Annotated in this window: 127 protein-coding genes, 4 tRNA genes and 1 pseudogene (2 of these 132 only partly in view); 55 read left to right on the top strand and 77 right to left on the bottom strand. The window is 42.2% G+C overall.

Features of this window, described 5'->3' with window-relative positions:
- The 4 genes from miaB to FTU02_RS09480 all read left to right on the top strand — a co-directional run.
- Positions 1-891 carry the 3' portion of a tRNA (N6-isopentenyl adenosine(37)-C2)-methylthiotransferase MiaB gene (miaB, locus tag FTU02_RS09495; RefSeq protein WP_180106954.1) on the top strand. Its footprint begins 567 nt before the window's first position, so only the last 891 of its 1,458 coding nucleotides appear in the window; its start codon lies off the left edge, out of view; the stop codon is at positions 889-891.
- A 38-nt stretch (positions 892-929) separates the two neighbouring features.
- Complete coding sequence (locus FTU02_RS09490; protein WP_180103026.1) at positions 930-2,021, top strand: PhoH family protein; 1,092 nt, start codon at positions 930-932, stop codon at positions 2,019-2,021.
- Positions 2,022-2,030: 9 nt separating this feature from the next.
- The gene (gene ybeY, locus FTU02_RS09485; RefSeq protein WP_180131881.1) at positions 2,031-2,513 is read left to right on the top strand and encodes an rRNA maturation RNase YbeY; all 483 of its coding nucleotides are present in this window, start codon (positions 2,031-2,033) and stop codon (positions 2,511-2,513) included.
- A 63-nt stretch (positions 2,514-2,576) separates the two neighbouring features.
- Complete coding sequence (locus FTU02_RS09480; RefSeq protein WP_180131878.1) at positions 2,577-2,867, top strand: antibiotic biosynthesis monooxygenase; 291 nt, start codon at positions 2,577-2,579, stop codon at positions 2,865-2,867.
- Between the two features lie 3 nt (positions 2,868-2,870).
- Here the strand turns inward: FTU02_RS09480 and FTU02_RS09475 are convergent, their stop codons facing one another.
- Positions 2,871-3,728: an energy transducer TonB gene (locus tag FTU02_RS09475; RefSeq protein WP_213066202.1), complete on the bottom strand. Its 858-nt coding sequence runs from the start codon at positions 3,726-3,728 to the stop codon at positions 2,871-2,873.
- A 258-nt stretch (positions 3,729-3,986) separates the two neighbouring features.
- On the opposite strand from FTU02_RS09475, the gene FTU02_RS09470 reads away from it, so the two are divergent.
- The 4 genes from FTU02_RS09470 to FTU02_RS09455 all read left to right on the top strand — a co-directional run bounded on the left by FTU02_RS09470 (position 3,987) and on the right by FTU02_RS09455 (position 6,875).
- Positions 3,987-4,670, top strand: coding sequence for a hypothetical protein (locus FTU02_RS09470; RefSeq protein WP_078192433.1), 684 nt, complete (start codon positions 3,987-3,989; stop codon positions 4,668-4,670).
- 157 nt (positions 4,671-4,827) lie between these two features.
- Complete coding sequence (locus FTU02_RS09465) at positions 4,828-5,541, top strand: DUF3108 domain-containing protein (RefSeq protein WP_180131875.1); 714 nt, start codon at positions 4,828-4,830, stop codon at positions 5,539-5,541.
- A 91-nt stretch (positions 5,542-5,632) separates the two neighbouring features.
- The gene (locus FTU02_RS09460; RefSeq protein ID WP_078189246.1) at positions 5,633-6,208 is read left to right on the top strand and encodes a xanthine phosphoribosyltransferase; all 576 of its coding nucleotides are present in this window, start codon (positions 5,633-5,635) and stop codon (positions 6,206-6,208) included.
- 268 nt (positions 6,209-6,476) lie between these two features.
- The gene (locus FTU02_RS09455) at positions 6,477-6,875 is read left to right on the top strand and encodes a hypothetical protein (protein ID WP_180093188.1); all 399 of its coding nucleotides are present in this window, start codon (positions 6,477-6,479) and stop codon (positions 6,873-6,875) included.
- Between the two features lie 109 nt (positions 6,876-6,984).
- Here FTU02_RS09455 and FTU02_RS09450 read toward each other — a convergent pair whose 3' ends face one another.
- The gene (locus tag FTU02_RS09450; protein WP_180131872.1) at positions 6,985-7,173 is read right to left on the bottom strand and encodes a hypothetical protein; all 189 of its coding nucleotides are present in this window, start codon (positions 7,171-7,173) and stop codon (positions 6,985-6,987) included.
- A 317-nt stretch (positions 7,174-7,490) separates the two neighbouring features.
- Positions 7,491-8,084 (bottom strand): NAD(P)H:quinone oxidoreductase, encoded by a 594-nt coding sequence (gene wrbA, locus FTU02_RS09445; RefSeq protein ID WP_180010538.1) that lies wholly within the window; start codon positions 8,082-8,084, stop codon positions 7,491-7,493.
- 112 nt (positions 8,085-8,196) lie between these two features.
- On the opposite strand from wrbA, the gene FTU02_RS09440 reads away from it, so the two are divergent.
- Complete coding sequence (locus FTU02_RS09440) at positions 8,197-9,444, top strand: YihY family inner membrane protein (protein WP_180131864.1); 1,248 nt, start codon at positions 8,197-8,199, stop codon at positions 9,442-9,444.
- 53 nt (positions 9,445-9,497) lie between these two features.
- Here FTU02_RS09440 and FTU02_RS09435 read toward each other — a convergent pair whose 3' ends face one another.
- On the bottom strand, positions 9,498-10,427 hold the full coding sequence (locus FTU02_RS09435; protein WP_180156852.1) for a DMT family transporter: 930 nt from the start codon (positions 10,425-10,427) through the stop codon (positions 9,498-9,500).
- A gap of 103 nt (positions 10,428-10,530) precedes the next feature.
- On the opposite strand from FTU02_RS09435, the gene FTU02_RS09430 reads away from it, so the two are divergent.
- Together FTU02_RS09430 and FTU02_RS09425 are read left to right on the top strand one after the other, a co-directional pair.
- Entirely contained in the window at positions 10,531-11,346 is an 816-nt protein-coding gene (locus FTU02_RS09430; protein ID WP_180156849.1) for a helix-turn-helix domain-containing protein, read from the top strand.
- 96 nt (positions 11,347-11,442) lie between these two features.
- Positions 11,443-12,216, top strand: coding sequence for a tetratricopeptide repeat protein (locus tag FTU02_RS09425; RefSeq protein WP_180156847.1), 774 nt, complete (start codon positions 11,443-11,445; stop codon positions 12,214-12,216).
- Between the two features lie 53 nt (positions 12,217-12,269).
- Here the strand turns inward: FTU02_RS09425 and FTU02_RS09420 are convergent, their stop codons facing one another.
- Both FTU02_RS09420 and FTU02_RS09415 read right to left on the bottom strand, forming a co-directional pair.
- Complete coding sequence (locus FTU02_RS09420) at positions 12,270-12,911, bottom strand: fumarylacetoacetate hydrolase family protein (RefSeq protein ID WP_180156845.1); 642 nt, start codon at positions 12,909-12,911, stop codon at positions 12,270-12,272.
- Positions 12,912-12,943: 32 nt separating this feature from the next.
- The gene (locus FTU02_RS09415; protein WP_180084621.1) at positions 12,944-13,441 is read right to left on the bottom strand and encodes a YcxB family protein; all 498 of its coding nucleotides are present in this window, start codon (positions 13,439-13,441) and stop codon (positions 12,944-12,946) included.
- A 184-nt stretch (positions 13,442-13,625) separates the two neighbouring features.
- Here FTU02_RS09415 and FTU02_RS09410 point away from each other — a divergent pair, with 184 nt between their 5' ends.
- Entirely contained in the window at positions 13,626-14,909 is a 1,284-nt protein-coding gene (locus FTU02_RS09410; RefSeq protein WP_257232772.1) for an SRPBCC family protein, read from the top strand.
- A 93-nt stretch (positions 14,910-15,002) separates the two neighbouring features.
- On the opposite strand, the gene FTU02_RS09405 is transcribed toward FTU02_RS09410, so the two are convergent.
- From FTU02_RS09405 to FTU02_RS09390, 4 genes are all read right to left on the bottom strand, one after another.
- A tRNA-Arg gene (locus tag FTU02_RS09405) sits at positions 15,003-15,079 on the bottom strand.
- 541 nt (positions 15,080-15,620) lie between these two features.
- Positions 15,621-15,697, bottom strand: a tRNA-Arg gene (locus FTU02_RS09400).
- A gap of 45 nt (positions 15,698-15,742) precedes the next feature.
- Positions 15,743-15,819: transfer RNA gene (locus tag FTU02_RS09395), tRNA-Arg, on the bottom strand.
- 15 nt (positions 15,820-15,834) lie between these two features.
- Positions 15,835-15,924: transfer RNA gene (locus tag FTU02_RS09390), tRNA-Ser, on the bottom strand.
- 268 nt (positions 15,925-16,192) lie between these two features.
- On the opposite strand from FTU02_RS09390, the gene rnr reads away from it, so the two are divergent.
- The 5 genes from rnr (at position 16,193) to FTU02_RS09365 (ending at position 22,460) form a co-directional block, all read left to right on the top strand.
- Positions 16,193-18,610: a ribonuclease R gene (rnr, locus tag FTU02_RS09385; protein WP_180156840.1), complete on the top strand. Its 2,418-nt coding sequence runs from the start codon at positions 16,193-16,195 to the stop codon at positions 18,608-18,610.
- A gap of 161 nt (positions 18,611-18,771) precedes the next feature.
- A complete protein-coding gene (locus tag FTU02_RS09380) occupies positions 18,772-20,811 on the top strand; it encodes a M3 family metallopeptidase (RefSeq protein ID WP_180156838.1) in 2,040 nt (679 codons plus the stop codon).
- 40 nt (positions 20,812-20,851) lie between these two features.
- Positions 20,852-21,061, top strand: a complete 210-nt coding sequence (locus FTU02_RS09375; RefSeq protein ID WP_171256675.1) for a YheV family putative zinc ribbon protein — start codon at positions 20,852-20,854, stop codon at positions 21,059-21,061.
- Between the two features lie 16 nt (positions 21,062-21,077).
- On the top strand, positions 21,078-21,515 hold the full coding sequence (locus FTU02_RS09370; RefSeq protein WP_180156836.1) for a hypothetical protein: 438 nt from the start codon (positions 21,078-21,080) through the stop codon (positions 21,513-21,515).
- 66 nt (positions 21,516-21,581) lie between these two features.
- Entirely contained in the window at positions 21,582-22,460 is an 879-nt protein-coding gene (locus FTU02_RS09365; protein WP_180156834.1) for a DMT family transporter, read from the top strand.
- 87 nt (positions 22,461-22,547) lie between these two features.
- Here the strand turns inward: FTU02_RS09365 and FTU02_RS09360 are convergent, their stop codons facing one another.
- The 5 genes from FTU02_RS09360 to FTU02_RS09340 form a co-directional block, all read right to left on the bottom strand.
- The gene (locus FTU02_RS09360; RefSeq protein ID WP_180106927.1) at positions 22,548-24,749 is read right to left on the bottom strand and encodes a TRAP transporter large permease subunit; all 2,202 of its coding nucleotides are present in this window, start codon (positions 24,747-24,749) and stop codon (positions 22,548-22,550) included.
- A 191-nt stretch (positions 24,750-24,940) separates the two neighbouring features.
- Positions 24,941-25,513, bottom strand: a complete 573-nt coding sequence (gene rrtA / locus FTU02_RS09355; protein ID WP_078192449.1) for a rhombosortase — start codon at positions 25,511-25,513, stop codon at positions 24,941-24,943.
- Positions 25,514-25,554: 41 nt separating this feature from the next.
- On the bottom strand, positions 25,555-26,637 hold the full coding sequence (locus tag FTU02_RS09350; RefSeq protein ID WP_180156832.1) for a hypothetical protein: 1,083 nt from the start codon (positions 26,635-26,637) through the stop codon (positions 25,555-25,557).
- A 519-nt stretch (positions 26,638-27,156) separates the two neighbouring features.
- The gene (locus FTU02_RS09345; protein WP_078189263.1) at positions 27,157-27,543 is read right to left on the bottom strand and encodes a hypothetical protein; all 387 of its coding nucleotides are present in this window, start codon (positions 27,541-27,543) and stop codon (positions 27,157-27,159) included.
- Positions 27,536-27,793: a succinate dehydrogenase assembly factor 2 gene (locus FTU02_RS09340; protein WP_078189264.1), complete on the bottom strand. Its 258-nt coding sequence runs from the start codon at positions 27,791-27,793 to the stop codon at positions 27,536-27,538. Before FTU02_RS09340 ends, FTU02_RS09345 begins: the two co-directional genes overlap by 8 nt.
- Positions 27,794-27,974: 181 nt before the next feature.
- Here FTU02_RS09340 and FTU02_RS09335 point away from each other — a divergent pair, with 181 nt between their 5' ends.
- Positions 27,975-29,147 (top strand): acyl-CoA dehydrogenase family protein, encoded by a 1,173-nt coding sequence (locus FTU02_RS09335; RefSeq protein ID WP_168379120.1) that lies wholly within the window; start codon positions 27,975-27,977, stop codon positions 29,145-29,147.
- A gap of 44 nt (positions 29,148-29,191) precedes the next feature.
- Here FTU02_RS09335 and FTU02_RS09330 read toward each other — a convergent pair whose 3' ends face one another.
- The 31 genes from FTU02_RS09330 to FTU02_RS09180 all read right to left on the bottom strand — a co-directional run bounded on the left by FTU02_RS09330 (position 29,192) and on the right by FTU02_RS09180 (position 46,392).
- The gene (locus FTU02_RS09330) at positions 29,192-29,989 is read right to left on the bottom strand and encodes an alpha/beta fold hydrolase (protein ID WP_373684228.1); all 798 of its coding nucleotides are present in this window, start codon (positions 29,987-29,989) and stop codon (positions 29,192-29,194) included.
- Positions 29,990-30,125: 136 nt separating this feature from the next.
- Positions 30,126-31,616 carry an NAD(P)/FAD-dependent oxidoreductase gene (locus FTU02_RS09325; RefSeq protein ID WP_180156830.1) on the bottom strand — a complete coding sequence of 497 codons (1,491 nt, stop codon included), beginning with the start codon at positions 31,614-31,616 and terminating at the stop codon, positions 30,126-30,128.
- 216 nt (positions 31,617-31,832) lie between these two features.
- Positions 31,833-32,198, bottom strand: coding sequence for a 50S ribosomal protein L17 (gene rplQ / locus FTU02_RS09320; RefSeq protein WP_005012953.1), 366 nt, complete (start codon positions 32,196-32,198; stop codon positions 31,833-31,835).
- 18 nt (positions 32,199-32,216) lie between these two features.
- Positions 32,217-33,224, bottom strand: coding sequence for a DNA-directed RNA polymerase subunit alpha (locus FTU02_RS09315; RefSeq protein WP_004650465.1), 1,008 nt, complete (start codon positions 33,222-33,224; stop codon positions 32,217-32,219).
- 17 nt (positions 33,225-33,241) lie between these two features.
- Positions 33,242-33,868 (bottom strand): 30S ribosomal protein S4, encoded by a 627-nt coding sequence (gene rpsD / locus FTU02_RS09310; protein WP_078192454.1) that lies wholly within the window; start codon positions 33,866-33,868, stop codon positions 33,242-33,244.
- A gap of 12 nt (positions 33,869-33,880) precedes the next feature.
- On the bottom strand, positions 33,881-34,267 hold the full coding sequence (gene rpsK / locus FTU02_RS09305; RefSeq protein WP_001040166.1) for a 30S ribosomal protein S11: 387 nt from the start codon (positions 34,265-34,267) through the stop codon (positions 33,881-33,883).
- A 19-nt stretch (positions 34,268-34,286) separates the two neighbouring features.
- Positions 34,287-34,643, bottom strand: coding sequence for a 30S ribosomal protein S13 (gene rpsM, locus FTU02_RS09300; protein WP_078189269.1), 357 nt, complete (start codon positions 34,641-34,643; stop codon positions 34,287-34,289).
- A 107-nt stretch (positions 34,644-34,750) separates the two neighbouring features.
- On the bottom strand, positions 34,751-34,867 hold the full coding sequence (rpmJ, locus tag FTU02_RS09295; protein WP_000867907.1) for a 50S ribosomal protein L36: 117 nt from the start codon (positions 34,865-34,867) through the stop codon (positions 34,751-34,753).
- Positions 34,868-34,887: 20 nt separating this feature from the next.
- Complete coding sequence (gene secY, locus FTU02_RS09290) at positions 34,888-36,207, bottom strand: preprotein translocase subunit SecY (protein WP_171263746.1); 1,320 nt, start codon at positions 36,205-36,207, stop codon at positions 34,888-34,890.
- Between the two features lie 45 nt (positions 36,208-36,252).
- Complete coding sequence (gene rplO / locus FTU02_RS09285; protein WP_078189271.1) at positions 36,253-36,693, bottom strand: 50S ribosomal protein L15; 441 nt, start codon at positions 36,691-36,693, stop codon at positions 36,253-36,255.
- A gap of 3 nt (positions 36,694-36,696) precedes the next feature.
- Positions 36,697-36,873, bottom strand: coding sequence for a 50S ribosomal protein L30 (gene rpmD / locus FTU02_RS09280; RefSeq protein ID WP_005012961.1), 177 nt, complete (start codon positions 36,871-36,873; stop codon positions 36,697-36,699).
- 6 nt (positions 36,874-36,879) lie between these two features.
- A complete protein-coding gene (gene rpsE, locus FTU02_RS09275) occupies positions 36,880-37,377 on the bottom strand; it encodes a 30S ribosomal protein S5 (RefSeq protein ID WP_067762902.1) in 498 nt (165 codons plus the stop codon).
- Between the two features lie 2 nt (positions 37,378-37,379).
- Complete coding sequence (rplR, locus tag FTU02_RS09270; protein WP_067762903.1) at positions 37,380-37,730, bottom strand: 50S ribosomal protein L18; 351 nt, start codon at positions 37,728-37,730, stop codon at positions 37,380-37,382.
- Positions 37,731-37,744: 14 nt separating this feature from the next.
- Entirely contained in the window at positions 37,745-38,278 is a 534-nt protein-coding gene (rplF, locus tag FTU02_RS09265; protein ID WP_180115977.1) for a 50S ribosomal protein L6, read from the bottom strand.
- A gap of 13 nt (positions 38,279-38,291) precedes the next feature.
- The gene (rpsH, locus tag FTU02_RS09260) at positions 38,292-38,687 is read right to left on the bottom strand and encodes a 30S ribosomal protein S8 (RefSeq protein WP_078189273.1); all 396 of its coding nucleotides are present in this window, start codon (positions 38,685-38,687) and stop codon (positions 38,292-38,294) included.
- A gap of 12 nt (positions 38,688-38,699) precedes the next feature.
- Positions 38,700-39,005 carry a 30S ribosomal protein S14 gene (gene rpsN, locus FTU02_RS09255; protein ID WP_067762906.1) on the bottom strand — a complete coding sequence of 102 codons (306 nt, stop codon included), beginning with the start codon at positions 39,003-39,005 and terminating at the stop codon, positions 38,700-38,702.
- A gap of 9 nt (positions 39,006-39,014) precedes the next feature.
- Complete coding sequence (gene rplE, locus FTU02_RS09250) at positions 39,015-39,551, bottom strand: 50S ribosomal protein L5 (protein WP_067762907.1); 537 nt, start codon at positions 39,549-39,551, stop codon at positions 39,015-39,017.
- 15 nt (positions 39,552-39,566) lie between these two features.
- Positions 39,567-39,884 carry a 50S ribosomal protein L24 gene (gene rplX / locus FTU02_RS09245; protein WP_078189274.1) on the bottom strand — a complete coding sequence of 106 codons (318 nt, stop codon included), beginning with the start codon at positions 39,882-39,884 and terminating at the stop codon, positions 39,567-39,569.
- A gap of 9 nt (positions 39,885-39,893) precedes the next feature.
- Entirely contained in the window at positions 39,894-40,262 is a 369-nt protein-coding gene (gene rplN, locus FTU02_RS09240; protein WP_005012978.1) for a 50S ribosomal protein L14, read from the bottom strand.
- Between the two features lie 89 nt (positions 40,263-40,351).
- A complete protein-coding gene (rpsQ, locus tag FTU02_RS09235) occupies positions 40,352-40,609 on the bottom strand; it encodes a 30S ribosomal protein S17 (RefSeq protein ID WP_078192456.1) in 258 nt (85 codons plus the stop codon).
- Positions 40,606-40,803: a 50S ribosomal protein L29 gene (rpmC, locus tag FTU02_RS09230; protein ID WP_005012982.1), complete on the bottom strand. Its 198-nt coding sequence runs from the start codon at positions 40,801-40,803 to the stop codon at positions 40,606-40,608. The genes rpsQ and rpmC overlap by 4 nt, the downstream gene beginning before the upstream one ends.
- The gene (gene rplP / locus FTU02_RS09225; RefSeq protein WP_068909575.1) at positions 40,803-41,216 is read right to left on the bottom strand and encodes a 50S ribosomal protein L16; all 414 of its coding nucleotides are present in this window, start codon (positions 41,214-41,216) and stop codon (positions 40,803-40,805) included. The genes rpmC and rplP overlap by 1 nt, the downstream gene beginning before the upstream one ends.
- A gap of 3 nt (positions 41,217-41,219) precedes the next feature.
- Positions 41,220-41,972, bottom strand: coding sequence for a 30S ribosomal protein S3 (gene rpsC / locus FTU02_RS09220; RefSeq protein WP_078189277.1), 753 nt, complete (start codon positions 41,970-41,972; stop codon positions 41,220-41,222).
- Between the two features lies 1 nt (position 41,973).
- The gene (gene rplV / locus FTU02_RS09215) at positions 41,974-42,303 is read right to left on the bottom strand and encodes a 50S ribosomal protein L22 (RefSeq protein ID WP_035265103.1); all 330 of its coding nucleotides are present in this window, start codon (positions 42,301-42,303) and stop codon (positions 41,974-41,976) included.
- Positions 42,304-42,314: 11 nt separating this feature from the next.
- Positions 42,315-42,590, bottom strand: coding sequence for a 30S ribosomal protein S19 (gene rpsS, locus FTU02_RS09210; RefSeq protein WP_004281508.1), 276 nt, complete (start codon positions 42,588-42,590; stop codon positions 42,315-42,317).
- A 19-nt stretch (positions 42,591-42,609) separates the two neighbouring features.
- A complete protein-coding gene (gene rplB, locus FTU02_RS09205; RefSeq protein WP_078189278.1) occupies positions 42,610-43,434 on the bottom strand; it encodes a 50S ribosomal protein L2 in 825 nt (274 codons plus the stop codon).
- Positions 43,435-43,445: 11 nt separating this feature from the next.
- Complete coding sequence (rplW, locus tag FTU02_RS09200; protein WP_005012992.1) at positions 43,446-43,766, bottom strand: 50S ribosomal protein L23; 321 nt, start codon at positions 43,764-43,766, stop codon at positions 43,446-43,448.
- Positions 43,763-44,365 (bottom strand): 50S ribosomal protein L4, encoded by a 603-nt coding sequence (gene rplD, locus FTU02_RS09195; RefSeq protein ID WP_078189279.1) that lies wholly within the window; start codon positions 44,363-44,365, stop codon positions 43,763-43,765. The genes rplW and rplD overlap by 4 nt, the downstream gene beginning before the upstream one ends.
- 11 nt (positions 44,366-44,376) lie before the next feature.
- Complete coding sequence (gene rplC, locus FTU02_RS09190) at positions 44,377-45,015, bottom strand: 50S ribosomal protein L3 (RefSeq protein WP_078189280.1); 639 nt, start codon at positions 45,013-45,015, stop codon at positions 44,377-44,379.
- 59 nt (positions 45,016-45,074) lie between these two features.
- Positions 45,075-45,386: a 30S ribosomal protein S10 gene (rpsJ, locus tag FTU02_RS09185; RefSeq protein WP_000070912.1), complete on the bottom strand. Its 312-nt coding sequence runs from the start codon at positions 45,384-45,386 to the stop codon at positions 45,075-45,077.
- 268 nt (positions 45,387-45,654) lie between these two features.
- Entirely contained in the window at positions 45,655-46,392 is a 738-nt protein-coding gene (locus tag FTU02_RS09180) for a type 1 glutamine amidotransferase (RefSeq protein ID WP_180115978.1), read from the bottom strand.
- 158 nt (positions 46,393-46,550) lie between these two features.
- Between FTU02_RS09180 and FTU02_RS09175 the strand changes: the two genes are divergently transcribed.
- The 7 genes from FTU02_RS09175 to FTU02_RS09145 all read left to right on the top strand — a co-directional run bounded on the left by FTU02_RS09175 (position 46,551) and on the right by FTU02_RS09145 (position 53,936).
- Positions 46,551-47,753 carry a PLP-dependent transferase gene (locus FTU02_RS09175; protein WP_180115979.1) on the top strand — a complete coding sequence of 401 codons (1,203 nt, stop codon included), beginning with the start codon at positions 46,551-46,553 and terminating at the stop codon, positions 47,751-47,753.
- A gap of 14 nt (positions 47,754-47,767) precedes the next feature.
- Positions 47,768-49,351: a helicase HerA-like domain-containing protein gene (locus tag FTU02_RS09170; protein ID WP_180115980.1), complete on the top strand. Its 1,584-nt coding sequence runs from the start codon at positions 47,768-47,770 to the stop codon at positions 49,349-49,351.
- A 150-nt stretch (positions 49,352-49,501) separates the two neighbouring features.
- Positions 49,502-50,710, top strand: a complete 1,209-nt coding sequence (gene hmpA / locus FTU02_RS09165) for an NO-inducible flavohemoprotein (protein WP_078192460.1) — start codon at positions 49,502-49,504, stop codon at positions 50,708-50,710.
- 86 nt (positions 50,711-50,796) lie between these two features.
- Positions 50,797-51,240, top strand: coding sequence for an Rrf2 family transcriptional regulator (locus FTU02_RS09160; protein WP_078189285.1), 444 nt, complete (start codon positions 50,797-50,799; stop codon positions 51,238-51,240).
- An 85-nt stretch (positions 51,241-51,325) separates the two neighbouring features.
- Positions 51,326-52,186 carry a ribosome biogenesis GTP-binding protein YihA/YsxC gene (gene yihA, locus FTU02_RS09155; protein ID WP_180156828.1) on the top strand — a complete coding sequence of 287 codons (861 nt, stop codon included), beginning with the start codon at positions 51,326-51,328 and terminating at the stop codon, positions 52,184-52,186.
- Positions 52,187-52,343: 157 nt separating this feature from the next.
- Complete coding sequence (locus FTU02_RS09150; protein ID WP_180156826.1) at positions 52,344-53,288, top strand: metal-dependent hydrolase; 945 nt, start codon at positions 52,344-52,346, stop codon at positions 53,286-53,288.
- Positions 53,289-53,510: 222 nt separating this feature from the next.
- The gene (locus FTU02_RS09145) at positions 53,511-53,936 is read left to right on the top strand and encodes a VOC family protein (RefSeq protein WP_180156824.1); all 426 of its coding nucleotides are present in this window, start codon (positions 53,511-53,513) and stop codon (positions 53,934-53,936) included.
- Here the strand turns inward: FTU02_RS09145 and FTU02_RS09140 are convergent.
- Positions 53,933-55,192: a dicarboxylate/amino acid:cation symporter gene (locus FTU02_RS09140; protein ID WP_180156822.1), complete on the bottom strand. Its 1,260-nt coding sequence runs from the start codon at positions 55,190-55,192 to the stop codon at positions 53,933-53,935. The two genes, FTU02_RS09145 and FTU02_RS09140, sit on opposite strands and share 4 nt — an antisense overlap.
- Positions 55,193-55,440: 248 nt before the next feature.
- Positions 55,441-56,313 carry an acyl-CoA thioesterase II gene (locus tag FTU02_RS09135; RefSeq protein ID WP_180010518.1) on the bottom strand — a complete coding sequence of 291 codons (873 nt, stop codon included), beginning with the start codon at positions 56,311-56,313 and terminating at the stop codon, positions 55,441-55,443.
- Positions 56,314-56,600: 287 nt separating this feature from the next.
- Between FTU02_RS09135 and plsB the strand changes: the two genes are divergently transcribed.
- Positions 56,601-59,174 carry a glycerol-3-phosphate 1-O-acyltransferase PlsB gene (gene plsB, locus FTU02_RS09130; RefSeq protein ID WP_180156820.1) on the top strand — a complete coding sequence of 858 codons (2,574 nt, stop codon included), beginning with the start codon at positions 56,601-56,603 and terminating at the stop codon, positions 59,172-59,174.
- A 113-nt stretch (positions 59,175-59,287) separates the two neighbouring features.
- On the opposite strand, the gene FTU02_RS09125 is transcribed toward plsB, so the two are convergent.
- Together FTU02_RS09125 and FTU02_RS09120 are read right to left on the bottom strand one after the other, a co-directional pair.
- Complete coding sequence (locus FTU02_RS09125; protein ID WP_180156818.1) at positions 59,288-59,854, bottom strand: methyltransferase domain-containing protein; 567 nt, start codon at positions 59,852-59,854, stop codon at positions 59,288-59,290.
- 151 nt (positions 59,855-60,005) lie between these two features.
- Positions 60,006-60,785: an NAD-dependent epimerase/dehydratase family protein gene (locus tag FTU02_RS09120; RefSeq protein WP_180156816.1), complete on the bottom strand. Its 780-nt coding sequence runs from the start codon at positions 60,783-60,785 to the stop codon at positions 60,006-60,008.
- Between the two features lie 59 nt (positions 60,786-60,844).
- On the opposite strand from FTU02_RS09120, the gene recG reads away from it, so the two are divergent.
- Positions 60,845-62,890, top strand: coding sequence for an ATP-dependent DNA helicase RecG (recG, locus tag FTU02_RS09115; protein WP_180156814.1), 2,046 nt, complete (start codon positions 60,845-60,847; stop codon positions 62,888-62,890).
- Positions 62,891-63,029: 139 nt separating this feature from the next.
- Positions 63,030-63,662 (top strand): ComF family protein, encoded by a 633-nt coding sequence (locus tag FTU02_RS09110; RefSeq protein WP_180156812.1) that lies wholly within the window; start codon positions 63,030-63,032, stop codon positions 63,660-63,662.
- A 43-nt stretch (positions 63,663-63,705) separates the two neighbouring features.
- Here the strand turns inward: FTU02_RS09110 and FTU02_RS09105 are convergent, their stop codons facing one another.
- Together FTU02_RS09105 and FTU02_RS09100 are read right to left on the bottom strand one after the other, a co-directional pair.
- A complete protein-coding gene (locus FTU02_RS09105) occupies positions 63,706-64,113 on the bottom strand; it encodes an NUDIX domain-containing protein (RefSeq protein WP_180156810.1) in 408 nt (135 codons plus the stop codon).
- Positions 64,110-64,718, bottom strand: coding sequence for a TIGR00730 family Rossman fold protein (locus FTU02_RS09100; RefSeq protein ID WP_180024338.1), 609 nt, complete (start codon positions 64,716-64,718; stop codon positions 64,110-64,112). Before FTU02_RS09100 ends, FTU02_RS09105 begins: the two co-directional genes overlap by 4 nt.
- Positions 64,719-64,873: 155 nt before the next feature.
- Here FTU02_RS09100 and FTU02_RS09095 point away from each other — a divergent pair, with 155 nt between their 5' ends.
- Entirely contained in the window at positions 64,874-65,887 is a 1,014-nt protein-coding gene (locus FTU02_RS09095; protein ID WP_078189297.1) for a CorA family divalent cation transporter, read from the top strand.
- A gap of 78 nt (positions 65,888-65,965) precedes the next feature.
- On the opposite strand, the gene FTU02_RS09090 is transcribed toward FTU02_RS09095, so the two are convergent.
- The 8 genes from FTU02_RS09090 to dxs form a co-directional block, all read right to left on the bottom strand.
- The gene (locus FTU02_RS09090; RefSeq protein WP_218945760.1) at positions 65,966-66,226 is read right to left on the bottom strand and encodes a lipid asymmetry maintenance protein MlaB; all 261 of its coding nucleotides are present in this window, start codon (positions 66,224-66,226) and stop codon (positions 65,966-65,968) included.
- Positions 66,227-66,265: 39 nt separating this feature from the next.
- Complete coding sequence (locus FTU02_RS09085; RefSeq protein WP_078189299.1) at positions 66,266-66,901, bottom strand: phospholipid-binding protein MlaC; 636 nt, start codon at positions 66,899-66,901, stop codon at positions 66,266-66,268.
- A 17-nt stretch (positions 66,902-66,918) separates the two neighbouring features.
- Positions 66,919-67,599 (bottom strand): outer membrane lipid asymmetry maintenance protein MlaD, encoded by a 681-nt coding sequence (locus FTU02_RS09080; protein ID WP_180156808.1) that lies wholly within the window; start codon positions 67,597-67,599, stop codon positions 66,919-66,921.
- Positions 67,599-68,378 (bottom strand): lipid asymmetry maintenance ABC transporter permease subunit MlaE, encoded by a 780-nt coding sequence (gene mlaE, locus FTU02_RS09075; RefSeq protein ID WP_078189301.1) that lies wholly within the window; start codon positions 68,376-68,378, stop codon positions 67,599-67,601. Before mlaE ends, FTU02_RS09080 begins: the two co-directional genes overlap by 1 nt.
- The gene (locus FTU02_RS09070; protein ID WP_111885426.1) at positions 68,375-69,193 is read right to left on the bottom strand and encodes an ABC transporter ATP-binding protein; all 819 of its coding nucleotides are present in this window, start codon (positions 69,191-69,193) and stop codon (positions 68,375-68,377) included. Before FTU02_RS09070 ends, mlaE begins: the two co-directional genes overlap by 4 nt.
- 407 nt (positions 69,194-69,600) lie before the next feature.
- Entirely contained in the window at positions 69,601-71,412 is a 1,812-nt protein-coding gene (locus FTU02_RS09065) for a DEAD/DEAH box helicase (protein WP_180156806.1), read from the bottom strand.
- A gap of 456 nt (positions 71,413-71,868) precedes the next feature.
- Positions 71,869-72,699 carry an inositol monophosphatase family protein gene (locus FTU02_RS09060; RefSeq protein ID WP_078189303.1) on the bottom strand — a complete coding sequence of 277 codons (831 nt, stop codon included), beginning with the start codon at positions 72,697-72,699 and terminating at the stop codon, positions 71,869-71,871.
- A gap of 112 nt (positions 72,700-72,811) precedes the next feature.
- Complete coding sequence (gene dxs / locus FTU02_RS09055) at positions 72,812-74,722, bottom strand: 1-deoxy-D-xylulose-5-phosphate synthase (RefSeq protein WP_180156804.1); 1,911 nt, start codon at positions 74,720-74,722, stop codon at positions 72,812-72,814.
- A gap of 311 nt (positions 74,723-75,033) precedes the next feature.
- Here dxs and ribA point away from each other — a divergent pair, with 311 nt between their 5' ends.
- Entirely contained in the window at positions 75,034-75,636 is a 603-nt protein-coding gene (ribA, locus tag FTU02_RS09050; RefSeq protein WP_168379100.1) for a GTP cyclohydrolase II, read from the top strand.
- Positions 75,637-75,731: 95 nt separating this feature from the next.
- Here ribA and hemN read toward each other — a convergent pair whose 3' ends face one another.
- Positions 75,732-77,105, bottom strand: a complete 1,374-nt coding sequence (gene hemN / locus FTU02_RS09045; RefSeq protein ID WP_180156802.1) for an oxygen-independent coproporphyrinogen III oxidase — start codon at positions 77,103-77,105, stop codon at positions 75,732-75,734.
- 277 nt (positions 77,106-77,382) lie between these two features.
- On the opposite strand from hemN, the gene hemF reads away from it, so the two are divergent.
- The 3 genes from hemF to aroE all read left to right on the top strand — a co-directional run bounded on the left by hemF (position 77,383) and on the right by aroE (position 79,668).
- A complete protein-coding gene (gene hemF / locus FTU02_RS09040; protein WP_180156801.1) occupies positions 77,383-78,324 on the top strand; it encodes an oxygen-dependent coproporphyrinogen oxidase in 942 nt (313 codons plus the stop codon).
- A gap of 231 nt (positions 78,325-78,555) precedes the next feature.
- Complete coding sequence (locus tag FTU02_RS09035) at positions 78,556-78,777, top strand: hypothetical protein (protein ID WP_078189308.1); 222 nt, start codon at positions 78,556-78,558, stop codon at positions 78,775-78,777.
- 102 nt (positions 78,778-78,879) lie between these two features.
- A complete protein-coding gene (aroE, locus tag FTU02_RS09030) occupies positions 78,880-79,668 on the top strand; it encodes a shikimate dehydrogenase (protein ID WP_180156799.1) in 789 nt (262 codons plus the stop codon).
- An 86-nt stretch (positions 79,669-79,754) separates the two neighbouring features.
- On the opposite strand, the gene FTU02_RS09025 is transcribed toward aroE, so the two are convergent.
- Complete coding sequence (locus FTU02_RS09025; RefSeq protein ID WP_180156797.1) at positions 79,755-82,265, bottom strand: hypothetical protein; 2,511 nt, start codon at positions 82,263-82,265, stop codon at positions 79,755-79,757.
- A gap of 230 nt (positions 82,266-82,495) precedes the next feature.
- Between FTU02_RS09025 and FTU02_RS09020 the strand changes: the two genes are divergently transcribed.
- Positions 82,496-84,319, top strand: coding sequence for an acyl-CoA dehydrogenase C-terminal domain-containing protein (locus FTU02_RS09020; protein WP_168379095.1), 1,824 nt, complete (start codon positions 82,496-82,498; stop codon positions 84,317-84,319).
- 342 nt (positions 84,320-84,661) lie between these two features.
- Positions 84,662-84,964 (top strand): hypothetical protein, encoded by a 303-nt coding sequence (locus tag FTU02_RS09015; protein WP_180084597.1) that lies wholly within the window; start codon positions 84,662-84,664, stop codon positions 84,962-84,964.
- Positions 84,965-85,007: 43 nt separating this feature from the next.
- On the opposite strand, the gene FTU02_RS09010 is transcribed toward FTU02_RS09015, so the two are convergent.
- On the bottom strand, positions 85,008-85,415 hold the full coding sequence (locus FTU02_RS09010; protein WP_078192483.1) for a hypothetical protein: 408 nt from the start codon (positions 85,413-85,415) through the stop codon (positions 85,008-85,010).
- Between the two features lie 133 nt (positions 85,416-85,548).
- Positions 85,549-86,703, bottom strand: coding sequence for a radical SAM family heme chaperone HemW (hemW, locus tag FTU02_RS09005; RefSeq protein ID WP_180156795.1), 1,155 nt, complete (start codon positions 86,701-86,703; stop codon positions 85,549-85,551).
- Between the two features lie 125 nt (positions 86,704-86,828).
- Between hemW and FTU02_RS09000 the strand changes: the two genes are divergently transcribed.
- From FTU02_RS09000 to FTU02_RS08990, 3 genes are all read left to right on the top strand, one after another.
- The gene (locus FTU02_RS09000) at positions 86,829-87,287 is read left to right on the top strand and encodes a DMT family transporter (protein ID WP_180084595.1); all 459 of its coding nucleotides are present in this window, start codon (positions 86,829-86,831) and stop codon (positions 87,285-87,287) included.
- Between the two features lie 41 nt (positions 87,288-87,328).
- Positions 87,329-88,687, top strand: a complete 1,359-nt coding sequence (locus FTU02_RS08995; RefSeq protein ID WP_306674307.1) for an MATE family efflux transporter — start codon at positions 87,329-87,331, stop codon at positions 88,685-88,687.
- A gap of 124 nt (positions 88,688-88,811) precedes the next feature.
- Positions 88,812-89,237, top strand: a complete 426-nt coding sequence (locus FTU02_RS08990) for a hypothetical protein (protein ID WP_180156793.1) — start codon at positions 88,812-88,814, stop codon at positions 89,235-89,237.
- A 362-nt stretch (positions 89,238-89,599) separates the two neighbouring features.
- Here the strand turns inward: FTU02_RS08990 and FTU02_RS08985 are convergent, their stop codons facing one another.
- Entirely contained in the window at positions 89,600-89,812 is a 213-nt protein-coding gene (locus tag FTU02_RS08985; protein ID WP_078189319.1) for a DUF1737 domain-containing protein, read from the bottom strand.
- 201 nt (positions 89,813-90,013) lie between these two features.
- Here FTU02_RS08985 and FTU02_RS08980 point away from each other — a divergent pair, with 201 nt between their 5' ends.
- Together FTU02_RS08980 and FTU02_RS08975 are read left to right on the top strand one after the other, a co-directional pair.
- Positions 90,014-91,312 carry an AarF/ABC1/UbiB kinase family protein gene (locus FTU02_RS08980; protein ID WP_111884186.1) on the top strand — a complete coding sequence of 433 codons (1,299 nt, stop codon included), beginning with the start codon at positions 90,014-90,016 and terminating at the stop codon, positions 91,310-91,312.
- A 104-nt stretch (positions 91,313-91,416) separates the two neighbouring features.
- Complete coding sequence (locus FTU02_RS08975) at positions 91,417-91,671, top strand: type B 50S ribosomal protein L31 (RefSeq protein ID WP_180084592.1); 255 nt, start codon at positions 91,417-91,419, stop codon at positions 91,669-91,671.
- A gap of 120 nt (positions 91,672-91,791) precedes the next feature.
- Here FTU02_RS08975 and crcB read toward each other — a convergent pair whose 3' ends face one another.
- Positions 91,792-92,175 carry a fluoride efflux transporter CrcB gene (gene crcB / locus FTU02_RS08970; RefSeq protein WP_180062842.1) on the bottom strand — a complete coding sequence of 128 codons (384 nt, stop codon included), beginning with the start codon at positions 92,173-92,175 and terminating at the stop codon, positions 91,792-91,794.
- Positions 92,176-92,344: 169 nt separating this feature from the next.
- Between crcB and FTU02_RS08965 the strand changes: the two genes are divergently transcribed.
- Positions 92,345-92,677, top strand: coding sequence for a HopJ type III effector protein (locus FTU02_RS08965; protein ID WP_078192490.1), 333 nt, complete (start codon positions 92,345-92,347; stop codon positions 92,675-92,677).
- An 89-nt stretch (positions 92,678-92,766) separates the two neighbouring features.
- Here the strand turns inward: FTU02_RS08965 and FTU02_RS08960 are convergent, their stop codons facing one another.
- Both FTU02_RS08960 and FTU02_RS08955 read right to left on the bottom strand, forming a co-directional pair.
- The gene (locus FTU02_RS08960; protein ID WP_257221451.1) at positions 92,767-93,198 is read right to left on the bottom strand and encodes a protease inhibitor I42 family protein; all 432 of its coding nucleotides are present in this window, start codon (positions 93,196-93,198) and stop codon (positions 92,767-92,769) included.
- 72 nt (positions 93,199-93,270) lie between these two features.
- Positions 93,271-93,831 (bottom strand): hypothetical protein, encoded by a 561-nt coding sequence (locus tag FTU02_RS08955; protein ID WP_078189325.1) that lies wholly within the window; start codon positions 93,829-93,831, stop codon positions 93,271-93,273.
- A gap of 128 nt (positions 93,832-93,959) precedes the next feature.
- Between FTU02_RS08955 and FTU02_RS08950 the strand changes: the two genes are divergently transcribed.
- Together FTU02_RS08950 and FTU02_RS08945 are read left to right on the top strand one after the other, a co-directional pair.
- Positions 93,960-94,124, top strand: a complete 165-nt coding sequence (locus tag FTU02_RS08950; RefSeq protein ID WP_180084591.1) for a hypothetical protein — start codon at positions 93,960-93,962, stop codon at positions 94,122-94,124.
- A pseudogene (locus FTU02_RS08945) lies at positions 94,114-94,739 on the top strand (class I SAM-dependent methyltransferase). Before FTU02_RS08950 ends, FTU02_RS08945 begins: the two are co-directional and overlap by 11 nt.
- 47 nt (positions 94,740-94,786) lie before the next feature.
- Here the strand turns inward: FTU02_RS08945 and FTU02_RS08940 are convergent.
- Both FTU02_RS08940 and FTU02_RS08935 read right to left on the bottom strand, forming a co-directional pair.
- Positions 94,787-95,380, bottom strand: a complete 594-nt coding sequence (locus FTU02_RS08940; RefSeq protein ID WP_180024322.1) for a hypothetical protein — start codon at positions 95,378-95,380, stop codon at positions 94,787-94,789.
- Between the two features lie 55 nt (positions 95,381-95,435).
- Positions 95,436-95,906 carry a Holliday junction resolvase-like protein gene (locus FTU02_RS08935; RefSeq protein ID WP_078192492.1) on the bottom strand — a complete coding sequence of 157 codons (471 nt, stop codon included), beginning with the start codon at positions 95,904-95,906 and terminating at the stop codon, positions 95,436-95,438.
- A gap of 132 nt (positions 95,907-96,038) precedes the next feature.
- On the opposite strand from FTU02_RS08935, the gene FTU02_RS08930 reads away from it, so the two are divergent.
- The 7 genes from FTU02_RS08930 (at position 96,039) to FTU02_RS08900 (ending at position 101,848) form a co-directional block, all read left to right on the top strand.
- Positions 96,039-96,683: a ParA family protein gene (locus tag FTU02_RS08930; protein WP_078192493.1), complete on the top strand. Its 645-nt coding sequence runs from the start codon at positions 96,039-96,041 to the stop codon at positions 96,681-96,683.
- A gap of 150 nt (positions 96,684-96,833) precedes the next feature.
- Positions 96,834-97,955 carry an AI-2E family transporter gene (locus FTU02_RS08925; RefSeq protein ID WP_180084640.1) on the top strand — a complete coding sequence of 374 codons (1,122 nt, stop codon included), beginning with the start codon at positions 96,834-96,836 and terminating at the stop codon, positions 97,953-97,955.
- A 116-nt stretch (positions 97,956-98,071) separates the two neighbouring features.
- The gene (gene sodC, locus FTU02_RS08920) at positions 98,072-98,620 is read left to right on the top strand and encodes a superoxide dismutase family protein (protein ID WP_180084590.1); all 549 of its coding nucleotides are present in this window, start codon (positions 98,072-98,074) and stop codon (positions 98,618-98,620) included.
- A gap of 124 nt (positions 98,621-98,744) precedes the next feature.
- Positions 98,745-100,895, top strand: coding sequence for a YccS family putative transporter (gene yccS, locus FTU02_RS08915; RefSeq protein WP_373684226.1), 2,151 nt, complete (start codon positions 98,745-98,747; stop codon positions 100,893-100,895).
- An 18-nt stretch (positions 100,896-100,913) separates the two neighbouring features.
- Positions 100,914-101,096, top strand: coding sequence for a hypothetical protein (locus FTU02_RS08910; RefSeq protein WP_180156791.1), 183 nt, complete (start codon positions 100,914-100,916; stop codon positions 101,094-101,096).
- Positions 101,097-101,106: 10 nt separating this feature from the next.
- Positions 101,107-101,406, top strand: a complete 300-nt coding sequence (locus FTU02_RS08905) for a hypothetical protein (protein ID WP_180156789.1) — start codon at positions 101,107-101,109, stop codon at positions 101,404-101,406.
- A gap of 142 nt (positions 101,407-101,548) precedes the next feature.
- Positions 101,549-101,848: a DUF3817 domain-containing protein gene (locus tag FTU02_RS08900; RefSeq protein WP_078189335.1), complete on the top strand. Its 300-nt coding sequence runs from the start codon at positions 101,549-101,551 to the stop codon at positions 101,846-101,848.
- 79 nt (positions 101,849-101,927) lie between these two features.
- Here FTU02_RS08900 and FTU02_RS08895 read toward each other — a convergent pair whose 3' ends face one another.
- The 4 genes from FTU02_RS08895 to FTU02_RS08880 form a co-directional block, all read right to left on the bottom strand.
- Entirely contained in the window at positions 101,928-103,157 is a 1,230-nt protein-coding gene (locus tag FTU02_RS08895) for an MFS transporter (protein ID WP_078189336.1), read from the bottom strand.
- A 250-nt stretch (positions 103,158-103,407) separates the two neighbouring features.
- On the bottom strand, positions 103,408-104,289 hold the full coding sequence (locus FTU02_RS08890; protein ID WP_180156868.1) for a pirin family protein: 882 nt from the start codon (positions 104,287-104,289) through the stop codon (positions 103,408-103,410).
- A gap of 344 nt (positions 104,290-104,633) precedes the next feature.
- The gene (locus FTU02_RS08885; RefSeq protein WP_180156787.1) at positions 104,634-105,005 is read right to left on the bottom strand and encodes a hypothetical protein; all 372 of its coding nucleotides are present in this window, start codon (positions 105,003-105,005) and stop codon (positions 104,634-104,636) included.
- 191 nt (positions 105,006-105,196) lie between these two features.
- The gene (locus FTU02_RS08880; RefSeq protein ID WP_078189543.1) at positions 105,197-106,606 is read right to left on the bottom strand and encodes an FAD-binding oxidoreductase; all 1,410 of its coding nucleotides are present in this window, start codon (positions 106,604-106,606) and stop codon (positions 105,197-105,199) included.
- A gap of 373 nt (positions 106,607-106,979) precedes the next feature.
- On the opposite strand from FTU02_RS08880, the gene serA reads away from it, so the two are divergent.
- The 3 genes from serA (at position 106,980) to FTU02_RS08865 (ending at position 110,296) form a co-directional block, all read left to right on the top strand.
- Complete coding sequence (gene serA / locus FTU02_RS08875) at positions 106,980-108,212, top strand: phosphoglycerate dehydrogenase (RefSeq protein WP_180021554.1); 1,233 nt, start codon at positions 106,980-106,982, stop codon at positions 108,210-108,212.
- Between the two features lie 117 nt (positions 108,213-108,329).
- A complete protein-coding gene (locus FTU02_RS08870; RefSeq protein WP_180156786.1) occupies positions 108,330-109,199 on the top strand; it encodes an EamA family transporter in 870 nt (289 codons plus the stop codon).
- Positions 109,200-109,417: 218 nt separating this feature from the next.
- Positions 109,418-110,296 carry a DMT family transporter gene (locus FTU02_RS08865; RefSeq protein WP_180021550.1) on the top strand — a complete coding sequence of 293 codons (879 nt, stop codon included), beginning with the start codon at positions 109,418-109,420 and terminating at the stop codon, positions 110,294-110,296.
- 82 nt (positions 110,297-110,378) lie between these two features.
- Here the strand turns inward: FTU02_RS08865 and FTU02_RS08860 are convergent, their stop codons facing one another.
- The 3 genes from FTU02_RS08860 to truB form a co-directional block, all read right to left on the bottom strand.
- Entirely contained in the window at positions 110,379-110,840 is a 462-nt protein-coding gene (locus tag FTU02_RS08860) for a hemerythrin domain-containing protein (protein WP_078192502.1), read from the bottom strand.
- A 135-nt stretch (positions 110,841-110,975) separates the two neighbouring features.
- On the bottom strand, positions 110,976-111,749 hold the full coding sequence (locus FTU02_RS08855; RefSeq protein WP_180156784.1) for a TSUP family transporter: 774 nt from the start codon (positions 111,747-111,749) through the stop codon (positions 110,976-110,978).
- A 24-nt stretch (positions 111,750-111,773) separates the two neighbouring features.
- Positions 111,774-112,682, bottom strand: coding sequence for a tRNA pseudouridine(55) synthase TruB (gene truB, locus FTU02_RS08850; RefSeq protein WP_180156782.1), 909 nt, complete (start codon positions 112,680-112,682; stop codon positions 111,774-111,776).
- A gap of 153 nt (positions 112,683-112,835) precedes the next feature.
- Between truB and FTU02_RS08845 the strand changes: the two genes are divergently transcribed.
- Together FTU02_RS08845 and FTU02_RS08840 are read left to right on the top strand one after the other, a co-directional pair.
- The gene (locus FTU02_RS08845; protein WP_180156780.1) at positions 112,836-113,864 is read left to right on the top strand and encodes a lipase secretion chaperone; all 1,029 of its coding nucleotides are present in this window, start codon (positions 112,836-112,838) and stop codon (positions 113,862-113,864) included.
- 42 nt (positions 113,865-113,906) lie between these two features.
- Positions 113,907-114,245, top strand: partial view of a lipase family alpha/beta hydrolase gene (locus FTU02_RS08840; protein WP_373684225.1) — the 5' portion only. Its footprint extends 642 nt past the window's final position; the window shows 339 of its 981 coding nt (coding positions 1-339); it begins with the start codon at positions 113,907-113,909; its stop codon lies off the right edge, out of view.

The following is a 114,245-nucleotide window of genomic DNA, read 5'->3' as shown; positions in this document are numbered from 1 at the left end:
ATTATGGAAGGCTGCTCAAAATACTGTTCTTTCTGTGTGGTTCCTTACACACGTGGAGAAGAAGTATCACGTCCACTGGATGATGTATTGGCTGAAATTGCCACTTTAGCTGAAAAAGGCGTACGTGAAATTTCATTACTCGGCCAAAACGTGAATGGCTACCGTGGTGAAACTTTTGAAGGGGAAATCTGTACCTTTGCAGACTTATTACGTTTAGTTGCTGAGATTCCAGGGATTGGTCGTATTCGTTACACCACATCGCACCCGCTTGAATTTAACGATGACTTGATTCAATGCTACCGTGACTTACCGCAAATGGTTTCTCACTTGCATCTACCGGTTCAAAGTGGTTCGAATGACGTTCTACAAGCCATGAAACGTAACCACACGATTGATGTATATATCGATAAAATTGCTAAATTACGTCAAGTTCGCCCTGATATGCATTTATCTAGCGACTTTATTATTGGCTTCCCGGGTGAGACTGACGAAAACTTCGAAGAAACTTATCAATTTATCCAAGATATGGACTTCGATCATTCATACAGTTTCATCTACTCAAAACGTCCGGGTACTCCTGCCTCAGAACTTGAAGACACAACCCCTGAAGATGTGAAAAAAGAACGTCTTGCAAAAGTTCAACAATGGATTAAACAATCCAGTATCGATAAAACTGATGCAATGCTTGGGACCATTCAACGTGTCTTGATTGAGTCTGTTTCAGACAAAGATCCGAACTTGCTGATTGGTACTGCAGACAATACACGTTTGGTTAGCTTTATCGGTGATCCTGCATGGGTTGGGCGTTTTGCAGAGATTGAAGTGACAGATATTAAAACTTTGAAGTTTGTTTACGGTGAACTCTTGAATCTTGAGCCTGACGTGGCGTAATGTAAGCTTAATCGTCAGACCAATTTAAAGGAATTCTCTTGACTGCAGCGATTCGACGTACTGTAACTTTTGCTGGTATTCCACTTGACCGTTTACAAAGCATGCTCGGTGCCTATAACGGTCATCTCAAACAAATTGAACAACGTTTAGATGTCAAAATTTCTCATCGTGCAGATGCTTTTTTTATTGATGGGGAAATCGATGCGGTAGAGAGAGCCGAAAGTCTCCTTCACCGTCTTTATGAAGAGTCCGAAACCAATCTACAGATTAGTGCGGACATTTTACACATGATGATTCAAGGCAGTCAGACTGACCGCGAAATTCAGGAAGATTTTTCTGAAAATGAGCATACCGGTTTAGACAATGTTTATCTACAAACCCGTAAAGGTCGGATCAATCCACGTGGTGCCAATCAAAAACGCTATGTACAGCGTATTTTACAAAGCGATATTTCATTTGGTATCGGCCCAGCGGGTACAGGTAAAACTTATCTCGCGGTCGCCGCTGCTGTAGATATGCTAGAACGTAATGAAATTCAGCGTATTTTATTGGTTCGCCCTGCGGTTGAAGCAGGTGAAAAACTGGGTTTTTTACCCGGTGATTTGAGCCAAAAAATTGACCCTTACTTACGTCCTCTCTACGACGCTTTGTATGAAATGCTGGGTTTTGAAAAAGTCGCAAAACTGATTGAACGTCAAGTGATTGAAGTTGCACCACTCGCCTACATGCGTGGTCGTACCTTAAATCATTCTTTTGTGATTTTAGATGAAGCACAGAACACTACCCCTGAACAGATGAAAATGTTCCTCACCCGTTTAGGCTTTGGTTCTCGAGCGGTGATCACGGGCGACATTACACAGGTCGATTTACCTCGTGGTCAACAATCTGGTTTGGCACATGCCTTACGTGTGATTGAAAAAATTAAAGAAATTCATATTACTCGCTTCCACTCTCGTGACGTGGTACGTCATCAATTGGTTCAAAAAATTGTTGAAGCCTATGAGGGATGGGACAGCGAACAACATCGCCTCACAGCTGAACAACGTGCGGAACGTAAAGCACGTCAGGAAGCCTTGGTGGCGGACAATGATGCTAAAGCTGATGGGCAGCATCAAGACGAAAACATTTAAGGATTCATTTTGAAACTTAATCTCTCCTTGCAGCAAAATTTTCAGTCACCTGAATTGGTGGTGAAACGTGCGCATATCAAAAAAGTCGTGGAAACGGCTTTACATCATATCGATACACAAAGTGATTGTGAGATCGGTATTGCATGTGTGGACAATGATGAAAGCCACAAATTGAACTTGGAATATCGTGGCAAAGACAAACCTACCAATGTGCTGTCTTTTCCGAGCGATCTCCCAGATGAAATGGCGGCAGTTTTAGACTCATTTCCGATTGGCGACTTGGTGATTTGTATTCCTGTAGTTCTTCGAGAATCACAAGAACAAAGCAAAGCCCCCCTGACCCACTTTACGCATATGCTGGTACACGGTACGTTGCACCTGATGGGCTATGACCATGAAACCTCTGATGAAGATGCTGAAGAAATGGAAGCTTTGGAGATCGAGATTTTAGCCAAATTGGGGTTTGATAACCCTTATCTGGAAAGAGATTAAGAACTAAAAAAGCGAGCTCCGGCTCGCTTTTTTTATCGTCATAAAAAACAAGGAAGGAAAGATATGCAATATGTCGTGATTTTTAAAGCACGCATTCGTACGCTTGATGAGCTGTATTTTTCGACTGCACAGCAGCTTAGAGACAAAGCCTTGACACACTTTAACTGTCAACATTTTGAAGCGCTGACAGAGGATGAGCATGAAATCGCCCTTTCCTACTGGAATACATTAGAAGACATTCGAGCTTGGCAACAAGATGCACAACATCTAGTGGCGCAGCAATTGGGAAAAAACCAATGGTATACGAATTTTAGCGTCGAAATCTGCGAAGTTTTGCGACGCTATCGCGACTGAATTTTAACGCACCTCAAACTCTGCTTCTGCAGGATCGAAGCGCCAAGTACGCACAATACGAAGTTCTGAGATGTCTTTCATTTTGGCATCAAACAAACCAAAAGGTGCCGCCTTACGTACAGAGGTTTTTGCAGCTTCGTCCAATAAGTTTGAACCTGAACTTTCGATCAAACGAATGGCACGAATCCCGCCATTACTGTTCAAAATAACCATTAAGCGTACTTCACCGCGTAGCTGCTGCTGTTTTGCTGCTTCAGGATAATAACGGTTACCGTAAAACTCGACTTTTTCGCGAAACTTTTCCATGTAAGCAGCAGAAACATCTTGCTTGGCTTGAATACCATCAATGGTTTTAATTTTTTGCTGACGGCTAAAGTTTTGCTGGCGTTGTAAATATTGAGCTTCGATACTCGCCACCATCGCAGCCTTGGCCTGAAACTGACTATTCAACTCCTCAACGGCTTTTTTGCGACTGTTTTCTTCCGCTTGTTTTTGCCAACTCAAGGTTGTCATCAACACTTTGTCTTCAAAGCTCAGCTCTTTCTTTTGTTGCAGTTGTTCTAAAGCTTCGCTTTTTTGCTCCCCGGCTTTTTGTTCGATCATCGGTGCAGGCATGTCACTCGACATACGATGTGACTCACGGAATGTCCCAGAGCCCTGCTGATCGGCTTGTGCTAAAAAGTCTGCATGTTCAATTTTTTCCGTCGTAGAACGTAAAGAAACTGCAATTTCTTTGGTGTTATAATCCGCCTCTTGGGGCATGGAAAATTGCATGGTTAAAAAAGCCAAATGCAACACAGCAGCAAACGCCAATGCAGTTGCAAATATGGGATCTTTCCACCACTCTTTCATCAAGGGCATGAACGTTATTTTTTTCAGCATCACATTAAACCGACAATTTGCCGCATTCCCCAAACTGCTTAAAACAGTATAAAATAAAACTCGTATTCATTTTTTGATGAAAACGAGAAATCCATCAACACATAGATAATGCACAATTAAAATCATGAAAATGGTGCAATTTATTTTGCTAAACTGCAAGATCAAAACCTTGTGTTTTTATAGAAATCGACAAGATAAACATCGTTAAAAAACATAATTTGTCAGGATGCACTTCTTATGCAAACGCTAGTTTCCAATATCGCTAAACGTATACGCCAAGTGTACCAAAAAGCTGAAGGATTTATTGAAGATGAGCGTGAATTCCCAATGTCTCAAGTGTTTTTAAATGCGACATTTCAGCGCTTTGTGACCGATAATGTGAAAATGCTCAAAGACTTGCATGCTGACCTGCATGATGACTGGCTTCGACTGTATGCCACATTGGATTATAACGGGCTGATCATAACACTCTCTGTTGATTTAAAACTGGTACAGATGGAACTCAACAAACAAACCCAATTGATCGTATTTGAACAAATTAGTGATACACAAGTGATTGAAGCGAAGTATCCAAATGTTCTGTATAAGATGGGCGTGCGCATGGCGTTATGGTTCTATCAAAAAGTACTCAACCAAGATCCATTGGGTATGATTTTGGAAAAGCTCAATGTGATCAAAGTTAAAGATGATTTACTGTATTTAGACCTGAATCGCTGGCTCGGTAAAAGTCGATCGATTATCGACACATTGGGCAAAGTCCATGTCAACCATGCTGTTTTACGTGAGGCCGAATTGGTGGTGATTGGTAATGTTAATTTAACCGCATTGTTCACCAAGATGTCGCAAGAACGGATTGAAGACTGGGATGATTCAAATTTAAAAGACGATGAAGTCACGCCAATTAAGCAAAAGGAAAGCTAGACTTATCCTGTACTTAGATATCTTGAGCCTATAAAACGCTACACAACATATACATTAGGCACGGATTTGTGACGTGATTCTCCACAATCCAGCCGCATAATAAACATATCAGGTGGTTTAGTCCACCGCACTTCTATTGAATAGGAAAACCATACTTATGGCACATTCAGTTTTGAAAAATTTAGGTCTTGTTGCTGGGGTATCGACTACACTGCTTTTGACTGGTTTCTCAAGTCAGTCATTTGCCATGAGTCCATTCCAAGCCAACTACCAATTTAACTACAATGGCAAAAATTTGGGTTCTGCAACACGTACCCTAAAACAATCTGGGAATAACTGGACCTATGTTTTCGCAGCAAAAGCTGGTGCGATGGCCTCTGCAACTGAAACCAGTCGTTTTAGTTTAAATGGCAGCCAAATTCACTCGAACAGCTTTAGCCGCAGCAGCAAAATTTTGGTGCACAACAACACCATGAATATTAATTTTAATGCTGGCGCAAAAACCATTAATACCAAAAAAGATGATAAAGCGCGTTCATTTGCGTGGAAATCAGGTGTGTTAGATGAACTCAATGCTGAATTGCAAATTCGTGAAGATTTAAAAAATGGTGGTTTGAAATCGAATTACTACATTGCCGATGCCAAAGAGGTTGAAGCTCGTAAGTTCTTGAAACAAGGCACTGAAAAAGTGAAAACCACTTATGGAACTTTTGACACCGTTAAAGTCGTGATGCGTCATGACAAACCAGGCCGTCAAACGACTTTCTGGTTAGCACCAAAACTAGATTATCTACCTGTCAAAGTTTCCCACCAAGACAATAAAACCTCTTACGGTTTATTGTTAACGGGCTATAAAGGTGCAACAAATTAATTGATTTGATCAATTTCGCTTGCATTTTTCATGGTGCTTTTTAAAATACGCTTTTGCTTTAAAAAGCACCTGCCCCCTCGAGGATTCTCCCGTGCACGCTCTGGAACAGAAAATCTTAGCTGAAGGTATCGTTCTCTCTGAAGAAGTTCTGAAAGTCGATTCTTTCCTGAACCACCAAATTGACCCTGTGATGATGCAGCAAATTGGTCAAGAATTTGCCCGTCTTTTTAAAGATGCTGGCATCACAAAAATCATTACGATTGAAGCATCAGGTATTGCACCTGCAGTAATGGCTGGTCTTGAACTTGGTGTTCCTGTGATTTTTGCACGTAAATATCAATCTTTGACGTTAAAAGATGATTTGTATCGCTCAAAAGTGTTTTCTTTTACCAAACAAACTGAAAGCACGATCGCAATTTCTAAAAAGCACATCAATGCTGAAGATAAAGTTTTAGTGATTGATGACTTTTTGGCCAATGGTCAAGCGGCTTTAGGTCTTGCAGATCTTATTCATCAAGCAAGTGCTGAAGTATTGGGTATCGGTATCGTGATTGAAAAATCATTCCAACCTGGTCGTGATATTTTGCTTGAAAAAGGCTATCGCGTTGAATCATTGGCACGTGTGAAATCACTGGCGAATGGTACAGTTGAATTTGTTCGTGACTAGTTTGCGTTCAAAAGAAAAAAGAACACATCATGTGTTCTTTTTTTTTACTAAAAATTTGCGATTAAGGTGACATAAAGCGCACTTTTTAACGCCTTAGTTACAAGCAGACAAAACATCGGTGTGCAAAACTCGATAAAATTCAGGAAAATCGTTGCATTTGATCGAATGGGTCAACTACTCATCTGTCAAATTACATTATGCTGCACCATAAATTCGGCCACTTTATTTTTTAAGGCTATGGAAAGTTATGAATACAGAAGAGCAAAACATGGAAACGACAGTTAAATGTCCAAAATGTGGATCAACCCATATTGAAAAGCGTAACCATGAACAAAACTTACAAAAAATTGGTGGGGTCTTACTCAGTGGTGCAGGAACTGCTGCAGGGACTGTCGGTGGTGCGGCATCTGGCGCATCTATTGGTGCTGCGATTGGTGGCGTGACTGCTGGCCCACTTGGCGTGATTATGGGCGGAACCATCGGGACTTTTGTTGGTGCAATTAGCGTCGGCATTACAGGCGGTTTTCTCGGACACCGTTTTGGTAAAAAAGCCGGCGTGATCGTCGATCAAAATATTTTTCTCGACTACCAATGTTTAGATTGCAAACAGCGCTTTGAAATTGAGCAACAGCCTGAAGACGCTGCAAAGACTTCGGATCAAGACTAATTTCGAAATTAAAAAAGAGCGCATCAGCGCTCTTTTTTTATAGGTTATTGTTTTTCTAATATGTATTTCTAGTCTATTGAAATGCTATTCGAAAACCATGGCGAATCAATTATTTTGAAACATCAGTTAAAGATTTTGAGTCCACTTTAACTTGATCTTTTTTCGCCAAAAATTCTTTTTCTTCGTCTTTGTTCTCTTGCGGGAAATCCATACTGTATAAAACTGGCATTGCCGTACACAAGGAAGATGCAGCCAATACGGAACACAAGAAAATCATTCGAAAATTAATAATAGACATCACATACCCCAAAGAAGAAATTTAAATACAAATCATGTAATCAAAAAATAAAAATAACGCGCCCAAAGAGACAGCTATATTCGACTCGAAACCATCACTGAGCAGGCTGTATTTAAAAACTTTCAATATATTGTTGATAACATTTATTTTTAATATTTCAGGAATGGTTCGACAGATTTATTTTTATATTTTGGGTGGTATACAACGTCATAAATAAAAAGACGTCACACGTAAATAAAGCAAGAAAAGTGCAATATTTAAGCCTTTTCTTGCCCGTTCGCTACAAAGTTAGCGCAACTTCCTAGAGCAAGTAAGTATCAAATCAACTTTTTGACGACTTCGCCTAGGCGTTTACCCAGCTCTTCACACAAGTTACGCTCATCTTGACTCAATGACTGATCATGGCGTGGACCACTGACATGGCTTGCACCATAAGGTGTACCACCCGTTTTGGTATTCGATAATGCAGGATGGGCATTACTTAAACCCATAACCATCATTCCGTGATGAAACAAAGGTGGCAGCATGGTCAGCAAAGTACTTTCCTGTCCCCCATGCATTGAACCTGAACTGGTAAACACACAGGCAGGTTTGCCATGTAATGCGCCATTGAGCCAAAGCGCTGTGGTTTGATCCCAGAAATATTTCATTTCCGACGCCATATTACCAAAACGTGTTGGCGAACCAAGGGCTAAACCTGAGCAATGCGCTAAGTCATCTAAGCTACAGTAAATATCGCCTTCGGCAGGAATACTGGGCTGCACGTCAGTCACCACAGTAGATAAATTTGGAACGGTTCGTATTTTTACTGCCATTCCAGACGCTTCAATTCCATTGGCAATTAAATGTGCCATCTCACGTGTTGAACCATATTTGCTGTAATACAGCACCAGTACATAAGCTTGCGTCATTTTTATAAATTCAATGAAAAAAGAAAACTATACGGTATTTTTCCTATTTTTTGGTTAAGCTAAGTGATGAAAATTGCATAAACATGACTAAAATAACTCGAGACTTGAACGAATGATCGAAGCATTTTTAAAAAAACTTCCCTTTTACGACAAGAAATGGTTTCAGTTTGTTTTATTTGTCATTCGACGTTTTGAAGCCGATCGCTGCCGTGAACAAGCAGGATCATTAACCTATACCACCTTGTTTGCAGTGGTACCCATGTTGACCGTATTCTTGGTCATCATCTCCTCAATTAAAGCTTTAGAACCTGCTCGTCAACAGCTTCAACAATTGATTTATAGTAATTTCCTACCGAAAACGACGATTGCTTTCGATAAAGCGCTAAATGCCTTCACCGATAAATCCAGTAACTTGACCGTGATAGGTGTGCTGTTTTTATTCATTACCACAGTCATGATGCTGACCAGTATTGAGACGGTATTTAACCGAATTTGGCGGGTGCGTGAGACACGTGGTGGCATTATTGGCTTTATGCGCTATTGGACCATTATTTCATTAGGCCCAATCTTACTGGGTAGTGCATTTGTTGTGTCATCCACTGTGGCCTCTATGAATGTCCTCAGCAATAATTTTGCCGGCTATGAACTAGATGGGGCTTTTCTGCTGTGGATCTTGTCTTTTTCATTGACCATTTTAGGTTTTTTCATTCTGTATTGGACGATTCCCAACCGCAGTGTGCCGATTAAGGCGGCGCTGATCGCGGGTGTCTTTAGTGCCGTGGTATTTGAATTACTCAAAAACCTCTTTGGTTTTGTCATGTCAAATTTCACCAGTTATCAAATCGTTTACGGTGCTTTTGCTGCAGTGCCAATTTTCCTGCTTTGGATATTCCTTTCATGGAATATCGTGCTGATTGGGGTAGAAATTAGTTATGCACTGACCGCTTTCAATTCGGGCAACGACCAAAAACGTCATCCTGTTATTATGTTGATGGATTTGCTTGAATTATTTTATAAAAAGCAAAAACTCGGTCAGAGCGTGACAGAAAAAGAAGCGCTTGAGGTTTTAGGGCGTGATGAAATCGGCCGCCTGCCAAGCTATATTTTATTGTTTGAAGAGCAACACCTGATTAAACGTACAGATGATGATCATTATGTTTTAGTTCGTAATTTAACCCAAGTGGACTTTTGGAGTTTTTACAGTAAGCTGCCCTATCCGCTCCCTAAACGGCAAGATTTAGGTCGCGTCGATCCAGATGATGTTTGGATGGAAAAAATTGGGCCGCAACTGGTCGAATCGGATGATTATCTCGCGGCCAAACTCTCGATTCCACTTGCGACTATTTTTGAAGAAAAATAAGCGTAAATAAAAAAAGGAGAGCCGTAGCTCTCCTTTTTTATTTATACATGATCTTAGGTCGCTGTGCGCTGACGTCCCATCAATTTAGACAACCACCGATGCAAGGTTACCGTCATCACTCCGACCATTACTAAGGCCGTCCCCAAGATAAAATTCAGTTCAATCGTTTCGTTTAAGATCAATACGCCAAAGACCAGTCCAAAGATTGGGGTAAGGAATGAAAAAACGCCCAGACCATTGGCCAGATATTTACTTAACAGCCAAAACCAAAGCATCAGGCTAAAAAATGAAATAATGAGCACATGAAAAATCATACTGCTGATGGACAACACCGTCCAATGTACAGTCATTTGTCCTGTCAGCCACGCCACGGGTAATAAAAATACACAACCACCAACCAACTGATAAAACAAGGTCTGAGTCGGAGGTGCATCAGAGAGTTTGGTGAGTCTTAATGAAATGGTGGTCAAGGCCCACATCACCCCAGCAAGTAATGCCATCGCATCACCCAACAGGGCTTGAGTGTTGACTGTAGTACTACTTTCACGTCCCATAAACGACAGTACTATTCCTGAAAAGGCAATAAAAATACCGACCCATTGGATCGCTGTAAGCTTTTCTTCAGGCAACTTCCAATGTAAACCTAGTGCCACGAATATCGGTGCGGTATAGAGCAAGACAACGGTATGTGATGCAGAGGTATAGCGCAGGGATTCTGCCACTAAAATAAATTCAGCTGAAAATAAAAACGCCAACCAAATACCCGGCAGCAAGTATTCGCGTGTATATAAATGTGTTCCCGGCTTGAGACGAATCAGTGGAAAGACCAACAGCGCAGCCAAACCCGATCGAATGGCAATTTGCATGATCGGCGCAATATCAACCGCGGCCAATTTCAAAATGACCTGCTGAATCCCTAAAATCATGCACAAAATAATCATCAGGCCAGAAGCTTTTGCATCTAGCGTCTTACGCTGTTCCACACTATTTACTCGACAATAGGACAAGCAACACTATAGAACTGTCAGAAATAAAATATATACTTCAAAATAGACAAGTGATCTTCTTATTCAGGCAAAATTTCTTATGGGTTATAAAGCTCGTGCAGATCATACGCAGTTGCAACAACTTCCCACCAACGATGAAATTCAAGCAGCGCTGTGGATCAGTTTTCGTGACGATCCTGCACTGTCTGTTTATCCCGTCCATGGGCATGCTTGGGGTGAGTTTGTCTATGCCTTTAATGGCGTAATGGAAGTGAACATCAATCAGATTGACTATATTACCCCACCGCCTTATGGCATCTGGCTTCCCCCACATTTAGAACATAGTGGTTTAAATCGTACAGCGGTTTCACATGGAACCTTATATGTACATGAATCGCTATGTACTCACTTACCGAAACAACCGGGGATTTTACTCAGCTCACCTTTAGTTACAGCGATATTCAGCCATTTGCGTCTGTTGCATCAACAAGCCGATCTCATGGAAAATACGGCCGAATATCAACGCTTACTCCATGTGATCTTAGATCAACTGCATCAAGCCAAATTGGTCAGTAGCTATTTACCGCATTCGGAACACCCTGCCCTCAAACAACTGCTTGATTATTTACATCAACATCCTGCGGATCAGAGCGCGCTTGAGCAATTGGCAAAGCGGATAAATATGACGGAACGTACTCTGGCGCGTTATTGTCAAAAAGAACTTGGGATGTCCCTGCATGAATGGCGACAACGTCTCAAAGTCATGAAAGCCATGTCCATGCTCAACGCAGGCCAAACCGTCGAAAATATTGCCTTAGAACTTGGCTATGCCAATGCCTCAGCGTTTATAAATATGTTTAAAAAATGGATGCTTTGCACCCCAGATCAGTTTAGGAAATCCGTTTTAAAGCCCTAAATGTGTTTAAATTTAGCTATAAGTGTCTCTATAAAGTGATTCAACAATCCGTTAAGATCAAAAAATCTACGAAGAATGATAAAGACTCCATTTCGAATGAATAAAAAAACCATTTTAGCGCTGTGTTTATCTGCCGTATTTTTAACGGCTTGTAGTTCCAAAGAACAGCGTGAATTTAAATCTGCACTCAAAATAGCTCAAAGTGCTGATGCGACTGCGCAAATGAAAGTGGGTGATTTATACCTCAGTGGAACGGGCACAGAACAAAATATCGAACAAAGTGTACATTGGTACAAAGCTGCTGCGGATCAAGGCACTACGGACGCATTCGCATGGTTGATGACCCAAGCTTATCAAGGCAACCCGCATGCAGATCAAGTGATTCGAAAGATGCAGCAAGATGGCAATATTTTCCTTGCACACTGGGTGCTAGACCTTGCAAAAAAGACTCATGATCCTGCTGCTGAATATACCGTTGGTTGGATGTACGACACTGGAAAAGGCTTAATTCAAGATAAGCATCAAGCGCAAATTTGGTATAAAAAAGCAGCCAAACAAAAGAATGTCGAAGCGATCAAAGTCTTGGGAAATCAACATTATTTTTCTGAACATCCTTCGTTAACACCCGACAAAGCAGCTGAATATTTAAGCTATGCCGCAGAACAAGGGCAAGATGCTGACGCGGCGATGAAAATGGCACATTATTATCATTATTATATTCGAGATGGTGAAAAAGCGCGACAATGGTATGCCAAAGCAGGTGCATTGGGAGACACCGACTCACAGCATATGGCCGACACCTATGAAACATGGAAAGACACTGGTCCTTTACAACCCAATGAGCCACCGCCATCAAGTAGCACTGAATAAATCAATCAAAAAAAGGCTGCATTAAGCAGCTTTTTTTGTATTTCGTTCACAGTTTATTTGACAAAGGTTGTCCAGACATAGTCCTGATTTTTGCCTTTTAGGGTCATTTTCAACTGCTCACCTGACTGTAGTGCCGCGACACCTGCAGGCGTACCCGTCATGACCACATCACCCGCTTCAAGACTAAACACTTGGCTAATATCGGCCAGTAATGTACCCACATCAAAAATCAGCAATGCAGTATCACCGTTCTGACGAAGTTCATCATTGACATACAAGGTATAATGCACATCTTTCCAATCTTGAACCACTTCTTGGACATCAACCCAATCCGCAAGGATGCAAGAACCATCATAAGCTTTGGCACGTTCCCACGGCTGACCTTTTTTCTTTAAGTCATCTTGTAGATCACGCAAGGTCAGATCAAGACCCAAAGTCACAGCTCCAACTGCTTCTAAGGCTTTGAGAGGATCAGTTTCAGTCGATAAAGGACGATCAATACGTAAACTTAATTCGCATTCATAGTGACAACTGCCCCATACAGGATTCCATGAGATGCCTTGGTCTAATGCGGTTAATGCACTTGGCGGCTTCATAAAAAGTACAGGACGGTCAGGAATTGCATTGCCTAATTCTTTGGCATGATCTGCATAACTACGACCGACGCAAACAATTTTAGATGGACGTGACTGCATACTACTCCCTCTTTTGTTATGAATAGATTGTCTTAGTGCTGAAAAGTATTGGTAAAAATCGCTTGGTCCGCAATATCTTTAAATGCACTTTTCGGCACAATAATCACGGTTTTATTTTTCAGTTCAAGCATATAGGTCAATTTGCCTTCAGCAAAATTTGCCACTTCAGCATAATGGAAGACATTCTTACGACCATTGGCATGAATTTCTGCATAGTCTTGAAATAAATCAATACCTTGTTCACTTTTGCCCAATTGGTATTTTACAAACTGGCGTTTAAACATCATCGGTAAAAACCAATAACGCATGATGCCTTGAAGAAGTAAAAAGAAAGCACCCAGCCCAACATAGTATGCACCGACGCCATCTACACCCAAGTAAAAACCCCAGATGATAATCCCAAGGCTAATCGCTGGCGTTAAAAAACGCGTAAATTGCTTTTTGCCAAAAGTTGCTAGTGCAAAACCATCCTGTGATTCTTCTAGATTTAAAAAATAGCGCAGCGATAATGCAGGTAGATTCTCAGACATAAGCGTATGAATATTTAAAAATGAATTGCGCTAAATACTACACCACAATTCAAACTTGCTTCATGCTTTTTAATGGTCGGTTGTAACACATCACTACTTCCCTTCCACCTAGAAATACGTTAAAAACAGCAACAAATAAAAGATTGCATACGCAGGATGTGACATGCAGATAACAAAAATAATCATGATGCTAGTGTTTCTGAGTAGACTGAGCATATCGACCAGTTGGGCCAAATTCGTTCAATGGCAACCCCAGATCCCTAGTAGTTTGGACTTGTTTAATGGCAATGCCAAAGCCTTGGCAAATCTTGCCGGTGATCACATCGTGATTTTTGCACATCCCTCACAGCAGATTAGTCTGCCCACGATGAAAGCAGGTCAAAAAGTCGTTGGTAAATTTCAAAGTGCCGCCGTGGTTGTCCCAACCAACAGCAAAAATGTGTCCAGATTACTCAGTAATTATCCAAACTATGCTGGCTTATTTCCCACACTAAAATCTGCTGAGGTTTTGCAGCAGCAAGGTTCAACCAGCCAAGTTGAATATCGCATCCACATCCCGACACCTATTCCGGTTTTAAACTTTAAAGAAACCATGGTGATGCAGCACCAAATTGATCACAACAGCATTAATAGTTTGGTTCTACAAGCACCGGTGCCCTTTGGCGCAGGAAAAATTGAGTGGTTTGAGATTGACGCACAACACACCTTGATTAGTGTGACCCAATGGGGCGATTTAAATCAGCCCAAAGGTTTTTTGTTTAGCAAAATATTAAATGCCTTACCCGATGCTAAATTAGGGATTCCTGCGGGAACCAATGGTTTTTTACTCGAATCATTACAGCGCCGATTTAAAGCCTTTAGTAGTGAAACTCTCGCTGCAAATCAATTGCCTGAACTCAAATTAAATGCCTCTCAACTCGACAAAGTCACCCAATTAAGTCAAAGCTCGAAAGAACCTGTGTCCTTTATTTTGACAGCGCAGCGCGTTCCCTTTGGGCAAAATTATGAATTGATGCGCTTTAGCACCAGTTTTCAATATTATGCACAAGAGCCTTCGAGCTTACAGCGTTGGATTAATGTGTCTTCGTTCAAGCACTTATTTCCAAGACAAGTCAAACATATGCAAGTACAGAAAATTAATCCACACCTGATGGATGCCGACTATAAAATTTCGGTGGGTTTAGGTGTGATCAATATTCCCTTTGATTTTAAGATGCGTTTTAACTATCCCGACTTACTGCAAAATCAATATACCGCAACCGGTGGAGACTTAAAGTTTGTCCGAGGTGCAATGCATATTCACACCTTACAACAAGGGTCGTTATTACAATTGACCAGTGCGGTGAAGATTGATGACAAAGCACCGTTTTTACTTCGTGCTATGCGCAATATGCCGTATCACGACATGTTGCCGGCTTTAGGCGGAAATACGGTCTTTGCACTCAAAGTTAAACAGAAGTTAAGTTAGAACCTCGAGTGATGAGCTGAATTTATTGTTTTTAGCTATATTTCAGACACAAAAAAACCGCAACATGTGCGGTTTTTTCAATCTTGATCAAGTTGGTGCGCTCAGAGAGATTCGAACTCCCGACCCCTTAGTTCGTAGCCAAGTGCTCTATCCAGCTGAGCTATGAGCGCGACGTCTTGATGAGGCTCATTATACGTGATTTTTATTTTTTGTTAAGAGCTTTTTCATATAAATTTAACCAAACGCACAGCAAATAAACAATTACCCTTTAAACACGCTAAAAATCAGCTAGATTTACTTTTAAAGGGCTTTTGCATCACAAGTTTGGAATTTAAAGTTAGCAATACTCACGTATAAATGCTCAAAATAGATAACAAATATATTGCCATCATTGAATCACTGCTTTAACTCACTCAATTCTTTTTTAAACTTAGATTTAAAAAAATTGCATCACTATGAATATCTGAAAAAAGGGTTATCTATAGAAGATAAGCAAAATTGAAATTTACTGATGGGTAGTTTTATGAAATAGAACGCTTTATACAATCCAAGCAAAAGACAAAAGACAAAAGACAAAAGACAAAAGACAAAAGACAAAAGACAAAAGACAAAAGACAAAAGACAAAAGACAAAAGACAAAAGACAGGCTGCATCAAAACGATAAATCACAGGCACAAAAAAACCGCAACATGTGCGGTAATTTGTTCAAGTTGGTGCGCTCAGAGAGATTCGAACTCCCGACCCCTTAGTTCGTAGCCAAGTGCTCTATCCAGCTGAGCTATGAGCGCGTAACTTGTGTCGTCTTAAAAGACTACGTTTTCAGATTTACTTATTGGTGCGCTCAGAGAGATTCGAACTCCCGACCCCTTAGTTCGTAGCCAAGTGCTCTATCCAGCTGAGCTATGAGCGCGACATAAGTAAATCGTGGCGGTGAGAGAGGGATTCGAACCCTCGATACAGTTGCCCGTATGCATCCTTAGCAGGGATGTGGTTTCAGCCACTCACCCATCTCACCGTAACGTGCCGCCATAATACAAAGATCATGATACGACTGCAAGCACAGTCGTTATATTTTTTTCATTTTTTTACTCAATTAGATATTTTTTAAACGATTTTCAAAAAATTAGTGCAAAATTAGTTCAGCACGCGCTGCTGTCCCCTACTTTTCAGCTTTAATCATTATAAAATATCGGCATAAAACACTTTATTGCAATCAATTGCGTGCAGTATCTGCTTGCATGACTTATGCTAATCCTAATCTTCTGATTTGAAGCCAAATACATATGAAAAACTGGGTCGACCCTGAAGCAAAAGCTGAAGCCGAACGTTATGACAATCCAATTCCAAGCCGTACTCTAATTCAAGAGACGATTGAACAACTGAAAACTGCAATGTCGCATGCCGATCTTGTAGAACATTTTGAAATTGCCGATCAAAAAAGTATTGATGCACTGAGTCATCGTCTGATTGCGATGGTTCGAGATGGTCAGTTGATGAAAGATGGATTTAAGTTCCAGCTTGCAGCTGAGCAACCGACTCATGAAGCAACGGTTTATATCAACTCAAAAGGTTTAGGCACAGCCAATATTAGCGGTGAAGATGACCTTTTACTTCCTGAACGTGAGTTGCGTCAGGTGTTTAATGGTGACCGTGTTAAAGTCCGCCAAACATCGGTAGACCGTAAAGGCAAGGCATGGGGCTTTATTACTGAAGTTCTACAGCATCGTGTCAAAGAAATTATTGGTAAAGTGTCTGAATATGAAGGTGAATATTTTATTCAACCGGCAAATCCCAATGCACACCAACCGATTACTTTAGAAAAAGAATTAATCGAGCATGCCAAAGTCAAACTCGGCGACTCTGTGCGTATTGCGATTGACAGCTACCCAACCAAAGAAGAATTTGCGACAGGTCATATTGTTCAGTCGATGGCTGATAAAGCAGACACTGAAATTATTATTCCGCAAACCATTTTAGAATTTGGTTTACCTTACGAATTCCCTGAAGCAGTACAACAAGAAGCCGACAGCTTTAAAGAACCGTCAGAACAAGACCGTGAAGGTCGTGTCGATTTACGTGATTTAGCACTTGTCACCATTGATGGTGAAGATGCCCGTGACTTCGATGATGCCGTGTATGCGGAAAAACGTCCGGGTGGTGGTTATCGCGTTGTGGTAGCAATTGCCGATGTCAGCCATTATGTACGTCCGGGTAAACCGCTCGATGACGAAGCTCAAGAGCGCGGTACATCGGTGTACTTCCCTCATTTTGTATTGCCGATGTTGCCTGAAGCGCTGTCGAATGGTTTATGTTCTTTGAACCCACACGTAGACCGTTTATGTATGGTCTGTGATTTAAACTTATCTCGCGCGGGTCGTGTCACTAAGTTTGAGTTCTATCCGGGTATAATGCATTCAAAAGCTCGTTTGACCTATACTCAAGTGGCCGAATATTTTGAAGGTAATAGTCAAGCCATTCCTGAAGACCGTGATGTACGTAAATCGGTCAATACCTTATTCCAATTGTATCAAGTGTTGAAAGGCTTACGTGCTGAACGCCACGCGATGGAATTTGAAACCGTTGAAACTTATATGACCTTTGATGAGCTAGGCGGTATTAACGAAATCCTACCGCGTAGCCGTAATGATGCACACAAACTGATTGAAGAATGTATGTTGCTGGCAAACGTCGCAGCGGCAGAATATGCATTAAAAAATGAAATTCCAATGCTGTACCGTGTGCATGAGCCACCTGAGTTTTCACGCATTCAAAAGGTTCGTGATTTTGTGAAGTTATTGGGGCTACCATTCCCTGAACAGCCGACTCAAGCTGACTATCAAGCCGTGATTGATGCCACCAAAGACCGTATTGATGCTCCAAGCATTCATGCCGTTTTACTCCGCTCAATGATGCAAGCTTATTATGGCGCGAACAATGCAGGTCACTTTGGCTTGGCTTATGAAGCGTATACGCATTTCACATCTCCAATCCGTCGTTATCCAGACTTGTTACTTCACCGTGCCATCAAAGCACAATTGAAGAAAAAGCCTTACCCAATTTCTGGTGCTTCGCTGGATGATGCAGGTGAACACTTCTCTGCGACCGAACGCCGTGCAGATGAAGCTTCACGTTCTGTCACTACATGGTTGAAGTGCCATTACATGCAGCAGCATTTGGGTGAAGAGTTTGTCGGCACCATCAGTGCAACTGCTGAATTTGGCCTGTTTGTAACGCTCAAAGACTTATATGTTGATGGCATGATCCACGTCAGCCAATTGGGTGATGACTTCTTTGTCTATGACCAACCAAGTCAGAGCTTAATTGGTCAATCTCGCGGTCAAGTTTTCAGTCTAGGCGATGAAGTGAAAATTAAAGTCGCTGGTGTAAACCTAGAAGAGCGCAAAATTGACTTTGAATTGATTCAACAATTGAGCCATGCAGGTCGCGCTATTCGCGCACGTGCCCCTCGTGTTGCAAAACCTACAGCCAAAGAAGAAGTCTTTTCAGAACGTAAAACCAACGTTGCTGAAGATGGAGAACAGCCCATACGACGCAAAAAGTCAAAATCTAAGCCCAGTTCATTCGGTAAAAAGCCTGCTAAAAAATCTGCAAGCAAATCTGAAGCGAAGGCTAAAGATAAAGTGAAGAAAAAATCTAAACCGAAAAAGAAAAAATCCAATGCTAAATCAGCTGCGGATTAAGGTTGAAAGAAAAGAGCGCTTCGGCGCTCTTTTTGATTCTTAAGGTCAGTGAAGACTTCGCGCCCTCTGCAGAAGATGAATAATTCCTAATTTAGTCTTGATTTAACCCGCAACAAACCCTACATCTATAAATAACTCAGGATTTATATGAAGTAGAAAATATGACTTTAGAAAAGGCAACATTACCTGTTCCACAATTTGACCAAATCACATTGGAACAGCTGAAAGAAAAAATTCAAAGCGCCATTCAACAAGGTCAGCAATTTCTCAATGAATTAACAGAAGTCCCTGATTCGATTCAGCAACAACTGAATACCTTAGAACAAGTTGATCGCCTAGAAAATAATATGAGCGAAGCTTGGGGCGTGCTCTCGCATCTAAATGCCGTGATGAATAATGCTGAAACTCGTGAACTCTACCAATCTTTATTACCCGGCCTGAGTGAATACTATACGCAGCTAGGTCAACACACAGCGTTGTATCAAACGTATCAGCACGTACATGACAACAGTGTATTTGACACGCTGCCTGCGGCACAGCAAAGCGCAATTAAACTTGCGTTACGAGACTTTAAACTTTCAGGCGTAGCCTTAGAAGGTGAAGCGAAAAAACGCTATGCAGAAATTTCTGCACGCCTTTCACAATTATCATCAGACTTTTCCAACCACGTATTGGATGCCACCCAAGCCTACTTCAAACCTTTAACAGAAGCGCAGCTCAAAGGACTACCTCAAGGTAGCATTGAACTTCTGAAACAATACGGTCAGCAACGCGAACTCGAACAGGCTGTAGCAACACTCGACTTCCCGTCTTATATTGCCATTATGACCTATGCCGAAGACCGTGAAGTCCGTGAAGCACTCTATAAAGCCTATACCACACGTGCTTCTGATCAGGCAGACGCTGCTGAATTTGACAATACAGCAGTCATGGAAGAAATCTTGAAGCTGCGTCAGGAAATGGCTAGCCTGCTTGGTTTTAGCAACTACGCCGAATTGTCTTTAGCGAGCAAAATGGCACCCGATGTGGCAACTGTTGATCAGTTCCTAATTGAACTGGCAGAACATGCGCGTGCGCCAGCAGAGAAAGAAATCGCTGAACTGAAAGCCATTGCAGCGCAAGACGGTATCACTGAGTTACAACCGTGGGATGCCACTTTCTATTCAGAAAAACTCAAAGTTCAACAGTTTAATTTGTCACAAGAAGACCTGAAGCCCTATTTCCCTGCACCTAAAATTATTCAAGGCTTGTTCAGCATTGTAAATCGTCTCTATGGCATCAATGTGATCGAGCGTGAAGCGCCTGTTTGGCATCCTGATGCACGTTACTTTGAACTTGAAGATCAAGGCAGCGTGATTGGCGGTTTTTACTTTGACCTGTATGCACGAAGCGGTAAACGTGGCGGCGCATGGATGAGCGGCTTCCGTTCACGCATGCAAACTGAAAATGGTCTGCAAAAACCAATTTGCTACATGGTCTGCAACTTTACCCCACCTGTCGGTGAGCAAGCTGCTTTACTTACCCATGATGAAGTAACGACGTTGTTCCACGAATTTGGTCATGGCTTACATCACATGCTCACTGAAGTCGATAATATTGCTGTGGCTGGTACCCATGGCGTGGCGTGGGATGCAGTAGAGCTACCAAGTCAATTCATGGAATTTTGGACTTGGGATCAAGAAAGTTTAGATTTACTCAGTGAACATATAAAATCAAAGCAAACTTTACCAGCCGATCTGTTAAAAGCACTACAAGATGCGCGTTTCTTCCAGTCAGGGATGCAAACGTTACGTCAAATTGAATTTGCCATGTTTGACTTAAATATCCATAAGGCCAACCCTGCTTTGGATGCTACAGGCATCCAAAAAACCTTAGATGATATTCGTCAAAAATATGCAGTTGCACCCACCACTTCGTACAACCGTTTCCAACATGGTTTCAGTCATATCTTCGCAGGTGGTTACGCTGCTGGCTATTATTCATACAAATGGGCAGAGGTTTTGGCAAGTGATGCCTTCGACCGATTCGAAAATGAAGGAATTTTTAATACTTCGACTGGCAAGTCGTTTAGACAATTTATTCTAGCAGTTGGCGGAAAAGATACGGCACTTGACGCATTTATCAATTTCCGCGGACGCGAGCCAAAAATAGATGCTTTGCTGCGTCATCAAGGTTGGACGAACGCATCTAAAAACGCTTAAACTAGGGACCTTAGTTAGATTCAAGGTAAGTATGATGACCATTAAACGACGCTTCATTGCAGGTGCAAAATGTCCAAAATGCCAAGCGATGGACCGGGTTGTCATGCTGACCTCTGGCGAAGACGAATGGATCGAATGCATTGATTGTGGTTACAGTGAAAATCGACCGACTCATGTCGATCAACCTGAACAACCCGCCGTGCCAGACGATATCGGTGTGATCCAATTTAAGCCACGTCAGCCTAAATAAAAATTAAGGTCAAGCAATGACAGAAGATCAAAGACATAATCCAAAATTGTTAGTTGGAATCATTGGGGGCTTAACGTTATTGATTGCTATCTTTTTTGCATATCAATGGTTAAGCAGCAGTACGGCAGATAAATCTGAACTTCAAGAAGAAATGGTCGCTGCACCGGCTAAACCGCCTGTTGCAGTCCCTGTCCAATCTGAAACTGAAGCATCAGTCCCTACCGCAGAGACTGACACCATTAAATTGGTCGAAGAAGACATTTTAGATGCAGCTGTGCCTGAAAATGCCTCTTTAGCCAAAGAGGAAATTGCCAAATTAGATGACATTCAACAACAATTGAATGATCAGGAGCAAAGCTTAAAACAGCAACATTCAGATGCAGATGAGCTGATTAAACTGAAAGAAGAACAAATTAAATTACTCGAAGCACAGTTAGCACAACAAGCAAAATAACCGACTTCTGCTACACCATGCGTACTTATAGGCTAGAATATCATCAGATTTTCTAGCCTTTTTGTTATGTCCACTACTACAACGCCACAAAATATCCCCAAAGCAATTGGCTTTCTCATGCTGTCAGCGCTGCTTTTTTCCATCATGGGGGTTTGTATACGCTTCGCATCTCACACAGTAGATAATGCCACCATCGTATTTTTTCGCAATGCGGTTGGCTTATTGATCTTTCTACCTTTGATCCTACAAAAGGGCAGCACATTTTTTAGAACTGAAAAATTGTGGATGCATACATGGCGTTCAATTGTAGGCTTGGTGGCAATGTATGGCTTTTTTTATGCCATTGCCCACTTAAAACTCTCCAATGCCATGGTCTTCACCTATTCCTCGCCGATCTTCATTCCCTTAATTGCATGGTTATTTTTAAAAGAAAAAATGACCCTGAGAATGCTCATTGCCGCAGTCATTGGTTTGATTGGCGTCCTCTTCGTCGCAAAGCCCGATGCAGGAATGTTCAATCAGTTATCACTCATCGGACTAACCGCAAGCTTCTTGGCAGCCATGGCATTTGTCACTGTCCGTGCCCTTACAGCAACTGAACCACCTGAACGCATCGTGTTTTATTTCTGCTTTTTTGGCACGCTCATATCGATGATCCCGATGCTCTGGCTCTGGCGTCCTTATAGTTTAAAGGAGTTAGCTTTTCTGATTACAGCGGGACTTTTGGCCAATATCAGTCAAATTTTTATGTCCAATGCCTATAAGCTTGCACCCGCAGGTCAAATTGGTCCCGTCAACTATATCGCGATTATTTTTGCCGGTATTTGGGGCTTTACACTGTGGCAAGAATTGCCAGACATTTACAGCCTATTCGGCTTTGCTTTTATATTTTTAGCGATTTTGCTATGTAGTCCGATCCTACAAAATAAGTTTAAAAAGTCATAAATATCCATTCATTTACCTTCAAACGCACAGCCCCTTATTCAATAAAAAAAGCACCCGAAGGTGCTTTTTTAATGGCTTACCACTAACTTATTGGTACCAACCAAATAGTTTCAGAATATATGGAGCATAAGTCACGATCACCAAGGCTGGGAACAATACAAGGATCGGTAAAATCCAACGTTCATAGCGATAATAGAAATTGGTGTATTGGGCTTTTGCTTCTGCATCCGCTGCTCGCACTTCCTCATCCCCCACGGAGAGTCGTGTCAACAAGTGATTCAGCGCTACAGGTGGTGAAACATAGCCGAGCTCAAAGGCAACCAAAACGATCATCCAGAAGTGAATCGGATGGATACCATTTTCGTAAGCGACTGGTGCAATCGTTGCTGCAACCAAAATCACTGCCCCGAATGGATCTGTCGTCATACCAATAATCGCCAACAACAATGCGATAAAGGCTAACGAAATATAGATATTGCCCAAATGCGTTGGTAATAATTCAACGATTTCTGTACGTTCAATCAAACCGCCGACACTTGCCGACAAGGCCATTAAGATAATTAATGCACCAATATGACCAACCGTTTCTGAAGAAGCAAACCAAATTGAACTACCGAAACCACGACGGTTAGCCCCATGTCCACCATGTTCACGCATGAACTCAGAACTTTGCTCATGTTGTAAGCTGAGTTGTTCATGTGCATCTACCGTTTGCGAAGTAAAACGATCTGCAAACCAACGATCAAACATAATGTAAACAATCAGAATAATCGGTAGAACCACAGGTGCGGTGAATTCATCCATTTGTGTATCTAAACCGTACTTATAGAAAGCAATCACAAGCAAGGTCAGTACGATATACGGAATCACGGGAATGAATGCTTTCAGCATGCCCGGAATAGCCACTTTCGGCGATGCCACACGGAAACGTGTTTCTGCCAAGAACAGTGAAATACCCAAGAACAAGAATGCCGTGAGCCAGAACACATAGATACCGTGATCAAATAGCTCATCAGAGGTGACATGGCGGCTATCAAGCATCGAGATCAAGATAATCAATAGACACGGACGAATGACCACGCCTAACGAGCCTGACATTGCCGATACAGCGAGTGCAAACTGACGACGAGAACCAGAGTTCCACACTTCTTTATAAATAATTGCACCGGCTGCCACAACGAAGATCCCTGAAGCACCGGTATAAGCGGTTGGAATCGCCGCGGCAATCAGAATTAACCACGTCAAGGTCTCAGGTGCTAAGTTCCATGGACGTAAAATCCCCAAGAACAAATCCATCACGCGCGTTTGGGTCAATAACATCCCGGCCCAAATAAACAGTGCAAGGTTTAGGAAAATCCCTGAGAACTCGACCAACTGTCCTAGGTAAATCCCCTGACCCATTGGGTAGTCCATAAAGAAGGTAAACGCTACACCCGTAATAATCGCCATAAAGGCATACAACGGCACACTCAATAACGCAAAACCAATATTCCCCGGCCCCGGCTCTTTCGCCGCAGGTGGTTTAAAGAACTGATAAATACTGATGAGGGTGACAATACCAAACAGGGCTAACCACAACCAATATACCGCCAAGGTTTCTGTGGTCGATTTCACCCCAGAATTCAGGACTGAATTAAATTGGCTATACACCGAGAAGGTCAATAGGCCATTACCAATCGCCATGAATAAAGCATAGACTTTATAATCCAAGCGTGTAGTTGGCGCACGTAGACCAATATGATGGAACTTCACTGAAGCAGTAATGGCAGATACCAAGACCATCAATAAAAGAATCAATACACGGTTTTCAGAACCAAATTTAAAGATGCCAAAGAACGTCGTTTCAATCGCACGATAAGTCCGAATACTTGGATGCTCATCTAAATACGCTTTTGCTTTGTCATAAAATTGGAATTTTTCTTCACATTGCTGTACACCCGCCATGACCGATGCACGTACATCGGATTCAGATGCTGTACCAAAAATGTCAGCAAATTCGTCAGCCGCATTGGCTTTCATTTGCGTTTGCACCATTTTTTCTACATCTGGGTGGCGGTCACAATCTGGCTTGGTCGGTTCTGCACGTAAAAATGAATACTGCATCCCAATGCTTTCATTACCATACAAACGCTCACCAGTACGCAGAAGCTGACCATGAATCATCTCCCCTGTCCCGATAATCAATGTAAGCAGAAGCAAGATCAACACGACTAGAGTCGAAATCCATTCTGTCCAGACATACCTTAACAGCCCGACGATGCCGGATCTGTTTTGTGTATCATTTTGCATGAGTCTTCCTATTTTTTATTTTGGAGCCTAGCGGGGCTAAGCATCCTTTTCCTTATCGGCTCGAGAAGTTCCTTTCCCTGACCTAACTGTTTTATTATTACGTTTAAATTTGCATCAATATTCAAAACATTAAAATGACAATATGTATTTTCTTTTCGGTTTTTTTTGTCAACCCAATCACCTAAAGTGCGTTAGCGATCCCAGAAATAATTACCAATAAGATAAAACACGGCGATGACAATGCCCCAAATCACCCCCAATAAATGGGCTTCGACTAAAACGGGGCTTCCTATTAATTCTGCCGTTCCGGTATTCCCTACGGTATTTTCCCACACCAATTTTGCCAAAATCAGCAAGAGGACAAAGGCTGCAAAATTTCGCTCCCGCTTATACATTAAATGTACGCAAGCGACCGCAACATAGGCGCCATGCAAGACACCAGATAATCCTGCATAGGCTTCAATATCGGGAAGGAAAAAATAGAAACTTAGACTGATTAAAGGGGATAAAATCAATAAGATGGCAACAAAGTGCCATATTGAAACTCTTGGAAAAATAAACGGTAAGCAGATAAAGGCCAACATATTTAAAGCAAAATGAATCCAACCAACATGAACCCAATGGGCCGTCCATAAGCGCCAAAAGTCATGAAATAAATCATCTTGCCAGTAGATAAAATAGTCTTTAAATACCTGTAGCGAGGCACAGATCGAAACGAATACGGCAAGAAAGACAATTTTCGGAATTAAAAATTGTGTTTTCATTTTCGCTCCTCCTGTACCTCACATTTGGACTTTGTTTTACATTAATTTGTTGCAGCACCACTCGTTTCTGTAGCACTACTGGTTTCAGCATCGCCACTAAACAAATCATCAAGCTCGGAACTATTGGCACTTTCATCCCAGAAATGTTCCATACCATCATCACCGGTACGAACGCCTGTATGTTCAGTCCAATAGCGATCTGAAATCCCTTTCACCATGCTTTCAGCCATACTATCGATGAGCTTAAATTGCGGGTTAACAGGTTTTTCATCGCTACGTGCCTGTGCAAAGGTACGTAAGGCATCACGAATTTTCGTATCATCGCCACTGGCTTGTGCAGCAACCGCATATAACGCATGTGACAGTCTTACGCCTTTTTGCTCACCAATTTGCGCCGATTGTTTTAAGGTTTGGTATGGATCAGGTTTTCCATCTCCAGCACCCGGCAATAACGTCCAGATTACAGCGCGGGTTGCATTTGGTGCGCCCCAGAATTTTTCATTATTCAGACACACCATACCGCGTTCAACGATCGCAGCAATGTCTTTAGGAACGTTTACCGCCCCACCTGAGTTAATATCATTGGTCATGGCCTGTAAGCCACTTAACATTCCCAACATATACACTGTTTGGTCAATGTCGCTGTTCATTTTTGGACAGCCTTCACCTAGACTTTTCTTATACTTCTTTTCAAAACGATCTTGAAATAATTGATAGCCAGTATATTGACGCTGTGCCGCAAGTGCCGCCCAACGCTTTTGCTCAACACGGGCATCTTGTGCTTCTGTCACTTGGTTGGCTTTAGATGCACGTAAATAGCGTAACTCTGCATCTAAGGCTTTTTGTTCTGCACAAATCCCTGCTGCTGAATACATCAACACAGCCACACGTGTTGGGTCTGCGCCCATATCTTTGGTGGCCATAATGGCTGGAGTTAATGAATTACCTGAATTACACACCATTTCAGCATCTTCCATGGCTAAAATGGGTGGCACAATATGTTTTTCGGTAAATCCGAGTGCAACATTAGCACCGGTTTTTACAACCTGCGAACAACCCGCGAATAATGTACTTGTTATTGCTACAACTGCCACACCCTGGCATATTTTTTGGACGCTCGACATTTTCCTGTCCTCTATAATTGTGTTTATGTCCATCACGACAAACATATCAGAAGCAAAAAATGAATAAAAGAGTATTTGCTCTAATTTGAACGACACACTGTGCCACGAATCAAGCTGAATGCAATTGACTGATTTTTTACAAAGACTAAATTTTAGGCAAAAAAAAGTAGCATAGCGACGGTTCGGCACATGCTACTTATTAACTGTGAAAGCGTTTGACTGCTTATTTTTGAGTTAACTGTTCCTTCAGCACTGTTCCTAGTCGTCCTATAACAATTGCTAACACAATCGCTATTACCAGAAACATCCAAGTTGGCATCATCATGATGATTTCCTTTAACGGCTGTTGGTAAGGCTAATATATAGACAGAGAATCACCGCACAGCTTAAAATTGTCAGACAATTTAAATATTTTGCCAATAAATTTCAATCCTGTCAGACAAGATTATTTTACCTACAAAATAAGATAATGAAATATGTGCATTTTATTGAATTTTAAAAAATAAGGCTGTCTAACAATTAGATCATTTTGGCCAATACTTTGAGTGATTTCCACTGTTTCAATGACAATTGATCGCGCCAAATAATCACCGGTTTTGCACGTGCATGCATAAAGTACACCACAATATACATTTGATGATCCAAAATATGGCTAATTTGAACGCGTTGCACCGGGCGGTTCAGTCGTTGCAAAGACCAATCAGTTCCATCCAAATAATCTAGACTGGTGACGTGTAAATGCTTACGGAAAAACAGAACATAAACCACTAGCCCGATGAGGAAAAATATCCCCCAAAGCATGGGTGTTAGTAACTGATAAAGCAGCGTCATCAATACCGCAAAAATAAAAAACTGAAACGCATGCGATAAAAAACTGCGTTTCAGTTTGAATTGCCGATTATCCATGAACGTAATGTTTTAATTTTTGAATAAACGTTTTTAATTCAGGACGTGGCGGTTCACTAACTTCCATAAACCAATCCAACAAATCTGGATCTTCTGCAGCAACGAGTTCTGCAAACATGTCTTTTTCAGCTGCATCGGCTTGTAAATAGTAATTTTTGACGTAGGGATCAAAATAAACATCAATCTCTTTTAAACCACGACGTGCACGGTAGATCACTTTACGCTCTTCTAAGCTGATTTCATCAGTCATTGTCTTCCCCAATCGTTGAACCCGTCTAGTGTAACTCATCCACCCCATTGAAGTGGAGTGTTTTCAAAGATTGACCGAATCCTTCATCGCAATTCTTGCTTTTGAATGTTCTGCACATTGTAGTCACACGCTGCATCTTATAAGTTGAGACAAAGCCATAAAAATGAATAGGATATTCAAAATGCAATCTGGAGCGATTCGCCCTCTCAACAACATGCTGCCACGTCAATTATTTAATGCAGAACATGATGCATTTCGTGAAACAGTACGAAAATTTTATGAAAAAGAAGTTGTGCCCAATATCGAAAAATATGAAAAACAACAACATGTTGACCGTGACTTATGGAATAAAGCCGGTGCCATGGGCTTGCTTTGTCCAACAATGCCCGAAGCTTATGGCGGCTATGGTGTAGACCGGCTTTATAGCATGATTCTGATTGAAGAGCAGGCATATGCCATGGACTCCTCTACCGGCTTTTCACTGCATTCCGACATCGTGGCCAATTATATTCATAACTTTGGCAATGAAGAACAAAAGCTGCATTGGCTGCCGAAAATGGCATCTGGCGAAACCGTGACTGCCATTGCAATGACCGAACCGGGCACAGGTTCAGACCTACAAGCCGTACGCACAACTGCTACAGAAGATGGTGATGACTATATTATTAATGGGTCAAAAATTTTTATCACCAATGGCTATTTATGTGACATGGCGATTGTGGTCTGTAAGACAGGCAATAGTGAAAAAGGCTCAGCTAATTTATCGCTAATTATCGTCGAGGCAGATCGCGTCGGTTTTAGTAAAGGCAAACCTTTAAACAAAATTGGCATGAAAGGTCAGGATACCTGTGAACTGTTCTTTGATAATGTCCGCGTCCCTAAAAGCAACTTACTCGGCATGCAAGGTATGGGCTTTATGATGCTGATGAAGGAATTGGCTTGGGAGCGCATGTTGGTTGCGATTATTTGCCAAGCCGGTGCAGAAGCAGCCTTTGCGCACACAGTTCAATACACCAAAGAACGTAAGGCATTTGGCAAGACCGTATCAAGTTTCCAAAACACCCGTTTTAAATTGGCAGAACTACGTACTGAGATCGATTTTTGTAGAGCTTATTTAGATCGCTGTATGGAACTACAACTTGAGGAACAGCTCGGTATTGACGCTGCAGCCGCTGCTAAATACAAAATTTCAGAAATGTTTTCCAAAGTCGTGGATGAATGTCTGCAGTTGCATGGTGGATATGGCTATATGCTTGAATATCCAATTGCACGGGCTTATATCGACAATCGAGCCAATCGTATCTATGCCGGTACCAATGAAATTATGAAAGAGCTGATTTCCCGCTCTTTATAACAACAAAGCCCATCATCTGATGGGCTTATTCCATTCTTTCGATATCAACTTAAATCATTCACAAAATCACAGATCATTGCAGTGACCAATGCGGGTTGCTCTTTGTGCGGCATGTGATGAAGCCCTTCCAAAATCTCTAGGTCGGTATCGCCTTGTATACCCGAAAAAAGTTTCTGAGCTTGTGCTGTCGTCCCGTATTCATCCAGTTCTCCATGGATGATCAAGCTTGGACACTGTACTTTTCCAACATATTGCTCGAGGTTCCATTGACGAAAACTCGGTGAGAGCCAAGTTTCAGTCCAAGCATCCAAAACCCATTGGGCTTTATCCCCATGATATTTAGCCAAGCGTTCAAGTTGTCCCAGCTGCGCAAACCCTGTTTTAGCTTCACGTATACCCGATAATGTGAGTTCTTCTACTTCATACTGTGCTGATATGGTAATCAGACCTCGACATTGTTCAGTATATTCACTGGCAATAACCACAGACATTCCTCCGCCAACACTATGCCCCATCACGATAAACTGTTGAATAGAATAATGTTGAAGAAGCGCCTTAAAGCCCTGCTGTGCTTCGGCATAGACAAAATCAGTACTTAATGCATCAGGGTTCGCTGATGATTTCCCGAAGCCCAAGCGATCATACGCTATTACCGTTCTGCTAGACTCAGCAGCCAATTGCGCAGGAAAATCACGCCACAAATCCACACTGCCTAGAGAATCATGCATCAATATAATCGGAGCCAAAGTTGCATGATTATCTGCTGTTTCAGGCTGCCAAGCTTTAATATATAGCTCATAATCATTTAATTTTATAAATTCTGAATGTTCTTGAATATTCACATTAACCCTGTGTACTTTTCCTTATTTTCAACATGATATATGTTTCAACAAATAAAGCGCATCAAATAAAACCCTAAAGTCACACATCTGAAGTAAAAAAAAAAGGAGCATCATGCTCCTTTTTTATGTAATAGACTTAAGAAACTAATCTGGGTTTAGCAGCCACTTGATCAGACTTTTTTTCAAATTTCAGCACTCCATCTTCAAATGAAGCATGCTTTAATTCTTTACGATCTGCCAAATAGTTATTGCTGACTTTCCACGGTGCATGTTTACCCTGTTTTGGCATCACATCTGCTGCACGTGCAATATAGCCTGAAGTCAAACTTCCCATTACGGTATCTTCTAACAACTCGGTCGCATCGCCTTGTGGAATCACTTGGTTATAACCATTTTGATCCATATAGTTAATCAATTTACAGATGTATTCAGAAGCAATATCCACTTTTAAAGTCCATGAAGCATTAATATAGCCAATAATCATCGCCATATTGGGTACATCACTGACCATAACACCACGATATAACATATGTTTTGAGGTATTCAGTGGCTGTCCATCGATTGTGGCACTAATGCCGCCTAAAATTTGAATGTTGAGACCTGTAGCAGAAATTACTACATCTGCATCAAGATGTTTACCTGATTTCAATTGAATGCCATTTTCAGTAAAACTTTCAATTTGATCGGTTTCAACAGATGCACGGCCATCGCTTAAAATTTTAAACAAATCACCATCTGGCACCACACAAAGGCGCTGATCCCAAGGATTGTAATCTGGGGTAAAGTGTTTCATATCCACTTTACCTTTCAACTGCAACTCAATTGACTTTAATAAAAATTTACGGAGTAATTTAGGTTGCTTTTGTGCAACAGCATAAACAGCCCGCTGTACACCGATATTCCGTGCACGGGTAAGTTTATAAGCAACATCTTCAGGTAATACTTTACGCATCTTGTCATAAATGATGTCAATAGAAGGTACTGAGGCAATATAAGTTGGAGAGCGCTGTAACATCGTTACATGAGCTGCACCTCCTTTTGCCATGGCAGGGACCAAGGTAATCGCTGTTGCTCCACTGCCAATAATCACCACTTTTTTGCCTGCATAATTAAAATTTTCAGGCCAATGTTGTGGATGAATGAAGGTACCTTTAAAGTTTTCCTGCCCTTTAAACTCAGGTTGGAACCCTTGGTCATAATTATAATAACCCGTACAGCCAAAGACGAAATTTGCAACCCAGGTTTGTTGTTTCTTCTTCGCATCTTCAATAACAACAGACCATTTACGAGTTTGAGAATCGTAATTCGCACTCACAACACGGTGCTGAAAATGAATTTTTTCTTTAATCTTATATTCATCAATCACTTCAGAAAGATAGCCTTTGATCGAAGGCCCGTCTGCAAGCACACTAGATTTTTTCCACGGCTTAAAATTAAAGCCAAAAGTTGACATGTCCGAATCAGAACGAATACCAGGATATTTAAAAAGGTCCCATGTACCACCAAAACTTTCACGACGTTCAATAATTTCAAATGAACGATTAGGACAATTTTTTGAAAGATGCGCAGCCAAACCTACACCGGAGATCCCTGCACCTACAATGAGAATATCAACTTGTTTTTCCATGTTGTTCTTTTAACCTATCTTAGATTTATATTTATTAAATCACATTTTTGACAATGCACAATGTCAAGTTTAAGCAAAAGGCGATTTATTTTTATCTTTTAAGGACAAATTGAATTATTGTCTAACAATATACAGCCAACACAAAACTGCAGGCATTAAAAAAGGTCGGTTAAAAACCGACCTTTTTTAGAACAACGTACGCTGCTCTTCACGAAATTAGTTAACTTCGCGATCTACTAGCTCAACGTAAGCCATCGGTGCAGCATCACCTGCACGGAAGCCCGCTTTAAGAACACGTAGATAACCACCGTTACGTTCTTTGTAACGAGGGCCAAGAACGGTAAATAATTTACCAACAGTTGCAGCTGAACGAGTACGAGCAAACGCTAAACGACGGTTTGCTACAGAATCGACTTTAGCTAAAGTGATTAAAGGCTCAGCAACACGACGTAATTCTTTTGCTTTAGGAACAGTAGTTTTAATTAACTCGTGTTCGAACAAAGAATTAGCCATGTTTTGGAACATCGCTTTACGATGACTGCTTGTACGGCCTAATTTCACACCACTATTACGATGACGCATGGTGATAGTCCTACTTAATTAACGGCTACGATAAGCAAAGCGATCGTCCATGCGGAGGCTAGCCGGTGGCCAGTTCTCTAAACGCATGCCCAATTGCAAGCCTTTCGATGCCAGAACATCTTTAATCTCAGTCAACGATTTTTTACCTAGGTTAGGAGTTTTAAGCAACTCAACTTCAGTACGTTGAACAAGATCGCCAATGTAGTAAATATTTTCTGCTTTCAAACAGTTAGCAGAACGAACAGTAAGCTCTAGATCATCTACTGGACGAAGCAAAATCGGATCAACTTCTTCACGAGGCTCTTGAGCAACTGGTGCTTGATCTTTCTGAAGATCAACAAAAATTGCAATTTGTTGTTGCAAGATTGTTGCCGCTTTGCGGATAGCTTCTTCAGGATCAACAGTACCGTTGGTTTCAAGATCAATGATCAATTTATCAAGGTCAGTACGTTGTTCTACACGAGCGTTTTCCACTGTGTAAGACACACGTTTGATTGGGCTGTAAGAAGCATCTAATTGCAAACGACCCACTGGGCGAGTTTCGCCCTCAGGGAAGCGTGAATCAGAAGTCTCATAACCACGACCTTGAGAAACTTTCAGGCGCATTTTTAATGAGCCAGAAGCACTTAAAGTACCGATCAAATGTTCAGGGTTAACCACTTCAACATTGTGTGGTAAACGAAGGTCAGCGGCTGTAACGTCGCCAGGACCTTGTTTTTCCAATGTCAGATAAGCTTCATTTTGATCGAACAGCTTAATAGACAATCCTTTTAGGTTCAGCAAGAGCTCGACGATGTCCTGCTGCAAGCCTTCCAAAGTACTGTACTCGTGCTCGACACCTTCAATCTCTACTTCAACCACGGCTGCGCCAGGTAAAGAAGACAAAAGGATACGACGTAAAGCATTACCAAGAGTATGACCAAAGCCACGCTCTAATGGTTCTAGAATAACTTTTGCCGAGGTCCCGCTTGCCGCTTCGACCTTAATCGCTTGCGGAGTTAGAAACTCATTTGCAGTACGCGTCATTATTGCTACCTCAAGGATTATTTAGAATACAATTCTACAATCAAGCTTTCGTTGATTTCAGCAGGTAAATCAGAGCGATCTGGTGCAGCTTTGAATGTACCTTCCAATTTAGAATGATCAATTTCAATCCAAGATGGAATGCCACGTTGAGTCGCTAACTCAACTGCGTTTTTGATACGCAATTGTTGTTTAGCGCCTTCGTGAACTGCAACAACGTCACCAGCTTTAACTTGGATAGACGCGATATTAACACGACGACCATTTAAAGTGATTGAACGGTGAGATACAAGCTGACGAGCTTCTGCACGTGTAGAACCAAAACCCATGCGATAAACAACGTTATCTAGACGGCTTTCAAGAAGTTTCAACAAGTTTTCACCTGTTGCGCCTTTAACACGAGCAGCTTCTTTGTAGTAGTTACTAAATTGACGCTCTAAAACACCGTACATACGACGTACTTTTTGTTTTTCACGTAATTGTAGTGAGTACTCAGATTGTTTGCCGCCACGAGCGCCACCATGTTGGCCAGGTGCTTTAGCAGCTTTTTTTGTTTTGACGTCAAATGGTTTAACGCCAGATTTTAATTGCAGGTCTGTCCCTTCGCGGCGAGAGAGTTTGCATTTTGGACCAATATAACGAGCCATGAATGTTTCTCCTTACACGCGACGTTTTTTAGGTGGACGGCAACCGTTGTGCGGGATTGGCGTCACATCGGTAATGCTGTTAATTTTATAACCCACTGCACCTAAAGCACGAACCGCAGATTCACGACCTGGACCAGGACCTTTTACAAGGACGTCCAAGTTTTTCAAACCGTAATCTAAAGCAGCTTTACCAGCAACCTCAGCAGCTACCTGAGCAGCAAACGGAGTTGATTTACGTGATCCACGGAAGCCTTGTCCACCAGAGGTAGCCCAAGCCAGTGCATTACCTTGACGATCGGTAATAGTCACAATGGTGTTATTAAAAGAAGCGTGAATGTGTGCAACACCTTCAGAGACGGTACGAGTGACCTTCTTGCGTGTGCGAGTATCTTTAGCCATCTTTTAGCTTCCAGAAATCTTATTTCTTAATAGGTTTGCGCGGACCTTTACGGGTACGTGCGTTAGTTTTGGTGCGTTGACCACGGACAGGCAAGCTGCGACGATGACGAAGACCGCGGTAGCAGCCTAAATCCATTAAACGTTTAATGTTCATGGAAATTTCGCGACGTAAATCACCTTCGGTAGGAACCTTAGTAACTTCTGCACGAATCGCATCAAGCTGAGCGTCATCTAATTCACGAATTTTAGTTGTTGGTGCAATACCAGCAGCAGCTAAGATAGCTTTTGCAGTGTGGCGACCAATACCAAAAATGTACGTTAGAGAGATAACAGCATGCTTGTTATCCGGAATGTTTACACCGGCAATACGAGCCATTCAATTTTCTCCAAAAAGGCAGTTAAGATAATCAACCGCCCGACAAAATCTTTGAGGGGCGGATAATAACCTAATTAGCCTACTGAAATCAACAGGTCTTGATCAGATTAACCTTGACGCTGCTTATGACGAGGTTCTGCGCTGCAAATTACGCGAATAACCCCATTACGACGGATAACTTTACAGCTACCACAAATTTTCTTTACAGAAGCTTGAACTTTCATAATGAAACCTCTAAGTGCGCTTATCCTTTCGGATGAGCAGTCGTTTTACGCATTAACGATTGATTGTCATATTGATGCGATGTGAGATGAGCTTGGAGCTGAGCCATAAAGTCCATCACCACCACCACTACGATCAGTAAAGACGTACCACCTAAGCTAAATGGAATACCAAATGAGCTTTGTAGAATCATCGGCATTAAACAGATGATTGTGATATAAACCGCGCCAATAAAAGTCAAACGATTCAAAATATGATCTAAATAGCGTGCAGTTTGCTCACCAGGACGAATACCCGGTACATAAGCACCACTACGTTTTAAATTCTCTGACACTTCTTTCGGGCTAAATACTAGCGCAGTATAGAAGTAACAGAAGAAGATAATTAATGCGCCAAATAGCACCAAATACATCGGTTGACCTGGCGACAATACGAGTGCCAAATCTTGTAGGCCACGTTTAATCACGCCAGCATTCGGATCTGCGCTGCCTACCCATTGCCCTAAGCTCGCTGGGAACAATAGCAATGAACTCGCAAAAATTGCAGGAATCACACCCGCCATATTAATTTTTAATGGCAAATGTGTTTGCTGGGCAGTAAATACACGACGACCTTGTTGTTTTTGAGCATAGTTTACCGGAATACGACGCTGCGCCTTCTCAATAAACACAATTGCTGCTAACACTGCAACAGACAGCAATGCAAAAATTGCAAGACCAATTAAACTTGATTGGCCATTATCTACTGAGGTTAAAGATTGCAGAACCAAGTTCGGCAAACCAGCAACAATACCAGCGAAGATGATCATGGAAATACCATTCCCTACTCCACGCTCTGTAATTTGCTCACCTAACCACATCAGGAACATTGTACCTGCAACCAGAGAAGTTACAGCTGGAACGTAAAAAGCAAGTCCACTAGTCAAAGTAATATTTTGACTAATCAGACCTGCACACATCCCAACAGCTTGCACAAGTGCAAGAAACAATGTGCCTTGTCGCGTATATTGATTGATCTTACGCTTACCTTGTTCGCCTTCTTTCTTTAAAGCTTCCAGCGAAGGAACAACCGTAGACATTAACTGCACAATAATCGATGCAGAAATATACGGCATAATCCCAAGAGCAAGAATTGACATACGCTCTAATGCACCACCTGAGAACATGTTAAACAAACCAAGGATCGTACCTTGGTTTGCATTAAACAGATTCTCTAGTGCGGCATTGTTAATGCCCGGTACTGGAATATGTGCTCCCAGTCGAAAAACCAACAACGCCCCGATGAGGAACATCATACGGCGGATAATTTCACGATATTTCACATGAAAAGGCTGGCCTTTCATCATGTTAACATGACCTGTCGAACTAGGAGTCATAGACACTGGGGATTACTCCTCGACTTTACCGCCAGCAGCTTCAACAGCAGCTTTAGCGCCTTTAGTCAATGCAACACCTTGAACAGTGAACGCACGAGTAATTTCACCAGAAAGTACGATACGTGCACGTAACATATCTTTACGTACAACGTTAGCAGCTTTTAAAGTTTCAAGAGACACGATGTCGCCTTCAACTTTAGCGAGTTCTGATAAACGTACTTCAGCAGTTTTCAAAGCCATTTGGCTAGTGAAACCGAATTTAGGTAAACGACGATATAACGCAGTTTGACCACCTTCGAAACCAGGACGTGTACCACCGCTCTTACGTGAGTTTTGACCTTTGACACCACGGCCACCAGTCTTACCAACGCCAGAACCGATACCACGGCCTAAACGTAGGTTGTCACGCTTAGCACCTTCTGCAGGTGCAATTGTATTTAAACGCAGAGTCATGGCTTATTCCTCTACACTAACCATATAGTAAACTTGGTTGATCATACCACGGTTAGAAGGCGTATCTTGCACTTCAACTGTATGACCAATACGACGCAGACCTAAACCTTTAAGGCTAAGCTTGTGATTTTTCAAGCGATGCGATGAAGATTTAGTCTGGGTAACTTTAATCGTTTTCATGATTGATTACCCTTGAATTTGTGCTACTGATAAACCACGTTTCGCAGCAACTTTCTCAGGAGAAGTCATATCACGCAAACCGTTAAAAGTTGCGTTTACTACGTTAGCAGCGTTAGTAGAACCATAACACTTAGTTAATACGTTACGTACACCTACAGCTTCTAAAACTGCACGCATAGCGCCACCAGCAATTACACCAGTACCTTCAGAAGCAGGTTGCATGTAAACGCGGCTTGCACCGTGACGAGCATTGATAGGGTGCTGAACAGTACCGTCAACAAGGTCAACAGTAATCATGTTGCGACGAGCAGCTTCAAGTGCTTTAGAAATAGCAGCTGGAACTTCACGTGCTTTACCACGACCAAAACCTACGCGACCATTACCATCACCCACAACAGTTAATGCTGTGAAAGAGAAGATACGACCACCCTTAACAACTTTGGCTACACGATCAACGGCAACCAGCTTTTCAACAAGACCTTCGTTTTGTTCAACTTTAGCCATGATTAGAACTCCAAGCCGTTTTCACGAGCAGCATCAGCCAAGGCTTTGATACGACCATGATATTTGAAACCAGAACGGTCAAATGCAACTTTAGTTACACCAGCCGCTTTAGCACGTTCTGCAATTAAAGCACCAACTTTCTGAGCCGATTCAACGTTACCAGTAGTACCAGCACGTAGAGTAGCGTCTAAAGTAGAAGCTTGCGCTAATACTTTGCCACCATCTGCAGAGATAACTTGAGCATAGATGTGACGCGGAGTGCGGTTTACACACAAACGAGTCGCACCCAATGCACGGATGTGCAAGCGTGTGCTTTTCGCACGACGCAAACGGGATTGTTTCTTTTCGTTCATAAGAACCTCGCGCCTTATTTCTTCTTAGCTTCTTTACGAAGTACAACTTCGTCAGAATAACGAACACCTTTACCTTTATAAGGCTCTGGCGGACGGTAACCACGGATTTCTGCAGCAACTTGACCTAATTTAGCTTTATCAGCTGATTTAAGTACAATTTCAGTTGCAGTAGGAGTTTCTGCAGTTACACCTTCAGGAAGGTTGTAGTCGATCGGGTGAGAGAAACCAAGGTTAAGGTTAACAATGTTACCTTTAACCGCAGCTTTATAACCAACACCAATCAGTTGTAACTTACGTTCGAAACCTTCGTTAACACCTTTTACAAGGTTGTTAAGCACAGCGCGAGCAGTACCAGCCTGCATCCAAGCTTCTTTAGATTCAGCTTTAGGAGCAATAACTAGAGTACCGTCTTCCTGTTTTAGCTCGACCAGCGCATGCAGGTTGAAAGACAATGTACCTTTGCTGCCTTTCACTTCGACCTGCCGGCCGTTCTGAGTAACTGTAACACCGTTAGGTACAGTTACTGGGGCTTTAGCCACACGAGACATGAGGAATCACCTATTAAGAAACAAAAGCAATAACTTCACCACCGATACCTGCAGCACGTGCAGCGCGATCAGTCATGATGCCTTTGCTTGTAGAAACAATTGCAATACCTAAACCTTGCTTAACGCTAGGAAGTGCATCTTTACCGCGATATTGACGTAGACCAGGACGGCTTACGCGTTTCACAGTATCGATAACTGGTTTGCCTTCGAAATATTTTAAAGTAATCGTTAAAGTCGCTTTGCCTTCATTATCAGCAACAGCAACATCAGCGATATAACCTTCTTGCTGAAGTACGTTAGCAATCGCAACTTTCAACTTTGAGTTTGGCATAGAAACAGTTTGTTTCTTTGCCATTTGTGCGTTACGAACACGTGTTAGCATGTCGGCAACGGTATCTTGCATACTCATTTATAGTGCTCCTTACCAGCTTGCCTTAACAACGCCCGGTACATCACCTTGCATTACTGTTTCACGTAATTTGTTACGGCTTAAACCGAACTTACGGAAGTAACCATGAGGACGACCAGTTAAACCACAACGGTTACGTAGACGTACTGGAGACGCATTACGTGGTAATGCTTGAAATTTCATCATCGCTTCGAAACGTTCTTCGTCTGATGCATTTACGTTTGCGATAATTGCTTTTAATTCAGCACGTTTCGCAGCGTATTTAGCAACAGTAGCTTCGCGTTTCAATTCGCGATTAATCATACCTTTCTTAGCCATATCGACCTCTTATTTGAACGGGAAGCCGAATGCACGCATAAGCGCACGGCCTTCGTCATCGGTGCGAGCAGTCGTAGTGATGGTAATGTCCATACCACGAATACGATCAATCTTATCAAAATCGATTTCAGGGAACATGATTTGTTCCTTAAGACCCATTGAGTAGTTACCACGACCATCAAATGATTTCGCAGAGAAACCACGGAAGTCACGGATACGAGGGATCGCGATAGAGATCAAACGGTCTAAGAATTCGTACATACGTTCGCCACGTAAAGTAACTTTACAGCCGATCGGCCAACCATCACGGATTTTGAAACCAGCGATAGATTTACGAGCTAAAGTAAGTACTGGTTTTTGACCAGCAATTGCTTGCATATCAGAAAGAGCGCCATCTAACAATTTCTTGTCAGCTGATGCAGCACCAACACCCATGTTGATGGTAATTTTTGTAATGCGAGGGATATCCATCACATTCTTAACGCCCAATGTTTCTTTTAATTGAGCCTTAAGTTCGTCGTTGTAACGCGTTTTAAGTCTGGCCATTGCCTAGTCAACCTATTACTTCGCTACCGCCACTGATTCACCATTAGATTTGAATACGCGGGTTTTCACGCCTTCAATCACTTGGTAACCAACACGGTCAGCCTTTTGGGTTGTAGCATTAAAAATTGCCACGTTAGAGATATGAAGCTCAGCTTCTTGAGTTACGATGCCGCCTTCAGCGCCAGTAGCTCGGTTAGGCTTTTGATGCTTCGTTACCAAGTTAAGGCCTTCAACCTTAACACGGTCATTTGAAACAGACAAAACAGTACCTTGTTTGCCTTTTTCTTTACCTGCGATCACAATTACTTGATCGCCCTTTTTAATCTTAGCCATGAGTGCCTCTTATAGAACTTCAGGAGCCAATGAAATAATTTTCATGAACTGTTCAGTACGAAGTTCACGAGTCACTGGTCCGAAAATACGAGTTGCAATCGGCGCTTTGTTGTTGTTCAAAATAACAGCTGCGTTATCGTCGAAACGAATAACTGAACCATCTGCACGACGGATGCCGAATTTTGTACGTACAACTACAGCATTCATCACGTCACCTTTTTTAACACGTGCGCGTGGAATAGCTTCTTTTACAGTAACTTTAATAATGTCGCCAACAGAAGCATAACGACGATGTGAACCACCAAGTACTTTAATACATTGTACGCGGCGAGCACCACTGTTGTCTGCTACGTCGAGCATACTTTCGGTTTGAATCATTGCCCTACTCCAAAACCGAGCATCACCGGTCGCAATTTCGAAAGGCTCAAAGAGTACTCGAAATTGACCGATGATGCAAGAACGTTTAATTACTCAGCAGCAGCTTCAACAACTTCAACTAAAGTCCAAGACTTAGTTTTAGACATTGGGCGGCTTTCTTTGATGCTTACTACGTCGCCAACTTTAGCAACATTGTTTTCATCATGAGCGTGTAATTTAGTTGAACGGCGGATTAATTTGCCATACAACGGGTGTTGAACGCGGCGTTCGATAAGAACAACGATAGACTTGTCCATCTTGTCGCTAACTACTTTACCGGTTAACGTGCGAACTGTTTGTTCACTCATTGTCCGTTCCCCTGTTTTTCGGTAAGGAGGGTCTTAATACGAGCAATTGTCTTACGAGTAAGCGCAACTTCGTGCGATTTACCCAATTGACCAGTTGCTTTCGCCATACGAAGACGGAATTGGTTAAGCTGTTGCTCATCAAGCAAAGCTGTCAACTCTTCTACCGACTTTTCACGTAGATCATTAGTTTTCATTACATTACCGTCCGAGTCACGATAGTGGTTTTAAACGGAAGTTTTGCAGCAGCAAGCGTAAACGCTTCGCGAGCAAGTTCTTCGTTAACACCATCAATTTCGTACAAGACTTTACCTGGTTTGATTTGGCAAACCCAGTATTCCACAGAACCTTTACCTTTACCCATACGAACTTCTAATGGTTTTTCAGTAATTGGTTTGTCTGGGAAAACACGGATAAAGATCTTACCACCACGTTTAATACGACGGCTGATTGTACGACGCGCTGCTTCAATTTGACGTGCTGTCATTTGACCACGTTCAACTGATTTAAGCGCAATAGTACCAAAAGATACTGAGCTACCGCGATGTGCTAGACCAGTGTTACGGCCTTTTTGCACTTTACGGAATTTAGTACGTTTAGGTTGTAACATGGATTATTCTCCTTTTTCAGCAGAACGATCATTGCGACGACCACGACGCTCTTGACCTTCACCACGACCACGGCCACGTTTAGCTGGACGTTCTTCAGCTGGAGCTGGGTTCATGACTTGTTTCATGCCGCCCAAGATCTCACCACGGAAGATCCATACTTTAACGCCGATCGTACCGTAAGTAGTCTCAGCACGCATAGTAGCATAGTCGATGTCAGCACGAAGAGTATGAAGAGGTACACGACCTTCACGATACCATTCAGTACGAGCAATCTCAGCACCACCTAGACGGCCTGAAACTTCAACTTTGATACCTTTAGCACCAGCACGCATAGAGTTTTGAACCGCACGCTTCATAGCACGACGGAACATTACACGTTTTTCTAATTGAGAAGCGATTGCCTCAGCAACTAAACGAGCGTCTAAATCTGGGCGATCGATTTCGTTGATACTTACTTGCGCAGGAACACCCATAATGGCTGTTAATTCGCGTTGTAATTTCTCAATGTCTTCGCCTTTTTTACCGATCACGATACCAGGACGTGCAGTGCTAATAGTTACTTTAGCTGCGCCTGTAGGGCGTTCGATAAGAATATTGCTCACCATCGCATTCTTAAGTTTTTTAGTTAAAAACTCACGAACTTGAAGATCTTTTAGCAAATATTCAGCATATTGTTTCGGATTCGCATACCAGTTAGCGTTATGACGTTTCACAACACCTAGGCGGATACCGATTGGATGAACCTTCTGACCCATATCAAACCCCTACCTTAACGGTAATGTGACAAGTACGCTTAGTAATACGATCTGCACGGCCTTTAGCACGTGGCAAAATACGTTTCAGGCTCATGCCTTCATCAACGTAGATCGTAGAAACTTTAAGGTCGTCTACATCTAAACTGTTATTGTGTTCAGCGTTTGCAATCGCAGATTCCAATGCTTTTTTAACTAAAACTGCAGCTTTTTTGTTGCTGAAGTTTAAGATATTTAAAGCATGCGCAACAGATTTGCCGCGAATTAGGTCTGCAACCAAACGTGCTTTTTGTGCCGAGATAGCGGCACCGCGTAATTTAGCAGTTACTTCCATCATAGCACCTATTAACGTTTAGACTTCTTGTCAACACCGTGACCACGATAGGTACGAGTTGGCGCGAATTCACCTAATTTATGACCAACCATATGCTCAGATACAATCACTGGAACATGGTTACGGCCATTGTGTACAGAAATTGTTAGACCAACAAAATCCGGTAAGATCATCGAACGACGCGACCAAGTTTTGATCGGCTTACGGTTATTAGCCGCGATAGCCGCTTCAACCTTAGCGAACAAGTGCGCATCGACGAATGGGCCTTTTTTCAGAGAACGAGGCATTGTCAGATTCCTTTACTTGTTACTTAACGCGACGGTCGCGAATGATCATCTTAGTCGTACGCTTGTTGGTACGTGTTTTGTACCCTTTAGCTTTTTGACCCCATGGACTTACAGGTTGAATACCTTTGTTACGTCCTTCACCACCACCATGTGGATGGTCTACTGGGTTCATCGCCATACCACGTACGGTAGGACGAACGCCACGCCAGCGTGATGCACCTGCTTTACCAAGTGAACGAAGGTTGCTTTCTGAGTTAGAAACTTCACCTAACACAGCACGGCATTCAACGTGTACTTTACGCATTTCGCCTGAACGAAGACGAATGATAGCGTAAGAACCGTCACGACCCAACAATTGAGCAGATGTACCAGCAGAACGTACTAATTGTGCGCCTTTACCGATTTTAAGCTCGATGTTGTGAAGAGTAGAACCGATAGGCATGTTGCGAAGTGGTAAGCAGTTACCTGGACGGATTGGAGCATCGTTACCAGATTGAACTTGATCACCAGCGCGAAGGCCTTTAGGTGCAATAATATAGCGACGTTCACCGTCAGCATATTTCAATAAAGCAATATGAGCTGTACGGTTTGGATCGTATTCAATACGCTCAACTACAGCAGGGATGCTGTCTTTGTTACGTTTGAAGTCTACGATACGGTAGTGCTGTTTATGACCACCACCAACGTGACGAGTTGTAATGTGACCGTTGTTATTACGACCGCCAGTACGTTTTTTAGCTTCAACCAACGGAGCATATGGCGCGCCTTTGTGAAGGTGGTTATGAACCACTTTCTCTACAAAGCGACGTCCTGGAGACGTTGGCTTACATTTTTGAATCGGCATAATTTTCGTCCTTATTCCGCTGCGTTTTCAGCGGTATCGCCCAAGTCAGCCATTTCAACATCTTGGCCAGCTTTCAGGGTGACGTATGCTTTTTTAACATCAGAACGACGTCCTAATGTTTTACCAAAGCGTTTAGTCTTACCTTTAGTGATCGTTGTGTTAACTTTAACAACTTGAACACCAAATAGTTGCTCAACAGCTTTTTTGATTTCAAGTTTGTTTGCATCTAGTGCAACTTTGAACACTTGAACACCAGCAGTTTCGCCTAAAACTTGTGCTTTTTCTGAGAATACAGGTCCTTGTAGGACTTGATAGATACGTTCGTTGTTCATCCGAGTTCTACCTCAATTTTCTTAGCAGCAGCAACAGACATAACAACTTTATCGAACGCGATCAAGCTAACAGGATCGATTGCAGCAGCATCAACCACATCAACGTGTGGAATGTTGCGAGCAGCAAGATACAAGTTCTCATCAACAGCATCTGTAACGATTAATGCACGAGGTGCATTCAAGTCGTTAAGTTTTGCAAGCAATTCTTTAGTTTTTGGAGCTGCAACAGCAATCTCTTCAACTAAAACAAGGCGATCTTGACGAACAAGCTCAGCCAGGATGCATTGCATAGCACCGCGATACATTTTACGGTTTACTTTTTGAGACCAGTCTTGTGGACGAGCAGCAAAAGTTTTACCACCGCCAACCCAGATTGGGCTACGAATAGAACCAGCACGAGCGCGGCCAGTACCTTTTTGACGGAAAGGTTTTTTACCACCGCCAGAAACGTCAGCACGTGATTTTTGCGCTTTAGAACCTTGACGACCACCAGCTAAGTAAGCTGTAACAACTTGGTGTACAAGAGCTTCGTTAAAATCACGACCAAACGCAACTTCAGATAACTCAACAGCAGAGCCGGAAACAGTATTTAAATTCACGTTATTTCCCCTCAGGCCTTGATAGTAGGACGAACAGTAACGTCGCCACCAGTAGCACCAGGAACCGCGCCTTTAACAACTAGAACTGAACGTTCTGCGTCGATAGCAACGATTTCAAGACCCTGTGTAGTTACACGTTCAGCACCTAAGTGACCAGGCATTTTTTTGCCTTTGAACACGCGACCAGGAGTCTGGTTTTGACCTGTAGAACCGATAACACGGTGAGATACAGAGTTACCATGTGTAGCGTCTTGAGTACGGAAGTTCCAACGTTTAACACCACCTTGGAAACCTTTACCTTTAGATGTACCAGTAACGTCAACAATTTGACCCACTGTGAACACATCCACACCGATAGTTCCGCCAACTTCACGACCTTCAAGATCAGCTTCTGTAGCGCGAAATTCTTGAACTAGACGACCAGCAGCAACACCAGCTTTCGCAAAGTGACCTTTCTGAGCGTTAGTTACGCGAGATTCGCGACGTTCACCAGTAGTGATTTGAATCGCTTGATAACCATCAGTTTCAAGCGTTTTGATTTGTGTGATGCGGTTAGGATCAACCTCAATCACTGTTACAGGTACAGAAACACCAGCATCTGTAAAGATACGTGTCATACCGCACTTGCGACCGACTAAACCAATAGCCATGTGCATAAACCTCTAAAAAAGCGGCCTAATTAACTTAGAGCGTTAATTAACCGAAAGCCTTAACCCAAAGCGATCTGAACATCAACACCAGCTGCAAGATCTAACTTCATCAATGCATCAACAGTTTTATCTGTAGGTTGAACGATGTCGATCAAACGTTTGTAAGTGCGGATCTCGTATTGGTCACGCGCATCTTTGTTAACGTGTGGTGATGTTAAAACGTTAAAACGTTCGATACGTGTAGGCATCGGGATTGGACCACAAACTTGTGCGCCAGTACGTTTTGCTGTTTCTACGATTTCTTGAGCTGATTGATCAATTAAACGGTGATCAAAAGACTTAAGACGGATACGAATTCTCTGGTTAGACATACCAGTTAACTCCAAGCCAAATATATAAAGAATCACCCTTGACGCATCTCACCCCACTTTGAAAGAGGCAAGTGTCAAGAGCAGTGAAATATCACTAAGGTCACGATCGATGCCGCGACTGTCACGATGTTAACTACTTTATTCGTAGCCAACCCCCTTCATCAAAGGGTTGCCCATTATAGCTATTGTTTAATGCATAAGCAAATCTCTTTTGCTGTTTTTCTTATATTTTTCATTTTTTATGCAAGATCAATTGCTTAACTTTTAATCAACAGGCATTTTTTCTTAATACATACTCTATTGCTTGGTTTAGTATTTGATTTCCCTCAATAAATTTGTTTTTTGCGCTTTTCCGCAGATCATGTACTGGCTGTACATGTGTTCCTGAAAAAAATGCCAACTCTTCATCATTTTCCAAAAATAAATCGAGTACTTCAGGGGTAATTTCAGGATGAAACTGAAAGCCCAAAACATTTTGTCCAATTTGATACATTTGATTACGACATGCATCATTTTCCGCCAGTAGTACCGCTCCTTTGGGAATTTCAAATGTTTCACTGTGCCACTGCATGACTTTAAACTCTTCCGGTAGTTTGAAACAGCCATGCGGTACGTTAGCGACCTTACGGATGGTCGTCCAACCCAATTCTTGTTGTGCATTTCGACTCACCGCACCACCCAAAGCATTAGCAATCAATTGCCCACCTAAACAAAGCCCGATTGCGGGTTTACCGAGGGCTAAATAGCGTCGCAGCCAACGCTTTTCTATTTTTAACCATGGGAAATTTGCCTCATCATTTACGCTCATGGTGCCACCCATAATGATAAGTAAATCGACATCTTCAACATGCGGCAAAGCCTCGAGATCCAAGGCTTGATCGACAGGTAATGCAAAGAATTCTGTGGCCGTAATTTGAGCCTGATGCTGTTTTAAAAATTCATAACAGCTGCCGAACCCTTCGCCAGCAATATGCTGAAAATAATGTACTTTTAAATGCGACTTCATGCGCTAAACCTATTGTTGTTGCTCTGATATCGGTTTTGCAAGAATGAAGCCAACTTTGCTTTTCACTTAATTTTCTATACAAAAGCATCGTAAATCCATGCGTTTTAGTCGTATTCTTTTGAACATTCATTATTATTTTGATCATTTCAGAGCGCCACGTGAAAAAGAATCCTCAAACTGAACTCATTCATGCACCAAGAAAGGCACCGCAATACATCAATAGTATTCAACCTCCCCTGTTTCGTGCATCCACTATAATTTTCGAAAATACAGATGCGCTTTTTAATCGCCATTGGACTGATGATTATGACTATAGCTATGGCACACATGGCACACCCACTACATTTACCCTAGGCGATCAGATTGCTCAGATTGAAGGTGGCTTGTATCACTTACTCGCACCAAGCGGTTTATCTGCAATTAATTTGGTCAATTCATGTTTTTTAAGTCAAGGGGATGAAGTGTGGGTCGCAGATAATATCTATGGCCCAAATATGGACCATTTACGCAATTTAGAAACCCGCTATGGCATCGTGGTCAAAGTTTATAACCCTATTAATGTCGATTCATTTAGCCCTTCAGCGCAAGCCAAGCTTATCTGGTTAGAAGCGGCGGGTTCTGTCACTTTAGAGTTTCCAGATTTAGTCGGCTTGGTCAAAAAAGCTCAAGCGCAGAACATTCTCACTGCACTGGACAATACGTGGGGCGCAGGACTTGCCTTTAATGCTTTTGATTTTAGTGCTGAGCACCTGGGTGTCGATATCAGTGTGCATGCCTTGACCAAATACCCAAGTGGCGGCGGGGATATTTTGATGGGTTCGGTAATTACACGAGATAAAAAGCTTCATCACAAACTGTTTCGTGCGCACGCCATTCAAGGCATTAGTATCTCTGGTGATGACGCCGCGCAAGTACAACGCAGTCTGGCTTCTATGCGCCTGCGCTATGAACACCAGTCACAAAGTGCTTTAACTTTATTAAATTGGCTAAAACAGCAACCAGCATTTGTACAGGTTTTACATCCTGCTGATGAAGCTTCCGCAGGACATCAGTATTGGAAAGAAATTTGTACAGAACAACACAGTGCCGGCTTGGTCAGCGTGGTATTTAATGAAAAATATAGCTTGCAAGATGTACGCCGCTTTTGCGATGCGCTGAAACTATTTAAGCTCGGTTTTAGCTGGGGTGGTCCAGTCAGTTTAGTCATGCTATATAACTTAAAAGATATGCGTATACTCGAACATTCACACATTCAAGCTGGCTTACTTGTTCGCTTTTGTATAGGACTAGAACATCCTGCAGATTTAATACAAGATATAGAAAACGCACTACAACATTTAAATAAACAGCAACTCGAATAAATACAGGAACATCTATGGGTACACCAATAATTATTGGCAAAAAAACACAAGACACCACACAGGATGTGGTGCTTCATTCACAATTTGCAAACCGCCATGGTTTGATTGCTGGGGCCACAGGTACTGGTAAGACGGTGACGTTGAAGGTGTTGGCAGAAAGTTTTTCTCGGCTGGGTGTACCTGTATTTTTAGCTGATGCCAAAGGGGATGTTTCTAGCCTTGCCAAAGCAGGTGAAAGCAATCCTAAGTTTGACGAACGAATTAAAAGTTTAAATATCGAGAGCATTCCTTTTGCTGCCTCCCCAGTGGTGTTTTGGGATTTGTTTGGTGAACAAGGACACCCCATTCGCACCACCATTTCTGAAATTGGTCCACTGCTCCTTGCCCGAATTCTGAATTTAAACGACACCCAAGAAGGTGTGCTATCTGCGGTCTTTCGTATTGCCGATGATCAGGGCTTATTGCTCATCGACTTTAAAGACTTAAAAGCCATGATTAGCTACGTCAGTGAACATGCAGCCGAATTTAAAAATGAATATGGCAATTTATCGCCTGCAAGTTTAGGTGCGATTCAACGTAATTTACTCGCATTGGCCGATCAAGGTGGTGACAAGTTCTTTGGTGAGCCTGCGCTCAATATCATGGATTTCATTCAAACGGATGCACAAGGTCGTGGCAACATCAACCTGCTCGCCGCCAACAAGTTAATGAATACCCCTAAGCTCTATGCAACTTTCTTACTTTGGATGCTGTCAGAACTGTTTGAACAATTGCCCGAAGTTGGAGATATGGATAAACCCAAACTGGTGTTCTTCTTTGATGAAGCGCATTTATTGTTTGATAATGCCAGCCCTGCTTTACAAGAAAAAATTGAACAAGTGGTACGTCTAATTCGCTCTAAAGGGGTCGGCATTTACTTTGTAACGCAAAACCCACTTGACCTACCTGAGAGTGTTTTAGGCCAACTGGGTAACCGCGTTCAGCATGCGCTACGTGCATTTACCCCGAAAGATCAGAAAGCTGTTAAGACGGCAGCAGATACTTTTCGAGCCAATCCTGCGTTTAAAGTCGATCAAGTGATTACGGAACTGGCTGTAGGTGAAGCATTAATTAGCTGTCTAGATGAGCAAGGCACACCCCAAATCGTTGAACGTGCTTGGGTGATGCCACCCTATTCTTCATTTAGTCCAATTGCTGTAGAAGAACGCAAAGCACTCATGGCAAATAGCGTTGTTGCAGGTGTGTATGACACCGAAGCAGACCGTGAAAGTGCCTATGAACTTTTGCAAAATAAAGTGGCGGAGCGCCAACAACAAGCCGTCCAAGCGGAACAAGATAAAATAGAAGCCAAAGAACAAGAAGCGTTGGCCAAACAACAAGCCAAAGAAGCAGATGCACTCGCCAAACAGCAAGCACGTGAACAAGAACGCCTTGCGCGCGAACAACAAAAAGAAGCTGAGCGTGCAGCCAAACAACGTGAAAAACTGATTCAAGACACGGTAGGAACTTTTGCAAAAAGTGCTGCACGCAGCTTGGGCGGGTCGACAGGTCAGAAAATCGTACGCGGTTTGCTAGGTTCACTGTTTGGTAAAAAATAATTCGCCATTTCGATTATCTATGCTTAATTTATGGGATATTTTAATATCCCATATTTTTTTTATGGTTTTATCAATGGGACATATTGCAAATGCATTTTTAAATATGTATTTTAAATACATCTTATAAATAACAGCCATGAGAGATCAGCTATGACTCCGCAGCAAATTGACCTAGTAAAAGCTACTGTTCCTGTTCTACGTGAAAATGGTGTCGCGCTGACTGGTTACTTCTATAATCGTATGTTGGGCAATAACCCTGACCTCAAAGAAACCTTTAACATGGGACATCAGCGCAGCGGTGCTCAGGCACAAGCCTTGGCGGGTGCTGTATTGGCTTATGCTGAAAATATTGAGGACCCATCTGTACTTTTACCAGTTGTAGAATTAATTGCGCATAAACATGTGAGTCTTAACATTCAAGCGCCAGACTATAATATTGTCGGCGAAAATTTGCTGCACTCGATCAGTGAAGTATTAAGCATTTCAATGGAAGATCCACTGATTGCAGCTTGGGCAGCAGCATATGGACAATTGGCAGACTTGTTTATCAGCACTGAAAAAGCGATTTATGAGCAACATCAGCAAACTAAAGGCAGTTGGTTAGGTTGGCGTAATTTCAAAATCGCGAAAAAAGTGGCTGAAAGTGATGAAATCACCTCATTCTACCTTGAGCCTTCTGATGGTGGTGATTTACCAAAATATGAAGCAGGTCAGTACATCTCTGTACGTGTATTGGTCGATGAGCTGGGTCTAAAACAACCACGTCAATATACATTGTCTACCAGCCCACAAGACAACTACTTACGTATCTCTGTAAAACGTGAAGATCAGAAAGGTGACTTGGTTCCAGGTTGGGTATCAAATACACTGCATGGCTTGGAGATCGGTTCAGAAATCGAAGTGTCTGCACCAACAGGTAATTTCTTCCTGATTGATTCACAAAAACGCAATGTCTTTATCAGTGGTGGTGTAGGTCTAACACCAATGATTGCGATGCTGAATCAGTTGGTGACTTTAGACATGCCACAACCTGTAACCTTTATCCATGCCTGCCGTAGCAAACAAGTGCATGCAATGCATAAACACATTCAGGATTTGGAAGCAAAATACCCACGTCTTAGCACTTTTACAGCGTATGAGTTCCCTCATGCTAATGATAAATTAGGTGAAGATTATGATGCTGCTGGTCGTCTAGACTTAGGCAGCATGGATACTGCACTGTTACCGATCAATGCGGATTATTACCTTTGCGGTCCAATGCCATTTATGGCTGAACAACAGAAAGCTTTAATTGCTCGTGGTATTCCTGCTAGCAATATTCACAGCGAAGCTTTCGGCACTGGTGGTGTAAAACACTAACTAAGCTATTCACCTGAAATACAAAGGGTTAGTTTAGTTATGCTAGACTAGCCCTTATTTATTTCTCTCAGACTCACAGTATTATCATGCAACTCAATAAATTCACCGATTATGCATTACGCATTTTGCTCTATATCGCACGTCCTCGTGATGTGCCTTATAACATTGCTGAAATTGCAGAAGACCTGCACGTTTCGCGTAATCACTTGGTGAAAATTGTGCATTTTATGGCAAAGCAAAACTGGTTAATCACCAGCCGCGGCAAAGGTGGCGGTATTCGTCTAAACCCTGAAGCACTTGACGCTCAACTCGGTCAAATTGTGCGAATTTTGCAAGGTAATCACCAGATTGTTGAATGTAACGACCCACCCTGCGTACTGCGCAGTCAGTGTGGTTTAAAAAGCATCTTAGACCAAGCTTTAGAACAGTTTTATCAAAGTCTCGATCAGTACAAACTTGCTGACGTCTTACAACCAAGCAGCGCATCTAAATTTACAACACAATCTCCAATTCAAATGATCAATCTCTAATTTCACTTTGCCTGCGACAAAATTCGCTTGCCTGCCCGACTTCCTTTATAATGCGTGTTGTTAAATCAGTTATTGAAGTTGGGTTATGCATCAGCACAGAGGAAAATCACGAAACAGTAAAGCGGCCAATGCGCCGAAGCAAAAGATTACTTACGAGAAAAAAGTAGACTCTGCGATTACTGAATATGCTGTGCGCTCGCTCAACTGGCTACGCAAAGCTGAGTTCTTAATGAGTGCGCCTAAACTCAACCTCTGCGTTGAAGATACCGGCTATGAAATTGCCTTTGCTGGCCGCTCAAATGCGGGTAAGTCAAGTGCCATTAATGCGCTCACCAACCAAAAACAATTGGCTCGTGCGTCGAAAAAACCGGGTCGTACCCAAATGATCAACTTTTTCAGTCTAGGAAATCCTGATCAACGTTTGGTCGACTTACCGGGTTATGGCTATGCCGCTGTACCTGAAGCGATGAAAATCGTGTGGCAAAAAGAGTTAGAAAACTATCTGATACACCGTGAAAGTTTACAAGGTCTTGTGCTGTTGATGGATATCCGTCATCCACTACAACATTTTGACGTCATGATGTTGGAATGGGCACATTCACGTAAATTGTTCGTGCATGTACTGCTCACCAAATCAGATAAATTAAACCGTGGCCCAGCCTCTAAAGCACTACAAGAAGTGAAAGCGGCATTGAAAAAAATGAAGCTTAACTTCTCTATCCAATTGTTCTCATCATTGAATAAACAAGGTTTAGAAGAGTTAGCGAGTGTCATGGCGGGTCGTCTCAACTTCACTCTAGAACAATCCACAGAGTTTGATCTCGACAGCATACCTGAAGCATCGGAAGATGATATTGAAATCGATACGGACGCGGAAGCATTCAATGACTTCCACACTACATCTGAAGATTTACCCCAAGCTGAAGACAAAAAATCAGACCACTAATCCATTATTTTTAAAGTCAGCGCAAGGATGATTGTCTGACAAAAAGTATCATCTGAAGATAATGAAATGTCCTGTATTGCTAATCACAATGCAGGATTTTTTTTGGATACTGAATACATCAGATGTGCACTCGATCACATAAAAACAAGGATAGGTCATGAAATTACTCTCCCGCTTGAGAAACACAAAACTTGGATCATCAATCGAATATAAAATTAAGCCACGTAAAGTGAAATTTGAGTGGCAAGATACTCAAGTTGACTGGGTGCCTAACCAACCTTTTGTCAGCTATTTTATTAATGAAATTAATATGATCTTACCGGCAGGTGAATTTTGGTTTTGCCGTCTGTATAACAAAGTATTGCCACAAATTAGAGATGAAAAATTAGCAGAGGACGTTAAAGCATTTATCCGCCAAGAAGCCATGCATGCTCAGGCGCATAACTCTGCCAATAAAGAATATCTGTCTCAGCGCAATATCAGCATTAAACGCAACCTTGAAATCATGGATTTTCTCTTTGGCAAACTGCTTGCAGACCAACCTTTAGGGCTCAACGTACCCAAAGCTTTAGATCATCAATGGGATCTCTTTCGTTTAGGGGTGATTGCAACGGTTGAACACATGACCTGTGTACTAGGCAAATATGCTTTATATAATAAAGAGTGGGAACGCCTCGGTGCTGATCCGAATATGCTCGATCTAGTAAAATGGCATGGTGCAGAAGAAATAGAGCATCGTACCGTGGCCTTTGATTTGTATCGTCATCTTGGTGGGGGCTATATTTCTCGCTATTATCAAAGTGTGATTGTGATTGCTGCCGTACTTGGTCTATGGGTCGATGGTGCAGCACATATCATGCAGCAAGACTCGCGCTATGCATCGATTAAACCTGCCGTATATAAACCGTGGATTTGGCGTGAATGGGCGCGTATCGCGCAAAAAGACAATCGCTTATTGCCACATCCACTTTGGTTAGTGTCACAGCAATTGGGGTATTTAATGCCTTGGTACGATCCTGTACATGAAGCAAAAACTGAAGATGCGATTGCATACCTCGACAACTCTCCTGCTGCAAAACGTGTCGCACTGAAAGTTGCATAAACACCATTTAAAATCTGTATTAAGCAGGGTTCGCCCTGCTTTTTAGTGCTCACATCCATTTCGCTCTATTTTTTTATTGAGCAATCAACAAACTTAAGATGAATAGGGTCGTCATAAGTTCGATGTTTAAAGTACAGTTCTTCCGAACTCCCTATTCTCTTTAAAATGCATTTATATTCAGCCTCATCCTAAAATAAAAATACATCGTTCAGGAGCATCTCCATGCACGCTCACATCTCCGTCATTACACTGGCCGTGAATGATTTACATGCTGCATTTGCGTTTTATCAGGAGGGTTTAGGTCTAAATAGCGCAGGGATTATTGGGACTAAATTTGAACATGGCGCTGTGGCATTTTTTGATTTACAACACGGTTTAAAGCTTGCACTCTGGCCGCAAGATAGCCTTAGTCATGACACCGGAATCAGTACATCAGCGGTTTGTCCAACTCAAATGTCTCTCGGACATAACTTCAACAGTCCTGCAGCCGTCGATCAAATCATGCAACAAGCCCAACGCGCTGGTGCAAAGACAATTAAGCCCGCACAGCCCACGTTTTACGGTGGTTATGCAGGCTATTTTCAAGACTTAGATGGGCATCTATGGGAGATCATCTACAACCCACATTTTAGCTCTTTATCTGCTTAATTCGACAACGCTGGTTCATCTACATCTCGCGTATGACGATCAACCACCACGCTAATCATCATATCACCCTGTACATTCACCACAGTCCGTACCGTATCTAAGAGTCGATCTATCGGCAGTAAAATCGCAATCGCTTCTGCAGGGAGTCCGACTGATTGTAAAACCATAATCATCGTCACCATTCCAGCGCTTGGAATACCCGGTGCGCCGAGTGACGCAATCATGGCGGTTGCACAGACAATTAACTGCTGCCCCAAGGTTAAATCTAAACCCATCAAGTTGGCAATAAATAATGCCGCGGCAGCTTCATATAGCGCTGTACCATCCATATTCAACTGCGTGCCCAATGGAATTACAAAGCCTGCCGTTTGAGGACGTACACCTAAATTTTCCTGCGCACATTTCATCGACAGTGGCATCGTTGCTGAACTTGAACTGGTTGCAAAAGCAGTGATTAAGGCAGCTCGTGTTCCTCTAAAAAATGTCAGAGGACTCATTTTGCCAAAGACCCAAAGCAACAGAGGTAACACCACTGCACCATGGAAAATCGTGGTCCCTGTGACTACGGCAGCAAACTCCGCGAGGCGACTCAACACCGAAATATCTTCTGTAGCAATCAATTTAGCCAATAATGCGAAAATACCAATCGGTGCAAGCTTCATCACCCAGCCAATGATCATCATCATGATGTCAAAAAATTGCTGACTGAGCTTTCTCACGCTTCGGAACTTTTCACCGCCTTTGACCAAGGCCACACCGAGAAATAGTGAAAACACCACGACAGCGAGTACATTGCCATCACTAAAGGCTTTAAACGGATTGATCAGTGTATTTTGAATAAAATTGGTAAAGAATGAACCTGCTGTGAGGGTGTCAGGACTCTGATGCTGTTGCATTACATCTTGGAACATGACGATGTCCACGCCCTGCCCAACTTTAAAAATATGCGCACATGCTAGACCCAAGATCAGTGCCAAAGTCGTGGTGGTGACACAGCACGCTAAGGTAATTTTCCACGTTCGACTCAGCTGACCACCCGCTTGTAAATTCGATACCCCCACCACAATCGAACTAAAGATCAGCGGAACCAAGATCATTTTCAGCAAGCCAATAAAAATACTACTGGCAATCCCCAAGCCATACAGGCTGGCGGATAAAAACTGCGTCTCTGGAAACTGAATTAATAAAAACCCAAATGCCACACCCAATATTGCGGCAATTAAAATCTGCGTATTTAAGCTCATTGTGCCTTGCATTAATCATCCTTTATTCAGGCACTATGCCATGCGACCCACCGGGAATCGAGGAATTTTTTGTCACATGTACTGCTACAATTCTGCAAAGCATGAATTCAGCTCCATTCAACTTGTACAGTACCCCTAACTAGATAACTCCATTCCGCAAGTAGCTTCATATCAAAAATTGACGGATATAAAAAACCGAATCAGAAGATTCGGTTTTTTGAGTATTTAACATGCACGACTTAACACATAGTGCTCAAAGCTTATTGGGTTTCAATTTCACGTAAACGAATCAAGCCTTCTTGTGTCGTACTACAGACCAACTCACCGTTTTGCCACATGCGACCAAAATTTAGACCACGTGAACTGGCACTGACGGTGGCATCCATGTCATAAAGCATCCATTCATCTACACGGAATGGCTTATGGAAATACATGGCATGATCAATACTCGCACACTGTAAACTTGGTGATAAATAACTTAAACCATGTGGACGTAGTGCAGTCGTCATCAATGTAAAGTCTGAATAGAATGCTGCAATGGCCTGATGTAAAGAGATGTCATCAACATCGGCAGCAATCGTGTCATGGGTACGAATATAGTGTGCATACGATGGCGCAGCAGGCTGCGGTTGGTACGGGTTTTGTGGATCAATCGGGCGAATTTCTACGTGACGGTCGCGCATAAAAGACGCACGGACGTTTTCAGGGACAAACTCCACCATCATTCGTTTCAGCTCTGCTTCAGATTTTAAATCTTCGACGGCTGGATATTCTGGCTCTGCAACTTGGTAGTTCAACCCGTCTTCTTGCTCTGCAAATGACACCATACACATAAAAATGGTTTTACCATGTTGAATCGCACGAACCTGACGACTCACAAAACTGCGTCCATCGCGAATACGATCCACTTCATAAATGATTGGTGCATTGATATCACCGCCAAATAAGAAATAGGCATGTAAAGAATGAGCAGGTCGATCTGTCGTATAAGATGCCGCACGTAGCGCCTGACCTAAAACCTGTCCGCCAAAGACACGTTTCCCGACCAAATTTCGGCTTTGCCCACGAAAAATATTTTCTTCTAATTTTTCAAGGCTGAGTAAATCAACCAACTCTTGTGTTAAGGCATTCATAACAAACCTATCTATCATTCGGGATTAAGCTAACGCAGGCAACATCAACAGATGTTTAAATATATTTTCCATTTTGCCATAAATCCAGACTAAAACCCTAAAGATTCGCTGACTGATCTGTCACCTTGCTGATGCAATATAACTGCTAAAAATACGTTTTTTAACGATAAAATCTTACAATATCTATGCAATTTGTCAGAAAATGACATACAGTTTTTAAGTACAATTACGCAGAATAGATTCCTCTCAGAATCTCTGTGGTTTGGTCATGAAAAGTAGGAGTTTGTATGTCCAAGAGCGGCTTTGGTCAGATGTATCGAAAGCTTTCGAGTAAACTGCTTGACCTTGTGGTAACACCGCATGTTTTAGGTGAAGTCCCTGTAGAACCTGTAGTGACTGAAACCGATACAAATACCGGCGTACAGACAACGAAAATTACCTGCTACGTTCTGCAAAATCATTCACGGAGTAATGCTTTAATTGTCGATGGTGAAACCCGTCGTTTAAAGCTACACCCTGCACTCGACCCAATGACTGTGGGTACGCAAACAGAAAAAGCATCTGTGGTGTTTTTACAACATCATGATGAAGACAACTTACTCAATCCACCGCCACATGCATTTCCACCTCGTTTATTACGTTTAATTGAGGTTTTGGAAAAAAATCCTGATGCGGATGTTGAGCTCGTTCCTGTAACCGTGCTGTGGGGTCGTGAACCCGATAAAGAAGATTCTTGGTTTAAATTATTATTTACCGATACATGGTCTACACCAAGCAAAGTGAAGCAGTTGGTGAATATTGGTTTGCACGGTCGTCAATCGTACCTCGAATTCCATGAGCCACAGTCTTTGCGTCGTTTGGTTGAATATGCCAAAACTACACATCCAAACTTGTCACCTGCGACTTATATTGTCAGCACACTGAATGATTATTTAGATGCACAGCGTGAAGTAGTTTTGGGGCCGGATTTATCTGACCGTCGTAATGTGATGCACGGCCTGATCAAATCTACGGATGTGCAAGATGCGATTCGTCGTGAAAGCATTCGCAGTAAAATCAGCATGGTTGAAGCTGAACGTCGTGCGATTGGTTATTTAAATGAAATCGTTTCTGACTATTCTGCATCAACAGTACGTTTTGCTGACTTAGCCCTGACTCGCCTATGGACACAGCTTTATGATGGCGTCGAAGTACATAACTTCAGTACCGTTCGTGAACTAGCCAAAGACTACGAGATCATTTACACCCCATGTCATCGTAGCCATATCGACTATTTATTATTGTCTTATGTGATCTATAAACGTGGCTTGATGGTGCCGTACATTGCTGCGGGCGATAACTTAAACATGCCATTTGTCGGGCAAATTTTACGTGGCGGCGGCGCGTTCTTTATTCGTCGTTCATTCCGTGGCAATGGTCTCTACACCACCGTATTTAAAGAATACCTCTACAGTATTTTGGCGCGTAATACGCCGCTTGAATACTTCATCGAAGGGGGTCGTTCACGTACTGGTCGTTTATTACCACCGAAGACCGGCATGCTCGCCATGACTGTCCATGGTCATTTACGTAATCCAGCCAAACCGATCGTGTTCTTACCGACCTATATTGGTTATGAGCGTTTAATGGAAGGTGCGACCTACGTTGGCGAAATGAATGGTAAGCCGAAAGAGGGCGAATCGATCATCGGGATTATGAAAACTCTGCGTAAGATCGAACGTATTTTCGGTAAAGTGCATTTGAACTTTGGTGAGCCGGTTTTCCTTGATGATATGTTGAAACAGCATAATGCAAGCAACATCAAAATCGAGAAAAATGACGACCCAATTCCGCCAGAAGTTTCGGATGCCATTAACAGTTCTGCACACGTGATTTTAGAAAATATTAACCGTGCAGCAGTGGTGAACCCAGTTTCATTGCTTTCACTGATTTTATTGGCAACATCTAAACATACTTTAGATGAAGAGATTTGCATTAAGCAGTTAGATACCTATCGCGATCTTTTAAATGCCTTACCTTACGATGAACGCATGCAAGTGACACCGCTATCGGGTAAAGAAATCATTGCTTATGGCTTGAAACTCAAGCTGATTAAACGTGTTAATCATGTCCTTGGCGATATTATTGCCATTGCTGATAATCAAGCGGTGCTGTTAACCTACTTCCGTAACAACATCCTGCACGCATTTATTTTGCCATCACTCATTGCCGCTTTAGTTGAACATAATGGTTCTATTCGCCGTGGTGATTTGATTAATGTCATTCGTACACTGTATCCGTTCTTAAAAGCTGAGTTATTCCTCAAATGGAATGATGAAGAGCTTAAAGATCAGATCTGTGCGTATGCAGAAGTACTGATCAAAGCCAAGCTAATTTCTGAAGATGCTGAAGGCAACCTGATCTCCCCTGCGCCTAACTCAGAGCAGCACAATCAGTTAGTGGTCTTGGCTGCACCCGTGATGCAAAGTCTAGAGCGTTACTACATGACTTTGGCTTTAATCACACAACGTGGTTCGGGTAATATCTCGACGCGTCAGGTTGAAGAACTCAGCCACTTGGTTGGTCAACGTCTGTCTGTGTTGTATGAATTTAACTCGCCTGAGTTCTTTGATAAGGCCTTATTCCAAAGCTTTATTAAAGTCTTAACCCAACAAGGTTATATCAGCACCAATGAAAACAATGCCATTGTGTTTGATGAAAATTTCCAAAATGTTGCGCAATATGCCAACCTCGTTTTGGATGATGTGACACTCCAAATGTTGCAACACATTACGACCTTTAGTGATGAAGAATTAAAAGAAGCACTAGATAAAGTGGCTGCGGAACAAGCCAAAAAACGCTTGAAACGTAAGAAGAAATAAACCGTTCTGATTTTTTCGCCATAAAAGCGGAAGAAGATGAGCAAAATCAGGGACAAGTTGTAAAAAGCTTGTCTCTTTTTTTTGGACTATACAAAAGTATTTAATATTTTTTTTTAAATTAAGGTATGTACATTCCAAAATTTTGGAGTTCCATTGGCTAGCGGTTTATTGCCTTTAAATTCATTGATATAAATAATATCAAAGTCCGCATCAAACAATTGTTTAAGTTCTTCCTGTTCAAAACCTATAAATTTTTCAGAAAAATTATTTACCCAATCATCATCTTTCCCTAACAGTTGTATGAGTAAGATGCCTTGCTCACTTAAGGATTCCTTCATTTTCTTTAAAACACTTTCAAGCGAATCCGTAGAACAAAAAAATAAACTGAATAAAGCAATAATTAAACTAGCTTTAGGAAAGCTATAGTCTTCAAAGGCCTGATTAGAAAATAAAAAATTCTTATTGTCTTTAAATTTACTTAGACAGATATTTTTAGTGTCAACAGATGGATCAAATGCATATACTTTAAAATGATGACGGAGTAGAAATGATGATTCATTTCCTGCACCACAACCACAATCAATCGCGATCTTTGGTAAATTCTCAAAATAACTCAAAGCTTTTTCCAAAATCGGTCTATGGGGTAAATTCTGAGTAAGTTCAGCAAATGATTTTGTCATTATTTAAATTTTATCCTTTGAGATCCATTCGAAAATTTGAACAATACATGTTGTAAAAGACCTATCTTATTCATTTATAGAATTTCTTTTAATACTCACAAAGCTGCACTGAATTTTATACGTCACGACAATTTTACACTGCACATCACAATCAATCGTGCGCTAACTTAAAACCACTCTTCGTCATCCGCGTTGCATAAATCTTTTTCCCTGTTTCTGCTTCGCTCTCTAAAACCAATTCGGGTAAATGCATAGCTCTTTGCAAATCCAAGATTCGCTCATGCAAAGGTTGAGGTTGGTTATTAGTACAAATATATGATTTTTCAGGATGTTCCACGTGGAGTAGATGACACAGAAAATTTGCCAAATCTTCGATATGTATTCGATTGGACCAATGGATATTGGGATAGCGATTAGTCGTTTCTGCTAGTTTACGCATTCGCGCTGTCGATGTGCCATAAATCCCAGATGGACGTACGATCACGCATTCAGTAGGAAATGCTTGTGAGTAGCGATGCTCCATTTCGCGTAACAACATCCCCTGCTCATCGATCGGTTGTGGCACAGTGTCATCATCAATGCGCTCCCCCGCATGCTCACCATAGACACGAGTGGACGACACCACGATTAAACGTTGTATTGGATGACTTGCTAATGCTTGAACAATCGGCTGTACAGAATCGACATAAGTGTATCGATAAGCATCCACAGCATTGAATTGAGCATGACGTGCAGGAGCCAAAAGAACATAGACAGCATCAATCGGTTGAACCTGCGATAAATCCAGTTGGTGAACATCTTGGATTAAATGTTCTGCAAAATCATCCTCTTTCGCACTACGACTCACTGTGGTAATTTGGTGACCTTGCTGAAATAATTGTTTAGCAACACGTTGCGATGTTTTACCATAACCGATAAATAGAATATGCATCAAACGACCTATTCTCAGAACTGATCCATTTAGATCATATAAACCGAAGTTGAGGGGACATGGCTGCCGTCCATCAATTGCAAGGGGTTGGCAATGCCGCCGCTGCTTTACTTGAAAAACTAAATATTTTCACGACAGATGATCTTTTGTTTCATCTGCCACGCGACTATGAAGATCGTAGCACGATCATCCCCATGAACCAATTGACCGTGGGTCGAAGTTATTTACTGGAAGGTACAGTCAAAAGTATCGACTTCCCACCCGGTAAGCGTAAATCGATGGCCGCCCTACTGGATGACGACTATGGCAAAGTTACTTTACGTTTTTACCATATCTACAAAGGCATTACTGATCGGGTAAAACCGGGCAATCGTTTACGGATTTTTGGTGAAGTCCGTGTTGGTGCTCGTGGCTTAGAAATGTATCATCCTGAACTACAGGTGATTACTGAACACACGCCTTTACCACAAACCCAACTCACTGCGATTTACCCCGCAACCGAAGGCTTAACGCAGTCCAAACTGCGTGAATATGTCAAACAAGCACTACAGTTATATAGTGATGACTTACCTGAATTATTGCCGGAAAAATTCACCAATGGCTATGCCCTAAAACAAGCACTGGACTATATTCATCACCCCCCTGTCGATGCCAATATGTTGCAACTCAGCCAAGGTTCTCATCCTGCACAGCAACGTTTAATTTTCGAAGAATTGGTTGCCCATCAGGTCAGTTTGCTCAGCCGCCGTGCTTATATTCAACAAATCGAAGCACCGTCATTCTCTGCAAGTAAGAACTTCACCAAACAACTTTTAAGTACGCTGCCATTTGAAATGACCGGCGCACAAAAACGCGTGTCCAAAGAAATTGCGGTCGATCTGAAAAAGAACAAACCTATGCTGCGACTCGTACAAGGTGATGTAGGTGCAGGTAAAACCCTAGTCGCAGGCGTTGCAGCCTGTCATGCGCTCGAGGAAGGTTGGCAAGTGGCCATGATGGCGCCGACAGAAATTTTGGCCGAACAGCATTATCTAAATTTCAAAAAATGGTTTGAGCCTATGGGTCTGACCGTGTCTTGGCTTTCAGGCAAGCAAAAAGGTAAAGCTCGAGCTGCTGCAGAACAAAGTATTCAAGATGGTTCCGCCAATTTAGTGGTCGGCACACATGCTTTATTTCAAGACAATGTACAATTTGCCAAATTGGGTTTAGTGATTATTGATGAACAACACCGTTTTGGCGTCGATCAGCGTTTGGCGCTACGAAACAAAGGTCTCAATGGCATGACACCGCATCAACTGGTGATGACGGCAACCCCTATTCCTCGTACCTTGGCGATGTCGGCTTATGGCGATTTAGATACCTCCGTCATTGATGAACTGCCACCCGGTCGTACACCGATTCAAACAGTCACTATTCCACTTGACCGTCGTGAAGAAGTGCTACAGCGGATTGCCAGCAATTGTGCTGAAGGTAAACAAGCCTATTGGGTCTGTACCTTAGTTGAACAATCAGAAACTTTAGATGCTCAGGCCGCTGAAGCGACTTTTAATGAAATTAAAGAACGCTTTCCAGACCTCAATATTGGTCTGGTTCATGGCAAAATGAAGGCCGATGAAAAACAAGCAGTGATGCAGCAATTTAAAAATAATGAATTGCAATTACTGATTGCAACCACAGTGATTGAAGTTGGTGTTGACGTCCCGAATGCCTCAATCATGGTGATTGAAAATGCAGAACGCTTAGGGCTTTCACAACTACATCAGCTACGTGGTCGTGTAGGACGTGGTGCCAAAGCCAGTTTCTGTGCCTTGCTGTATAAAAATCCCTTGTCGCAAAATGGGCAAGAGCGTTTACGCATCATGCGCGAGACAAATGACGGCTTTATTATTGCTGAAAAAGATTTGGAAATTCGCGGTCCCGGCGAGCTCCTCGGCACTAAACAAACAGGCGATATGGGCTTTCGTGTAGCAAAATTAGAGCGAGATGATCATTTACTCAATCAGGCACACTATGTGGCTCAACAAGTCCTAAATGATTATCCTGCACAGGCTCAAGCGCTTTTAAAACGATGGCTGCCTCAAGCACCCCGTTATGCCTATGTATAATTAGGATGATGGTTCGATCATCCTAAAATACAGATTGGCTTTAACGAATAAGCTTGTCGAACAGGTTTCTGTGGTGTCGTGATTGCACTTCACCACAAACTGTGCAAAATACACAAAAAAGAATGATTAGAATAAAAATATGCTCCAATCTATCCAACACTTCATCCAAAAAGGGATGCAGAGCTTTTCCCCTTGCCTACTCTGTAGTATCGATCGACAACAACATCATTCGCTTTGTATTGACTGCTGGGAACAACTGCCTTGGTTTAAACAAATGGTTAATCGCCATGAACACAGCATCTCTTGTGCCTTTCACTATGATTTTCCAATAGATCGCATCATCCAAAGCTATAAGTATGAGCAACAATTGCAGTATCAAAATTTACTGGCACAGAGCCTTTTAAGCATGCGCTTAGCTAGAGTTCAGGCCATCGTGCCGATGCCTATTTCAGTAGAACGCCTCAAAGACCGTGGGTACAACCAAATGCTGCTTGTTGCACAGGTGATGGCAAAGCAATTGCGCATCCCCGTTTGGCAACCGGTGATTCGTCAAGCACAGCACGCTCAAAAAGGTTTAAGTCGGCTAGAACGCCTAGAAAATATCGAACAGCAATTTATTATCGACCCAACCGAAAAACGCCGTTTCCGTAAAGTCCTCATCATCGATGATGTGGTGACCACGGGAAGTTCAATCCATGCATTAAGCAAGCTGTTACATCAGCTACATTGCACGCAGGTATATGCCGCATGCATTGCTGCGGCACAGCCTTAGTTTCAAACATCAACCTCTAAAGAAAATGAACACGCGAAGCGGTTTAGCTTTCAGCAAGAGATCGCGCCTGCTGCTTCACCCAAGGAATCACCACCTCACGTGTTAAAGGTGCAAGTTTTGTTTGTGTATCATCCAAGCTGACCCATTGCATCGCTGCAATTTCCGCATCAATTTTCGGTTCACCTTGCAACTGGACCAGATAGACATAACTCACCAATAGATGATCGGGTTCGTTCGCAGCAGCCGTTTCAAAACGACCAATGAATTGCTCAATCTGCGCAGCGCAGCCAATTTCTTCCTGAATTTCACGCAGCATGGTGATTTCAGGAGCTTCATTGGGTTCTAATTTTCCACCTACTTGCATAAAGAATGCCGTGTGTTTTTTACGAACCACTAAAAGTTCATGCTGTTCATTTAAAATAATGGCTGCGGCAACAGTGATAATTTTCATCTATCTTGTTCCAAATCGGCGATAAAGGCTGTACGTTCAACCATGCCCCATTTCGGCTCTGGCGCAGTGAAATGTTGAAACTGCTCAACAATCGTTTCAATATTATCTTCTGCAATTAAGCCTTCGATAAAACGCGGATGGGTAAAGCCTTTTTCTGCGGTAGTTTTCAGAAAATTCAATAAATCGTCATAAAAACCATCTACATTGAGAAAGGCACATGGCTTTAAATGAATGCCCAATTGAGCCCACGTCCACTGCTCAAAAATTTCCTCTAAAGTCCCTGCTCCACCTGGAATCGCCACAAAACCATCCGAGAGTTCAGACATTTTAGTTTTCCGTTGTTGCATATTTTCTACCACATGCAATTCGGTTAAATCTGGATGTGCCAATTCTTTATCGACCAGGACTTTTGGAATCACCCCAATGACTTGCCCGCCTGCACGCAAAGCACTATCTGCCACAACCCCCATCAAACCTGAACGACCACCACCATAGACTAATGTAATACCTTGGGCCGCTAAATGACGACCGACTTTTTCAGCCACCTGTAAATAGGCAGGATTGTTACCAAGGGCAGAACCACAGAAAATTGCGATAGATTTCATTTATAATCACCATCAGATCAGGAACGCTATGCTGGAAAAATCAACTTTAAACAGATTTTTTCATAAATTAAGCATTAGAACAGTGTTTTTCAGCAAATCCTTGTCTAAAATACACCCATTCATTTTTAACTTACTGCGTAAGGGGAAAAGACAACATGCTTGAAGCCTTTTACGCCACAGAGCGCGGTAGCTTAGAAGATGTCACCATCAATGGTGACTTCGATTTACATCAGGATTTAGTCTGGCTCGATCTCATTGCCCCGTCTCAGGAAGAGCAGCAATGGATTATGGATGCCTATGATCAAAATTTACCTACATTAAAATCATTAGAAGATATTTCGTCGAGTGCACGATTCTACCGTGATGACGATGGTATTTTGCACATCAGCACCTATTTTTTAACGAAAAATAAAAATTTTCAGGTCGATGGCGAACCCGAAGAAAATGCCAGCACCTTAGCTACCGTGCAGACAGTTGCCTTTATTTTGCATAAAGAGCGCTTATTCACTTTACGGGGTGAAAAGCTGGTGGCTTTCCGTGCCTTTCGTGCCCGTGCGCGTCGTAATGACTATGAAATTGACTATAAAGATCCAACTTGGATTTTATTGGGTCTTTTAGAAGCCAAACTCGATGAGCTTGCGGATATCTTGGAAGATATCCACAAGGACTTAGAAAAGTATTCCACAGAAGTGCTGAATAACCGTCATCGTGAGATGATTTTAGACTTAGATGACATGATTACCCGACTTGCGCATTTAGAAGATATGCTCGGGAAAGCACAGCTGTGTCTGATCGATTTACGTCGCGTTCTCACCTTCCTGTCACGTCCTCGCGCCTTGGGCAGTCATATTTATGATGCCGACATCCGAGAACTCAGTGAAGACGTTCGCTCTCTTGTTGAGCATGATGCCTTTTTGTTCCAAAAGGTTCGATTCTTACTGGATACCACCTCTGGGTTCATTAACACCGAACAGAATGATACGATTCGTCGATTCTCGATTTTACCAAGTATGCTTGCGCCACCGATGTTAGTGGCTAGCGTCTATGGGATGAACACCGATGTACTGCCCTTCGCGCATGGTACAACCAGTTTTATCGTGGTCAGCTTAATCATCGTGGCATTCTTTATTGGCCCATTGATGTATTTCCGCTGGAAGAAATGGATTTGATCCTTGCCTATTGCGTAGACTTGCGAGAGTTTCTTGTCCCGCTAAAATAAAAAAAGCACCTTATGGTGCTTTTTTTATTTAGATCAATTGCAAGTCATGCTCAAGATGACAGGCTTGAATAATCTTCATCATTTTTTCAGGGACTGCTTTAAACTGCAAACCTTGCGCTTTTGGCGTTTGACGTAACCAACGAACCAAAACAGCTAAAGCTAAAGTACTGCCATGCTCAAGCTCAGCAAGATTGACCACTAAGGGAAAAGCTTGCTGTTGTTGAATCAATTTCAAGCCGTCTTGATAATACAATTCGGCATTGTTGTAATCGATTTTGCCTGAAACCATCAATTCTTGTTGATGAAGTTTAATCACACATCACCTATCTTATTTTTTCTTGTCCAATGCTGCATCAGCATCAGGTTTGAAGTTCGCAATTGCTTTATCAATGTTACCGCCATTACGTTTTACAGTTGCCGCAAACTGATTACGGAATTGTAAACCTAGGTCAATACCCGAAACGTTGATATTACGGATTTTCCATTGTGAACCTTTATCCGCCAACTGGAAAGAGACTGGAATTTTTTCACCGTTGTTATGGAAATCAATCGTTACAACAGGGTTCTTACTGTTCGATGCTTTATATGGACGCATGCTATACGTTTGGTTACTAAACTTGGCAAAAGCTGAACCATAGTTTTCGATCAGTGTTGCACGGAAGTTACGTTCAAACTGCGCACGTTGAGCCGCTGAGCTGTATTGATTCGTTGCATACGTACCCATCACGATACGTGTGAACGCTTGTGAATCGATATACGGGTCTAAGTTTTGACGAACAATCGTTTTCACAGCCGCAGGGTTATTTTGTAGTTTTGCGTGGTCTGCTTTTAAACGTGTAATGAGGCCATCAGCCACTTTTTTTACAAATGCAGGTGGTGCTTCGCTTGGAGCAGCAAAAGCTGTACCTGCCATCATAGTTGATAAGATACTTGCTGTAAGCGTATGTTTTAACAATGTGTTCACTTAATTTCTCCTAAAAATTATTCAACAAATGCAGGTTCGTCTGCCGTTGTTGTGTCAGCAGCTTCTGTTTTTTGTTCAGCCTCTGCTGTGTTGTCAGATTTGTTCCCTGCACCACCGGTCACAAATTTAGACACCAAATCTTCGATTTCCATCGTACCTTGGGTATTACCAATTTGGTCACCACGTTTTAAGAAGTTGACACCACCACCCGGTACAATTTTCAAATATTTCTCGCCCAATAAACCATTGGTTGCCACCATAATGTAAGCATCTTCATCGATATTGGTGATGGATTTCATGTTAGCAATCAGTTGCTGTTCCATTTCTTTTTGTTTCGCAGGTGTCGCTGCTTCATAGTCTGATGTGTAACGCAGTTCTTCGAGTGCATTCTTTTGCACTTCTTTTAATTGTTCTGCATTGTAAGAGGTTAATGAGCCATCCATAATGAGATGTGCTGTCACTAAACGCGTCACAGGATCGAGTTTCAACGATTCCACTTGACCAACTTTAACACCGCTTAAGGTGACTTTGGCACGGGGTTTAATCCCGTTTACATTTTCAAATGTCGCGGTCAATTCATAACTGTCTTCGATGTTATTGCCGACCAAACCACTCACACGCATCGCCAAGAAGAAAATAGCGATAGCAAACAGAATGACAAAAAAACCGACGGCCAGTTCACTCGTACGTGATTTCATTAAATACCTCCGAACATGACCGCAGTCAACACGAAATCTGAACCTAAAACACACAACGAAGAATACACGACAGTACGTGTGGTCGACGTTGCAATACCTTCTGAAGTTGGGACACAGGCATAACCCTGATAGACCGCAATCCAAGTACAAATTAATGCAAAAACAAAACTTTTGATGATGGTGCCATTAAAGACGTCTTTAAAGAATTGCACACTGTTCTCGATGCCACTCCAATAAGAGCCTTCATCTGCACCCAGAAAATCAACACCCACCAATTTACCGCCCATGATGCCGACCGCAGCGAAAATCACCGACAACATTGGCAAGCTAAAAATACCAGCCCAAAGTCGAGGCGAGATCACTCGTTTTAATGGATCGACCCCGATCATTTCCATACTCGACAACTGCTCAGTGGCTTTCATCAAACCAATTTCAGCCGTCAAAGCAGAGCCTGCACGACCTGCAAAGAGTAAAGCCGCCACCACAGGTGCAAGTTCACGCAGTAAAGTCAGTGCAACGGCGGTACCGAGCATCGCTTCACTACCAAAGGTCGACAGAATGCTATACATTTGCAAACCCAGTACCGAGCCAATAAATAAGCCAGATACCACAATAATCAGTAATGAGAGCACACCAACACGGTACATCTGATAAATAAACAATTTCACGCCAAGTAAAGTCGGCATGGAAAAAAGAATCTGCAGCAACATAATGGTTGCTACGCCGATTCCTCGAACACGTTCAATGACGCGTCTACCTAATGCGGCAATAGCATTCATGAACGAACCTCATGATTTAAATAGGGCTGATGACTGAATTGATAATCGACTGGACCTTCTACCGAACCCGTCAAGAACTGCTTCACAAACGGCGAGGCATGTGCTTTTAACTGCTCAGGTGTTCCCTCGCCCTGCACTTTCCCTTCAGCCACCACATAGATGTAATCTGCAATTGATAATGTTTCAGCCACATCATGCGAGACAATAATCGTGGTTAAATCTAAAGCTTCACGTAGCGAACGAATCAAGCGGGTTAAAACCCCCATCACAATCGGGTCTTGCCCTGCAAAAGGTTCGTCATACATGATTAACTCAGGATCCAGTGCAATTGCACGGGCCAAAGCCACACGACGATTCATACCACCCGATAGTTCAGAGGGCATCATTTGTTCCGCGCCACGTAAACCAACAGACTCTAATTTCAACGCAACAATTTCAGCGATCAAATGCTCTGGCAACTTGGTATGGGCACGAATTGGAAAGGCTACGTTTTCATATACCGACATATCGGTAAATAATGCACCGCTCTGAAACAACATCCCCATACGCGCACGCGCAGCGAAGAGCTCCTGACGTGACATCTGTGCAATGTCCTGCCCATCAAGCAACACTTCTCCATTATCGGGAGTCAATTGACCACCAATTAAACGGAGTAAAGTCGTTTTACCTGTACCAGATGGACCCATAATTGCAGTGATCTGACCACGACGAATTTTTAAACTGACATTGTCATAAATGACGCGCTCTCCTCGCTTAAAACTCAGGTTTTTCACTTCGATCAGTGCCTGAGTCTGAGAAGACGTTTGATTATTCATAGCTGAGGATTTTCCTGCATTTTTTTCAGCATGCATACTATAAAGGATTGAAGTTTAAAATGTTACCATTGCATGAGCGCATATCCCTGCATTCCGTCAGGTAAATTGTTTTTTATTATTAATGCGATTTTATAGAGGGTGTTTTCAACCCAATAGAAGAATTTAGTTAAAATAATTGTATATATAGTAAACGATATTACACAATAAGAGTGTCAAACCGATATAAGGCATAAGTACCTCGATCATCACTGTACGCATATTTGCCAACGCGTTTCCATTCATATTAATTATCATTAAACACATAAAGTTTGATCAAGTATACATTTTTCTGATTAAAAAGCTAATTTAAATCCATAAAAAAAACCGGTGTTTCCACCGGTTTTTTCGATATTTCTTTCGAAATTCAATTAGTCATTGAATTTACGACGTGGACGGTCTTCACCGAAAGTGCGTTCGCCACGTGGTTTATCATCACCGAAACGTTTTGGACGGTCATCGCCGAAACGTTTTGGACGATCTTCACCAAATGAACGTTGAGGACGGTCACCGTTGAATTCACGACGTGGACGATCTTCACCAAATGAACGTTTTGGACGATCGCCATAACCTTCACGAGCTGGTTTGTAGTCTACACGGTTACCACGGTTGTCATCGTTAGAACGACGGTCAAAACCACCTTCACGACGTGGACGATCGCTGTTAAATTCGCGACGTGGACGATCTTCAAAACCGCCTTCACGACGTGGACGATCTTTGTTAAATTCACGACGTGGACGATCTTCGAAACCGCCTTCACGACGTGGACGATCGTTGTTAAATTCGCGACGTGGACGATCTTCGAAACCACCTTCACGACGTGGACGATCGTTGTTGTATTCGCGACGTGGACGATCTTCGCCACCGAATGAACGACGTTCGCCATCACGGTTGCCTTCACGACGTTTGAAGTTTGATTCACCTTCAAAACGACGACCGCCACCGAAACCACCACGACCACCGCGACCACCATCACGACGACCACGACCGCCATCACGGCTACCGCGTGCAGGAGGTGGAGATGGCTCAAGACCTTCAATTTCAGACACATTTAAACGTGCATCTAAGAAGTCTTCTAAAGCACGGATTTTACCGCGTTCACGGTAAGTCGCTAAAGTAATCGCGTTACCAGTACGGCCCGCACGACCTGTACGACCGATACGGTGTACATAGTCTTCGTTCTTCATTGGAAGACCGAAGTTAATTACGTGAGAAATAGTTGGTACGTCTAGACCACGTGCAGCAACGTCAGTCGCAACTAAGATTTTTGCACGACCTTCACGAATGCTGCGTAAACGACGGTTACGTACAGTTTGTGGCATTGCACCGTGAAGAGCGACAACTGAGTGACCTGCTTCTGCAAGTTCTTCAGCCAACATATCTGTATCTTCTTGAGTAGATGCGAATACAACTGCTTGATCTACAGACTCATCAGATAACCAGTGAGTCAAAAGTTTTTTCTTGTGTTCGAAACCGTCAGTCCAATGAAGAGTCTGAGTAATGTCAGTATTTGTAGAGTGACCAGTTTCAATCGCAATACGCTGTGGATCATTCATCATGCGTTCTGCAAGTGTAATGATACGCGGCGCAAATGTTGCAGAGAACATTAATGTTTGTTTACGGTTAGCAGCCAAGTCGCTGATCGCTTCTAGGTCTTCAGAGAAACCTAAGTCAAGCATACGGTCAGCTTCGTCAACGATTAACGCATCAACGTTGTCTAGTTTAATTTGACGACGGTTAACCAAGTCAAGTAAACGACCTGGAGTCGCTACGACAACTTGTGCACCTTTAAGCTGTTGAATTTGTTTACCGAAAGGCATACCACCCATAATTGCAGCAATACGAACACCTTTCATATGACGTACTAAAGCAATTGCGTCTTGGCTCACCTGTTGAGCCAATTCACGTGTAGGGCAAAGTACAAGAATAGACGGTGCAGTTACCGCTTTCATGCGCTCTTTGAAAGACATCAAAGTGTCTTGACCAGCCAAAGCATTCACAGTTGGGAGTAAGAATGCAGCAGTTTTACCAGAACCAGTTTGGCTTGATACAAGAAGGTCTTTACCTTCTAATGCAGCTGGAATTGATTGTTCTTGCACTGGAGTCGGAGTAGTAAAACCTAGACCTTGTAATGCTAGTTGTAACGACTCATGTAAAGGAAAATCAGCAAAAGTTTTGCTCATAGAGTATTTCACCCCAAAAATGGGTGCTCCATTAAAAATATAAATTCAGATGGACATCGGCAAAAAGCGGCACAGCAAAAGACGCTGAAAATATAGAATCAGCGGCGATCCGAGAACGACGATGTGTATAACGCACACATGATTACAGCCGCAACCTGAAGGAATCGCTTAGCGATTGGGTGGGGCGCGAAATATCGTCCTCTCTTTGGACCGGAACGCGCATACACAATGATAGAAGAGAATGTTCAGGTAATGAACGAAATTTAGTGCGTGCGGGGATTATAGCAGAAAGTTTTTAAATGTCACCTGTTTTAGTCAACTTCAGAATATTTTTTGTAAGAAGCTTTAAATTATAGGTGTTTAAGCCTTTATTTTTGACCAATTAGACAAAATAAAGCCCTCATAAAGAGGGCTTTATTTCATTATTCTGTCAATAAACTCGAACTAAGTGTTCTATTATTTAGCAGCTTCACCCCAAGCTGGAACAACAGCTTGCATAAGTGGTTTAAGCATTTTCATAGAACATGCAAGTACTTGACCATTGTCCATTGAGTCGTTACCACCACGAGCATCAACCACAGTACCACCCGCTTCTTTTACAATAAGTTCACCCGCAGCGATGTCCCATGGTTTCAAACCAAGTTCGAAATAACCATCGAAACGACCTGCAGCAACATATGCTAGATCAAGAGCAGCAGAACCTGAACGACGGTATTGAGCACCGGCTTCAGTCACATTTAACAATGAGTTGAAATGGTTTTTCGCATAAGAAACCACTTCGCCATTACGAATTTTACGATACGCATGACCCACTGAAAGGAAAGTGTTTTCTAAGCTGTCTTTTACATTTACACGAATACGGCGTTGGTTCATCATCGCACCGCGACCACGGCTTGCAGAGAACAACTCATCTTTCACAGGGTCATAAATAACACCGTGCTGAGTTACACCTTTATGTTGAACTGCGATAGAGATGCAGAAATGTGGAACACCATTAACGAAGTTTAATGTGCCATCAAGTGGGTCGATGATCCAACACCAATCAGCGTCATGACCTTTACCTTCTTGAAGACCAAACTCTTCGCCTAGGAAACTGTGATTTTTATAGCTTTTACGTAGGGTATCGATAGTCAATTGTTCCAAATAACGGTCTACACGCGTTACTGGACCATCAATTCCTTTTTCTTCGACTTGTAGATCGAGTTTATGACGATTTTGATGCGCTTTTAAAAGCTCTTGACCAACTAATTGAGCCGCACGCGCAGCCATAACCACCATAGGTTCCATTGAACACCCACTACAAATTTGAAGATACTGATAAAGAATAATGCATAAAAGCCCTTATATCTTATCAAATATAAGGGCTTTTAGGGAAAAATTGTTTCTAAAAATTAGAAATTCAGCAAACTACAGTTGACTTATGTTTTATCCAGCTTTGTGTCACAGAAGTGATAATGCCTTCAGCATCTAGTCCAGCTTGTTGTAGCATTTGAGCATGTGTCGCCTGATGCATAAATTCATCTGACAAACCTAAATTCAGCATCGGTTTAACAATACTAGCCTGCGCTAAATATTCATTTACCGCACTACCCGCACCCGCCATCACTGCATGCTCTTCAACTGTCACAAATAGTTGCGTGCTTGCCGCGATTTGATCGATCAACTGTGTATCTAATGGTTTTACAAAACGCATATTTAGCACACGAACTGCAACATCCAGTTTTTCAGCCAATACTTCAGCCGCCTCAACCGCTGCCTGAACACGGCTACCAAATGCTAAAATCGAAATTGTTGCATCTTGCTGAACATTGAAGTTTGCAAGAACTTCACCACGGCCAATTTCAAGCTCGGTCATCTCTTGCTGAATCTCAACACCTAGTCCATTACCTCGTGGGTAACGTACTGCCGCTGGGCCTTTATACAAATAAGCCGTATGCAACATTTGACGACATTCATTTTCGTCTTTCGGCGCCATGATCACCATGTTCGGCACGGTACGCATAAAGGCATAATCATATGCACCGGCATGCGTTGGGCCATCTTCACCAACCAAACCTGCACGGTCGATACCAAATGTCACATCGAGATTTTGCAAAGCGACGTCATGAATCAGTTGGTCATAACCACGTTGTAAAAAGGTTGAATAGATTGCAACAACCGGTTTTACCCCTTCACAGGCCATACCCGCAGCCAAAGTCACCGCATGTTGTTCTGCAATGGCAACATCAAAAAAACGCTCAGGGAACTGCTTTGCAAATTGCACCATGCCTGAGCCTTCACACATCGCAGGAGTAATCGCTAATAAACGATCATCCTGTACAGCTTCATCACATAACCACTGACCAAAAACATCTGAATATTTCGGTGCAGTTGCCACAGCAGCAGGTGCATTCAGTTTACTGATGGCATGGTATTTAATTTGATCTGCTTCGGCAGGTGCAAAGCCTTTACCTTTTTTGGTATAGACATGGACTAAACGTGGGCCTTTGCGTTTTTTTAAGGCTTCAAACACGTGGGTTAATTGTTCAACATCGTGCCCATCAAAAGGACCAAAGTAGTCAAAGCCAATGGCTTTAAATAGGTTGTCTGCAGCATCGGTCGCAGCACAATGTAGGCGTGAGTTATACGCCCATTCAGGATGAGGTTGAATATAGGCTTCGCCATTTTCAGAAATATTCACCGATTGACCACTTTCCCAAATCGCAGCCAAATGCTTAGCAAAACCACCAGTACTGCATGAGATCGACATATCGTTGTCGTTCAATACCACCATGAGGTCAGCATTGTGTGCCACCGCATCGTTCATGGCTTCAAAAGCCATACCCGCTGTCATCGCGCCATCACCCACGATTGCAACCACATGACAGGGATCTTGCTTGAAGCGACGTGCCAATGACATCCCAAGACCAGCAGAAATCGCTGTTGATGAATGGCCTACACCAAAGGTGTCAAATTCAGATTCTTCACGGGCAGGAAACGCAGCCAAACCATCTTTGGCACGAATCGTCACTAATTGTTCACGACGACCAGTTAAGGCTTTATGCGGATAAGCTTGATGACCCACATCCCAAATCAGACGATCACGTGGTGTATCAAAACAGTAATGCAATGCCACGGTTAATTCGATCACCCCAAGATTGGCACCAAAATGCCCACCACTTTGTCCGGCCGCATACAAAATAAATTGACGTAACTCATCCGCCACTTGCTCTAATTGGCTGCGCTCGAGTAAACGAAGTTGTTGAGGATGGTTAATCGTATCCAGCAACGGTGTTACAGGGCGTTGAAATGGTATTTCTTTATACAGCATAATGTGGCAAAGCCTTCTAAAGCCTGGCAAATTCCTAAGCTCGGTCTAAATGGGTAACTCGATCATATCGTCGAATTGTATCACCTTACAATCAGCCAAACTTGTAGCGATGTAATTTTTAGCAATGATCTCGTTGGGGAGATTTTGAATGAGTCAGATTATCCTGAATAATCTTCCTATTTATCAACTATTATCGTTCGCTTTATACAAAAAAGAAAATGTTCTGCATAAATTCGTCGTTGCAATTCTACCAATGTCCAAGCATTACGCTATACTTTAGCCAATTTATAATCGAATAAACGGGTTAAGCAGTGCCTATAGAATTTGTCGCAACGTCAAGATTACCGACCGCTTTTGGTGAATTCAATATTACGGTTTTTCAGGATCCTGAAACCGGTGAAGAACACGTCGCACTCTCTAAAGGACTAGAACAAGCTCCCACTGAACCTGTTTTAGTTCGTATCCACTCCGAATGCCTCACCGGTGATGCCTTCGCTTCACTCAAATGTGACTGCGGCCCACAGCTTCAAGCCACCCAAAAATTAATTAATGAAGCAGGTCAAGGGGTGATTTTATATTTACGCCAAGAAGGTCGTGGTATTGGCTTGACCAATAAAATCCGTGCTTATGCCCTACAAGACCAAGGCCATGACACAGTCGATGCCAATTTATTATTGGATCTTCCTGCCGATGCACGTCGTTATGATATGTGCCCTATCATGTTGAATCATCTCAACATTACGGCTGTGCGTCTCATTACCAATAACCCGTTAAAAATTGAAGCGCTCCAAGAGCAAGGCGTGAATGTCGTTGATCGTGTTCCGCTGACTGTGGGTTTAAATCCATTCAACGAACAATATTTAAAAACCAAACATGATCGTATGTCGCATATGTATCAAAAGGACGATTTTTAAAAATCCTTTAAATTCTCCATAAATTAATCCCTCCAAACCTCCCTTTACAAAAGGGAGGCTTCCCCCCTCTTTATTAAAGAGGGGTTAGGGGAGATTCAAATCGTCATCGAAAAAATACGATTTTCCGGCACACGGCGTTTTAACCTTAAGTCAAAAGCCATGCAGATATTACGTACAAAAGGTTTGCCTTTTTCGGTAATTTGGATGCTCTGATCACCCAACTCTAATAATCCATCCGCCTGCATTTCTGTTAATTGTGCAACCACTTCATCAATTTCTGGAAATTGCATGTCTGTATTTGCCCACGAAGTATGGAATGTACACATCAAATTCAGAATATGTTTACGGATAATCAAGTCTTCTTCAGTCAGCACATGACCTCGATAAACAGGAATTTGGTTTTGCTCTAAACGTGAATAATAGTCTTCAATTTTCTTTTCATTTTGTGCAAAGCTGTACCAACTATCACTGATCGAAGATAAGCCGAGACCAATCATCAGTTGGGTTTTCGATGCGGTATAGCCCATAAAATTACGGTGCAAACTGCCCTGCTGAAAAGCTTGATACATCGGATCTTGGGTTAATGCAAAATGATCCATCCCAATTTCATGATAGCCTTGCGCCAGTAGCTGTTTTTTACCTTCTTCATAGCATTGACGCTTTAAATCATCTTTCGGGACATCGGCATCTTTAAAACCACGCTGACCATTGCCCTTAATCCACGGCACATGTGCATAGCTATAAAAGGCTAGGCGATCTGGCATCAAACGATTGGTCTGTTCAATGGTATGCAACACGTCGTTTAAATCCTGAAATGGCAAACCAAAAACCAAGTCATGCGAAATAGAGGTATAGCCAATATCACGTGCCCACTGTGTCACTTGTTCAACATGTGCAAAGGGCTGAATACGGTGGATGGCTTTTTGCACCTTCTCATTATAATCCTGCACTCCATAACTTACGCGTCGAAAACCAACATCATACAAAGCTTGTAAATGCTCACGTGTGGTATTGTTCGGATGCCCTTCAAAGCTAAATTCATACGCATCGGCAATATCAGCATGCACTAGAATGCCTTGAATCAACTGGGTGAGATGCTCAGGAGAAAAGAAAGTAGGCGTTCCCCCGCCCAAATGAATTTCTTTAATTATTGGCCGATCGACCAAGAGCTGACAATATAAGTCCCATTCTTTCAGCACCGCCTGAATATAAGGCTGCTCCATCTCATGCTTTTTCGTGACTTTTTTATGGCAACCACAAAACGTACATAAGCTTTCACAAAATGGTAGATGGATGTACAGACTGATGCCTTCACTGTGATTGGTCTCATCAAATGAACGCTTCAATCCCTGTTTCCACTGTTGCAATGAAAACTCAGCTTCCTCCCAATACGGTACGGTTGGATAACTGGTATAGCGTGGACCTGGTACATTGTATTTTTGAATTAAAGAACTCGCCTGCTGAGACATCGATGCACCATTTCAATCAATGAGATTCAATTTAAATCTACCTGATGATTATTGTGCTGAGCTTCAGATGTGAATTCAACCTAGCAAATTTGTCGGAATAGGCCCAATTTCAGCCGGAGCAATTGTTGCTAACTTTGCATGATCTTTTTATTTAATCACTAGATTTCCAGATTTAAAGCAAAGATCCGATGCTGAGTATCGGGAAAAATGCCTTAAGTTTTCACGTAATTTATGCTTTGATGACACTTATCTTTAAATTATTTTAATAAAGGTCACCATGCAGAATCCAACTTCAGCCGATATTCAACGTGTAGATAAATTCCTTCGCCATTTACAGGCACGGATTTGTGCCGCATTGGAACAGCAAGAACGTGCTGGTGGCGGAAGTGCCGAATTTGCGATCGATGACTGGGAACGCCCTGAAGGTGGTGGTGGTCGCTCACGTGTTCTTCAAAATGGAAAGGTGATTGAAAAAGGCGGTGTGATGTTCTCGCACATCAACATTTCAAAATTACCCGCCTCTGCGACTGAACGCCATCCCGCTATTGCAGGTGCAAAAGCGCAAGCCATGGGCGTGTCGTTGGTAATTCACCCGAAAAACCCCAACGTCCCAACCTCACATGCCAATGTGCGTTTATTTGTCGCCGAAAAAGAAGGACAAGATCCGATTTGGTGGTTTGGCGGTGGTTTTGACCTCACTCCATTTTATCCAAATGATGAAGATGTCTTGTCTTGGCATCAAACTGCCCATGATCTTTGTGCCCCATTTAGCGATACACTCTATGATGAACATAAGAAATGGTGTGATGACTATTTCTATCTCAAACACCGTGATGAACAACGTGGTGTGGGTGGTTTATTCTTTGATGATCTCAACCAATGGGACTTTGAAACCTGTTTCAAATATATGCAGGCCGTGGGTAATGGTTATTTAGAGGCAATTTTACCGATCTTCCAAAGAAACCAAGACAAAGCCTATACCGAAGCACAACGAGACTTCCAACTTTACCGTCGTGGTCGTTACGTTGAATATAACCTAGTGTATGACCGTGGCACCTTATTTGGTTTACAAACTGGTGGGCGTATTGAATCCATTTTAGTAAGTATGCCACCTTTGGCGGGCTGGTCGTATCGTCCTGAATGGGAAGAAAATTCTCCAGAGAAAAAGCTCACCAACTTTTATTTAAAACCGCATGATTGGCTTAATATATTGAAATAAAATAGATAGACATGTATTTGCCTCTGTCCATCAGGGGCTTTTCATTGCCTTTTAATTAAAGTATTTATATTTCTAGGTAATATCTTGATGCATAAATAAATTTTTTAAGCATTTACTTTGTAATCATATTGCTTAACAATGACACATCTTTTAAACAGCTTTACGCTATGTCATTGCACAATGTGTCAATAAACTCATGGCTGTAATTTTCTTGTACGGAGTACAACGCACATGACACATCAAACACTCAATAAAAAAGCAGTCAGTCTTACTGCCTTGGTGTTTTGGAGCTTTGCTGTTGTGCTGATCAGCGCTATCAGTACCAATATTTTTTCCGAAACGTCTTTGAATGATAATTTGGCTATTGGCTTCATGGTGGTTGCTTTGATTGGTTTAGTCATCAGTGCTGCGAGCATCTTGATTCAAAGCGTCTTAGATATTTGTAATCCTTAATTTTCCGCCTTTATTTCACGATTTTAAGACTGCCCGAACTTTAGCCATCTTCGGTTTTGGCGTATATTGTCTGCTCTTTCACATCTACATGGACGCTGTGCAATGAGCAAACAATTTGCCGTGATTGGCAACCCGATTGAACAATCACGCTCACCTGAACTTCATCATGCCTTCGCTGAAAAAACAGGCCTCGACATTCAGTACAGCAAACGACTTGCGCCACTCGATGGTTTTCAGCACAGTGTCGAATCCTTCTTTGCCGAAGGTGGCATCGGTATGAATGTCACTGTTCCATTTAAAGAACAAGCCTATGCACAATGTGCCGTCCTTACTGAACGTGCCAAAATTGCAGGTGCGGTCAATACATTATGGATGCAAGATGGCACACTCCATGGTGATAATACCGATGGACAAGGCCTAGTCGATGCCATCCGTGCCTTAGATTGGAATTTAGAACAGAGCGATATTTTAATTATTGGTGCAGGTGGTGCGACACGTGGCGTGATTTATCCACTGGTACAAGCTGGGGCCAAAAAAATCGTGATTGCCAACCGTACTTTAGCGCGTGCTGAACAATTGGTCGCTGACTTAAAAACTGCTGTCCCCAATGCCGAACTTGCAGCCATTGCCCTCGCCGAATTAGCAGGTCAATTTGATCTGGTGATTAATGCCACATCGGCAAGCTTAACGGGTGATCCGCTAATTTTGCCTGAAGCATTACAATTCACCCACGCATATGAAATGGCCTATGGCAAACCATCGACATTTTTGGATCAAGCCAAAGCACGCCATGTTCCAACCTCAGAAGGTTTTGGCATGTTGGTTGGTCAAGCAATCGAATCTTTTTCCATTTGGAATGGCATTAAACCTGATCTAAAAGACTTTCTATAATTCAAAATGATTTGCTCAATTCACTTTCTGAGCAGGCTAAACACCTAAAAAAAGAACCTCAATTGAGGTTCTTTTTTTGATCCAACTTACTTCTTATGTTTTTGTATCGCCTTATAAGTCTCATAATAAGCCGATTGGCTGAACAACTCTTCGTGTTCTGCTGCTAGGCCTTGCAATGACGCTTCTGATAATTTTCCTTTGATATCATCAGCAAAGGCTTGCGCATAGATTTTTGATGCTTTCACCAAATGCGCTTTTTCAGTTCCTTCCAGTTCATAGCTAGCTAAAAAGTTTTGTTGATATAAATGTGCAAAAATCGCCTGATCAGTCTTATAGGTTTTTTGCAACTGCTTCCATTCAACCTGAGCTTTGTACTCACCAATCCCCGACTGCACATAATGATTGACTGAAGAACCTAAGTCATCAAAGTCTTGATAGCGATGCAAAGCATGCTTATCACGTAATTGATTTAAACGTTTCAGCGCATTGCCTGTTGGCTCTTTTAAGCCATCAACAAATCGATATGCATAAACTTCAGCAATTTCATTCAAATCATTGGCTGAGTAATAACGCACATACTGAGCGCGATAATTAGCAAATGCCACGACAAATGCCGCTTGATAGGCTTTCACTTCAGATTGATGACGTTTATAACTTTGCAATGCCACAGTACTGAGATATTCAGGAAGTTCGATTTCTTCATTTGCAGCACGGACATCATCGACCGATGCAGTTTCTGCTTCAACAAGCAGAGGATCATTTCCCGTGATTGGTGCAAGCAGACCTTTCAACATATTTTCAAAGAGTGAATCTTTACTGACTTCCTCAATGGATTTTGCCTGTTTCATGGCTTGACGATCAATTTTAGTCGCATTGCCATAATTAAAGATTTGGTTGCTACTTTTCAGCTTTAATTGACCTAAACGTGGCTCATTAAAGGCCAATTGATAGTCCATTACTTGGACGCGGCCTTTGTGATCTAAGCCTACATCCATCACCACATTCGAAGATGATTTATCCTGTGCATTCAGCACCTGCGCAATTTCAGCTTGATGCTTTTGCCATAATTGCTGGAATTGTTTTACATCGACAAGTTGTTCACTTTGATATTGCTGGAATACTGGTTTTAACTGCTCAACAGCGTCCGAAATCTCTGAATCTGTATTGGATGTGTCCGCATCAGAAGCCGATGGTACAGCATCTTCTTGCAGCGGTATCACCCGAACATCTTGATAATCCTGACACAGTGTGACTTTACCAATCGGCACCTGTTTGGTATTCATCAAGGCCTGACAGACTTCCTCAGATAAGTTCGCTGTTTCATCATCTTCTTCGGAAGCCGCATAAACTTCGGTTACTTCAGTATCCGAACTATAGGCTTCTTCGTCATCACCCGCGGTTGCCTCCGCATATGCACTTGCAGTATCAATCGCCTCTTCAGCAGATTCAGCGGCAGAAGACGTTTGTTCTTCTTCCGTTTCGTGTTGGTGATACATCAGGCCATGCATTTTCGCATTGAGCAGCTCATTCACACGTTCTACAGATGCATAAGCCTCATCAAAGTCTTCATCCTCAACTGCTGCCGCTACTGCAGTCCCTCCCGCCGCTTCAGCCGCAGCCATCGCCTCTTCGGAAGCACTGAGATGCGCAGCAGCGTCCACAGATTCATCTTGCTCGGCGTCACTATTACGCTGACCTTTGATTTGCGTGGTGTAATAGTTGGCATTCACAAAATCGAAAAGTTCAAGCTGGGTGTATAGCGCATTAAGATCACCCACATAGCGGATTTTTTTAGTCAGCCCTGCATTTTTTTCATCACGTGTTAAAGCAATATTTTGCACTTGATTCGGCTCTGCCAAGACATAGGGCAAAGCATTCATTTGTTTTAAATAGTCAGCAAATTTTTTCAAATCGTACTGAGCAATCGTCTCTTTATGTTTTGAAAAATCCACATAAGCCAAGCTGCTTTGGCTTTCACGATTTACCATAAACGGCATGAACGCAAAGTAGTTGGTATAAAATTTATGTTGATTAAAATCAATGATCATCGGCAACTGTGCATTGACCTGCAAAGTCGGTTTTTGATAACTCAGTTGTAAGGTTAAGGCGGCAAGTTTTTCTCTAAAATGTACTGAACCGCTATAGCTAAACTGTAAATCATTCAACACATTCAGCAGTGATTGTGCAATTTTAGATTGCGGAGAAACGCCATCCTCTTCATCGCTATAACGCGCTGATGGTGGGATCGATTCATTGGCAATGGCTTGATAGAGCTGTTTCTTTTCTTTTTGGCTAAACGGAATATTTTGGGTTTTAATCAACTGATCCAGTTGTTTTTTAAGTTTAGGATCCAGCTCTGGCTGTGTGCTTATCGCAGGTTTTGACTTGGTTTCAGGCTTTTTTTCATCGAACTGAATATCTGTCTGAATTGAAAATTGCCCTTTCATGTCATAACTGGCATTTTCAAACATTGCGTTTAAGCCTTGAGTGGCTTGTTGCCCAAGAGACTGATCCGTTGAATTGGTTTTTATGACATGTTGAGCACACCCAGTAATACTCAAACCCAGTAAACAAAGTGTTATATATTTTAATCGCATAATTGTACGAAAGACCTAAGTTCTTTATGATTTATTAAAAGAAAAAAATGATCAAAAGATCAACATCTAGTCTATCAGAAGTTTACTTTTCACATGTTGGTTAAATATTACAATTCGCCTTTCTGACATTTTTTAAGGGCGTATTCATCAATGTTTTTTGGATGAAATTATGAATAATCAAATCATCAATACAGATAATCCAAAAAAATTTAGATATTAGGATTAAGACTATGCCTGCATATAAAGCGCCTTTACACGATATTCGTTTCTTAATGAATGAAGTGCTCGATTACCCAGCACACTACAAAACTTTGTCTAATGGTGAAGCTGCTGATGCAGATACTGTCGACATGATTTTAGAAGGTGCAGCGGATTTTTGTGAAAACATCCTTTCACCTTTAAACCAAACGGGTGATGAAGAAGGCTGTCATTTTGAAAATGGTGATGTGAAAACACCAAAAGGGTTTAAAGAAGCCTATGACCAATTTGTACAGGGTGGCTGGCAAGGTCTGTCTTTCCCTGAAGAATTTGGCGGTCAAAACTTGCCACAGTCGTTGAATCTCATCAAATCTGAAATGATGGGTACAGCAAACTGGTCATTCCAAATGTATCCGGGTCTAAGCGTAGGTTGTATCAACACCATTCTACAATTTGGTTCAGAAGAACAGAAAAACCAATATTTACCGAACCTTGTTGCTGGAACTTGGTCAGGCACCATGTGCTTAACTGAACCTCAATGCGGTACCGACTTAGGTCAGGTAAAAACCAAAGCGGAACCTCAAGCTGACGGTAGCTATGCAATTTCTGGTACAAAAATCTTCATCTCTGCGGGTGAGCATGATTTAACAGATAACATCGTGCATATCGTACTTGCTCGTCTTCCAGATGCTCCTGCAGGTACTAAAGGGATTTCATTGTTCATCGTTCCAAAATTCCTTGTGAACGCAGACGGTTCAGTGGGCGAACGCAACCCAGTGACTTGTGGTTCGATTGAACACAAAATGGGGATCCGTGCTTCGGCAACAGCTGTGCTGAACTTTGACAATGCCATTGGTTACTTGATCGGTGAAAAACACAAAGGCCTACATGCAATGTTCACCTTCATGAACACTGCACGTATTGGTACAGCAATTCAAGGTATTGCACATGCTGAATTGGCATTCCAAGGCGCACTTCCATACGCGAAAGAACGTATGTCTATGCGTGCGCTTTCAGGTAAAAAAGATCCTGAAAAAGTAGCCGATGCGATTATTCACCATGCAGACGTACGTCGTATGCTTTTAACTCAAAAAGCGATCGCTGAAGGCGGCCGTTCAATGATTTACTATGCAGCTCAAATTGCGGACAAAATGACTGATGCTTTAACCCGCGGTGATACAGCAGCGTTTGAAGCACATGATGACCACTTAGGCTTCTACACACCGATTCTCAAAGGTTTCTTAACCGAAATGGGTTATGAAGCTGCAAACCATGGTATGCAAGTATACGGTGGTCATGGTTATATTAAAGAATGGGGCATGGAACAAATCGTTCGTGACTCACGTATCTCTACTCTCTACGAAGGCACAACCGGTGTTCAAGCACTAGACTTGATTGGTCGTAAAGTTCTGCTGACCTCTAAAGGTAAAGTGATTCGTGACTACACAGCAGAAATCTTGAAGTTCTGTGGTCAACATGCACGTAACAAATACATGCGTCGTTTTGCGTGGGACTTAACGAAGCTTTGCGCACAGTGGAATGCATTAACGGTTCGTATCATGCTTGCAGCACGTAAAGACCGTGACATCGTATCTTCTGCTTCTGTCGATTTCTTGATGTTCTCTGGCTACGTGATGATGGCTTATTTCTGGGCACAACAAGCTGCCGTAGCTTCTGAAAAATTAGCAGAAGGCAATGGTGCAGAAGTTCCTGAGTTCTATAAAGCAAAAATCAAAGTGGCAGACTTCTACTTTGAACGTCTATTACCACGCTCACAAGGTCACGCTGAAGCAATGGTTAACCCATCGAAGACCATGACTTCTTTGGCTCCTGAACACTTTAGCTTTGACTACTAAGCTTTAAACCGAGTTAAATGACTCTATAAAAAGACCGCTTCGGCGGTCTTTTTTGTCTTCTCTTTTAATTTTGATCTATAGGAATTACGAGTAGTATTCTTAATTTCTTCATGAGGTAATAACAATGTATAAAGATGAACTTTATATGGAGAAATATTGTTGTATTTTTCAACAAAAATAGAACACCTTATCGCTAAAACATAATTTTATTTAATAAATATTAAATACTTAAAGTAAATTTAACTCCATAATTTTAGCTTTACATTTGTATCTCATACAACTTCATATCTTCTCCATAGCCTCCCCCTATGATGACTTCATTGATTCATAAAGAGCGTAACCATGAAAAAATTGATGTCTTCATTAATGATTGGTCTGATTGCAATAACTGCGACAATGTCTGCAATGGCAGCGCCTGCATTCAATCATAAAAATCCATCACCTGCTCCACACTTTGATAAAAAACCTGTACCGCCTAAAGCAATACATCACAAACCTGCTGGGCCGCAAATAGTGAAAAAAGAGCATCAACAAGCTCATGCAAAATTTGCCAAACAAAATCATAAGGCAGTAGCTTTTAAAGGCAATCAACACAAACCTGCTTCGCAGCATAAATTACCGCCAATGCCACCGAAACATCGTTAAGCTAAATTAAAAAAAGACCGCTCATGCGGTCTTTTTTTAATATTTACTTTGCTTTATCAGCAATAAATTCTTTAATCTCTATGGGTTTATCTTTTACCAACTCAACTGTGCCTTCATTCACACCATTAAAGTTCTTAAAGTGAATTGAAACACCTTGGTCGTTGGCAAGTCGTACACCACTTCCTGAAACTGCTCGTTTCAATTCATACACACGATCAGAATTATCAGTCAATTGTGCGGTTTCAAAATTATCTTTGGTTTTTAACTCAAGGCTAAGATCTTGTGGCCCTGTAAAGTGAATCACTTGCTCATCTTGAGCTACTGCAACATCGTTTGTTTGTGCAGTTGTGGCCGTTGCCTCTGTTGCAACATTTTGTTCTGATGGTGCTTTTTTATCGGTGCAACCCACCAAAGCTATAGTTAATAACGTCGCAGTTAAAATATATTTCATTTTCTGAAGTTCCTTTATGCCATATAAATTCAATTATCAACTGAATAATTTCATACACATTCTGCAAATTACATTCGAAATATGAAAAATTACTTGTCGCTCAAATTTTAAAACAAGTTTGACATAGCTTTCATTACAGGAATTCTTCCAATACTGAGTTTAAAAAGATATGCCCCTGCTCGGTACAAGACAAACGTGTTGGATCATTGACCATCAATTTACGTTCACGTAATGAGTTCAATAACTCGGCAATCGGCTCTAAACTTTCCCCTGTACGCTCGCTATATAGCTTGGCTTCCACCCCATGATTTAAACGAAGTGCATTCATCATAAATTCAAAAGGCATGTCGGCTGCTTCGATGCGCTTAAACTGAAGATGTTCAGCAGGTACTTTGGCTAAATAGTCTTTCGGCAATCGGGTTTTTTGGAAACGATACACCCCGTCTGGCATGGTCACTTTGCCATGTGCGCCTGCGCCAATCGCCAAATAATCGCCAAACTGCCAATAATTTAAATTATGTGCCGACGGCTTTTCTTTACGCCATGCCGATACTTCATAATTGATAAAGCCTTGCGCTGTTAAATAGGCTTCGCCCTGTTCTTGAATATCTTCAAGCACATCATCGACAGGTAAAATCGGTTTTGTGCGGAAAAAAACTGTATTGGGTTCAATGGTCAATTGATACCACGACACATGGGTTGCCCCATTTTCCACAGCCAATTTCAAATCCAAAAGCGCTTGCTCAATGGTTTGTTCAGGCAGGCCATGCATCAAGTCGACATTTACGCGTTCAAAACCCGCCTCTTTTGCATGCTGAATGGCAGAAATCGCATCATCATTGGAATGAATCCGGCCCAGTTTTCTCAGCTGGTCGGTATTAAAACTTTGCACACCGATAGATAGACGATTAATCCCTGCATCTAAATAACCGGCAAAAGGATCGTGCTCAACCGTGCCCGGATTGGCTTCCAAGGTAATTTCACAGTCCGCTTCAAATGGCACTAACGCTTTGAGTTGAGCAAATAACCATTGATAGCCTTTGGATGAAATGAGCGATGGTGTACCCCCACCAATAAATACACTATGAATCAAGCGACCCTGAGCAAAATCGACTTGCGTTTTAAAGTCTTCAACCAACGCCTGTAAATATTCTTGTTCTAAGTCTAAAGACAATTCACCATTCGGCACTGCATGCGAATTAAAGTCACAGTATGGACATTTGCGCACACACCACGGCATGTGAATGTATAAAGATAACGGAACAACTGCAGGATTTAATTCAACCAAGGAAAATGCTCAAAAGGAACAAAAGAAGTAAGCGCATTTTAACATGACTGCATCAGAGCGCTTATGAAATCTCATCCACAATACAGTAGACTAATAAAATTAAAGAAGAATTAGATGATTAGAAGATGAAAATAAGCAGCCATTTATTGTACTTACTGCCGCTCGCGATGGGTGTTGGTATCGCCATGACCATTCAAACAGCGATCAACAGCCAATTGCGTGAATATTTATATTCACCGCTGCAAGCTGCCCTTTTTTCTTTTTTGATTGGTACAATAGTCCTCGCCTTTATGGTGTTTTTTCAATCGGCCGAAAAACCGGACTTTGCGAGTTTTGCTCAAATCCCTTGGTATTTATGGCTGGGGGGATGTTTGGGTGTTTATGCCATCAGTATCAGTATTTATACCGCACCGAAACTGGGTTTTTTATCCCTCTCCGGTCTGATTATTTTTGGACAGATCTTAATGTCGATGGTATTTGACCATTTTGGCTTGCTCGGCACTGAAAAAACCCCGATTAACTGGCAACGCTTATTGGGTGGCGTGGTGATTTTTATTGGTGTGCTTCTCACTTTCCAACGCTAAGACCTCATTCCTAAGCACCTCACAAGAAATGAGTACATTCTGTGTCTACTGTCACGGCTGTAACAAGCAGCAAGTATGAATTAAAACAACTGTTTCATTTAATGATCCCGATATTGATCACGCAGTTTGCGCAAGCGGGATTTGGTCTCATTGATACCATCATGGCTGGACACATGTCCGCCAATGACCTTGCAGCCATTGCGGTCGGGGTCGGTTTATGGATACCGGTCATGCTGCTGTTCAGCGGCATTATGATTGCAACCACCCCATTAGTGGCAGAAGCCAATGGTGCTCGCACGCCTGAAAAAATTGCCACCATCGCCCGTCAGTCTTTGTGGCTCGCATTATTTTTAGGGATCATTGCCGCATTAGTCTTACAAGCTATGCCGCTGCTTTTACCGTTATTGGGTGTCCCTGAAGTATTACTTCCGAAGGCGAGCTTATTCTTACACGCCATTAGTTTAGGTATGCCTGCTGTCACCATGTACGCAGCTTTACGTGGTTACTCAGAAGCATTGGGGCATCCACGTCCAGTCACTGTGCTGAGTCTGCTGGCCTTATTGGTGTTAATTCCACTGAACTTTATTTTTATGTATGGTTTAGGCCCAGTCCCTGAACTGGGTTCTGCTGGATGTGGATTTGCCACCGCGATTTTGCAATGGTTAATGTTCTTTGCTTTGGCGATGTACGTTTTCAAAGGATCGGCCTATCAAAAAACCCAACCTTTCGCTGCTTTTGAAAAAATGAACAGTGAATGGATCAAACGTATTTTAAAACTCGGCTTTCCTATTGGCTTAGCCATTTTCTTTGAAGTCAGTATTTTTAGTACAGCCGCTATTGTGTTGAGTCCCTTAGGCGAAGTTACCATTGCAGCGCATCAAGTCGCCATTTCGATTACCTCGCAATTGTTTATGATTCCCATGTCACTGGCGATTGCGCTGACCATTCGGGTCGGTACCTATTATGGGGAAAAGAACTGGCTGGCTATGCGAAAAGTCCAGAAAGTCGGTATGTTGACAGGGACGGTATTTGCCCTGATTACCATGCTACTGCTTTGGCTTTTACGTAATGAAATTGTGTCACTGTATACCAATGACTATGATGTGACTCAGCTTGCAGTATATTTGGTCTTGTTCGCGATTGCCTATCAGTTGATGGACGCATGGCAAGTCAGTGCCGCAGGGTGTTTACGCGGCATGCAAGACACTAAAGGGCCGATGTGGATCACCATGATCGCGTATTGGATCATTGCCTTCCCTGTCGGGATCTATCTTGCACGCTTCACCACGACTGGTGCTGCAGGCGTTTGGATTGGCCTAATTGTGGGTCTGACTGTCGCCTGTATACTGCTACTTACACGTTTATTTATGATGAATAAACGTTTAGCTCAAGCGGGATAAGCCCTTAAAAATCATCTAAAAAGTTACTTAAAAAAGACGGCTAGGCTATGCAGAAGATTAATGCAAATTAACACGCTGCATAGCAACGCCATAAATAAAAAGCACGAAGAAGAGGAAAATAAACATGTCCCATGTATTTCGCTCGATCAGTCTCTGTCTGAGCTTAGGCTTTTCCATGTCACTACAAGCTGAACAGTCAATCAACCGACATGAATTTCCTTTATATTACGCACCCATCAAAGTCCAATCACAACCCGAATTTGATTACATCAATCAAGCACTTTGGACAGCCTTTCGCTTTTATCATGAACAACAAGCGGACTCTTATACCACACGTTTAAAATTAAGTTGTCAGCAGACTGGTATGGCATACACCTATCAGGACTTCATCAAGGCCAATCAAAAGTTTGTCTCTGCGGATGATCAGGATTTTATCGTGACGCAAAACCTTATCACCTTGAATGAAAATTTACACCATAATCAATGCAGCAAATATCTCAGTCCACATTTAGAACTCGAAAAAACTGAAACAACTGATGTTACGGAGTGACATCAGTTGCTCAATTTGATTCAAAAAAAGAACGATACACGAAAAAGTCATCTGCAATTGTTTGAGACAGGACTAGTTCTAATCAAAAATGTTTTTGCGATACTTTAAATAATTAGACGCTAGCGAACGAGTTTTGTCGGTGAGGTGCATTGCACCGCAAGATGGTTTCCTTGCGAAGCACGCTTCTCATTTTGCCGAATGAGAAACAACGTTTCGTAAGAGTACCTCCAGCTGAAGGCTAATCTCTTTATTCAATCCCTTGATGAAAGACTCTACAGAATAGAATTGAAAATCTTTTTTTAAATGCGTAAATACTTTTACAGGCATAACATCAGTGAAGCAAGCAAAGCAGCAAAAGCCAACTAATTAAGCGCCTCGATGGCATTTTTTAAACCTTGTGGCACTTGGCTGTCGTCTTCTACGTCTTTCACGATCGCCTGCCCGACGATCACATCTGTCCCATTAAAACTCATGGTTGGTGAGCCATACAATTCATAGCCTTCATTTAAAGCTTTGGTCACACGAGCACAGAAATTGACATCATCTTTACCGGTTAAATAGCGATACACTTTCATCGTTCAGTTCTCTTCTAGCGACGCGATATTTTAAACCATTCAGCGCGTGGCTTAAATTTGCCTGAATTATTTTCAGTATTTACATTTTTGCCCATCATTTTATCAATGCAAATAAAGTCTTAACAATTTAAAGTAGGCAGTTTGTGTTTTGTCGCCTATGATCGGTATTAGATAATAAATGATGATCTTGAGGAACATCACATGGCAAAAACGGCTAGCACACCGGGTCGTCGCTTTATGAAACTTGCCAGTATGACGGCAAGCATTGCTACTAAAACCGTTTCCAATTCCATCCGCAATATCACTGCCGATGAAGAACAGAAAAATGCATCTCGCAGTAAACTTTTTCAGGACATCGGTCTGCAAATTGCAGACACTTTGGGTGAAATGAAAGGTGCGGTGATGAAAGTCGGACAAATTGCCTCGCAGTACAAAGACATTTTTCCACCTGAAGTCGCAAAAGCGATCAGTAAATTACAACGCCAAGCGCCAGCCATGCCTTTTGCTGAAATTAAGGCCCAAGTAGAACAAGAACTCGGCAAACCCCTCGCGCAAATTTTTAAAAGTTTTGAAGAACAACCTTTTGCCGCTGCATCCATTGGGCAGGTGCATAAAGCCGTGTTACCTAATGGTCAGCAGGTGGTGGTGAAAGTGCAATATCCGGGTGTCGAAGAAGCCTGTGAAAGTGACTTAAAACAAGTTCGCCTTGCACTTCGTCTGATGGGCGTATTAAAAATTGATCGGAAGTTACAAGACAAGCTATTTCGTGAAATTCAGGACAGTTTAGACAACGAACTGAACTATGAAATTGAAGCGCAAAACTTAGATGTGGCCCGTGCGTTTCATAGTGCGCTGGATGACAAAATCATCATTCCACAAGTCTATAAAGATTATTCTTCACGTCATATTTTGACTCTAAGTCTAGAGCTTGGCGACAGTATAGAAACTGCCAGCACATGGTCACAAGAAACACGAAATGCCTTGGGAAGGCGCTTATTCCGTGCCATAGGCCGTGAAATTTTCTTCCTTAAACGTTTCCACTGTGACCCACATCCGGGCAACTTCGCCTTTCGTGAAGATGGTTCCGTCATCGTATATGACTACGGCGGTGTGAAAACCCTGTCTCCTGAAATCGTGTCGCATTTTAAGCAATTGATCAATGCTGCACGCAAGCACGATATTCCGCTGATGGAACAGCAACTCGATGCCTTACATTCACTCAATGAACTCGGTAAATTTCCTGCGGAGTTGTATGAACAATGGCTAGAAGTGCTGATGCGTCCACTGACCACACAATACGACTTTGCTGAAAACTCAGCACACCATGACGGGGTAGAATTAATTAAGCCTTCTCTTAAATACTGGGATGTGTTTAAACCGTCGCCAGACACCCTGATGGTGAACCGGACTGTTTCAGGGCATTATTGGAATTTGATTCATTTGAAAGTGAATGACAATCTCAATGATCTCTTTGATGAGTTGGTCCCACCTAGCGCTTAAGTGAACATGACGCGCTGATTGCCTGATGAATTTCGGGCAATATTTGCATTTTATATTGTTATGTTATAACATTGCTTAAGTCAATAAATTTAAGGAACAGAATAATGCGTGCCAACATCCATCCCGAATACCGTGAATTGCTCTTTCATGACACCAATGCCAATGCCTTTTTTGTGATTGGCAGTACCTTAAGCACCAATCAAACCAAAGAGTTTGAAGGCAAAACTTATCCCTATGTGACGCTCGATATTTCAAGTGCATCACATCCTTTTTATACAGGTGAACAACGCCAAGTGAATAACGAAGGACGTATTGCGAACTTTAATAAACGCTTTGCGCGTTTCAAACGCTCACAATAAGTTCAGTCTCGATTAAGTTTTTGCTTTTAAAATTAAAACATTAAAGAAGTTCAGGGTTCCCCTCCTCCAGCCTGAGCTTCTTTTTTTATGTCTGAAATTTTGTGGTTTTCAAACGTTGTTTTAAACATCTATTTTTAAAATCGACTGAAATAAGTAATATCCCAGCCCCAATACGATGACACCAATTACCACACTGGAAATGGCATAACTAAATGCCAGCCCACTTTGCCCTTGTCTGAGCAGTTGAAAGGTTTCTAAGCCGAAACTGGAAAATGTGGTAAAGCCACCTAAGATCCCGACCATAAGCAATAAGCGTGCTTCATTTTGTAGAACGGGATATTTTTGGCTAAATGCAAAGAACGCACCTGCACAAAAGCAACCTAAAATATTCACCCACCATGTAGCCCATGGAAAGAGTACTGTTGGCTTGGCCAATAACAGTCCTGCTGCATAGCGAAGTGTTGCTCCAATTGCGCCGCCACATGCGACCAAAAGCCAGTTCATAGTTGTCCTACTTCAACATCATTGGTATCTACAATTTAGGCAACAGTCTGCCTAAGGTCGCCCTTCAATATACACGCATTTAATTTACGCAAATAGTGTTAAATGTTTGGGCCAAAGCTTGCTATAGTCTGCAACACTTTGCGGTATTTTTTTATTGAAAGAGGACATTATGGCTCAGGAATTATTAGATCAACTTCAAGCAGGGACTGCGAAATTTTCAGATGTGATTGCATTTATTGAAGCGCGTTATAACCACACACCAACCGCTTTTACCAATGGCAAACAAGCCAATGCAGCGACTGAAAACCAAGGCAGTGCCAAAGTATTTTCTTTTGCCCAATTGAATGGTCTAAACCAAGCTGAAACCTTAAGTCTTTTTGCTGAACATTATGCTGCTGTTTTGGCGACACCAGACGCAACTGACCACCAAAACATTCGCCAATTTATGCAAAATGGTTGGGAAGGTATTCAATTTGACGGTCAAGCGCTGAGCGCGAAATAATGCATACGTGGACGTTTTAAATCAGTTCATCTGCAATAAAAAAGCCAGTATAAATACTGGCTTTTTTATCTTTTCATCATTGGTTCAAATCAAGATACTCGAACTCTGCAAGTCCATTCAGCCATCGCGGTTTTTTCCCAAGCTCGTGCATGCTTCAAATGTAGTAATTCTTCACCCGCAGTCGTTGCGGTAAAACGATAAGTTTTTTGACCACCGACACCAAGCACTGGTGTCGCATCTGCAGCAGCAGCTTGTTGTTGTTGAGCTGACTGAAACACTTCTTCAACTTTAAAAAGTTTCGGTTGCTCAGCCAAAGACCATACATAACCAGTACTTGGATTTTCGTTTAACAGTACTTCCAAAGTCTGTCCACGATCCATCTCAAGCAAGGTCGGACAACTTTGCTGTTCAGTAAATACATGGGTTTTCCCATCTACAGTTGAACTCATACTGGTACATCCGCCAAGCGCCAAACCACTCGCCAACATTAGACTCAAAATAAGCTGTTTCTTTATCGTCATTTTCATCATCAAATTATTTTACCTTGAATCTAATGCACACCGATTTCAATACGATCTCGATGTAATCGAAGTTTAGCCTTTGACTTTTTCAATCCACTGAATCGAACTTACACGAAAAACTTCACAAGCCCCATCACCCGTATCTGTTGGGGTCAAAGATGAAGTCCAAACCAAATCTTTGTCTTTCACCTCAACCAAATCCCCTTTTAAACGCACAAGATCGCCACGTTTCACTTGAGTAATTTGCTTCGCAATTTGCGGGTTTGCAGGAATGATGTGCATATTCGACACCATCATCATGGCTTGCTTTTGCGGTACAGGAACACGATCCATTTTCCAATTTAAGAAACGGTCATATTGATTGACTGAAATCGTACGAGCAATTTCTGGCTCTGCAAATAAGCCCCAACTGACTGCATAATCAATCGGAGAAAATTTTGCTTGTTCATCTGTTTGATAGGTTTTTGAACCTAAAATTCGGAAATCACCTTTAAATTCTTTCAAGGTAGAAATCGACTGGCCTTTGGCAGCAGGTGCTAAGCCTTTGGCAATATTATAATCTGAAGACGCTTGGACACCGACATTCAATAAAAAGCCTGCAAGCACAGTACTTAATGCAATTCGCTTGATCATCGCGTTATCCTCTTACCCTGTAATACTTCACATTACTCAATTTTAATTCTGCAATTGAGCCGACTTCATCTATTCATAATACCCCAACCTGAACATGAGCTTAAAATCGCGTAGGTTGAGCCTGATGAATGTCGTTTTCACTAGTTGTAACTCTATATTACGCACACAGTCTGCATAAACCTTATGAACTTGGTAACAAAATGCTGTTATTCAGTCAATTGGCCCATATTCATGCTCCACGACATGATTTACACTTTAAAAAAACCAACAACAATGCCCGCTATGATTTATAAATTTTATCAACAACACATTTTTCCGCATCTTTTAAATCAAGTCATGCAAGTACCGAGCCTGATGGATAAACGACGCGAACTCCTGTTAGCCGTGTCTGGTGAAGTACTCGAGATTGGCTTTGGTACAGGTTTGAATTTAGCGTTTTATCAAAATGTCGATACGGTTTTTGCCCTTGAGCCCAATCCCGATATTTTTCATTTAGCTGCTGAACGTGTACATGCGGCACCCTTTGAGGTACAGCATATTTTAGCCGGTGCTGAAAAATTACCTTTGCAGATGAAAGTCTAGATCATGTCGTGAGTACATAGACCTTATGCAGCATTGCCGATATTGAAACTGCGCTTGAAGAAATCTACCGTGTCCTTAAACCAACAGGGACATTTCATTTGGTTGAGCATGTACAACACAATGAAAATCGAAAAATTAAGCAGTTACAGCATTTACTCACGCCCATTCAAAAGAAAGTCGCGGATGGCTGTCATCTGGATCGTCATATGCAAAAGTTGCTTGAAGATGCCCAGTTTGAATGTTTTGAAACGCAGTATTTTGATGCTGAAGGCATTCCAAAAATTGGTCAGCGCATGTTGCTCGCCCGCGCACGGAAGTTGAGTTAAAGCGTCCAAGGCCATGTTTAAGCACAATCAAATCTAGATAAAAATACCTAGTCTTTGATTAATCGAATGGCATTAATTTTTAGGATATGACAGGGCTTTTTATTCAACACATTAAAGGTGCTATACGACTTCCCTGTTTTGGTGGAATGCACATCCACCCATTCACCCAAAATCTCCACACGATCCCCTGATTTCAAACGCCGAATACGATTTGCGACGTCTTCGGATTGAGCAATCACACTGACATTTTGCAATTCGGAGTTGAGCTGTTCAACTTGTGTCGAGGGTACATTTTTCGCTTGTACGTTAAAACAGCGGTTCTGCTGCGACCATTCAAGATGATATTTTAAAGACTGGAAATCATTTGCGCCTGAACTCAGTAGCAGATCAATATTGCTGACATAGGCCAAGTCTTGAAAGCCACCCACCACGGTCGGTGCTGCCGGATGTAAAGTACGACTACTCGCACTGTAGTAGCGTTTATCCAACAGCAAATATTCACCGGAAAATGCCTGAGTCGGTGTGACCTGAAAATTTTTCAGCACACCAGTTTGCTCTAAATGTGGAATGGCACGAAAATATTCAGACCATATCCACAGCATGAGCGCAAAAACGGCTGCAGTCGCTAAGAGTTTTTCCATGTGGATATTCTGTCCTTATTACTTTTCGACGGTTCTGAGCCTGAATCAAGTGAGCTTAAATATGCTCAAAATCAATTCGGATGGTTTCAAAACGCACTCGCCCTTCAGCAATGGCTTGAGCAATCGCTTGTTGCCCTTTGGTCAAACGTGCCCCACCACTTTTAATATCAATCAGCACCACTTCGATGTCTTCAGCGAGTCCATCGCCATCACGAAAGTCGGTATAGCCATCAAAAACCACATAATCGATCGGGTCACCGAGAAACTTTGCATCGCTAGGTAAATATTGAAATTCGGGCATGATCGGCGCCATTTGTTCGGCCATTTTGCCTTTTAAAACAGCACGACTGGTATTTACACTGCGTTTTTGTGCATGGGCCAATGCCTGCTGATGTTCCAATTCTAGTTCTGCAATATATTGCTCGTATTCTGCCTTAATCCTTCCATTGCGACTGCCACTTAAAATTAAGGTGGTCAGTACAATCCCAATACACGCGCCAATGAGCATGGCCATCCAGACAGACATTTAAAATTCCTAATCTTTTTAATATATTACAGCGAAACCTATAGAAAAAACTTAGACTTTGGTTCTTTGTCATATTCCCCGCATTAAACAATGATATGCTAGGGATGAGCAGAATAAAATCTATTTAGGTCGATGAAAACGATATTAATTGCCAATCAAAAAGGTGGTTGTGGCAAAACCATCACAGCAATCAGTTTAGCCTCTGCACTTGCGCAAAAAGGTTATAAAGTAGCCTTGGCAGATGCTGACAATCAAAAGTCTGCACGTCAATGGCTCAAACAGCGCCCAGAGACTGCCGCCCCAATTCAGAGCCTAGATTGGCGTCATGAAAAGTCGATTGGTGATGTGCCGAAAGGGATTGAATATCTAATTATCGATGCACCGGGTGCGTTATCGGGTGAACATGCAGATCAGTTGGTGAGTGAAGCTCATGCCATCATTACCCCGCTACAACCATCTTTCTTCGACATCGACTCGACCCGTCGTTTTTTAAAGCATTTGCAAGAAATTAAGCGGATTCGTAAAGGTAAAGTCCAAATCTTATTGCTTGCCAATCGTGTCAAACCCAATTCTGCTCATTCCAAAGAAATTCAAGATTTTTTCAATAAAGTTGAACAACAGCCCGTTGCTTGGATTTCTGAACGTACCGCTTATGGTCAACTTGCCATGCAAGGTCTTTCGGTTTTTGACAAAACGCAAAAATTGTACCTCGGCATGCAGCAACAATGGCAACCTGTGCTCAATGCCATTATTGAAGACGAAGCCGAGTGGTTTTAACACATCATTCCACATTTTGTTGATATAAAGGCCAATCTTGCAAGGATCTAGCCTGCAAGATATTCACCATAAGTTAACAAGCTCTCGTTTTCGGGAGCTTTTTTTTCGGTTAAGATTGAACACAACATGATGAAAAAATCAGAGCACGCATTGCCAACGTTCGCACCTACATTACAAAAAGTCTTATTGTTCGGATTATTTTTTATCCTGATTTTTTTGAGCTTTAGCGTACTCAAATACTTTATTGTGCCCGTTGTTTGGGCAGCGATTATTGCTTATATGACTTGGCCGCTGTATCAATCGGTGCATCGTTTTTGTGGCAATCGTGCAAATCTAAGTGCGGCGCTGATGATCTTACTGGTGGTGCTCGTGGTGGGTCTGCCGGTGATTTTTGCGATCTTCTTGCTACAACATGAAGGCCGTAACTTGTATTTTGAATTACAAAAGCAAGTTTTCTCTGGTCATGTCAATGTGCCTGATTTTATTCGCCAACTGCCGTTTATTGGTAAAGAAGTCAGTCGTACCCTGCATGAGCTGAACAATGACCCAAACAGTATTATTCAATCAGTACAAATTTGGATTCAGGGGCATTTGAACTACGGTAAAGTTTTGGTCGGCGAAGTCAGTAAAAATATCTTTAAGCTGTGTTTTGCCGTGATGTCTTTATTTTTCTTCTATCGTGATGGTCAAACCATTTTAAGTCAGGTCAGTAAAGCCCTCGAAATGGTCATTGGGCCACGTATTCATCATTATCTTGCCACTATTTCGGATACCACACGTGCCGTAGTGTATGGCATCGGTCTCACCGCCATTGCCCAAGCTTTACTTGCCGGTGTGAGCTATTTTGTCGCCGATGTCCCTAACCCGATGTTACTAACCATCATTACCTTCATGTTGGCACTGATTCCGTTTGGCCCACCAATTTCATATACCGCTGTGTCGTTGTGGTTATTTTCACAAGGTCAAACCATTGAAGCCATTGGCGTCATGGCTTGGGGTGTATGTATCGTGAGTACAGCCGATAACGTGATTCGTCCTTTAGTGATTTCAGGGGCAACGCAGATTCCATTCTTATTAATCATGTTTGGTGTTTTGGGTGGGATCGCCAGTTTCGGTCTTGTCGGTTTATTTATCGGCCCAGTGATTTTGGCAGTATTGTTAGCCATTTGGCGTGAATGGTTGCATGAAACCCAAATTGAACCCGTCATGATGCCCAAAGCAACGTTGGCACATAACTTAGACAATATAGATGATAAGCCTGAACAACCTTAATTCAGGCTTGAATTCATTAAACAAATATTACAATCAAATACTTAAATTATCTGTCATCCTGTATCCGCATCTGTTTCAATGGTTGAAACTCCATAAAAACAGACAGGATGCCAAACATGTCTTCACTATTTAAATTCGGTGCGCTTGCTGCGGTCAGTGCCCTGATGTTTACAGGCTGTGCGAGTACCTCGACTTCAACAGGTCTGAATGCAAAAACCGTGACGGTCAATGCCGTGACTGCTCAAGGTATTGGTCAAAGCATCGGTCAAATTAACTTGGTTGATAGCCCTGCTGGCTTGGTTATTCATACCAATTTAACCCAGCTTCCTCCGGGTCCACACGGTTTCCATATTCATGAAAAAGGCTCTTGTGCCCCAGCTGAAAAAGATGGAAAAGCGGGTGCTGCTCTTGCTGCAGGTGGTCACTTTAACCCTAAAGCTGCACCTCACCACGGTACGCCGCTAACAGGTCACTTGGGTGACTTACCGATCCTTCAAGTTCAAACCGATGGCACAGCAAAAGTGAATTTAATTGCACCACGTTTGAAATTGGCGGATGTACAAGGCTTAGCCATCATGATCCATGCTGGTGGTGATAATTACTCTGACGACCCTAAACCTCTAGGCGGTGGCGGTGACCGTATTGCCTGTGGTGTGATTCAATAATCGACCTTGCACATAGATTTGAATAAGCGGACTTTAAGTCCGCTTTTCTATTGAATAAAAATTGACAGTTCACAGAAAAAAGCTCAGTCTAATTTACAAAATCATTCGAATACTTCATAACTCTGTGAACACGCGACTCTCTTGGTTTCAACAGTTTCAATCCAGTGCAATCATTATGTATTGCCTGCAAATTTGTATTGTTTTGAGTGGCACCACGCTCGGATTATATTTTCTCGGTTTTCATAGTTTTATTGTGCCCGTCACCTTAGGTGCGATTGCCACCGCGCTCACGGACTTTGACGACCGACTCAGCATCCGACTGCGTAATTTGCTCTATGTCTGCGTACTCTTCTTTAGTGTCAGTAGTATTTTAGATTTTCTCTTTCCCTATAAGCTGCTGTTTATATTGTATCTTTCACTGTCCAGTGCAGGATTTATTTTATTAGGAGCTTTGGGGCAACGCTATGCCACGATATCTTTTGGCACGATTTTACTGTCGATTTACACCATGTTCGGCTTGGGCGAATATGACACCTGGTATTTTCAACCCAGCTGCTTTGTTCTAGGGGCCTTATGGTATGGCCTGACCTCAATTCTTTTTTACCTGATTAAAACCACCCTACCCGTACAGGACAATCTCTCGCGTTGTTTTTTACAAATCGCCGAAGTACTGAATGCAAAAGCACGCTTATTTGACCCAGATAATGTCGACAATGTGGAACACTTACTGTATGAATTATCACTCAAAAACAGTGATGTCATCCCGAGTTTAAACACGACCAAAGCTTCTTTACTCACCCGTTTAAAAGCATCAAGAGCCAATAAAAACACCATCTACTGGCTGAATTTATATTTCTTGGCACAAGATATTCACGAACAGGCCAGTGCGAATTATTTACACTACGAACAAATTCATCAAAATTTTAGCCGTACTGATTTAATTTTCCGTTTTCAAAAAAATATTCGATTACAAGCGCAGGCTTGCCAACAGTTGGCCTACTGTATTTTGCATCGACAGCCCTATCAGCCTGATCCCATTACCGCACAAGCACTGGCACATTTGCATGCCTCTTTGCAGGAGTGGATGGCCAATAATCCGCAAAACATAGAAGTGAAAAACCTACAGCTGATCTTGAGTAATTTGGACAGTGTGCAAGAACGTTTTTCGCATGTGCAGGATTTAGATCATTCACAGCAACAGGCTTATCAGCAGCATATTGATAACCTCAATTTACTTGATGACGATATTCATGGCTGGCATGATTTATGGCTCAAACTGAAACAGCATTTGAGTCCCGAATCTGCCTTATTTCGCCATGCCGTTCGCATCGCTTTTGTCTTTGCGATGGGCTATGCCATTTCGCTATTGCCCTTTGCTAAAAATGGCTACTGGATATTATTGACCAGTTTATTTGTCTGTCAGATGCGTTATTTTGCGACCAAAAGTCGTTTAAAAATGCGGACATTGGGAACCATATTAGGGGTCTTACTTGGCATTCCTATTTTGTATTTTGTGCCTAGTGTCGAAGGTCAATTACTACTGACGATTATTTTTGGCGTGTGCTTTTTCTATCTGAGTGCCAAAAAATATGCCATGGCGACCCTCATGGCAACCTTAATGGTCTTGCTGATTTTTAATTTAAAAGGCGCTGGTTATGCAGTTATTTTACCGCGTATCGTTGATACCCTACTCGGCTGTTTTATTGCATGGTTCGCAGTGAATGTCATCTGGCCAGATTGGGACTTTCGCAATATTTCCAAGACCATTCAAAAAAGCTCTGCTGCGACCTTGCATTATTTTGATGCCGTAGTTGAGCAATATCTCCATGGGAAAACTAATAGCATTGATTATCGGCGTGCCCGTCGTTCAGCCCATAATGCTCAAACTGAACTATCGAGCATGATTTCAAGTTTAAGTACCGAGCCTGAACCCGACCAAACTTTGATTCAACATGCTTTTCGCTATTTGGTCTATAGCCATAGTCAGCTCAGTTATATTTCGGCATTGGGGAGCCACCGTGAACAGGTACAAGACCAACAAGTCCTTGAACTGCTGCAATGGTGTCAAAGCACCTTAGACGAGGTCTTAATTCAGCAAAAACCGCTCAACCCTGAGAAAATTCAGCAAAAACTTTTCGAAATTCAAACACTCAGCACTGAAGAAATGCGGTCTAATCACCTGCAACTGGTGCTCAAGCAAATCAGTTTATTATTAGAAACATTAGCCGAACTGATTCAGCTTCGAACACAGCTGATTCAGGCAGAAATAAAATAGAATCATTTGAGACTCATAATGAAAATGCTTAGTTTAGGTCTTAAACGCCTCATATTACCCACGATTGTGGCGACCTCATGTTTAGCTGCGTCTTCTGTTTTTGCAGCACCGACAGCACAAGATTTGAAGCGTATTTTGGAATGTCAGGCCGATTACGACACCTACCATGACACTTTACTCGATTATGAAGCAGCCTGTTGAATTTTTTGGCATGCCAACCCAAGAAATTGGCCTGTCTTCCAATGCAGTATTCGCGATCTATCGCCAAGCCGATGTGAAAAAACTTGCCCAAAAATATGGTATTGAACAGCATCCGATGGTTGCCAATATGCCGTTTTTCCGTGGTGAAAAAATCCTACGTACGGAAGCTGAAACGGATGATCTGCATGCCATCAATCACAAACTAAGCCTGTCTGAAATGACCGGAAAAAGCCCGATGATTTTACTCGGCTGTAACTATGAATTTGATCAGGGTTCGATTGAAGATGCCTTAACGGATCTAGAAGGTTAATCCGAGCAGACGACTCAGAATTAACTTTAAATACATCAACTTAGACTCAATATGCGGATCAATTATTTCAACGGGAATGCTTCGTTCCTGCAGTGCTTTCAGGTACACTCAAGGCTGAAATCACTTTGAATTTAGACTTCGCATGAATATCAAGACCTTACGCTTTGTGGGCCTACTCGAAGGCATCTCCTTTTTATTATTGTTGTTCATTGCTATGCCAATGAAGTACCTGATGGATAATCCAATATTGGTCAAATACGTCGGTATGGGACATGGCGTCTTGTTTATTGCCTTCTTGGTGGTGCTATTTGTGGTCTGTGAAAAGCAAAAATGGTCACTCAGCGTATTTCTAATGGGCCTGATTGCATCGATTTTGCCTTTTGGTCCGTTTATTTTCGATCGCAAATTAAAAAATGCAGAACAACCTGCAACATCAAATTAAGACGGTATACAGCAAATAAAAAAGCCCAATGTTGTTCTACACAGCATTGGGCTTTTTCTATGATGGCATGAACTCGAATTTAAAATTCACCCGTCAATTTACGTTGTCGCATAATATCTCGCACCACCAAGCGTGGTAGGCTGAACCACAAGATAATGAGGGTAAAGCCTGCCAAACTATAGGCCCAAAGGCCAAAGTTTTCATACAGCACGCGCACGATTTCAATCACGGCAAAGAACGTCAGCATCATGATCACAGACACTGCCGCAGCCACAGTGCCCTTCGACATTTCAGACGACATTAAGGCAAATCGATAGAGCACAGAAAAGCTAATCCCTTCACCAAAACTGACCAAACTCATGCCGAGAATGAGAAAGGTCAGAAAATAACTTTCAGTCATCGTCCCAATCACCACGAGGCTCGTCCCGAGTAACATCAGCGGTAGCCCGATCATCACAGACTGACCTAATGGCAGTTTGTCGATGATTTTAATCAGGACAATATTACCGAGGATCAGACCGCCCAAAACAGGAAACTGTGCCATGCCATATTGCATGCTACTCAGTCCTAGCTGCTCCACCAATATCACCGGAGATAGCGCAATCCACAGCATCAGTGGCATTGCCACCATCGGTAGACCCAGTGTCAGTGCCAAAAAGCGTTTATTTTTTAACACCTGTTTAAAGTCATCGATAATATAGCCCACCGGTTGCTTTGGAATGCTGATGTGCTGAGTCGGCATCTTGGCTTTTAAACCAAACCAACTCAAAAAAGATAGAAATGCGATTCCAATAAAGCCCCAATGCCATGACACGTGATCAATCATAAAGGCACCGAGGACGGGACCGATCAGTGGCGCCAGTAGTGAAATATTCGCCATGATCGCCATGACTTTGATGGCATCACGCTCTTCAAAGGTCTCCTGAACAGCGGCATAGCCCACGGCAGAAATGACCGATAAACCAAAACCTTGTAAAAAACGCAAAGTTAAAAAGCTTTCGATATTATGTGTGAGCAATATCGCTAAACAGCATAAGCTAAAGAACGCTACACCACCCAATAGGACTTTTTTACGGCCTAATCGGTCTGACAATGGCCCTAATATTGCAGCGACACAAGCACCTCCCAATAAGTAAAATGACATCGACGAGGGTGCCCATGCACTACTCACACCAAACTCTTGGGTAATCGCAAGCATGGCGGGTTGCACTAAGTCGTTGCCGATATAGACAGAAAATTCAAATAAAACCAGTGCCAAGGGAAACATTAAGGTGGCACGACTTAATTTTGTGGTTTGTACGTTTTGCATTGTTATCTACATATCAAATGTGTGCTGTCGAGCTTGAAATGACAAATAGGGAGAGACACTTCAGCCCAATGACGAGCACTGTAATATTAATTTTAAAAATGAATTTGCGGCGTATCCGCCATATGTGCGTCGTATTCACAAGACGCTAGATAGAGATAAAATGAACTTCAACGAACCGATCTGTCGGTTTGAGTCCGACTATTTTAACAGTGTTTGCTGGCGTTGTATTGGTCTTTTTAAACTACCGCTTTTATGGTTTTTCATTGTCTGCTTTTTGGATAAAGCGACCTTGTTTTAGGTCTTCATAGGCTTGCATGACTTCTGCAAAATGATTCATCACAAAATAACCTCGCCCATAGATGGGTTCATTTAAAGGCTGCGCCGATAAATACAACATGTGGCTATCTTCAACTGCCGTCAATTCGACATTTTCACCTCGGCTCGACATGACTGCCATATGCTGTGCATTTAATAGTTCATCCGTTTCATTAAATTTCAGTTTGCCTGAGCGTAAATATACCAGCGTGGTATCCCCTTCCTGTGCAGGCAGGGTGATGCTTTGATTGGCTCTGACAAAGACATCAAATACTTGCATAGGCGTATGTGTTTCTGCGGGGCCGTGGGCCGTTAAATATTGCCCTGCAATGACCCGTACATAACCTGCATCTTGGGCTAAATCGACCTTTGGAATACTGGCTTTGGTTAAGCTCTGATAGCGTGCAGGATTCATTTTATCTTTAGCAGGTAAATTGACCCACAATTGCAATATTTCAAATGCTCCGCCCCGCTGTGCAAAGGCTTGGCTAAAGACTTCTTCAAGTTGAATACCTGAAGCAGCAGTCATCCACTGTACATCTCCCTCACCAATGACTCCACCGCCGCCAGTCGTATCATGATGTTCAAGTTCACCTTTAAACACCAATGTGACGGTTTCAAAGCCTCGATGTGGGTGCTCTAACACGCCTTTTTTCAGTTTGGTTGGTTTCAGCACCCCAGGCCCTAAATGGTCGAGCAGTAAAAAAGGCGAGACCGTATTTCCCAATTCATAATGGGAAAATACTGATGTGACCGGAGCAAAGTCACCAATGGGTGAACCTGAGTCATTGACGTGGATGAAGGCTAGGGTTTTCATCATAAATTTGAAATCTGATCATGATTTGAATTCGGTTTTATATTATTAAAAACTATACGAACTCACGAGAAAATTTTTAGGATTGAATATTCTATGTTTAGGATGAAAATTAAGATACGCGGAAACTCATCCGCAACTGTCCGAGTCAGGACACATTCAATATGTAAAGTTTCTGCGACCTACACAATTGAAGATGGTATTTGACGAGTTTTGCGGATGAAAGATGGTTTTGCTACTTTTGCCGAAACAAAAGTAGATACGAGCTCCAATCATCGAATTTAAAATGAAAGGACCCCGTCATGCTGAATATTTAATAAGAAATTTAGACCTTAACTTTTTATAATTTAAGGACACTTCGCCGATTGGAAAGTCTTGGTATTTTTACCACGTTGGCACTTATATTCCTTCTGCGTATTTACACGCTGCCAGTCACCATCCACCAATCTAAAACTATAAATGGTACGAACCGATTTCACCGAATCATCCATTAAACCCGTTTCAGTCACTTTCACCTGCCCCGCATTTGGCGACTCAACACGGTTAAAGTACTGACGAATTTCCACAGTCGACAGCTCTTTACGCAAATCAGGACGTTCTTTTAATACCTGATCGAGTGGCGTAGCAGAAGAACCGACTTTAGACACAATTTTCTGCGTTGTCGCACAACCCGCCAACATCCCCACACACAATGCAGACACAGCAATTAAACGATACATAGAACCAACTCAAATTTATTATTCAGACCTATCATGCCGAACATTTGTCCAAAACACTATTTAAGCAATGTAAAAGAAGTACCCCATTCCAAAAATCAATGTGTAGTCTCTCATCCATGCACGGCAAAAAAGGCGTTTTATAGCCATAAAAAAACGCATCCGAAGATGCGTTCTAGTACGTCTTTAAAAAATTAAAGATCGAACAATTTACCTGGGTTCATAATTGCATTTGGATCGAATACTTTTTTCAATGCTTTCATATATTCGATTTCTTCAGCTGAACGTGTGTAATCGAGATAAGGCTTTTTGGTCATACCCACGCCATGTTCTGCTGAAATTGAACCGTCATATTTTTTCACAGTCTCAAATACATATTTATTCACCACTTGGCATTTTGCAAAGAATTCATCTTTACTTAAATCCGCAGGTTTCAAAATATTTAAGTGCAAGTTACCGTCACCAATATGACCGAACCAGCAAATTTCAAAGTCTGGGTAATTCGCTTCCACAATTGCATCAATTTCTTTAATAAATGCAGGCACATGTGTAATCAGAACTGAGATGTCATTTTTGTATGGAGTGAACGGTGCGATTGACTCTGAAATGTCTTCACGTAAACGCCATAAGCTATGTACTTGGTCTAAGCTTTGGCTCATCACGCCATCCAGTACCCAGCCTTGTTCCATGCAATGTTCAAAGATTTCCATTGCCGCATCCATGATCGGTTCAAATGGTGCTTCAAACTCAAGTAAAACATAGAACGGACATGGTGTTTCAAATGGACGTTGTACATGACCATTGTCCAATACTTTTTGCATTGCAAGCTCACCAAAGAACTCAAATGCAGTCAGGTCGATTTTCTTTTGGAAGGCATGTAGAACAGGCATAATCGCATCAAAATCAGGCACACCGAGAACCAACACTTGTAAGTCATGGGGTTGACGTTCAAGTTTGATTTCAGCTTCAGTCACTAAACCTAGCGTACCTTCACCACCAATAAATAAGTGTTGAAGTGCATAACCAGTCGCATTTTTGATCATGCCTTTGTTCAAGCGCAGGATGTCACCTTTACCAGTAACCACAGTCATGCCCAACACCCAGTTACGAGTCATGCCGTATTTAATCACTTTAATACCACCCGCATTGGTACCAATGTTGCCGCCAATTTGTGATGAACCAGATGATGCAAAATCGACTGGGTAATACATACCTTGTTCTTCAGCATAATTCTGAAGTTGTTCAGTCACCACGCCTGCTTGTACGCGTACCATCCGGTCAGCTGGGAAGAATTCCAAGATTTGGTTCATCTTGTCCATGCTCACCACGATTTCACCGTTAGCAGCCACAGCACCCGCAGATAAACCTGTACGACCGCCACTTGGGGTAATCGCAACATTAAATTGGTTAGCAAGTTTTACAATTTGTTGAACCTGCTCTGTGCTTGAAGGGAAAACGACGACCGACGGGTTTGGATCGAAGTGCTTAGTATGGTCACGACCCCAATTTTGGAGACTATCCGCATCGGTTTTAATTCGGCTTTCGCCAACAATAGCGGTCAATTGGGTCAATAACTCTGGGGTTAAAGCGACTGGAGCATTCATCGTTTTCAGACCTTGCAAGAAGTAAACAAGTTTTTTTAAAGGTTCAGACTTCATTCAGTCAAAACTGCGGTAACGCATATTTCAAGAGAAAAAGCCTGAAACAGAGCGCATCAAAATGTCAGGGAATTGGTCATGATGATTTTGAGCGGCACCATTATAAGCTATAACTGGGCTTTTTTTGACAAAACCCAAAGAAAAACGTGATTTCAAAATGTCACGAGGAATATGACCAAGTTAATTAGACCAAATCTAAAAAATATTGACTCATCATTCGCCAAAATAGCCATGACGTCGGTCATAAAGGAAATGTATATCGGGCGACTTCCTATGCTATTATATGCGCACTAAATTTGGCCTTTGTAGCGGAGCCGTAATGAGCCAACATCTTTCTTTACCTAAAGATAAAATTCGTTTCTTGTTGTTAGAAGGCGTTCACCAAAACGCAATCGACACTCTAAATGCTGCTGGATACACCAACATTGACTACCGTAAAACTGCGCTTGAGGGTGAAGCGTTGAAAGAAGCGGTTAAAGATGCTCACTTCATTGGTATTCGTTCACGTACTCAATTAACTGAAGAAGTTTTTGAAGCGGCGAACAAACTGATTGCTGTGGGTTGTTTCTGTATCGGTACAAACCAAGTGAACTTAAATGCTGCAATGATTCGCGGTATTCCAGTATTTAACGCACCATACTCAAATACGCGTTCAGTTGCTGAACTAGTACTTGCTGAAGCGATTCTATTACTTCGTGGTGTTCCTGCAAAATCTGCTTCAACTCACCGTGGTGGTTGGAACAAGTCTGCAGTTGGTTCATTTGAAACTCGTGGTAAAACTTTAGGTATTGTTGGTTACGGTTCGATTGGCTCGCAACTTTCTGTACTTGCTGAAAGTTTAGGTATGCACGTAATTTATTACGATGCTGTAACTAAACTTCCAATGGGTAATGCACGTCAAGTCGGTTCTATGGGTGAACTTCTTGCCAATGCAGACGTGGTTTCTTTACACGTTCCTGACGTTCCATCTACACGTAACTTCTTCGGTAAAGAGCAATTTGCTCAAATGAAAGAAGGCGCAATCTTCCTCAATGCTGCACGTGGTACATGTGTAATCATTGAGGATCTTGCTGATGCAATCAAATCTGGTCACATTGCAGGTGCTGCGGTTGACGTATTCCCGAAAGAACCAAAAGCAAACGGTGAAGAATTTGTTTCTCCACTTCGTGGCTTAGACAACGTGATTTTAACCCCTCACGTTGGTGGTTCTACGATGGAAGCGCAAGCGAACATCGGTCTTGAAGTTGCTGAAAAATTCGTTGCTTACTCTGATAAAGGTATGACTTTATCTGCAGTGAACTTCCCAGAAATCGCGTTACCGTTGACTGAAGGTAAACACCGTTTACTTCACATCCACAAAAACGTGCCTGGCGTTCTTTCAAAAATCAACAACTTGTTTGCTGAACACGGTATCAACATCTCTGGTCAGTCTTTAATGACTAAAGGTGATGTGGGTTATCTTGTGATGGACGTTGATGCAACTGCATCTAAAGAAGCTTTGGATACTCTTCACGAAGTGGAAGGTACCATCCGCGTTCGCGTATTGTTCTAATTTAATTAGACACTGAAGCCACAGCCTTCGGGCTGTGGTTTTTTTATTGTTATAAAATTTTAAAATCTGGCTAGTGCCACTCTCCCGCTCTTCGAGTCATCGAAACAAATTTAGTTTATGCCAAATTTTAAAGTTGCACCGGCTGTCCAAGCACCGCTGATCTTGCTTATTGCCATGATCAGCATGCAAAGCAGCGGTTCATTTGCCAAATATCTTTTCGGTCAATTTCCCATACTGACCGTCTCGGCCATGCGTTTAATGCTAGGCGCTTTGATTTTGGCGATTATTTTTAAAATTTGGCAAATCAATTTTAAACAAGTCAAATTGTCGTCTATCCTCAGCTATGGCTGTGCCTTAGCAGGGATGAATGTATTATTTTACTTGTCGATTGATCGCCTGCCTCTCGGCATTGCCGTGTCTTTTGAATTTATTGGTCCGCTCAGTGTCGCACTATTTGCTGCACGCAGAAAATTTGACTTTATTTGGGTCGGACTGGCTATTTTAGGCCTTATCCTACTTTTTCCTTTTGACCAAGCTGCACAACGACTTGATCCCTTGGGCATTGCCCTCGCCCTTGGCGCAGGTGCGTGTTGGGCACTCTATATCGTGGCTGGTCAAAAACCGTCAGGGGTCTCAGGCAATCATACCGTTTGCTTAGGCATGTTCGTCGGCATGTGTGTTTTGATGCCCATCGCACTCTTTGCAGGTATGCCGGCACAGGCGTTTGAGCCAAGTAGTCTGCTGTATTTTATTGCACTTGCGACCCTAGCCAGTGCTTTACCTTTTACTCTAGAAATGATTGCGCTACGTAACATGACTGCGCTGAGTTTCGGTACACTCATGAGTTTGGAACCCGCTGTTGCCGCTCTCTCGGGTTTTATCTTTTTGCATGAACAATTGTTATGGACACAATGGTTGGCATTGGCAGTGATTATCAGTGCTTCGATTGGCTGTACTTATACCACGCAAAAGGCCAAATCAATTTAAATTCAAACCGCCTTAATCTTTTGAAAATATCTCCATTTTTTATTTTGAATTTAAAAATGGTGGCGATTTAAAGACGATTTTTTATATTCAATTTTTTTAAATTCAAAACCTGCAAATTGCATTTCTGCCTCTGAAAAGTCATCAATAATTCAATATTAACCGCTATACTGTACTGACTCAAAAATAGGGCTCAACACCGCCCAACAACTGTGTGCCGCATGCCAAATTCACAACTTCTCGCTGTTGTTTTCATGGTGCTCTCCATGATTTCCTATCAGATCAGTGCATCATTCGCCAAACAATTATTTTTGGTGCTTGATCCACTCAGTGTGACCATTTTACGACTCTGTTTTGCTTCAATTATTATTTGTTTAATGTTTCGTTCATGGCACATTTTAAAACGACTGTCGTTTTTAAAATGGCGTGATCTGCTCTGCTATAGCGCAGCACTGTGCCTCATGAATGTCTTGTTCTATATGTCACTGGGCAAACTCCCTCAAGGCATTGCCGTAGGACTCGAGTTTATTGGGCCGCTAGGTTTGGCACTGCTGTCGATTAAAAATCGTAGTGACTATATTTGGGTGTTTTTGGCGATCTTAGGGATTGCGTTGATGGTACCTTGGGGGCAAGCTCAAAGTGGTAATTTCTCAATATTTGGAGCAGCTTGTGCCTTAACTGCGGGGCTATGTTGGGCATTCTATATTTACTTTGGACAAAAAGTGGTACACCAAAATATTGGTATGCATGCACTGACCATCGCCATTAGTTTATCGGCATTGACCTTATTACCCATCGGCCTCTATAACAACGCATCAGCTTTATTGGATACGCAATATTGGCCTAAAGCCTTGTTGATTGCGATTTTAGCTACAGCCATACCTTATGCCCTTGACCTCAAAGCGTTGAAGATTCTTAGCAAACTGAGTTATGGCACATTGTCGAGTATCTCACCTGCTTTGGCAGCCATTACGGGTATGGTGGTATTGGGGGAACGCATTAATATAGGGCAATGGCTTGCTTTGGTGTGTATTATGCTTGCCTCGGTCGGGGTGACAATGCGCTCCTCTCGCACTACAACGACTAGCGGATCAAACTAATTTTCATCTTTATCGCTGAAATAAAAAGACGGCCTCTGCCGTCTTTTTTAATTTGGAATTTGTCCTCAAAACTCACTAATATTTATCCCGTCAAACTGTCTTTATCCGCCTTCTTGTATTTTTTATATTCTGCCAAATATTGTTTGGCTAAACTTTCCTTTTGTTTTTCATCTAAGATTTTACCCGCTTGCTGAAAAAAGCCATGTTCTTCTTCCTGCAAATGATGATGTACCGTTTCAGATAACTTTTTCGCAATTGCCAACCAACCTGGATTACTAAATTCAGTTTCCGTCAGTTGCTCTAATAATTCATCCATCTCATGATGTTCCGCCAATGCATGACGGGTGATGTTTAAGCCCGAATCAGTCATCATTAACGGGATGTAAAAATAACGATCTTCGCCAACAGCATGAGCAAATAACTCATTTTTGAGCAGCTCAAATAAATCTCGACGCTCAGGTGTATCCCCTGATGTTTGAATGAGTTTTTCAGCAAGTTCACGTTGCTTTTCATGACTTTGGCGTAAAGCTTCAAATATATTCATTGTAGTGATGACCTCTGATGCTTAGCTAATTGTGTATTATGAAATTTAATTATTATCCACAACTCAAACGAGTCGCTTATTTTCATACTAATCATTTCAGCGACAGAATTCAGCAACGCTCTGTTAAGATTTGTTTTAAGCTTGTCCCGTAAAGGTTTGATAACCCAACCGTACAATCAAAATACTCACCAAAATCAAAAATAGAATTCGAATAAAACCACTGCCGTATTTAATCGCCGCACGTACACCAACGATCGAGCCTAAAATATTTGCTATAGCCATCATCAAGCCTATCGCAAATAACACATGGCCAGTGGGCGCAAAGAAACTCAGTGCAGCTAGATTTGTGGTTAAGTTGGCGACTTTTGACAAAGCAGAGGCATGTAAAAAGTCTGCTTGTAGATAACGAATAAAAAAGAAAATAAAGAAACTGCCCGTACCCGGCCCAAAGATGCCGTCATAAAAGCCAATCACCAGACTACCAATAGCGGCAAGACCGAGGATTTTAGGAGTCAGTTCTTGGCGTACATGCACTTGACCAAATTGTTTTTTGGCAAAGGTATAAATCGCAATCACGATCAACATGACCAAAACGAAAGGACGTAAGACTTCTTTTGGAATCATTGATACACAGGCTGCTCCCACAAAGGAGGCAACAAATGCACAGCTTGCAATGACCGCAAGTAATTTCCAACGGAGTTTGACTTGGCGTAAAAAAGAATAGGAAGCTGACGCTGTACCAAAAATCGAAGACAACTTATTGGTGCCAAACACCGTCGCCGGAGATAAGTGCGGCATGGCATTCATAATGGCTGGAATTTGAATTAATCCTCCGCCCCCCACTGCTGCATCAATTGCACCGGAAAAAAATGCAAAAAATAAGAGGCTTAAAATAATTTCAAAGTCCATAAGAAGTCTTCAATGCTGTATCAGCTACTCTAGATTTAACACACGCTTAGGCACCAAACGTTTACGGTCTGTAATTTCAGCCAGCCCTAAACAACGCTCACCATCAAATACCAAAACCTGCGCTTCCGCAGCATGCTCAATATTACTTTGCATTCCACGACTAAAATATTCAGCTCGACCTTCCGGCGCTTGCACTTTGCAGAAATGATCGACAGGCGAATACACCGGCAGCAATAATGCTTCACGCTCAGCTTCGGTCAGACTCTCTAAATATTCAATAGTGTAAGTTGGATTGAGATCAAAATGCCCTGTTTGCGTACGGTGTAGATAGGTCAAATGTCCAAAAGTACCCAATGCTTTGGCAATATCTTCGCCTAAAACACGAATATACGTGCCTTTGGAACAGGTGATGTCGAGTGTAATACTATTCTCATTAAATGATAATAACTCGATGGCATAAATCGAAATTGGACGTGCTTCACGCTCTATTTCTATGCCTTTACGCGCCAACTCGTACAGCGGGCGACCTTCTTTTTTCAGCGCAGAATACATCGGTGGAATTTGTTGAATATCTCCCACGAACTGTGCCAACACCTGCTGAATCGTGGCTTCCGTCAAAACAGGTACGGCTTGTTCCATCAGTACCTCACCTTCCACATCACCCGTCGTGGTGCTGTGTCCTAAAAAGACCGTGGTTTGATAACGCTTGGTCGAGTCGAGCAAGAAATGTGAAAATTTCGTCGCTTCACCCAAACAAATCGGCAATAAACCTGAAGCCAGCGGATCAAGCGCACCGGTATGCCCTGCTTTTTGAGCACGAAATAGCCAACGAACCTTCTGTAAGGCTGCATTCGAGCTAATACCTAATGGCTTATTCAAAAGAAATACACCATGTACAGGACGACGTTGGATCTTAGGAGAGGCTTTTTTCATGTCAAAATTTGGCTAATACAGGAACAGCGCAATGGTAACAACCCACCTCTAACGTTTACAACTCTTCTATGTTTTTATCTGCGTTTTATGTCATATTGAGTTCGCATTTAGAACTCTAAAACAATTAAAAACGGAATAAAGGTGCATTGGGATATGCAAAAAAATAAACTTTGGCTCATCATTGCCTTGGTCGTTATCGCTGTTGCTGCATTTATATTTTGGCTGGCGCCAAAAGCATCACAAAATGATCCTTCAGATCAATCGATTCAACAACAAAATACGCCTTTAGCTCAGGGCGAAAGCTCTACAGCACAAGCAACAAGCGGTTCTTCACTGCTCAGTCCAAGTCAACAAGACACGGAAGTTAACTGTCAAATCAGTATGGATGGTTCAAACCGTCTGATCGTGAACGAACAAACGCGGAATTGTTTTGAATATTTCATCACTCAATATGGTGAAAAGTCGATCGATCAAATCAAAAAGGATTTTAAAGCCTACATTGCACAAGGTCATAAAGAACCGGCGCTGTCCCAAATTTATGATTTGTGGGATCGCTATATGAAATATCGTGAACAATTAGGTCATTTACAGCCACCGAGTGACGACAAAGAATCACCTCAATATTATCGCTCGATCTATAGCAGCACCCAGAATTTAAGAAAACAGTTCTTTTCTGATTATGAAATTGAAGGTTTATTTGGCAAGGAAAATACCTATCACGAATACACGCTGAAACGTATGGAAGTGGTGAATGACAAAAAACTTTCTGAGTCGGAAAAAGCCAAAAAACTAAAAGCCCTGTTTGATGAACTCCCAGAAGATTGGAAAGAAAATCTGGAACAAATCAATAAACTTGAAGATTTACGCAAACTCACAGCAGACATTAAAGCCCGTGGTGGTTCAAGCGAAGAAATCCATCAAATGCGGTTAAATTTAGTGGGTCCAGAAGCTACTCAGCGCCTTGAAAATCTAGACAGCCAGCGCAGCTCTTGGAAATCAAGCGTAAATCAGTACCTCACAGAGCGTGACAGCATTATGAAAAGCAATATGAGTGACAGTGCTAAACAACAAGCGGTGCAGCAACTCCGTAATCAACATTTTAAATCGAAGGAAGATCAGCTCCGCGTCAGTACCTTTGAATCTGTGCATGATCAAGGTGGAAAATTACCTTTCGCAGAATAACTGCAAACAACAATTTAAAAACAACTTCAATTTCAGGATGAAATGATGAAAAAACCACAAGCTCTTTTATGCGCAATCATCGCTGCATCAGCAGTGATCGCCAGCACACAATCCCAAGCGGCGGCAGGACTCCAACATGTCACCGCCAACAGCTCGGCAAACTATGCCAAGACCAAATATCCGATTGTGTTTACCCATGGTATGTTCGGGTTTACTCGCATTGGTTTTGACAGCTTTGGCATGGATTATTTTTATCAAATTTTGCCAGATTTAGCTCGTAATGGGGCCAATACCTTTGCTGCCCAAGTTTCTCCGCTAGAGTCGACAGAAGTCCGTGGTGAGCAATTGCTCTCTCAAGTCGAAGAAGTTCTTGCTCTGACC

Origin of the sequence: Acinetobacter sp. YH12045, assembly GCF_013419925.1 — a bacterium.
Lineage (GTDB): Bacteria > Pseudomonadota > Gammaproteobacteria > Pseudomonadales > Moraxellaceae > Acinetobacter > Acinetobacter amyesii.
Note: the sequence above shows the minus strand (reverse complement) of the source record. Positions and strands in the feature narration are given on the sequence as shown.

Bases quoted from the DNA above. Each gene is read 5' to 3' on its own strand.
- FTU02_RS09480 (WP_180131878.1), top strand. From the start codon at position 2,577: ATGCAATATGTCGTGATTTTTAAAGCACGCATTCGTACGCTTGATGAG.
- FTU02_RS09475 (WP_213066202.1), bottom strand. From the start codon at position 3,728: ATGCCCTTGATGAAAGAGTGGTGGAAAGATCCCATATTTGCAACTGCA.
- FTU02_RS09470 (WP_078192433.1), top strand. From the start codon at position 3,987: ATGCAAACGCTAGTTTCCAATATCGCTAAACGTATACGCCAAGTGTAC.
- FTU02_RS09465 (WP_180131875.1), top strand. From the start codon at position 4,828: ATGGCACATTCAGTTTTGAAAAATTTAGGTCTTGTTGCTGGGGTATCG.
- FTU02_RS09455 (WP_180093188.1), top strand. From the start codon at position 6,477: ATGGAAACGACAGTTAAATGTCCAAAATGTGGATCAACCCATATTGAA.
- FTU02_RS09450 (WP_180131872.1), bottom strand. From the start codon at position 7,173: ATGTCTATTATTAATTTTCGAATGATTTTCTTGTGTTCCGTATTGGCT.
- wrbA (WP_180010538.1), bottom strand. From the start codon at position 8,084: ATGACGCAAGCTTATGTACTGGTGCTGTATTACAGCAAATATGGTTCA.
- FTU02_RS09440 (WP_180131864.1), top strand. From the start codon at position 8,197: ATGATCGAAGCATTTTTAAAAAAACTTCCCTTTTACGACAAGAAATGG.
- FTU02_RS09430 (WP_180156849.1), top strand. From the start codon at position 10,531: ATGGGTTATAAAGCTCGTGCAGATCATACGCAGTTGCAACAACTTCCC.
- FTU02_RS09425 (WP_180156847.1), top strand. From the start codon at position 11,443: ATGAATAAAAAAACCATTTTAGCGCTGTGTTTATCTGCCGTATTTTTA.
- FTU02_RS09420 (WP_180156845.1), bottom strand. From the start codon at position 12,911: ATGCAGTCACGTCCATCTAAAATTGTTTGCGTCGGTCGTAGTTATGCA.
- FTU02_RS09415 (WP_180084621.1), bottom strand. From the start codon at position 13,441: ATGTCTGAGAATCTACCTGCATTATCGCTGCGCTATTTTTTAAATCTA.
- FTU02_RS09410 (WP_257232772.1), top strand. From the start codon at position 13,626: ATGATGCTAGTGTTTCTGAGTAGACTGAGCATATCGACCAGTTGGGCC.
- rnr (WP_180156840.1), top strand. From the start codon at position 16,193: ATGAAAAACTGGGTCGACCCTGAAGCAAAAGCTGAAGCCGAACGTTAT.
- FTU02_RS09380 (WP_180156838.1), top strand. From the start codon at position 18,772: ATGACTTTAGAAAAGGCAACATTACCTGTTCCACAATTTGACCAAATC.
- FTU02_RS09370 (WP_180156836.1), top strand. From the start codon at position 21,078: ATGACAGAAGATCAAAGACATAATCCAAAATTGTTAGTTGGAATCATT.
- FTU02_RS09365 (WP_180156834.1), top strand. From the start codon at position 21,582: ATGTCCACTACTACAACGCCACAAAATATCCCCAAAGCAATTGGCTTT.
- FTU02_RS09360 (WP_180106927.1), bottom strand. From the start codon at position 24,749: ATGCAAAATGATACACAAAACAGATCCGGCATCGTCGGGCTGTTAAGG.
- rrtA (WP_078192449.1), bottom strand. From the start codon at position 25,513: ATGAAAACACAATTTTTAATTCCGAAAATTGTCTTTCTTGCCGTATTC.
- FTU02_RS09350 (WP_180156832.1), bottom strand. From the start codon at position 26,637: ATGTCGAGCGTCCAAAAAATATGCCAGGGTGTGGCAGTTGTAGCAATA.
- FTU02_RS09345 (WP_078189263.1), bottom strand. From the start codon at position 27,543: ATGGATAATCGGCAATTCAAACTGAAACGCAGTTTTTTATCGCATGCG.
- FTU02_RS09340 (WP_078189264.1), bottom strand. From the start codon at position 27,793: ATGACTGATGAAATCAGCTTAGAAGAGCGTAAAGTGATCTACCGTGCA.
- FTU02_RS09335 (WP_168379120.1), top strand. From the start codon at position 27,975: ATGCAATCTGGAGCGATTCGCCCTCTCAACAACATGCTGCCACGTCAA.
- FTU02_RS09325 (WP_180156830.1), bottom strand. From the start codon at position 31,616: ATGGAAAAACAAGTTGATATTCTCATTGTAGGTGCAGGGATCTCCGGT.
- rplQ (WP_005012953.1), bottom strand. From the start codon at position 32,198: ATGCGTCATCGTAATAGTGGTGTGAAATTAGGCCGTACAAGCAGTCAT.
- FTU02_RS09315 (WP_004650465.1), bottom strand. From the start codon at position 33,224: ATGACGCGTACTGCAAATGAGTTTCTAACTCCGCAAGCGATTAAGGTC.
- rpsD (WP_078192454.1), bottom strand. From the start codon at position 33,868: ATGGCTCGTTATATTGGTCCAAAATGCAAACTCTCTCGCCGCGAAGGG.
- rpsK (WP_001040166.1), bottom strand. From the start codon at position 34,267: ATGGCTAAAGATACTCGCACACGCAAGAAGGTCACTCGTACCGTCTCT.
- rpsM (WP_078189269.1), bottom strand. From the start codon at position 34,643: ATGGCTCGTATTGCCGGTGTAAACATTCCGGATAACAAGCATGCTGTT.
- rpmJ (WP_000867907.1), bottom strand. From the start codon at position 34,867: ATGAAAGTTCAAGCTTCTGTAAAGAAAATTTGTGGTAGCTGTAAAGTT.
- secY (WP_171263746.1), bottom strand. From the start codon at position 36,207: ATGAAAGGCCAGCCTTTTCATGTGAAATATCGTGAAATTATCCGCCGT.
- rplO (WP_078189271.1), bottom strand. From the start codon at position 36,693: ATGACTCTGCGTTTAAATACAATTGCACCTGCAGAAGGTGCTAAGCGT.
- rpmD (WP_005012961.1), bottom strand. From the start codon at position 36,873: ATGAAAACGATTAAAGTTACCCAGACTAAATCTTCATCGCATCGCTTG.
- rpsE (WP_067762902.1), bottom strand. From the start codon at position 37,377: ATGGCTAAAGTTGAACAAAACGAAGGTCTTGTTGAAAAGCTGGTTGCC.
- rplR (WP_067762903.1), bottom strand. From the start codon at position 37,730: ATGAACGAAAAGAAACAATCCCGTTTGCGTCGTGCGAAAAGCACACGC.
- rplF (WP_180115977.1), bottom strand. From the start codon at position 38,278: ATGTCTCGTGTGGCTAAAGCCCCAGTAACTGTACCTAACGGTGTTACA.
- rpsH (WP_078189273.1), bottom strand. From the start codon at position 38,687: ATGAGTATGCAAGATACCGTTGCCGACATGCTAACACGTGTTCGTAAC.
- rpsN (WP_067762906.1), bottom strand. From the start codon at position 39,005: ATGGCTAAGAAAGGTATGATTAATCGCGAATTGAAACGCGAAGCTACT.
- rplE (WP_067762907.1), bottom strand. From the start codon at position 39,551: ATGGCCAGACTTAAAACGCGTTACAACGACGAACTTAAGGCTCAATTA.
- rplX (WP_078189274.1), bottom strand. From the start codon at position 39,884: ATGGCTAAGATTAAAAAGGGCGATCAAGTAATTGTGATCGCAGGTAAA.
- rplN (WP_005012978.1), bottom strand. From the start codon at position 40,262: ATGATTCAAACCGAAAGTATGCTCGACGTAGCAGACAACAGTGGTGCT.
- rpsQ (WP_078192456.1), bottom strand. From the start codon at position 40,609: ATGAGTGAACAAACAGTTCGCACGTTAACCGGTAAAGTAGTTAGCGAC.
- rpmC (WP_005012982.1), bottom strand. From the start codon at position 40,803: ATGAAAACTAATGATCTACGTGAAAAGTCGGTAGAAGAGTTGACAGCT.
- rplP (WP_068909575.1), bottom strand. From the start codon at position 41,216: ATGTTACAACCTAAACGTACTAAATTCCGTAAAGTGCAAAAAGGCCGT.
- rpsC (WP_078189277.1), bottom strand. From the start codon at position 41,972: ATGGGTCAGAAGGTTCATCCAATCGGTATCCGCCTAGGTGTTGTGAAA.
- rplV (WP_035265103.1), bottom strand. From the start codon at position 42,303: ATGGAAGTAACTGCTAAATTACGCGGTGCCGCTATCTCGGCACAAAAA.
- rpsS (WP_004281508.1), bottom strand. From the start codon at position 42,590: ATGCCTCGTTCTCTGAAAAAAGGCCCATTCGTCGATGCGCACTTGTTC.
- rplB (WP_078189278.1), bottom strand. From the start codon at position 43,434: ATGCCGATTCAAAAATGTAAGCCAACGTCTCCAGGACGTCGCTTTGTA.
- rplW (WP_005012992.1), bottom strand. From the start codon at position 43,766: ATGAACAACGAACGTATCTATCAAGTCCTACAAGGACCTGTATTCTCA.
- rplC (WP_078189280.1), bottom strand. From the start codon at position 45,015: ATGGCTATTGGTTTAGTCGGTCGCAAGTGCGGTATGACACGTATCTTT.
- rpsJ (WP_000070912.1), bottom strand. From the start codon at position 45,386: ATGTCTAACCAGAGAATTCGTATCCGTCTTAAGTCTTTTGATCACCGT.
- FTU02_RS09180 (WP_180115978.1), bottom strand. From the start codon at position 46,392: ATGAAGTCGCATTTAAAAGTACATTATTTTCAGCATATTGCTGGCGAA.
- FTU02_RS09170 (WP_180115980.1), top strand. From the start codon at position 47,768: ATGGGTACACCAATAATTATTGGCAAAAAAACACAAGACACCACACAG.
- hmpA (WP_078192460.1), top strand. From the start codon at position 49,502: ATGACTCCGCAGCAAATTGACCTAGTAAAAGCTACTGTTCCTGTTCTA.
- FTU02_RS09160 (WP_078189285.1), top strand. From the start codon at position 50,797: ATGCAACTCAATAAATTCACCGATTATGCATTACGCATTTTGCTCTAT.
- yihA (WP_180156828.1), top strand. From the start codon at position 51,326: ATGCATCAGCACAGAGGAAAATCACGAAACAGTAAAGCGGCCAATGCG.
- FTU02_RS09150 (WP_180156826.1), top strand. From the start codon at position 52,344: ATGAAATTACTCTCCCGCTTGAGAAACACAAAACTTGGATCATCAATC.
- FTU02_RS09145 (WP_180156824.1), top strand. From the start codon at position 53,511: ATGCACGCTCACATCTCCGTCATTACACTGGCCGTGAATGATTTACAT.
- FTU02_RS09140 (WP_180156822.1), bottom strand. From the start codon at position 55,192: ATGCAAGGCACAATGAGCTTAAATACGCAGATTTTAATTGCCGCAATA.
- FTU02_RS09135 (WP_180010518.1), bottom strand. From the start codon at position 56,313: ATGAATGCCTTAACACAAGAGTTGGTTGATTTACTCAGCCTTGAAAAA.
- plsB (WP_180156820.1), top strand. From the start codon at position 56,601: ATGTCCAAGAGCGGCTTTGGTCAGATGTATCGAAAGCTTTCGAGTAAA.
- FTU02_RS09125 (WP_180156818.1), bottom strand. From the start codon at position 59,854: ATGACAAAATCATTTGCTGAACTTACTCAGAATTTACCCCATAGACCG.
- FTU02_RS09120 (WP_180156816.1), bottom strand. From the start codon at position 60,785: ATGCATATTCTATTTATCGGTTATGGTAAAACATCGCAACGTGTTGCT.
- recG (WP_180156814.1), top strand. From the start codon at position 60,845: ATGGCTGCCGTCCATCAATTGCAAGGGGTTGGCAATGCCGCCGCTGCT.
- FTU02_RS09110 (WP_180156812.1), top strand. From the start codon at position 63,030: ATGCTCCAATCTATCCAACACTTCATCCAAAAAGGGATGCAGAGCTTT.
- FTU02_RS09105 (WP_180156810.1), bottom strand. From the start codon at position 64,113: ATGAAAATTATCACTGTTGCCGCAGCCATTATTTTAAATGAACAGCAT.
- FTU02_RS09100 (WP_180024338.1), bottom strand. From the start codon at position 64,718: ATGAAATCTATCGCAATTTTCTGTGGTTCTGCCCTTGGTAACAATCCT.
- FTU02_RS09095 (WP_078189297.1), top strand. From the start codon at position 64,874: ATGCTTGAAGCCTTTTACGCCACAGAGCGCGGTAGCTTAGAAGATGTC.
- FTU02_RS09090 (WP_218945760.1), bottom strand. From the start codon at position 66,226: ATGGTTTCAGGCAAAATCGATTACAACAATGCCGAATTGTATTATCAA.
- FTU02_RS09080 (WP_180156808.1), bottom strand. From the start codon at position 67,599: ATGAAATCACGTACGAGTGAACTGGCCGTCGGTTTTTTTGTCATTCTG.
- mlaE (WP_078189301.1), bottom strand. From the start codon at position 68,378: ATGAATGCTATTGCCGCATTAGGTAGACGCGTCATTGAACGTGTTCGA.
- FTU02_RS09070 (WP_111885426.1), bottom strand. From the start codon at position 69,193: ATGAATAATCAAACGTCTTCTCAGACTCAGGCACTGATCGAAGTGAAA.
- FTU02_RS09065 (WP_180156806.1), bottom strand. From the start codon at position 71,412: ATGAGCAAAACTTTTGCTGATTTTCCTTTACATGAGTCGTTACAACTA.
- FTU02_RS09060 (WP_078189303.1), bottom strand. From the start codon at position 72,699: ATGGAACCTATGGTGGTTATGGCTGCGCGTGCGGCTCAATTAGTTGGT.
- dxs (WP_180156804.1), bottom strand. From the start codon at position 74,722: ATGCTGTATAAAGAAATACCATTTCAACGCCCTGTAACACCGTTGCTG.
- hemN (WP_180156802.1), bottom strand. From the start codon at position 77,105: ATGTCTCAGCAGGCGAGTTCTTTAATTCAAAAATACAATGTACCAGGT.
- hemF (WP_180156801.1), top strand. From the start codon at position 77,383: ATGCAGAATCCAACTTCAGCCGATATTCAACGTGTAGATAAATTCCTT.
- FTU02_RS09035 (WP_078189308.1), top strand. From the start codon at position 78,556: ATGACACATCAAACACTCAATAAAAAAGCAGTCAGTCTTACTGCCTTG.
- aroE (WP_180156799.1), top strand. From the start codon at position 78,880: ATGAGCAAACAATTTGCCGTGATTGGCAACCCGATTGAACAATCACGC.
- FTU02_RS09025 (WP_180156797.1), bottom strand. From the start codon at position 82,265: ATGCGATTAAAATATATAACACTTTGTTTACTGGGTTTGAGTATTACT.
- FTU02_RS09020 (WP_168379095.1), top strand. From the start codon at position 82,496: ATGCCTGCATATAAAGCGCCTTTACACGATATTCGTTTCTTAATGAAT.
- FTU02_RS09015 (WP_180084597.1), top strand. From the start codon at position 84,662: ATGAAAAAATTGATGTCTTCATTAATGATTGGTCTGATTGCAATAACT.
- FTU02_RS09010 (WP_078192483.1), bottom strand. From the start codon at position 85,415: ATGAAATATATTTTAACTGCGACGTTATTAACTATAGCTTTGGTGGGT.
- FTU02_RS09000 (WP_180084595.1), top strand. From the start codon at position 86,829: ATGAAAATAAGCAGCCATTTATTGTACTTACTGCCGCTCGCGATGGGT.
- FTU02_RS08990 (WP_180156793.1), top strand. From the start codon at position 88,812: ATGTCCCATGTATTTCGCTCGATCAGTCTCTGTCTGAGCTTAGGCTTT.
- FTU02_RS08985 (WP_078189319.1), bottom strand. From the start codon at position 89,812: ATGAAAGTGTATCGCTATTTAACCGGTAAAGATGATGTCAATTTCTGT.
- FTU02_RS08980 (WP_111884186.1), top strand. From the start codon at position 90,014: ATGGCAAAAACGGCTAGCACACCGGGTCGTCGCTTTATGAAACTTGCC.
- FTU02_RS08975 (WP_180084592.1), top strand. From the start codon at position 91,417: ATGCGTGCCAACATCCATCCCGAATACCGTGAATTGCTCTTTCATGAC.
- crcB (WP_180062842.1), bottom strand. From the start codon at position 92,175: ATGAACTGGCTTTTGGTCGCATGTGGCGGCGCAATTGGAGCAACACTT.
- FTU02_RS08965 (WP_078192490.1), top strand. From the start codon at position 92,345: ATGGCTCAGGAATTATTAGATCAACTTCAAGCAGGGACTGCGAAATTT.
- FTU02_RS08960 (WP_257221451.1), bottom strand. From the start codon at position 93,198: ATGACGATAAAGAAACAGCTTATTTTGAGTCTAATGTTGGCGAGTGGT.
- FTU02_RS08955 (WP_078189325.1), bottom strand. From the start codon at position 93,831: ATGATCAAGCGAATTGCATTAAGTACTGTGCTTGCAGGCTTTTTATTG.
- FTU02_RS08950 (WP_180084591.1), top strand. From the start codon at position 93,960: ATGTCGTTTTCACTAGTTGTAACTCTATATTACGCACACAGTCTGCAT.
- FTU02_RS08940 (WP_180024322.1), bottom strand. From the start codon at position 95,380: ATGGAAAAACTCTTAGCGACTGCAGCCGTTTTTGCGCTCATGCTGTGG.
- FTU02_RS08935 (WP_078192492.1), bottom strand. From the start codon at position 95,906: ATGTCTGTCTGGATGGCCATGCTCATTGGCGCGTGTATTGGGATTGTA.
- FTU02_RS08930 (WP_078192493.1), top strand. From the start codon at position 96,039: ATGAAAACGATATTAATTGCCAATCAAAAAGGTGGTTGTGGCAAAACC.
- sodC (WP_180084590.1), top strand. From the start codon at position 98,072: ATGTCTTCACTATTTAAATTCGGTGCGCTTGCTGCGGTCAGTGCCCTG.
- FTU02_RS08910 (WP_180156791.1), top strand. From the start codon at position 100,914: ATGAAAATGCTTAGTTTAGGTCTTAAACGCCTCATATTACCCACGATT.
- FTU02_RS08905 (WP_180156789.1), top strand. From the start codon at position 101,107: ATGCCAACCCAAGAAATTGGCCTGTCTTCCAATGCAGTATTCGCGATC.
- FTU02_RS08900 (WP_078189335.1), top strand. From the start codon at position 101,549: ATGAATATCAAGACCTTACGCTTTGTGGGCCTACTCGAAGGCATCTCC.
- FTU02_RS08895 (WP_078189336.1), bottom strand. From the start codon at position 103,157: ATGCAAAACGTACAAACCACAAAATTAAGTCGTGCCACCTTAATGTTT.
- FTU02_RS08890 (WP_180156868.1), bottom strand. From the start codon at position 104,289: ATGAAAACCCTAGCCTTCATCCACGTCAATGACTCAGGTTCACCCATT.
- FTU02_RS08885 (WP_180156787.1), bottom strand. From the start codon at position 105,005: ATGTATCGTTTAATTGCTGTGTCTGCATTGTGTGTGGGGATGTTGGCG.
- FTU02_RS08880 (WP_078189543.1), bottom strand. From the start codon at position 106,606: ATGAATGCTCCAGTCGCTTTAACCCCAGAGTTATTGACCCAATTGACC.
- serA (WP_180021554.1), top strand. From the start codon at position 106,980: ATGAGCCAACATCTTTCTTTACCTAAAGATAAAATTCGTTTCTTGTTG.
- FTU02_RS08870 (WP_180156786.1), top strand. From the start codon at position 108,330: ATGCCAAATTTTAAAGTTGCACCGGCTGTCCAAGCACCGCTGATCTTG.
- FTU02_RS08865 (WP_180021550.1), top strand. From the start codon at position 109,418: ATGCCAAATTCACAACTTCTCGCTGTTGTTTTCATGGTGCTCTCCATG.
- FTU02_RS08860 (WP_078192502.1), bottom strand. From the start codon at position 110,840: ATGAATATATTTGAAGCTTTACGCCAAAGTCATGAAAAGCAACGTGAA.
- FTU02_RS08855 (WP_180156784.1), bottom strand. From the start codon at position 111,749: ATGGACTTTGAAATTATTTTAAGCCTCTTATTTTTTGCATTTTTTTCC.
- truB (WP_180156782.1), bottom strand. From the start codon at position 112,682: ATGAAAAAAGCCTCTCCTAAGATCCAACGTCGTCCTGTACATGGTGTA.
- FTU02_RS08845 (WP_180156780.1), top strand. From the start codon at position 112,836: ATGCAAAAAAATAAACTTTGGCTCATCATTGCCTTGGTCGTTATCGCT.